We start from the raw sequence: 115343 nt of genomic DNA on the forward strand, positions 1-115343 counted from the left end.
GAAGGCGCAGCAGAGTCGTTTTGCCAGAGCCGCTGCGGCCCAGCAGGGCCACGAATTCTCCCGGCGCGATATCAAGACTCAACCCGGATAAGATGGTTGTGCTGCCGAACTGCTGGTGTACCTTCTGCAGGGAAACGACGGGTGTTTGTGTCATGGCTTATGCTCCAAGCCCTACTGGACGCCAGCGCAGGGCGCGGGCCTCAATCCATCGTACAGCCTGATCAGCAATCAGCCCCAGCAGCGCATAAACCAGCAGCCCCACGATAATGATGTCGGTACGCAGGAATTCCCGGGCATCAATCATCATGAAGCCGATCCCACTGTCGGCATTGACCTGCTCGGCCACCACCAGACTCAGCCAGCCAATGCCCACGGCATAGCGTAGACCGGTCAGAAAATGCGGAAGCGCCCCCGGCAGGACGATAGCGGTGATGGTTTCACGGCGGCTCAGCCCCAGCGTACGCCCAGCTTCCAGTAACTTGCGATCCACACTGCGGATGCCTGCGAACAGATTCAGATAGACCGGAAACACTGCCCCCAGCGCGACCAGAAGCACCTTGGGTGTTTCCCCGATCCCAAACCAGAGGATGAACAAAGGCACCAGCGCCAGATGAGGCAGCACGCGCACCATCTGCATCGGGGTATCGACGATTTCCTCCCCCAGGCGGGTCAGACCGGCCACCAGCGCCAGCACCGTGCCGGCACCGATCCCGATCACCAGCCCGGCACTGACGCGCAGCAGGGAGACCGACATATGGCCGATCAGCTCGCCATCAATCAGTAAATCCCGGAAAGTTGCCAGAATGGTGAATGGCGCCGCGATGGTCCGGGTGGAGATCAGTCCGAAGCTCGATCCCGCCTGCCAGATCGCTAGAAGCAGAAGGAGAGAAACATACCGCCGTCCCCCCTGAAAGCGTCGGCTCAGTGTGTCCCGCAGGCTGGACCAGGACGGAAAGGCGGACACCGCTTTGGCTGGTCTTGTGAAAACGGACTCAGACATGAAGCCTCCCGCCTATTTTCCGGCTGATTGTTTTCTGATGTGCAAACAGGTGTGATTTCTGATTAAATATCATATACTGTACGTGTGTCAATCTTAATAACTATTTAAGATAGTATTTTATGCATGGTTTGAGAAAGGGTATCCATGCATTCTGTTGCTTACTGGGAGCAGGAGGCACTGGTATCTCCGGTTTTTTTCGTTAGAACGCGCCTCTTGCCCGATGCGTTCGGACCATTGCCGCGGCGGGGCGGCCGGAGAGAATAAGCATGAGCCAACACAACGAATCCCTTTGTTCCGATCCTGACATGCTGGAAGGAATCGAGCGGGAGTCGATGGATTTCGACGTGGTGATTGTCGGTGCCGGTCCTGCGGGCCTTTCAGCGGCGATCCGGCTGAAGCAGTTATCCTCTGATCTCACCGTATGCGTGGTGGAAAAGGGCAGTGAGGTCGGGGCACATATCCTCTCTGGTGCGGTGATTGAGCCGCGGGCGCTGGACGAACTGATCCCCGACTGGCGCGAAAAAGGGGCTCCGCTGCACACGGCTGCTTCGGAAGATCGGATGATGTATCTGACCGAAACGGGGGGATTCCGGCTGCCAACCCCACCACAGATGCATAATGAAGGAAATTACATCGTCAGTCTGGGTAATTTTGTGCGCTGGCTCGGAGAGCAGGCCGAGGCGCTGGGGGTGGAGATTTACCCCGGTTTCGCAGCGGCAGGGCTGATTGAGGAAGAAGGCCGCATTACCGGTGTGATAACCGGTGATATGGGCGTGGGACGGGATGGTCATCCCGGTCCGAATTTCCAGCCGGGGATGGAACTGCGCGCCACCTACACGATTTTCGCGGAAGGCTGCCGGGGGTCGCTCAGCAAGAAGCTGATGCAGCGTTTCAACCTGAGGGATGGGGTGGACCCGCAGACCTACGGGATCGGCATCAAGGAGCTATGGGAAATCCCGAAAGAAAACCATCGTCCCGGGCTTATCGTGCATACGATGGGCTGGCCGATGGACAGCGCCACCTATGGCGGCTCATTCCTGTATCATTTCGGCGATAATCTGGTCTCCTACGGTTTTGTCGTCGGTCTGGATTACGCCAACCCGTGGCTTTCCCCGTTTGATGAGATGCAGCGGCTGAAAGCCCATCCCAAAATGCGAACGCATTTCGAAGGGGGGCGTCGCATCTCCTATGGTGCGCGTGCACTCAGCGAAGGTGGCCTGCAATCGATCCCGAAGCTGACTTTCCCAGGTGGATTGCTGGTCGGAGATGCGGCAGGTTTCCTGAACGTGCCAAAGATCAAGGGCACGCATACGGCGATGAAATCAGGGGTTTTGGCAGCGGAGGCGATTGCCGATGCCTTCATTGCCGATCGCGCAGCAGAGCCGGTCAGCTACACCGACAAGATCAGGGAAAGCTGGGTGTGGGAGGAACTGTCGGCGTCCCGGAATATCCGCCCCAGCTTCTCGCGGTTCGGCAATATTGGCGGTTTTCTGTATTCGGCAGTGGATACAGTGCTTTTCAAGGGGCGCGCGCCATGGACGCTTCATCATCAGCACCCGGACCACAAGACATTGCGCCCGGCGGAGCAGGTGCAAAGGATCGACTACCCCAAACCTGATGGCGTACTGACATTTGACCGCCTGTCCTCGGTTTATCTCAGTGGAACCAATCATGAGGAACAGCAGCCGGTTCATCTGCGCCTGCGTGATCCCGGACTCTGGAAGTCGCTTAACTGGGATATTTTCCGTGCACCAGAGAGCCGCTACTGCCCGGCGGGTGTCTATGAGGTAGAACAGGCGGAGGATGGGCGCCCGGCTCTGAGAATCAATGCGCAGAACTGCGTGCACTGCAAAACATGCGACATCAAGGATCCAGATCAGAATATAGACTGGGCCGTGCCAGAGGGTGGTGGAGGCCCGAATTATCCCGGTGGGATGTAATGAAAAAGCAAAAGCGGCCCGACTGAAAATCGGGCCGCTTTTTTTAATGGCTGATAAAAGCAGAATACAAAAAGGCGTTAACCAAAGGCGCTTCTTTCAATGGTTTTCACATCCAGAAGCGTGATTGTGCTTTGATCGGATAGGGTAAATACCTTGCCTGCAGATGTATTGATGGCGTTGGTAAAGGCAGAATCAATATCTGCTGACCCGTAACCGTTCAGCACAATGCGATCTTCCCAGGTATGGAAATTCTGGATTGTGTAATGCGCACCGGCCTGGCCCGCATTCAGAACAAACAGATCAACAGCTGCATTAGCCTGGCTTGCATTGCCGATCAGCGTGTTATCGCCGGTTCCAGCATACATGATTGTTCCGGAACCTTGCGATCCGTCCAGTGTCTCCTGACCACTGCCGGCAATCAGGATATTGTTTTGGCCCCGTGATGTCAGAACATCTCCGTTGCCGCCACCAGTGACTGTTGAGTTATTGCCTGCCTGGATAAGATTGGAACCTGCGGTGCCTCCCTTGAAATATCCATTCTGGCCACTCCATACGGTTATATTGCCTGTGCCACCTTCGATCGTATCGGACGTATCTGGGTAGCCTGTATTGCCAAAATAAAGCAGGTGACCCCTACCATTAAAGACGGTCGTGTTGGCAGCTCCCGTGGCAACAGTTGCATTGCCGGAATCCAGAATGACCAGAGCGCGGGCATTGCCAGCATAATATGTCAGATCACCGGTTCCGCCGAACAGTGTTGATGTACCTATCGACTGGATATTGCCTACGATAGTGCTGGCACCTGTTCCATTGATGAAAGTCGTAGAGTTGTTGGCCGTCATAAAGACGCCGGCATTGCTGCCAACGACGGTATTGGCAGCACCAGCCGCGTAAATTGTATCCTTACCCTGGCTCCAGGCCAGATTGCCATCCCCGATGAGCTGTACTTGGCTACCCGCTTGACCGGTCAGGATTTTGCTGCCTGCTCCAAGAGCTTCAATCGTATCCTGTCCCTGGCCGCCATAAATTGTGGTATTGCCAACATTATCGACAAAATTTGTACTTCCGCCTCCACCAACAAGCTGCGACCCGTGCCCACCTGCAGTCAGTGTACCGCCGTTTGGTCCGCTGACCAGCGTATCCGCTCCACTGCCTCCCATAATGAGATCACGGGAAGCGCCCCCCACCAGCAGGCGGGGAGTAGATGTGTTGTTCTGAATTGTAATAGGCGCGGACGCAGATGTCTGAATCTGGGGAGAAAGCGAAACGGTTTCAGGATGAAGAGGTGAGAAGGCAAGCTGTTGAAGGGCTGTCGAAACCTGACTGACGGTCCCGGTAACAGTATAGGTTTTTCCATCAGCGCTCAGCGTGCCGTTGCCCAGATGGCTGTAGATTCCTTCAGCATTGGCTCCCAGTGTTGCTGTGGCCGTGATAATGGTATTGGGATCCACTGCAGTAAAAAATTGATCTGCAAATGGCAGCAAAGCGGATTTCAAGGCGATTGTTCCGTTGCGGGATGTCGTGCCTGCGTTATTCGTCACATTCAGGTTAATTGTTGAGGTTGAAACCTGCCCGGTTGCAGCCTGCCCTGCTGTCTGTGTGAATGTAAGCGTATTCAGAATGTTGGTGACATGGGCCGGGCTGCCGGAAATAGTAAAGGTTTTCCCGTCAGCGCTGACAGTTCCATAAAGGCTTGGGTCAGTAAATGTGCCACTGGCACCAGTGATGGTGACCGTTGCTGTTATACCTTCTCCACTCTGCTGGGAGACGGTCACGCCCGACAGAATGGACAGCGGAACCTGATCTGTGCCGGACTGGCTGGAATTAAAGCCTGTGATTGTTGGTGTCAGTGAATCCTCGATAGCAAGTTTGGATGAGCCGTCGGAATCCTGGATCACGGCAACCCGTTTGGCAGCATAATTGCCTGTCAGTTGCAGAGTATAGGATGTCGTGCCGTCGGTGACCGTCAAACGATCTGTTGCGCTATCAATCGTTGCTGACACGGCGCTGGTATAGGACAGGGTGTTGAGGTCAATGTAATCACCATTGGAAAAGCCCTGGATGATTGCATTCTGACTGGCCGCCGGATCATTGATTTGAAGCAGGCCGCCTGTACCCTCCATATCAATCGTTCCGGACAGATGGCCGCCTGAAGAGACGATCAGGGTTCCGTTGCCGGAAACAATCGTATTGGCCGCTGTGCCACCGGAGGAGATTATCTGCATGCCTCCGCTATTGACAGTGGTCCCGCTGGCGATCCCCCCGTTCATCACAAGCATCGATGAAACCGTACTTGTATCAAGCAACACGCTGCTGGAGGTGATCCCTGACGATACAATGATATTTTCCTGACGGCCGGTGATCAGGGTGCTTCCATCTCCGCTATCCTGTGTCTGGCTGAAGGCCCAGCCGCTGTAATCACCCTGTAATTTGAGGTGATAAGCTTGTCCTGATCCGGAAATGGTCAGCAAATGACTGGTATTATCATAAGAAACCGTTCTGCTGCCCTGCATGTATCGAAGTGAATTCAGGTCGATGATGTCGCCATTGCTGAAGCCATTGATCTGCGCGCCTGATGCCAGAGCTGTGGGGGATGCAATCTCAAGCCTTGCCCCTGTTCCGCTCATGGTCAGGGTTCCAGAAAGTGTGCCGCCATTCTGGATGGTCAGCGTACCCGCTCCATCGATGACCGAGTTCGATGCAACACCACCTTGATAGACATATTGCAGACCACCACTATGAATAATGGAGGCAGCGGCTCTTCCGCCTGCGGAAACACGTTGCGTTCCCCCGCTGGAAATATCTGTCTGGCCGGCATAACCAAGAACAAGCTGTACACCATTGGCTCCAACAGTGCTGCTGGTTGCAAAGCCTGTGTACTGTGTATTGCCGCTCCAGCTCTGTCCCATAACCCACATATAATTCTGTGGGTTGCTGCCACCGATAGACAGGCTGTCAGCGGCAGACGTCACGATAATTCCAAGACGACGGGCCGTCAGCAAAAGAGACTGGTCCTGAGCATCAGATGATGATGATACGCCCCAGCCTGTATAATCACCGGACAGGCGCAGCCGGTACGTATCCTGACCGCTGGTGACGGACAGATAACTGATATTATCGTTGTTGGCCGATGTGGAATCGATAGAAACGAGTGTTCCGGCCGCAGTCGCATTGATAGAGCCAAGGTCGAGCCTGTCCCCTTCATCAAACCCGTTAATGAGCGGATTGGCGGCGAGAGAGGAAGGCGCATCTATTTTCAGCAGGCTGCCTGAGCCTGCCATATAAACCGTATCGCTTAACAGACCGCCGCTGGCGACTTCAATGGTCCCGCTGCCTGATATTGTCGTGGTTGAAGCCAGCCCACCTGAAGAGATAATCAGATGGCCGCCCTCGCTTATTGTTGTGAAGAATGATGAGCCACCGGAAAGAACAATCTGGCTGCCTCCATCTATAATGGAAACGCTGGTAGCGGTTCCCCCTTCTGATAGTGTTTGGAGACCACCACTTTGAACAAGAGTGTTTTCTACGGAGCCACCGTTGGCAACAATTTGTACACCACTATTGAAAATAGCAGCATCCAATGAAGAACCCGAAACCGTTTCCGCTCCATAGAGCTGTGTATTAGATGCGATTCCGGTAACACTCTGTATACCGCCGGCAGAAACCTGGGACGATATTGCATACGCTCCGGCTTCAATAATCTGGCTGCCACCAGAAAGAATAACGTTACTGTTCGTTGATGCACCATTACTGATATGGGCAATGCCACCGCTGGAAATATAGGTGAACTGAACTATGCTGTTCTGTGCGGCAAAAAGCTGCGTGGCAGACGTGGAAAGATCGGCGCCCAGAGTAAAATTGCTCAGTACTTCGCCAGAGCTCGTATAATAATAACGGTTCAGAGCTTTGATCAGTGTGCTGCCATCTGTTTGGTCCGCATAAGAAACAAATTGCCAGCCGGGATCTGTCTGCGGCTGCGATAGAAGCAGGGTGTATTGAATGCCGGAAGCGGAAACAATCAACTCACCTGAGTTGTAACTGATCTGAGCATTGGAAGAGTAGGAAATATTATTGAAATCAATGCTGTCTCCCTCGGAGAATCCGTATATGCTCAGGAAGGAAGAATAGCTGTCTGTACTGTTCAGAACGATTTTGGATCCGGTTCCAGAAAGGCCGATAGCTCCCTTTATCTTGGCTCCTGAATCAACAATCAGAGTTCCTGCCCCGCTGATCACGGTGCCCGATACTATGCCGCCGACACGCCAGCTGGAATCATACATGACGTGCTGCACCCCGCCATCCAAAACGGTGGTGTTAAAAGCCGTGCCTCCGCCACGAATTTCCTGAATGCCGCCACTGCTGACGATTGTTGCGTAGGCACCGTAAGAGGCAGGGATTGACGTGCTGTATGGTCCGTAAATGCGTTCTATTCCGCCATTCAGAACCTGTGTTCCGCTGGTAATGCCTCCGCTGGACCATATGGCAACTCCGCCGGCCTGAAGAATGCCGCCACTGCTGATAATGGTGTTTTGTGCAATGGCCGATGGCCCTATGACGCTTTGGCTGCCTCCGTTTTCAATCTGAGTGCTGGACGCAGTGCCATGAACAATCTGGGAACCACCTGATTGGACCATCGTGCTGATGGCAATAGGGCTGTAGAGCGAATGAAAGCCTGGCCCTTCAATGGTTTCTGTGCTGCTGTCAGAGACAATTGTGCCGGATGTAGCACCGTAATTGTCGAGCGCGCCTCCTTGCGCCAGAACGGTGCTGATCGCTTGTCCGCCATATTGGACAGTCAGCAGGCTTCCACTTTGAACCTGTGTGGCGGAGGCGATGCCGCCTCCCATAACGATACCGTTGAGATAATCGGCGCTAGTGTCATTTTTCAGCAACAATCCGCTTGAGACCGTATTGTTGCCCACAGAAACGGTATTCCCCCGTATGACGAGAAGTGTTGAACCGTCGGAATCCGCAATTGTTTTCAGCTTTTCTGTGCCGCTCAGAGTGGCCCTTAGGGCGAGCGTAAAGCGATCTGTGCCATTTGTTATGGTGGCGGTTGGATTGTTGCCGGATGTATAAGTGACAGATGTATTGCCTGATGAGAATTGCAGATTATTGATGTCGATGACGTCGGAAGAATCAAAATCTGAAATATAGAACCCGCTTGCCAGAGCAGCCTGATTGTTAAGGGTCAGATGTCCGCTGACGATGCTGGTTGCGCCATCAATAGTCCCACCTGAATCAATAACCAGGGAACCGCCACGACTGATGACTGCGCTGACCGCTGTTCCACCCGTGTAAACATGCTCTATTGCACCGTTATGAATGACGGTGGAGGTGGCAACTCCACCCCTGGAAACATTGACAGTGCCTGCAATCAAGTCAGCGCCGTCCAGGCTGCCGCCTTGGCTGACATCGACGGTGCCAGAAACTATGCTTGCCTCAGAGGCGTAGCCATAGACATACATTCTGGCGCCTCCATCAATGATGGTTCTATTCGCTGCGCCACCCTCCAAGATAGATAATGCTGCTGCAAAACCGGATACGGTTGCATTGCGGTCAATGCCACCACTGAAAATCAGGCTGGCACCCCATGTTCCAATCTGACTGTTGGACGTGATGCCACCCGATTCTGTGTAAATGGTAACGCGTGGTTGGACTATTGTGCCAATCGCAATACCTCCGTTTTCAACCGCGAGCTGGCTGATGCTGCCGGATTGGTCAACGACAATACCCGATGAGGTCTGGCCTGAACTGATGATTAACTGTGACAATAGATGAATCCATGTAATTAATTTATATGTAAATATACTTTACAGTAATATGCAGGATGATTTCGATAAAATCAAAAGATTTATCGTATATTTGGAAATGAATTGGCATATTTGGGAGAAATTTGGTTTAATGATTTAAATTCATAAAATTTATGGTTTGTAAAAAGATAATTTATTTTTTTATTTAGTTTATTTTGGTTGGTGGCGACATTGAGGGGAGTTACCCATCGAACGCGGGGCGGGTGCGCGTGTCTGGCGTGCTATGATGCTGGACAGGCCGGATGTGATCCGCTAAAGGCGCCTGCTCAATCGGAACGTGGGAGACCGGTTCACTCGCTCGCTGGCCCTGATCGGGGCTGGTGGGTTCTTCGTGCTTTGGTGCGGAGTGAGGCGGTCGTGTGAACCACGGTCCTGGATGACTAACAGGAGCCAGGATTATGGCAAAAAAGATCGTCGGCTACGTCAAGCTGCAGATCCCTGCGGGCAAGGCGAATCCCTCTCCGCCGGTTGGCCCGGCGCTGGGTCAGCGCGGCCTGAACATCATGCAGTTCTGCAAGGAATTCAATGCGGCCACACAGGCCATGGAACCCGGTATGCCGGTTCCGGTGGTGATCACTGCCTATGCTGACCGCACATTCAGCTTCATCACCAAGACTCCGCCGAACACCTATTTCCTGCTGAAGGCAGCAAAGGTGCAGAAGGGGTCTCCCACGGTTGGCAAGAGCGCTGCGGTGGGCCGTGTGACCATGTCCCAGTTGCGTGAAATCGCGGAAACCAAGTTCCAGGACATGAACGCGAACGATATTGACGGTGCCGTCCGGATGCTGGCGGGTTCCGCCAAATCCATGGGCCTGACCGTGGTGGAGGGCTGATCCGATGGTACATAACAAGCGTCTGAAAGCGGCTCGCGCATCCGTCGACAGCACAAAGTTCTATCCGTTGACCGAGGCCGTGGCGCTGGCGAAGACCAACGCCCGTGCGAAGTTCGACGAGACGATCGAAATCTCCCTGAATCTCGGCATTGATCCGCGTCACGCGGACCAGATGGTGCGTGGTCTGGTCTCGCTGCCGAATGGCACAGGCAAGACCCTGCGTGTCGGCGTGTTTGCCCGTGGCCCGAAGGCCGAGGAAGCGAAAGCTGCCGGTGCCGATGTGGTCGGCGCTGAAGATCTGGCGGAGCTGGTGCAGAACGGCACCATTGAGTTCGATCGCTGCATTGCGACCCCCGATATGATGGCTCTGGTTGGTCGTCTGGGCAAAATCCTTGGCCCGCGCGGCTTGATGCCGAACCCGAAGCTCGGCACTGTGACCATGGACGTCAAGGGCGCAGTCACCGCGGCCAAGTCCGGTCAGATCGAGTTCCGTGCCGAAAAGGCCGGCATCATCCATGCCGGTATTGGCAAGGCGAGCTTTGACGCTGACAAACTGGTCGAGAACATCCGCGCTCTGGTCGACGCTATCCAAAAGGCGAAGCCGACCGGTGCGAAAGGAACCTATCTTCAGAAAGCTGCGCTCAGCTCCTCCATGGGGCCTGGCATGCGTCTGGATGTATCGTCCCTGACGGCCTGACCGGATAGAGCATCCGGTTGAATGGAATACGCTTCGCTTGGCATCTGTCGGGCGGAGCGGGCAGGGAAGCTCAGGCTTCCCGATATCCTGTCCAAGACCACACGTGCCGCGTCGGATCATGATCCGGGTTGGCTTAAAGGGAAAAGCCGTAGGCAATACCCGCGCGTGGAAGACGGGTCGGTCATTGGGTGGGACTATGTTCTGCCTCTGATGTCGGTTCCGGATAAAGGACAGGCGAATGCATCGCCGTTGATGCGGGGATGCATGGGTAACTGATCCGGCGGGGTGGTCCTGCCGGATTGAACAGGAGTGAGTGCGTTGGAGCGTACGGAGAAGCGAGAATTCGTTGCCTCCCTCGCCGCCGTGTTCGCGGAAACCTCGATTGTTGTCGTCACCCAGAACAAGGGTCTGACGGTGGCAGAGGTGACCGAGCTGCGTCGGCGGGTCAGGGCGGCAGGTGCGAATTACAAGGTCGCCAAGAACCGTCTGGCCAACCTCGCCCTGGAAGGGTCCCAGTTCGAAGGCATCAAGCCGCTGCTGAAAGGTCCGACCGCGCTTGCGTGGTCTGAGGATCCAGTCGCTGCAGCAAAGGTTGTCGTCGACTTCGCCAAGACCAATGACAAGCTGGCTATTCTCGGCGGTTCTCTTGGCAGCCAGACGCTTGATGCGTCCGGCGTCAAGGCGCTTGCCGATCTGCCGTCTCTGGACACGCTGCGTGCGCAGCTCGTGGGGCTCATCTCGACCCCTGCGACGCGTATCGCTGGCGTCCTCCAGGCACCGGCTGGCCAGCTGGCACGGGTCTTCGGGGCTTATTCCAAGAAGGAAGAGGCGGCCTGATCGGCCCGATTCTCATCGGAAAAGTGATCAACTGTTCAGGCAAAGGCTTGAACGGACCGGAACAACGACTAAACTAAAGGCATAAACAAATGGCTGATCTGTCAAACCTGGTTGAGCAGCTGTCCAGCCTGACCGTCCTCGAGGCGGCTGAGCTGTCCAAGCTGTTGGAAGAAAAGTGGGGCGTCTCCGCCGCCGCTCCGGTTGCCGTGGCTGCTGCCCCGGCTGCTGGCGCTGCTGCTGCTCCGGCTGAAGAGCAGACCGAATTCACTGTCATCCTGGCGAAGGCCGGTGACAAGAAGATCAACGTCATCAAGGAAATCCGCACCATCACCGGTCTGGGCCTGAAGGAAGCCAAGGATCTGGTCGAAGGCGCGCCGAAGACCGTGAAGGAAGGCGTGAACAAGGACGAAGCCGAGAAGATCAAGAAGGTGCTGGAAGAGCAGGGCGCCGCTGTCGAGATCAAATAAGGCCGTTTCCGGGGTTTGCCCTGGATGTTGAATACGGTGTGGGCGGAAATGTATATCATTTCCGCCCCATCGGTCGTTGCAGCCGGATAGTCCGGCTGTTTCTGTCGCATCGGGGTTCGGCAGAGCTCTGTTTGCAAACGCCTCTTCCCGGGCGGCCATGGGAAGATTCAGGGCGACGTTATTGGCCGGGCTTGACGCCGGACTATCGGGTGAAGGTATCCTCCTTCGCTGCGGACCCGGCGGAGTGAGATTTCGGGATCTAAGGGCAGGGCATGAACGCAATCACCCAGCGGGACAGCAAATCTTTCACCGGCCGCAAGCGCATACGCAAAAATTTCGCCCGTATTGGCGATGTTGTGCCGATGCCCAATCTGATTGATGTGCAGCGCGCCAGTTATGAAGCGTTCCTCCAGATGAACGTGCATCCGGATAACCGGACGCCGACGGGCTTGCAGGAAGTTTTTCGTTCCGTCTTTCCGATTGACGATTTCGCGGGTCGTGGCCGTCTGGAATTCGTCAATTACGAGTTGGAAGAGCCGAAATACGATGTTGAGGAATGCATTCAGCGCGGCATGACCTTTGCCGCTCCCCTGAAGGTCATTCTCCGTCTGATCGTGTGGGATGTGGACGAAGATACCGGTTCCCGCTCTATCCGCGACATCAAGGAGCAGCCGGTTTATATGGGCGATATGCCGCTCATGACCGATAATGGCACCTTCATCATCAATGGTACCGAGCGCGTCATCGTTAGCCAGATGCACCGCTCTCCCGGCGTGTTCTTCGATCACGACAAGGGCAAGACCCACTCAAGCGGCAAATTCCTGTTTGCCGCGCGCGTTATTCCCTATCGTGGCTCATGGCTCGATTTTGAATTCGACAGCAAGGATCTGGTCTACGTCCGCATCGACCGTCGTCGCAAGCTGCCTGTCACCACGCTGCTCTATGCGCTGGAAGGCCAGCGGACTGAAGCGGCAATCGCTTCCGGTATCGATCCGCAGGATCTGCCCGAAATCCATGGCATGACCGCCGAGGAAATCCTGTCCTATTTCTATACGCAGGTTGTGTTCACCAGCACGCCGAAGGGCTGGGCCCGTCCTTTCGATCCGGAAGCGTTCCGTGGCATTACTCTGGCCGAAGCCCTGATTGATGCCGATACCGGCACGGTCGTGGCCGAGGCCGGCACCAAGCTGACGGCCCGCAGCGCCCGCAAGATCGCCGAGCAGGCCAAGACTGTTCTGGTTGGCCGCGCCGATCTGCTGGGTCGTTATATGGCCGAGGATCTGGTTAACGAGCAGACCGGCGAAATTTATGCCGAAGCAGGCGAAGAACTGACCGAGGCTCGTCTGGCCGCTCTGGAGACTCTGGGCGTCACAAGCCTGCCGACTTTGGCGATCGACCAGACCACTGGTCCATGGATTCGCAATACTCTGGCGATCGATAAAAACTCTACTCGTGATGATGCGCTGATCGACATCTATCGCGTGATGCGCCCCGGTGAGCCGCCGACCCCGGAAACGGCGGAAGCCCTGTTCCGTGGCCTGTTCTTCGATATGGACCGGTATGACCTGTCCTCGGTCGGTCGTGTGAAGATGAACATGCGTCTGGGCGTGGATGCTCCGGATACTGTCCGCACCCTGCGCAAGGAAGATATCCTTCGCACCGTCAAGATCCTGTGCGATCTGAAGGATGGTCGTGGCGCGATCGACGATATCGACAATCTCGGCAATCGTCGCGTGCGTTCCGTCGGCGAGCTGATGGAAAATCAGTATCGTCTTGGCCTGCTACGGATGGAGCGGGCGATCCGCGAGCGCATGGGCTCGGTCGATATCGACACGGTCATGCCGCATGATCTGATCAATGCGAAGCCGGCTGCCGCTGCGGTGCGTGAGTTCTTCGGCTCCTCGCAGCTCAGCCAGTTCATGGACCAGACCAATCCGCTCTCTGAAGTGACGCATAAGCGTCGCCTCTCCGCGCTTGGTCCGGGCGGTCTGACCCGTGAGCGTGCAGGCTTCGAGGTCCGTGACGTTCACCCGACCCATTATGGCCGTATCTGCCCGATTGAAACGCCGGAAGGCCCGAATATCGGTCTGATCAACTCGCTGGCCACCTATGCCAAGGTTAACAAGTATGGCTTCATCGAAACGCCGTACCGCATGGTGGAGGATGGCAAGGTCAGCGATCAATGGCGCTATCTTTCAGCTATGGAAGAAGATCGTCTGGTGGTGGCGCAGGCCGATGCACCGCGTGACAGCACAGGCAAGCTGACCGAGGAACTGATCTCCGTGCGTCGCCAGGGCGATTTCCGTCTGGTGAAGCCGGAAGACGTGACCTCGATGGACGTTTCGCCGAAGCAGCTCGTTTCCGTGGCTGCGGCGCTGATCCCGTTCCTTGAGAACGACGACGCCAACCGCGCGCTGATGGGCTCGAACATGCAGCGTCAGGCCGTGCCGCTGATTCGCGCCGATGCGCCGCTGGTCGGCACCGGCATGGAAGCTGCTGTGGCGCGTGACTCTGGCGCTACCATCGTTGCCCGCCGTGCCGGTGTGGTCGATCAGATCGACGGTGCCCGCATTGTGGTCCGTGCCAGCGGCGAGGATGGAGCAACTCAGGGCGTCGATATTTATCGTCTACGCAAGTTTATGCGCTCCAACCAGAGCACCTGCATCAACCAGCGTCCGCTGGTCAAGGTTGGGGATCACGTGATTTCCGGCGATATCATCGCGGATGGTCCGTCGACGGAGCTGGGTGAACTGGCGCTTGGCCGTAACGTGCTCTGCGCGTTCATGCCATGGAACGGCTACAACTTCGAGGACTCCATCCTGATCAGCGAGCGGATCGCGCGGGATGACGTCTTTACCTCGATCCATATCGAGGAATTCGAAGTGATGGCCCGTGACACCAAGCTGGGTCAGGAAGAAATCACACGCGACATTCCGAATGTGGGTGAAGAAGCTCTGCGCAACCTCGACGAAGCCGGTATCGTCTATATCGGTGCAGAGGTAAATCCGGGCGATATTCTGGTCGGTAAGGTTACACCGAAGGGCGAAAGCCCGATGACGCCGGAAGAAAAACTGCTGCGCGCCATTTTCGGCGAGAAGGCGAGTGACGTACGCGACACCTCGTTGAAGCTGCCGCCCGGCACGACCGGCACCATCGTGGATGTGCGTGTGTTCAGCCGTCGAGGCGTCGACAAGGATGAGCGCGCCATGGCGATCGAGCGCGCCGAGATCGAACGTTTGGCCAAGGACCGCGATGACGAGCGCGGCATTCAGGAGCGCGCATTCCTGAACCGTCTGCGTGAGAAGCTGCTGGGCCATCCGGCTTCTGGTGGCTTCAAGGGCATCAAGGCTGGGACAATCATCACCGATGAGGTTCTGGCCGAGCATCCTCGTGGCGCATGGCGCAACATCTCCGTGCAGGATGATGCGGTGGTCGCCGACATCGAATTGCTGAAGCGTGAGTTCGACGCCGCCGTGGCCAAAATTCAGGCCCGTTTCGAAGGCAAGGTCGAGAAGCTTCAGCGTGGTGATGAACTGCCGCCGGGCGTGATGAAGATGGTCAAGGTCTTCGTGGCCGTGAAGCGCAAGCTTCAGCCGGGTGACAAGATGGCAGGCCGTCACGGCAATAAGGGTGTGGTCAGCCGCGTGGTTCCGGTCGAGGATATGCCGTTCCTGGAGGATGGCACCCCGGTCGATCTCGTGCTGAACCCGCTGGGCGTACCGAGCCGTATGAATGTGGGTCAGATTCTGGAGACCCATCTGGGCTGGGCCTGCGCCAATCTCGGTCGTCAGATCGGTGAGCTGGTGGAAGACTATCGCCGCAATGGTCAGCAACGGGATGAGCTGTTGTCCCGCCTGCGGGAGATATACGGCGACAACGTCTATAACGACATCATTGCCGATATGAACAACGACCAGTTGATCGAACTGGCGGAGAACCTGCGCAAGGGCGTGCCGATTGCAACTCCGGTTTTCGATGGCGCCCGTCCGTCAGATATTGAAAACATGCTGAGCCGGGCTGGTCTTGATACCTCCGGTCAGGTGGTCCTGACGGATGGTCGTACCGGTGAGCCGTTCGAACGTAAGGTGACAGTCGGCTATATCTATATGCTGAAGCTGCACCATCTGGTTGACGACAAGATCCATGCCCGTTCGATCGGTCCCTACAGCCTTGTGACCCAGCAGCCGCTGGGTGGTAAGGCGCAGTTCGGTGGCCAGCGCTTCGGTGAAATGGAAGTGTGGGCGCTGGAAGCCTACGGCGCCGCCTACACCCTGCAGGAAATGTTGACGGTGAAGTCCGATGACGTGTCCGGCCGCACCAAGGTGTATGAGGCGATCGTGCGTGACCAGGATAGCTTCGAGGCCGGTATCCCGGAAAGCTTCAACGTTCTGATGAAGGAGTTGAAGTCACTGGGTCTGAATGTCGATCTTGAAAACCGCTCTGCCTGATTAATGGATGTTCCGGAGGGGCTTCCGCCTCTCCGGACCAGGATGCGGGGATTGATCCCTGTCTATCCTCTCTCATGAGGTGACCGTATGAACGAGCTGATGAAGATCCTGGGTCAGGGCGGCCAGTCGCTGAGCTTCGACCAGATCAAGATTCAGATGGCCAGCCCGGAGCAGATTCGCTCCTGGTCCTATGGCGAAATCAAGAAGCCGGAAACGATCAACTACCGCACCTTCAAGCCGGAGCGGGACGGGCTGTTCTGTGCACGGATTTTCGGTCCGATCAAGGACTATGAATGCCTGTGCGGCAAGTACAAGCGGATGAAGTTCCGCGGCATTGTGTGCGAGAAGTGCGGCGTTGAAGTGACGCTCGCCAAGGTGCGCCGCGAGCGTATGGGCCATATCGAGCTGGCCTCCCCGGTTGCTCATATCTGGTTCCTCAAAAGCCTGCCCAGCCGTATCGGCCTGATGGTTGATCTGACTCTGAAAGAGCTGGAAAAGATCCTGTATTTCGAGAACTACGTCGTTCTCGAACCCGGTCTGACCGATCTGAAGCTGCATCAGCTTCTGACCGAAGAGCAGTTGCTGAACAAACAGGACGAGTTCGGCGATGATGCGTTCCGCGCCGGGATCGGAGCCGAGGCGATCAAGTCGGTTCTGGAAGGGATCGATATCGACGAGGATAAGGTGCGCCTGCGCGCCGAGCTGAAAGAGACGACCTCCGAAACCAAGCGCAAGAAGCTGGTCAAGCGCCTCAAGCTGATCGAGGCTTTTGCGGAAAGCGGTGCCAAGCCGGAATGGATGATTCTGGATGTGGTGCCGGTGATTCCACCGGAACTGCGTCCGCTGGTGCCACTGGATGGAGGTCGCTTCGCAACCTCTGACCTGAACGACCTGTATCGCCGTGTCATCAACCGTAATAACCGCCTGAAGCGCCTGATCGAACTGCGCGCGCCGGACATCATCGTCCGCAATGAAAAGCGCATGTTGCAGGAAAGCGTGGATGCGCTGTTCGATAACGGTCGTCGCGGCCGCGCCATTACGGGTGCCAATAAGCGTCCGCTGAAGTCGCTGTCCGATATGCTGAAGGGCAAGCAGGGCCGGTTCCGTCAGAACCTGCTCGGCAAGCGCGTCGACTATTCCGGCCGTTCGGTGATTGTCGTGGGGCCGGAGATGAAGCTCCATCAGTGCGGTCTGCCGAAGAAGATGGCTCTGGAGCTGTTCAAGCCGTTCATCTACTCGAAGCTGGAAAAATACGGTCACGCCACCACCATCAAGGCTGCCAAGCGCATGGTGGAAAAAGAGCGTCCGGAAGTGTGGGATATCCTCGAAGAGGTGATCCGCGAGCATCCGGTCATGTTGAACCGTGCGCCAACCCTGCATCGTCTGGGTATTCAAGCGTTCGAGCCGGTGCTGATCGAAGGCAAGGCGATCCAGCTGCACCCTCTGGTGACCACCGCTTTCAATGCCGACTTCGACGGTGACCAGATGGCCGTGCACGTGCCGCTGAGCCTTGAGGCTCAGCTGGAAGCGCGCGTGCTGATGATGTCCACTAACAACATCCTCAGCCCTGCCAACGGCAAGCCGATCATCGTGCCGAGCCAGGATATCGTGCTCGGTCTGTACTATCTGTCGCTGGAAACGCCGGAGTTCCGGAACACGCCGGATGACAAGGCGCAGGCTTTCGGCACGCTTGGCGAAATCGAGGCGGCGCTGCATGCCAGAACCGTGACCCTTCATACCAAGATCCGTGCGCGTCTGCACACGGTAGACGATCAGGGCAACCCGATCCGCGTGCGCGTGGTGACCACTCCGGGCCGCATGCTGATCGCCCAGATTCTGCCGCGCCATCCCAACGTGCCTTTTGCGCTGATCAACAAGCAGTTGACCAAGAAGAACGTCTCCGACGTGATCGACGCGGTTTATCGCCATTGCGGCCAGAAAGAGTGCGTGATCTTCGCCGATCGTCTGATGGGCCTCGGTTTCGGTCAGGCCGCGAAGGCCGGCATTTCCTTTGGCAAGGATGATCTGATCATCCCGGCGGAAAAGCAGGAGATGATCGAAAAGACTGCCGGCGAAGTCAAAGAGTTCGAACAGCAGTATCAGGATGGTCTGATCACCGCTGGCGAACGCTATAACAAGGTGGTCGATGCCTGGTCGCGCTGCACCGATGAGGTGGCGGGCGCGATGATGAAAGAGATTTCCAAGCAGGAACTCGGGCGTCCCATCAATTCCGTGTGGATGATGAGCCATTCCGGTGCGCGTGGGTCTCCGGCCCAGATGCGTCAGCTTGCCGGTATGCGTGGCCTGATGGCGAAGCCGTCCGGTGAAATCATCGAGCAGCCGATCATCGCGAACTTCAAGGAAGGCCTGTCGGTTCTGGAGTATTTCAACTCCACCCACGGTGCCCGTAAAGGTCTGGCCGATACGGCGCTGAAGACTGCGAACTCCGGCTATCTGACCCGCCGTCTGGTGGACGTGGCGCAGGATTGCATCATCGTGGAGAACGATTGCGGCACTGAACGCGGCCTGACCGTGCGTGCGGTGATGGATGGCGGTGAGGTGGTCTCCAGCCTGTCCGAGCGTATTCTCGGTCGTACCCTCAGCGAGGATGTGCTCGATCCGGCGACCAATAAAATCCTGTATCCGCGTAACACGCTGATCGAGGAAGAACACGCCGAAAAGATCGAGAAGGCCGGGATCGAGGTGGTGAAAATCCGCTCGGTGCTGACCTGCGAGAGCACGGTTGGCGTCTGCGGCCACTGCTATGGCCGCGATCTGGCCCGTGGCACGCCGGTGAATATCGGTGAGGCAGTCGGCGTGATTGCCGCCCAGTCCATCGGTGAACCGGGCACGCAGCTGACGATGCGCACCTTCCATATCGGCGGTGCCGCGCAGCGTGGTGCCGAGCAGTCCAGCGTCGAAGCCAGCCATGATGGCATCGTGACGGTGAAGAACCGGAACGTGGTGCTCAACAGCCAGAACGTCGCCATCGTGATGTCGCGTAACTGCGAAATCGTGTTGGCGGATGAGAAGGGACGTGAGCGGGCGCGTTACCGTGTGCCGTATGGTGCCCGTCTGCTGACGGATGAAGGCGCCCAGGTGACCCGCGCCCAGAAGCTGGCGGAATGGGATCCCTACACCCTGCCGATCATTACGGAGCGCGCCGGTAAGGTCGAATATCTTGACCTGCTGGATGGCGTGACGCTGGTTGAGCGGATGGACGAAGTAACCGGCCTGACCTCCAAGGTGGTGGTGGACTACAAGCAGAACGCGCGTGGCGTCGATCTGCGTCCGCGACTCCAGTTGAAGGACGAGAGCGGCGATGTTGTACGTCTTTCCAACAATACGGATGCCCGTTACTTCCTCTCTCCTGACTCGATTCTGTCGGTGGAGAACGGTGCCGAGGTGAATGCCGGTGATGTGCTGGCCCGTATTCCGCGTGAAGGCAGTAAGACCCGTGACATTACGGGTGGTCTGCCGCGCGTGGCGGAGCTGTTCGAAGCCCGTCGTCCCAAGGATCATGCGGTCATCGCCGAGACCGATGGTCGGGTTGAATTCGGCAAGGATTACAAGGCCAAGCGCCGCATCATCGTGAAGAACGACGAAACCGGCGAGGAAACCGAGTATCTGATCCCGAAGGGCAAGCACGTCTCGGTGCAGGAAGGCGACTTCGTGCGTCTGGGCGATCCGCTGGTGGACGGTCCGCGCGTGCCCCATGACATCCTGAAGGTGCTGGGTGTCGAGGCGCTGTCGGATTATCTGGTGAACGAAATCCAGGACGTCTATCGACTCCAGGGTGTGAAGATCAACGACAAGCACATTGAGGTGATCGTTCGCCAGATGCTGCAGAAGGTCGAGATTCTCGATCCGGGCGATACGATGTATCTGATCGGTGAGCAGGTGGACCGGCTGGAGTTCGAGGCCGAGAATCGCAAGCGTGAGCGTGAGGGCGAGCGTCCTGCGGTAGCCATGCCGGTTCTGCAGGGTATCACCAAAGCATCCTTGCAGACGCAGAGCTTCATCAGCGCGGCCTCCTTCCAGGAGACCACACGTGTGCTGACCGAGGCAGCGACGGCAGGCAAGGTCGATACTCTGAATGGTCTGAAGGAAAACGTGATCGTCGGACGTCTGATCCCGGCGGGCACAGGCTCTATGATGAACCGCCTGCGCCGGATTGCCTCTGGTCAGGACGAGGCCAAGGGAGTCGGGCAGGAAACGCCCAGAATCTCTGGTCAGGAAGCGGCTGAATAAGGCTTCTTCTGCTGAAGAATGGGAACGCTGGCCTTGAAAAGGGCCAGCGTTTCTTTTTGGCTGGTGAAAACCGGCGTCTGACAGGCTGCCGACTCCGTCTGAATCTCTGTCGAGTCTTTCGATGGGGCCGCTTATGGGAGGCAGCCACGCGGGTAATGCAGCACTCATTTGCTGGAATCTGGCTCCGCATGCCGCTGTGACGCTTGACTTGAGGGCGTACCCAACGTAGGTTCCGCGCCCTCGGCCGACCCCCACCGACAGGGCAGGGAAGGCCTCGTTTTCGCTAGCCACGTCTTTGGTGCCGCCGATGATAGCCGGGTTACTGGCTTAGGCTTAGGCCAATGACACGGTTATACCCTGCAGGCCGAATCTGATTCGGCCCGTCGCGGGGTTATGGCGTTGACGGTGGCTCGCCCATCCGGGTGAGGTGGATAGACAGAGAGTTCGGAAAGAGGCCCGATGCCGACCATTAACCAGCTGATCGCCAAGGGGCGTGAGCCCAACAAGGCGCGCAACAAGGTCCCGGCGCTGCAGGGGTGCCCGCAGAAGCGTGGCGTTTGCACCCGCGTGTACACAACCACACCGAAGAAGCCGAACTCGGCTCTTCGTAAGGTGGCCAAGGTGCGCCTGACGAACGGCTATGAGGTGGTGAGCTACATCCCAGGTGAGGGCCACAACCTGCAAGAACATAGCGTCGTTCTGATCCGTGGCGGACGCGTGAAGGATCTTCCTGGCGTGCGTTATCACATTCTGCGCGGCGTGCTCGACACGCAGGGTATTGCGAAGCGGCGTCAGCGCCGTTCGCTCTACGGCGCGAAGCGTCCGAAGTAAGGAGAGGGCTGATATGAGCCGCCGCCGCCGCGCCGTTAAGCGCGAGATCCTGCCGGACCCGAAGTTCGGCGATGTCGTCATCACACGTTTCATGAACGCGCTGATGTATGACGGTAAGAAATCCGTTGCCGAGGGCATCGTTTACGGTGCACTCGACGTGTTGAAAAAGCGTGGGGGGAATCAGGCCGATCCGGTCCGTATGTTCCATGAAGCGCTGGACAACGTGAAACCGGCCGTGGAAGTCCGGTCTCGCCGCGTAGGCGGTGCGACCTATCAGGTGCCGGTGGAAGTGCGCGCGGACCGTCGGCAGGCGCTGGCGATCCGCTGGATCATCGATGCTTCCCGCAAGCGGGGTGAGCACACGATGGAAGAGCGGCTTTCAAACGAGTTGCTTGACGCCGTTCATAACCGCGGTTCCGCGGTGAAGAAGCGCGAAGATACCCATCGGATGGCAGAGGCCAACAAGGCCTTCAGCCATTACCGTTGGTAATATTCAGTAGAAACACCGGACCGAAAAGCGGGCACGGAGAAGACCATGGCCAAGGCGAAATTTGAGCGGAACAAACCGCACTGCAACATCGGCACGATCGGACATGTTGATCATGGCAAGACGTCGCTGACAGCAGCCATCACGAAGGTGCTTGCCGAAACCGGCGGCGCAACTTTCACCGCGTATGACCAGATCGACAAGGCGCCGGAAGAACGCGCCCGTGGTATCACGATTTCCACGGCGCACGTGGAATATGAAACCGGCAACCGTCATTACGCACACGTGGATTGCCCCGGTCACGCCGACTATGTGAAGAACATGATCACCGGTGCGGCCCAGATGGATGGCGGCATTCTCGTCGTCTCCGCTGCTGACGGCCCGATGCCGCAGACCCGTGAGCACATCCTGCTCGCCCGTCAGGTCGGCGTTCCGGCTCTGGTGGTGTTCCTGAACAAGGTCGACATGGTCGACGATCCGGAGCTGCTGGATCTGGTTGAAATGGAAGTGCGCGAGCTGCTTTCTTCCTACCAGTTCCCGGGCGACGATATTCCGATCATCAAGGGTTCCGCTCTGTGCGCTCTTGAAGACAAGAACCCGGAAATCGGCCGTGATGCGATCCTGAAGCTGATGGAAGCGGTGGATGCCTACATCCCGCAGCCGGAGCGTCCGCTGGACCGTCCGTTCCTGATGCCGATCGAAGACGTGTTCTCGATCTCCGGCCGTGGCACCGTTGTGACCGGTCGTATCGAGCGTGGCGAAGTCAAGGTTGGTGACGAAGTCGAAATCGTCGGCCTGAAGGCGACCTCCAAGACGACCGTGACTGGCGTTGAAATGTTCCGCAAGCTGCTTGATCGTGGTGAAGCCGGTGACAACATCGGTGCGCTGCTGCGTGGCACGAAGCGTGAAGACGTCGAGCGTGGTCAGGTTCTGGCCAAGCCGGGTTCCATCACCCCGCACACGAAGTTCGCCGCTGAGGCATACATCCTCACGAAGGAAGAGGGTGGCCGTCACACGCCGTTCTTCACCAATTACCGTCCGCAGTTCTATTTCCGCACGACCGACGTCACTGGCGTCGTGAGCCTGCCGGAAGGCACGGAAATGGTGATGCCGGGCGACAACGTGTCCATGCAGGTTGAGCTGATTGCGCCGATCGCGATGGATGAAGGTCTGCGTTTTGCTATTCGTGAAGGCGGCCGCACCGTTGGTGCAGGCGTCGTCGCGAAGATTTCGCAGTAATCAACGGCCCCGAATTCGGACTTAGTACAAATGGATAACCAGAACATCCGCATTCGCCTCAAGGCGTACGATCATCGAGTGCTCGATAACAGCACGAAGGAGATCGTGAATACGGCGAAGCGTACGGGTGCGCGGGTTCGGGGCCCTATCCCGCTGCCGACGCATATCGAACGGTTCACAGTGAACCGTTCTCCGCACGTGGATAAGAAAAGCCGCGAGCAGTTCGAAATCCGGACGCATCGCCGGCTCCTCGATATCGTCGAGCCGACACCCCAGACCGTGGACGCGCTGATGAAGCTCGACCTGGCTGCCGGTGTCGACGTCGAGATTAAGCTGTAAGAGCCAGCCATGCGCACAGGATTAATTGCACGTAAGCTGGGTATGACCCGGCTGTTCAAGGAAGACGGGACTCATGTTCCCGTCACCGTTTTGCACCTGGACCAGGTCCAGGTCGTGGACACCCGCACCAAGGAGCGGGATGGTTACACGGCGGTGCAGCTCGGGTTCGGTCAGGCAAAGCCGAAGCATGTGTCGAAGGCCAATAAAGGTCATTTCGCCCGTGTTAAGGTGGAACCGAAGAAGAAGCTCGTGGAGTTCCGGGTGGCGGAAGACGCTATTCTGGAACCGGGTGCGACTTTGTCGGCTGAACACTTTCTGGTTGGCCAGAAGGTCGACGTGACCGGTACTTCCAAGGGTAAGGGCTTTGCCGGTGCGATGAAGCGTTGGAATTTCGCCGGTCTGGAAGCCAGCCACGGCGTGTCCATCAGCCATCGTAGCCATGGTTCGACCGGTAACCGTCAGGATCCGGGCAAGACCTTTAAAAACAAGAAAATGGCTGGCCATCTCGGTGACGAGCGGGTGACCACTCAGAATGTGGAAGTCGCGCATGTCGATGCGGCGCGCGGACTGCTCATGATCCGTGGCTCCATTCCCGGTGCCAAGGGTGGTTATGTGCTGGTGCGTGACGCTGTGAAGCGCAAGCGTCCGGAAGGCGTTGCGTATCCGGCGGCGCTGCAGGCAGACGCCGCGGCGAGCGAGGGCTAAGACATGCAGATCGAGATCAAAACCCTCGATAACGGCAGCGCCGGTACGGCCGAGCTGCCGGACGAGATTTTTGCGGCCACCCCGCGTGCCGATATTATGGCGCGCGTGGTTCACTGGCAGCTCGCCTGCCGCCGTGCCGGCACCCACAAGGTGAAGGGCATGGGCGAGGTGAGCGGCACGACCAAGAAGCCGTATCGCCAGAAGGGCACGGGTAACGCTCGTCAGGGCAGCCTGCGCGCTCCGCAGTTCCGCACCGGTGGTGCCGTTCATGGTCCGGTCGTTCGCGACCATGGCTATGATCTGCCGAAGAAGGTGCGTCGTCTTGGCCTGATTTCCGCTCTTTCCCAGAAGCAGGCGGAAGGCAAGCTCGTCGTCATCGACACAGCTGCTGGTATGGAAAAGACCCGCGACCTTGCTGCGAAGCTGCGCGCCCTTGGCTGGCGCTCCGCATTGATCGTCGATGGTGCCAGCGTTGACGAGGGCTTTGCCCGCGCAAGCCGCTCGTTGCTGGCGGTTGATGTGCTGCCGACCATCGGTGCCAACGTATATGACATTTTGAACCACGACGTGCTGGCGATTACGGTTGCCGGTGTCGAGGCTCTCAAGGCCCGCCTTGGTTTCGGTGCGGCTGAAGAAAGGAGCGCGGCATGAGCTCTCCGCAAAAAACATCGCTCGCTGCGCGTCGTCGCGCTGAGCGTATGTCCCGCGAGGCGATGTATGAAGTCATCCGTAGCCCGCTGATCACCGAAAAGGCGACGCTGCTCAGCGAGCGTAGCCAGGTTGTGTTCCGCGTGGCGATTGATGCGACCAAGCCGGAGATCAAGGCCGCTGTTGAAGGCCTGTTCGGGGTGAAGGTGATCGGCGTCAATACCTTGGTCAACAAGGGCAAGACGAAGCGTTTTCGCGGCCGCCCCGGCCAGCGGAGCGATGTGAAGAAGGCGTATGTCCAGCTGGTCGCCGGTCAGGCTATCGACCTGACCGCCAAGCTGGCCTGAGGCACGGACCATGGCACTGAAGCATTTCAATCCCGTGACTGCGTCTTTGCGCGGCACGGTTCTGGTAGATCGCAGCGAACTGTGGAAGGGCAAGCCGGTCAAGACTTTGACCGAAGGCAAGCACTCCACGGGCGGTCGTAACAACCATGGCCGGATTACCAGCCGGTTCCGTGGCGGCGGACATAAGCAGACCTATCGTTATGTGGATTTCAAGCGCCGTAAGGCCGATGTTCCCGCGACGGTTGAGCGTCTGGAGTATGATCCGAACCGCACGGCATTCATCGCTCTGATCAAGTATCAGGATGGCGAATTATCATACATCCTGGCACCTCAGCGCTTGAAGGCCGGTGATGTCGTGGTCAGCGGCGCGCGGGCTGATATCAAGCCGGGCAATGCGATGCCGCTGGGAGCGATCCCGGTCGGAACGATTATCCACAATATCGAGATGAAGCCGGGTGCAGGTGGCAAGATCGCACGCTCTGCTGGTACCTATGCGCAGCTGGTCGGCAAGGATGCCGGCTATGCGCAGATCAAGCTGATGTCCGGCGAACTGCGCGTTGTGCGTGCGGAATGCTATGCGACGGTTGGCGCGGTTTCAAACCCGGATAACTCGAACATTCATATCGGCAAGGCAGGCCGCAGCCGCTGGCTGGGTCGCCGTCCGCATAACCGCGGCGTCGTGATGAACCCTGTCGACCATCCGCATGGTGGTGGTGAAGGCCGTACCTCGGGTGGCCGTCATCCGGTTACCCCGTGGGGCAAGCCGACCAAGGGCTACAAGACGCGTACCAACAAGCGCACGGATAGCCTGATTATCCGCCGTCGGAACAAGGGCAAGTAAGATGGCACGCTCTGTCTGGAAAGGTCCGTTTGTCGACGGATACCTCCTGAACAAGGCCGACGCGGCGCGCGCGTCGGGCCGCAACGAGATCATCAAGATCTGGTCGCGTCGCTCGACGATTCTGCCGCAGTTCGTCGGCCTGACTTTCGGTGTTTACAACGGTCACAAGTTCCTGCCGGTGCAGGTGACGGAGAACATGGTCGGACACAAGTTCGGCGAATTCTCCCCCACCCGTACCTTCCCGGGTCATGCGGCCGACAAGAAGGCGAAGCGGGGTTAAGATGAGCAAGCCGAAAACCCCTCGTTCCATCGCTGAGAACGAAGCACAGGCGATTGTTAGCAATTTGCGTGTCAGTCCACGCAAGCTCAATCTTGTCGCTCAGCTGATCCGGAACCGCAAGGCATCTGATGCCGTGGCGACGCTGACCTTCAGCAAACGCCGGATCGCTCAGGCGGTGAAGAAGGCGCTTGAAAGCGCCATCGCCAATGCCGAGAACAATCATCAGCTCGATGTCGATCGCCTGGTCGTCTCGCGCGCTGAAGTGGGTCGCTCCATCGTGATGCGCCGCTTCCATGCGCGTGGCCGTGGCCGTGCGGCGCGGGTCGAGAAGTGGTTCAGCCACCTCAAGATCGTCGTTGCCGAACGGTCCCAGGAAACCGAGACGAAAGCGGAGGCCGCGTAATATGGGTCACAAAGTAAACCCCATCGGATTGCGGCTGGGCATCAACCGCACATGGGATAGCCGTTGGTATGCCGGTGGGGATTATTCCCGTCTGCTGCATGACGATCTGAAGCTGCGTGGCCATCTGCGCAAGAAGCTCTCCGGCGCTGGCGTGTCCCGCGTTGTGATCGAGCGACCGGCAAAGAAGCCTCGTGTGACGATCTACGCTGCCCGTCCTGGTGTGGTGATTGGCAAGAAGGGCCAAGACATCGAGGCTCTGCGCAAGGGTCTGACCGGCATGGCCGGGACCGATGTAGCCCTGAACATCGTCGAAATCCGCAAGCCGGAAATCGACGCGACCCTGGTGGCCGAGAACATCGCCCAGCAGCTGGAACGTCGCGTTGCGTTCCGTCGTGCCATGAAGCGTGCGGTTCAATCTGCCATGCGTCTGGGCGCCCAAGGCATCCGGATCAACTGCAGCGGCCGCCTCGGCGGTGCTGAAATTGCGCGTATCGAGTGGTATCGTGAAGGCCGGGTGCCTCTGCACACGCTTCGCGCAGACATTGATTATGGTGTTGCTACCGCCAAGACGACCTATGGCACATGCGGCGTCAAGGTTTGGATCTTCAAAGGTGAGATCCTGGCCCAGGACCCGATGGCGCAGGATCGTCGCGCGGCCGAGCAGGCCCCGCAGCGGTAAGGAATCACGAATATGCTGTCCCCGAAGCGCACAAAATACCGCAAGGCGCATAAAGGCCGGATCCACGGCAATGCCAAAGGCGGAACAACGCTGAATTTCGGAACATTTGGCTTGAAAGCGCTCGAACCTGAGCGTATTACAGCCCGCCAAATCGAAGCCGCCCGTCGTGCGATTACCCGTGCGATGAAGCGTGCCGGGCGCGTGTGGATCCGCATCTTCCCTGACCTGCCGGTCAGCACGAAGCCTGCGGAAGTCCGCATGGGTTCCGGTAAGGGTAGCCCCGAATACTGGGTGGCCCGGGTTCATCCCGGCCGTGTTATGTTTGAAATCGACGGCGTTGCGCCGGAGCTGGCCCGTGAGGCGCTGGCACTGGGTGCAGCGAAGTTGCCGATCAAGACGAAGTTTATCGTCCGCTCGGTTGACGCGTGAGGGTGTGATGACGAAGCCAGCCGATATCCGTGTGAAAAGCGCGGACGAACTGGGTGCGCTGCTGATCGATCTGCGGAAGGAGCAGTTTAATCTGCGCTTTCAGCAGGCGACGGGTCAGCTTGAAAAGACGGGCCGCGCTGTGCAGGTCCGTCGTGACATCGCACGCGTGAAGACGATTCTGGCGGAGCGTCTGCGCGCTGCCGCTCCCAAGGCCTGAAAGGAGTAGGGCAATGCCCAGGCGGGTCCTGACCGGGCGGGTGACCAGCGACAAGATGGACAAGACCGTTACGGTTCTTGTTGATCGGCGCATTATTCATCCGCTGTACAAGAAGTTTATTCGTAAATCCAAGAAGTATGCCGCGCATGACGAGGCGAATGAGTGCCGTGAAGGCGATATCGTTCGTATCGTTGAGTGCCCGCCGATCAGCAAGCGCAAGACCTGGGAAGTGGTCTGGCGTAATGGGCATGTGCTGAGCACCGCCCATAAGGAAGCCATTGACGCTGCCGCGACCCAGATCGCGCATGCTGAGGCCTCCGGTGAGGCAGCCGCTGCGGCGGCCGAGCATCAGGGAGCCTGATCGATGATTCATCCCGAGACCAACCTGGAAGTCGCCGATAACAGCGGCGCGCGCCGGGTGCAGTGCATCAAGGTGCTGGGCGGTTCCAAGCGGAAGACCGCCTCGGTCGGCGATGTTATCGTCGTCTCCGTCAAGGAAGCCATTCCCCGTGGCAAGGTGAAGAAGGGCGACGTTCATCAGGCGGTGATCGTTCGTACCAGCTTCCCCGTGCGCCGCGCTGATGGCAGCGCGATCCGTTTCGACCGAAACGCGGCCGTGCTGATCAACAAGCAGCAGGAGCCGATCGGCACCCGTATTTTTGGGCCGGTGGTGCGCGAGCTGCGCGGTCGTAAGTTCATGAAGATCATCTCGCTCGCGCCTGAGGTGCTATAATGGCTGCGAAAATTCGCAAGGGCGACCAGGTGGTCGTCATCTCTGGCGAGGACAAGGGCAAGCGCGGTGAAGTGCTGCGCGTCATTCCTCGCGAGAATCGGGCCGTTGTGCGTGGTGTTGCGGTTGCCAAGCGGCATCTGAAGCCGCGTGGCATGGGGCAGCCCGGTGGTATTCAGGAACAGGAAGCGCCGGTGGCGATTTCCAACCTGATGCTGGTCGACCCGAAGAGCGACAAACCCACCCGTGTGGGTTTCCGTATTCTGGATAATGGTAACAAGGTTCGTGTGGCGAAAGTCACCGGCCAGGTCATCGAGAGCTGAGGGAGGGAGCGGTGAGCGAAAACCAGTCCAAGCCGCTGCCGCGGATGCAGCAGCGCTACAATGAGGTAGTGCGTGAGGCTCTGCTGAAAGAGTTCGGCTATAACAACCGGATGCGGGTGCCCCGGCTCCAGAAGATCGTCATCAATATGGGTGTCGGTGAAGCCGCGGCAGATCAGAAGAAGCTTGATTCCGCTGTTGCCGATCTGACCCTTATTGCCGGCCAGAAGCCGGTCAAGACGGTGGCGAAGAAGGCGATTGCCGGCTTCAAGATCCGTAAGGGCCTGCCGATCGGTGCGAAGGTCACACTACGTAAGGCGCGTATGTACGAGTTCCTTGACCGCCTTGTGACGATTGCTCTTCCGCGTGTCCGCGACTTCCGCGGAATCACGGGTAAGGGCTTCGATGGGCGTGGGAACTTCGCCATGGGCCTGAAGGAACAGATCGTGTTTCCGGAAATCGTCTACGACAAGGTAGACGCGGTGCGTGGGATGGACATCGTCTTCGTGACGACCGCCGAGACTGATGCGGAAGCCAAAGCACTGCTGAAGGCGTTCGATCTGCCGTTCGCGGCGTGAGCGGCTGGCACTCTGCGGAGTGCCGGTCATCTAAAAGTTTGTTGGAAAACCGTCGGGGAAGCCCGACAGGTTCCGGAGGGTGAAACAAGGCATGGCCAAGACGTCTGCGGTCAACCGGAATAAAATGCGGGAGCGTATGGCTTCCCGCGACAAGGCGAAGCGTGCTGCGCTGAAAGCGATCGTCATGGATCGCTCGCTGCCGGTGGAAGATCGGTTCGAGGCAACTCTGCGGCTGGCTCAGCTGCCGCGCAATGGCGCCGCTAATCGCGTGCGTCTGCGCTGCGAGCTGACGGGCCGTCCCCGTGCGAACTATCGCAAGTTCAAGCTGTGCCGCGTGGCGCTGCGTGACCTGGCCAGCTCCGGGCAGATCCCCGGCCTGGTCAAGGCGAGCTGGTAAGGAGCCGGATCATGCAGCTTTCTGATCCGTTGGGCGATCTGCTCACACGTATCCGCAACGCGCAGCGTAGCCGTCACGCCACCTGCGTGTCCCCTGCTTCCAAGCTTCGTGCCAATGTGCTCGAAGCCCTGAAGCGTGAGGGTTATATCCGTGGTTATACCTCGGAAGAACTTCGCCCGGGTATTTCCCAGCTCCGCGTTGAGCTGAAATACAATGATGGCGAACCGGTGATCAAGGAGATCACGCGCGTGTCCAAGCCGGGCCGCCGTGTGTATTCCAAGATCAAGGAATTGCCGCGCGTCTATGCAGGGCTGGGTGTTTCCATCCTGTCCACACCGCGTGGTGTGTTGAGCGACAATGAGGCCCGCGCTGCCAATGTTGGCGGCGAAGTCCTCTGCCGCGTGTTCTAAGGGGGAGGGCGAGACATGTCACGCGTTGGCAAATATCCCGTCGAGATCCCGCAGGGCGTGCAGGTGGCAATCGCCAACAACGTTCTGACGGCGAAGGGCAAGCTGGGAGAACTCTCCCTGCCTCTGACCGATCTGGTGGATACCACCGTCGAAGGCAATCAGGTGAAAGTTGCCCCCCGGGGTAATGATCGTCGTGCCCGTATGATGTGGGGTACCACCCGTGCGCTGGTCGCGAATATGGTGAAGGGGGTTTCCACGGGCTATGTTCGCTCTCTGGAAATCAACGGCACCGGCTATCGCGCCGCCGTGCAGGGCAATGCACTGGTTCTGAATCTGGGTTACTCGCACGACATCACTTATCCGGTTCCGGCCGGTATCAAGATCACCACGCCGCGTCCAACGGCCGTGACGATCGAGGGTGTCGACAAGCGTCTGGTTGGACAGGTCGCTTCTGAGCTTCGTCAGCTGCGTCTGCCTGAGCCGTATAAGGGCAAGGGCGTCCGCTACGACAATGAAGAGATCCGTCGCAAGGAAGGTAAGAAGAAGTAAGATGCCGAGCATCGATCTTCAGGAGCGTCGGAAACAGCGTCTGCGTTTCCAGCTCCGCGCCAAGGCCAATGGCCGCCCGCGCTTGTCCGTGTTCCGTTCTGGCCGGCATATTTATGCTCAGGTGATCGACGATGCTGCCGGCCGTACGCTGGCTGCCGCGTCTTCACTGGAGAAGACGCTGCGTGAGCAGCTTCGCAGCGGTGCCGACCGTGAGGCCGCCTCCGCCGTTGGCAAGCTGATCGCCGAGCGTGCCCAGGCCGCCGGGGTGTCTGCCGTGGTCTTCGACCGTGGCTCCTATCTGTATCACGGTCGCGTCAAGGCGCTGGCCGAAGCCGCCCGCGAAGGCGGGCTGGCCTTCTAAGGGGACCAACTATGGCACGTGAACCCAGGGAAGGTCGTGGCGGTCGCGAGCGCGAGGCCGACGATATCATTGATAAACTGGTGACGATCAACCGCGTCGCGAAAGTGGTGAAGGGCGGCCGTCGTTTCGCTTTCGCCGCTCTGGTTGTCGTGGGTGACCAGAAAGGCCGGGTCGGTTACGGGGCGGGTAAGGCACGTGAAGTGCCGGAAGCCATCCGCAAGGCGACCGAGCGCGCGAAGCGCAGCATGATCCGCGTTCCGATGAAGGAAGGCCGCACGCTGCATCATGACGTGTATGGTCATTTTGGAGCGGGTAAGGTGGTGCTTCGCAGCGCTACAGCCGGTACCGGCATCATCGCAGGCGGCCCCATGCGCGCCGTCTTCGAAAGCCTCGGTATCGGCGACGTCGTGGCAAAGAGCCTCGGCAGCCGTAACCCGCATAACATGGTAAAGGCGACGTTTGCCGCCCTGGAACGCTGCTCGAGCCCGCGCTCTGTTGCGTCCCGTCGTGGCAAGAAAGTCTCCGATATCCTCGGTCGCCGTGAACCGGTCGCCGGGCAGGAAGGGGAAGAGGCTCATGCCTAAGCTCCGCGTTACGCAGATCGCCTCCGTGGCCGGGCGTAAGCCGGGCCAGAAGGAGACATTGATCGGTCTCGGCCTGAACAAGATCGGGCGCACCCGCGTTCTGGAGGATACTCCCTCCATCCGTGGGATGACCCGCAAGGTGGCCCACCTTATCCAGGTGGAGGAAACCAATGAAGCTGAATGAACTGCGCGATAACCATGGCGCACGTCCGAAATCCAAGCGTCTTGGCCGTGGTATCGGCTCCGGTAAGGGTAAAACCTCCGGTAAAGGCGTGAAGGGTCAGAAGGCACGTGAAGGTGTTTCGCTGAACGGGTTCGAGGGCGGTCAGCTCCCGATCTATCGTCGTTTGCCGAAGCGTGGCTTCGTCAATATTTTCCGCAAGGAATATGCGCCGCTGAATATCGGCACCCTGAATGATGCGATCGAAGCCGGTCGCGTCGATGCCAGCCAGGAAATCACCGAGGACGCCCTGCGCGCCGCGGGTCTGGTCCGTGGTGGCAAGGTTGCGGGTGTTCGTCTGCTGGCCCGTGGTGAGATCACCCGTGCGGTGAAGATCACTGTGGCCGGTGCCTCTGCTGCGGCTCGCGCCGCGGTGGAGCAGGCAGGCGGCAGCATCACCACAACCGTGGTGGCGGAAGCTGCGGAAGCCTGATCAGGACGTTCTCCTCTTTTTCTTCCAGTCAACGGGAATGGTAAAAGAGGAGACATCTCTGATGGATGACTCGCTTGTCAGCAAACGCTGATCGAACGATATATGTGGCGCCTTCCGCCCTGCGGTTGGCGCCACAGTCCTGAAAAGGGGCCTGTTACAGCGCGCTGGAGCCAGGAACTGATCAGCCAGCGTGCTTATTGATCGCCTGACCACAGGGGGAAAGTCTCATGGCCTCGGCGGCCGAGCAGCTCGCTTCTAATTTCAATCTCAGCACCTTCTCCAAGGCGACCGAGCTTAAAAAGCGGATATGGTTTACCCTTGCGGCGCTGATCGTTTATCGCATCGGCACCTATGTTCCAGTGCCGGGGGTCGATGCCTCTGTCATCGGTGATATGTTTAACCAGCAGGGTGGCGGCATCCTGGGCATGTTCGACATGTTCTCGGGCGGTGCGCTCAGCCGTATGACCGTGTTTGCGCTGAACATCATGCCTTATATCAGCGCCAGCATCATCGTTCAGTTGCTGACAGCGGCGGTCCCTTCGCTGGAAGCCCTCAAGAAAGAGGGTGAGAGCGGTCGGCGCAAGATGAACGAATATACCCGTTACCTCACTGTTCTGATCGCATTGCTGCAATCCTATGGTATCGCCGCGGGGCTGGAGGGAATGCAGGGACCGCATGGTGCTGCGGTGATCGATCCAGGCTGGTTTTTCCGCCTGTCATGTGTGGTGACGCTGGTCGGTGGAACAATGTTCCTGATGTGGCTGGGCGAGCAGATTACGGCTCGCGGCGTGGGGAATGGTATTTCGCTGATTATTTTTGCGGGTATTGTCGCTAATCTACCTCATGCGCTCGGCAATCTGCTGCAGATGAGCCGCAATAATGCGCTGTCTCTGCCGTCTTTGCTGGCTGTGATGGTCATTGCCGTCGCAGTGATTGCCTTTGTTGTCTTTATGGAGCGTGCCCAGCGGCGTGTGGTGGTGCAGTACCCCAAGCGTCAGGTCGGAAATCGCATGTTCGGTGGCGACAGCACGCATATGCCGCTGAAGGTCAATACCGCGAATGTGATACCCCCGATTTTCGCCAGTTCCCTGTTGCTGATTCCGGCGACGATTGCCGGTTTCTCAAAGAATTCGGGCAATGGCTGGCTAAGCTGGCTGTCCGGACAGCTGGGACATGGGCAGCCTATCTATATGCTGCTTTATGCCGGGCTGATCATCTTCTTCTCCTATTTCTATACGGCGGTTGTGTTCAATCCGCAGGAGACGGCAGATAATCTGAAGAAAAATGGCGGCTTCATTCCTGGTATTCGGCCGGGTAAGGCGACGGCTGATTATTTCGATCGTATTCTGACCAGGCTGACGACGGTGGGTGCGATTTATCTGGTGATTGTTTGTTTGCTGCCGGAATTTCTGATCAGCAAGTTCGGTGTGCCATTCTATTTCGGCGGCACCAGCCTGATGATCGTCGTGTCCGTCACGATGGATACCGTGACCCAGATTCAGTCTCATTTGCTGGCGCATCAGTACGAAGGTCTGATTCGTCGTGCACGTACAAAAGGAAAAGGCCGATGAGCAAACGTCTCAACCTGATCCTGCTCGGTCCGCCGGGTGCCGGCAAAGGGACGCAGGCAAAGCGTTTGCAGGATAAGCACGGCATTGCGCAGATCAGCACAGGGGACATGCTCCGTGCTGAGGTTGCGGCTGGCAGTGAGATCGGCCAGCGCGCCAAGGCGATTATGGAAAGCGGCGCCCTGATGCCGGACGATGTCATCATCGACATGTTGGCCGGACGGATCGGCCAGCCTGATTGCGCGAACGGCTTTATTCTGGACGGTTTTCCGCGCACGGTTCCGCAGGCGGAAGCGCTTGATGAGATGCTGACCCGTAAAGCGCTTGAGTTGTCAGCTGTTATTGAACTCGCGGTGGATGACGCGGCTCTGGTTGATCGCATCGCCGGGCGCTTCACATGCAGCAAATGCGGCACTGGTTACCACGATACGTTCAAGCCGACGGCGGAAGCGGGCGTGTGCGATCAGTGCGGGAGTACAGAGTTCGTTCGTCGGGCAGATGATAACAGAGAGACGGTTGTCGCTCGTCTGGAAGCATATCACCGTCAGACAGCACCGATTCTCCCTTATTATAAGGCGCAGGGCCGCCTGCGTTCTGTTGATGGCATGGCGGATATGGACACTGTCACCAAGGATATCGAATCGATTCTTGATGATGTGGCGCAGCCTGCGCGCGCCTGATTCCTGCATTTTTTGATACTGCAACAGGAGCGTTAGCCCCTTGAGAGGTGGGGCTGGCGCTCTTATTGTATGTATAGCAATGACCAGGGTGACTGGATCAGGTTCTGTCCGCCGGCATGCAGTATGCGCATGGTTGCCGCTTGACATATGAGCATGCGGCTCACGCGAAGTTGATCTGTTATCGTTGACTCATTCAGCAGGGTCGCTATAAGTCCCGCCTCTGGCCGTGCTCGAGGGATCGGGCGCGCCTAATCGAATCATTTCATGACGCGACGCGGCCCGCATGGCGGATCACCCGGCGCATCGTTCACTGTTCCTTCCTGACTATCCGTGGAAGGGGCAGCGGCTAACATGGAGAGGCGTAGCGTGGCGCGTATTGCCGGCGTAAACATTCCGACCAACAAGCGCGTGGCGATCAGCCTGCGTTATATCTATGGCATTGGTCCTGCTCAGGCGCAGAAAATCTGCACCGAGCTGTCGATCCCGGACGAGCGCCGGGTGAACCAGTTGAGCGATGACGAGATCCTGCGTATCCGCGAGCTGATTGATCGTGAATATCGCGTGGAGGGTGACCTCCGTCGCGAAGTTGCGATGAACATCAAGCGGCTGATGGATCTGGGCTGCTATCGTGGCCTGCGTCATCGTCGTGGCCTGCCGGTGCGCGGTCAGCGCACGCACACGAATGCCCGTACCCGTAAGGGCAAGGCCGTGGCGATTGCCGGTAAGAAGAAGGTCACCCGTTAAGGCTTCGGCCTTTCCGGCGCTTTTCCGTTCGACAGACAGCTCAGGATCACCTCATTATGGCTCGTAATGCCACCTCTTCGCGTCCCCGTAAAAAGGAACGCAAGAATATCTCTTCCGGCGTGGCGCATGTTGCCGCGACCTTCAATAACACGATGATCACGATCAGCGATGCCCAGGGCAACGCGATCGCTTGGTCCTCGGCCGGTGCGCAGGGCTTCAAGGGAAGCCGCAAGTCCACCCCGTATGCGGCGCAGGTCGCGGCGGAAGACGCAGGCCGTAAAGCACGCGAACACGGCATGGAGACGTTGGAGATCGAAGTGAGCGGTCCTGGCTCAGGACGCGAAAGTGCCCTTCGTGCGCTGCAGGCTGTCGGCTTTGCGATCACCGCGATCCGCGATACCACGCCGATCCCGCATAACGGTTGCCGTCCTCGGAAGCGTCGCCGCGTCTGAGACGCAAGCGACAATTGTCCCGGACAATACGATCCGGGGTGGATCCAGCCGGCATTGGCGTGAGGGACGATGTTCCCGTCAGTGTCGGCCTAACCTTTTGACAAGAGGCGAAGCGTGGTCATCCAGAGGAACTGGCAATCTCTGATCAAGCCGGAAAAGCTCGATGTGGAGCCCGGCAACGAGCCGTCGCGTATCGCGACCATCGTGGCGGAGCCGCTGGAGCGCGGCTTCGGCATGACGCTCGGTAACGCCATCCGTCGCATCCTGCTGTCATCCCTGCAGGGTGCGGCCGTGACGGCTGTGCAGATTGACGGTGTGCTGCATGAATTCTCGTCTGTCGCCGGTGTGCGTGAAGACGTTACGGATATCGTCCTGAACATCAAGCAGCTCGCCCTTCGCATGCATGGCGAAGGCCCGAAGCGCATGATGCTGACGGCAACTGGCCCGGGCGAAGTTACGGCCGGCCAGATTCAGGCCGGTCATGACATTGAGATCATGAACCCTGATCTCGTCCTCTGCACGCTGGATGACGGCGTGAAGCTGGGCATGGAGTTCACGGTCAATCTCGGCAAGGGCTATGTCCCTGCCAGCCAGAACCGGCAGGAAGACAGCCCGATTGGTCTGATCCCGATCGACGCTATCTATTCCCCCGTTCGCCGCGTGTCCTACAAGGTGGAGCCGACCCGCGTCGGTCAGGTCACCGATTATGACAAGCTGCTGCTGACGGTTGAAACCAATGGTGCGGTGACTCCGGAAGATTCGGTGGCTCTGGCCGCCCGTATTCTTCAGGACCAGCTTCAGCTCTTCATCAACTTCGAAGAGCCACAGCAGGTCCGCCACGATGAACCGCAAGACGATCTGCCGTTCAATCGCAATCTGCTGCGGAAGGTGGATGAGCTCGAACTCTCGGTTCGCAGCGCCAACTGCCTCAAGAACGACAATATCGTCTATATCGGCGATTTGGTGCAGAAATCCGAACAGGAAATGCTGCGCACCCCGAATTTCGGGCGCAAGTCGCTGAACGAGATCAAGGAAGTCCTTGCCAATATGGGGCTTTCTCTTGGCATGAGTGTGTCGGGCTGGCCGCCGGAAAATATTGAAGATCTGGCCAAGCGGTTGGAAGAACCCTTCTGATAACCGCCTTTTGACAAGACCGCGTCCGGTTCCGGTTTTCTGCCCTGCAAAAACAGGGGTCAAAAAACAGGTGCGCCGAGGCGCCCAACAGAGATATAGGGCGTCCCCCGTAGCCGCGATGAGCGGTAACGGGGAGCGTTCTCAGGAGATCGAAGACTATGCGCCATGGTATTGCCGGCCGGAAGCTCGGCGTTACGTCCAGCCACAGGCAGGCCATGTTCCGCAACATGGCCGTTGCCCTTATCAAGCACGAGCAGATCACGACGACGCTCCCGAAGGCGAAGGAACTTCGTCCGGTTGCCGAGAAGCTGATCACTCTTGGCAAGCGCGGCGGTCTGCATGCACGCCGTCAGGCTTATGCCCAGCTGCGTGACGAAGTGATCGTTACCAAGCTCTTCAGCGCGATCGCTGAGCGCTACAAGGCCCGTCAGGGTGGTTACACCCGTGTTCTGAAGGCAGGCGTTCGCTATGGCGATGCCGCTTCCATGGCGGTCATTGAGCTGGTTGATCGCGATGTTTCTGCCAAGGGGCAAGATAGCGGCCCCCGCCCGGAACGCGACGAAACTGAGGAATAAGCCTTTCGTTTTTGAGAAACGATGCACTGATCTGGATAGACGACAGGCCCCTGGAGCAATCCGGGGGTTTTTCGTTTGTTGATCCCTGTCATGAAAGCTTAAGCCGGGCAGCCGATGATAAACATGATTGTCAACGCGGTATGTCCGGTCGTGGCGTTGATCGGCGCGGGGTATCTGAGTGGCAGGCGTCAGTTGCTGGGGGTGGGTGCGCTGGATGCGCTCAACCTGTATGTGGTCTGGCTGGCATTGCCCGCGATGCTGTTTCTGGTGATGGCGCATCTGACCGGCAAGGACCTCTCACATTTGCCGTTTGTGCTGAGCTTTCTCGGCGCGCAGATGCTGCCTTTCCTGGCAATTTATTTTTGGGCCAGACGGGCCGGACGGGGAATCGGACAGGCTACGGTGGATTCCCTGACCGGCAGCTACGCCAACACCTCCTATATGGGGATTCCGGTGCTGATGGCGGTGCTGGGGCCGCGCTCCATGATGCCTATGGCAATTGCCACGGTGATGACGGTCTGCATCCAGTTCGCGGGTTCCATTCTGCTGATGGAAAAGGAACGGGCGTTGAAGGGTGGGGCGCTTCTTTCCCGGCGGCGTCTGATATGGACGGTGTTGTGCAATCCGCTGGTTGCCTCGCCCTTGGCCGGGGGCGCATTTGCACTGGCCGGAAATATAGGTGGCTTTCATTTGCCGCAGATGGCCGAGACAACCCTGGCCATGCTTGGCAATTCTTCCAGCCCCTGTGCGCTGGTGGTGATCGGCCTGTTTCTGGCGTCTCGTCAGGATGATGCTGCTTCGGCACGCTCAGGGGATGGGCTGTTGCTGGCGGTGTTGACCTTTATCAAGCTGATCCTGCAGCCGCTGATTGCTTTCGTGCTGGCGTTCTGGGTATTCCGCGCCGATCCGCTCTGGGCGAGAGCCTGTGTGCTGCTGGCGGCAACGCCGAATGGAACCGGTGCGTTTATGCTGGCGCGGCTCTATGATCGGGAAGCCGGGATGATTTCACGCGCCATTCTGATTTCGACCATCCTGTCGGCCGTCACTCTGCCGCTGTTCATCCTGCTGTTGTCCTGATAACCGGGAAGGGCGAGAGTCTGATCATGGTATCACGCGCCAACACCTCTTCATCCTCCGATCTGTTCGGGGGCGGGGCAGCACAGTTTTTGCCGGAAGCTGATGATCCGGCGCGTCCTCTGGCCGACAGGTTGCGTCCGGCTTCTCTCGATGATGTTGTGGGACAGGATCATCTGCTGGGAGCAGAGGGGCCGTTACGGCGGATGACCGAGAGCAGGGTCTTGTCCTCGATTATTTTGTGGGGGCCTCCGGGTACCGGAAAGACGACCATCGCCCGCCTGCTGGCGCGCTCCACCGATCTGCATTTCGAGGCTATTTCGGCGATTCAGAGTGGTGTTGCTGATCTGCGCAAGGTGTTCGAGGCGGCCCGTCAGCGCCGTGCTGCCGGAAAGGGCACGTTGCTGTTCTGTGATGAGATTCATCGCTTCAATCGTGGTCAGCAGGACGCTTTCCTGCCAGTGGTGGAGGATGGCACTGTCACACTGGTCGGGGCGACCACCGAGAATCCGTCTTTTGAACTGAACAGCGCGTTGCTGTCACGTTGCCGGGTGATGGTGCTGCGTCGGCTGGACGAGGCCGCGCTGGAGAGGCTGCTTGTGCGGGCGGAGGAAAGGATGGAACGCCCCCTTCCGGTTTCCGTGGAAGCGCGGGAGGCTCTGGTTGCCATGGCCAGTGGGGATGGGCGGTATATGCTCAATCTGGTCGAGCAGGTTTATACTTTTGCCGGTGGCAATCAGGTTCTGGACATGCAGGCGCTGGGGCATGCACTGCAACGCCGCCCGCCGGTCCATGACAAGGCCGGAGACGGTCATTACGATCTGCTGAGCTGTTTCCATAAATCCCTGCGCGGCTCCGACCCGCAGGCGGCGCTGTATTATGCGGCGCGGATGATGGTGGCGGGCGAGGCGGCTGAAACAGTGTTTCGACGGCTGGCCTGTGCGGCCTCGGAGGATGTCGGCATGGCCGATCCTCAGGCCATGGTGCAGGTGGTCAGCGCCTGGCAGGCTTTCGAGCGGATCGGCTGGCCGGAAGGGCGGTTGTTTCTGGCGCAGGCCATCAATTACGTGGCGACGGCCCCGAAATCCAATGCGTCCTATGCCTCGTTCAATGAGGCTCTGGCGCTGGCGGAAAAGACGGCGCATATGCCACCGCCCCTGCATATCCTTAATGCGCCGACGCGGATGATGAAGGAACTGGGCTACCATGCCGGGTATCAGTATGATCACGATGCACCGGATGCGTTTTCAGGGCAGGAGTTCTTCCCCGAGCCTCTTGCCGGGGGGCGCCGTCCGGAACTCTATCGCCCGCACCAGCGTGGATTCGAACGTGATATTCGCAAGCGGTTGGAATACTGGGCCGGTCTGCGAATGCAGCGCGGCGGCTGATAGCAGGTTCATGAACAGAGCATGTTGCGGGCATAGGTGCTCCGGGGGCACAACCGCTTATGCGTGCTGCGCCGTGTTTCCGCGGTCGTCAGCCCGATCAGGAATACGACGATCATGAGTGTGACGACACGGCAGGTAACGGATGATGAAGCGGATATCCGCCTTGATCGCTGGTTTCGCCGCCATTACCCGAGCCTGACGCAGGTTGCGATCCAGAAAATGTGCCGCACCGGTCAGATCAGGGTCGATGGGGCACGGGCCGAAGCGGCCACGAGACTACAGCCCGGTCAGTCGGTGCGGATTCCACCGTTGAAAGTGCCCTCCGCCGCTGAGCAGGAGGGGGAAGGGCCCCGCGCCCTCGATCCGATCCAGCAGAAGGAACTGGAATCCTGGATTTTATACAAGGACGACCATCTGATTGTCCTGAACAAGCCCTCCGGCCTGCCCAGTCAGGGTGGCCCCGGCATTACCCGTCATCTGGATGGTTTGCTCGACGGGTTGCGTTTCGGGCGGGAGGACCGGCCGCGTCTGGTGCATCGGCTGGATCGTGACACGTCTGGAGTAATCGTCATTGCTCGTTCCCCCGGTGTAGCGGCCAAGCTGGCTGCACTGTTCCGCACGCGCGAGACAGAGAAGGTCTATTGGGCCGTGGTGGCAGGCCGCCCGGTGCCGGTAGAGGGGCGTATCGACCGTCCTTTGCTGCGTCAGAACGACCGCAACGAGCCGGTTGTGTTGGCCGAGCGCAAAGATCGCGACAAGGTAACGGCGATCACCGATTACCGCACGCTTGACCATGCCGCACGGAAACTGGCCTGGCTGGAGTTGCGCCCTTTGACGGGAAGGATGCATCAACTGCGTGTGCATTGCGCGGCGATGGATGCGCCTATTCTGGGCGATGAGCGATATGGCAGCTGGCGTAACACCGATGAGCGCGGGGTTCGCAACACCGCGCTGGTGGAAGGACTGTCCCGCCGCCTGCACCTGCATGCGCGGCGGTTGAGCCTGCCGCATCCGGCGGGTGGCATTCTCTCGGTGGAGGCCGATCTGTCTCCGCATATGGCGGAGACATTCGAAACACTGGGCTTTACCGCACCGAAAGCCAAAGAGGGCCGGTTACGGTGACCGGGCCGGGCGTGACCATGGTGCCGCCCGGAGAATCGAAGCCTCCGCTCCGGCGTCGGGTGCTGAGACGGCTGCTTTATGCCGGGATTGCGGTCTCCGGTCTGGGCGTCCTGTCCATCTTGGCGGCGGGTGCGGTCTGGCTGATGCTCGATCAGGCCGTGATCCGTCATCGGATAGAGGCCAGCCTTTACAAGGTATCCGGGCATCCTGCCCATATCGAAGGACCGCTTGGCCTGGCTTTTAATCCCTGGCCTGTCCTGTTTGTCAGAGAGGTGTCGCTGGCCCAGCCGGAGGAACCGTCAGGCGTCGCCCTCCGGCATGGCTGGCCCGATCCATGGTTTCTGAGGGCGCAGGACATCACAGCCGGGATAGCGTTATGGCCTCTGCTGCATGGCCATATCACGGTTTCCAGCCTTTCTCTGGCAAGGCTTGATATCCGCATGACCCGCAATCATGCGGGTGAAGAGAACTGGATTATCAAGGGGATCAAGACTCCCTCCGCTTCTACTGCGCCGCCACCCGTGTCAGCCGCCGGAGAGGCGGTTGCACCTCACCCGAAGCGGGCTGTGCCGCCTGTTCGCGTGCTCAGAATCGGTGAAGCCAGCGTGGTTTATCATGACCTGCGCAATGGCAGCGTCTGGGCAGCTGAGAAGCTCAGGCTCCATGCCACTGAGCAACAGGGCACGATAGCACTCATACTGTCCGGTCTGGTACAGGGTGTACCCGTGCGTGCCTTGGTGGAAGGCGGATCAGTGGATGCCATGCTTGACCCCGATGAGCAGCATAGCTGGCCCCTACAGATCAATGCACAGCTTCTCCCGACACTTCATGGCAGGCTGGATAGGAATAATCCTCATCTGTCCGTGAGCGGGGTGGTTGATCACCCTCGTCACGGTCGCGGCTTTCATCTGATGGTCGTGTCGCGGGTTCTGGATGGGGCACGTCTGCTGCCGTTGAGGCACGCCATTCCCGCGCTTGACCTCCCGGTCGGGAAAAATTTGCCACCCTCGAAAATCTGGTCGGCGATTGCCGCCCTGCATGATGCCAGCCTGACATTCCGGCTCGATGATGACGCTACGGTGCAACAGGGCCTCTCACCGGTTTTCTCCGTCGTCAGACTCCATGTGGGGGATGTGCTGCCGGGGCATTGGGCGCGGCTGAAGAGGCTGGATGCGGACTGGCCGGGGGCCGAGGCCGCACTGCGTTTCTCGGCGCAGGGCCTGTACCGGAATGCCACGCTGTCCTTATTGGGGCAGGTGGGGCAGGTTCAGGCACTCTCCTCCTCTTTGCTGGCCGGGCATGGGATAGAGGGTGAGTCTGTTCCAGTGAGGCTGTCGCTGCATGCCACCTCCCCTGAGAAGCCTGCGATAGTGGGTGATCTGGATTTTCTGGGCGATGTGGTCGCGCATCCCGGCTGGCAGGGGACGTCTTTCTCCGTGACCGCTCGTGTGACGGATGTTTCCCTGCTGGCAAGGCTGACCCGAACGGCGCTGCCGGAAATTGGCCCGGTTGGTTTCCGGGGACATGTGATGGCGGAGGCCGGGGCATGGCGGCTGGAGGATGCCAGCCTGACCAGTGCTGCCGGAGATATCTCGGGCGCGGTCACATGGTCTGTCCCCGCACACGGGGCAGAAGGCAAGGCCGGTGTTTCCGGTCCGGTGCTGGGGGCGAAACTGCATTCCGCGCGTCTGGATGTAGACAGGCTGCGCCAGCCTTTTCCGGCCATTCCATCCATTCAGCCGGAGGGAGAGCCGGTCCGCGTTGATCGGCCTGCCATACTGCCTTCTGCGCCTGTTCCTGCCCCCTCTGTGCCCTCTTCTGTGCCCTCTGGGGTTGCTCCATCACGGTTATCTGAGCCGCCTTCACCGTTTTTCCCTGTCTGGCTCAAGCAGGGAGGAGGGCAGATCGACTGGGATGTGGAGATGCTTCATGCAGGTGGCATGGACTGGAGTAAAGCCATGATCGGCCTGAGTCTTGGGGCCGAAGGAATCCGTGTTCAGCCACTGCATATGAACGCGCCGGGGCAGCGGGGCCCGGTCTCGGCCATGCTGGACTGGAGGCGGGATGGTACGCTCTCCGCGACAGTGGATGCGGCTGCACTTCCGCTTGAGGCAATGGTCGCCCTGATAAAGCAGCCCGGTATGGCACGGGGAGATATCGGGATCGATGCCGCTGTGCAGGCGCATATGCAGCAGGCTGGTTGGCTGCATAATCTCAATGGCCATGCCAGTGTCTGGTCGGTGGGCAGCGTGGTCAGTGGGGCTGCGATTGATCCCGTGCTGTCCCGATTGGTCAGGCAGGCTGGTCTGCCTTTGCATCCCCGTCTGGGTGCTGATGCGGGCATTGCCTGCTTTGCCGCCCGTGCCGAGGCCCGTGATGGAATCGCCGTGCTGAGGGCATTCGCCCTGGAAACCGATCCGCTGCGTCTGTCCGCTGCGGGGTATGTGGATCTTCGTGACCAGAGATTGAAACTGTTTCTGCATCCTCTGCTGCGCTCGGGGGGAAGCGGGCTGCTGTTGCCGCTGATACTGGAGGGGCCGTTTGATCGGCCTTCCGCAAAAATGCGCGGGTCAGATGCGGTGGCGATGAGGGCGGCAATTCAGACATCTCTGACCGCGCTGGGTGTTCCCGCGTTGGCTGGGGCCGCGGATGCGGGGGCGGAGATCATGAACCGTGCCGATCAAGGCGATTGCGCGCCGGCACTGGCTGCGGCACGGGGGCAGCATGCCGGTCCTCCGGCGCCAATCCCTTCTCAGGATGGAAAAGGAAAATTATCGGTGCAGGATCTGCTGAAAGGGCTGCTGCGGTGAAGCGTTTCTGGAAAGAAGCAGCGGTGGTGGAGGACGCGGCGGAGCTGGCGGTGACCCTTGATGGCCGCCCCATGAGGTTGCCGGGCGGTGTCTCGCTTCGTTTCGCCAATCGGGCACTGGCCGAGGCGATTGCCGTGGAATGGGGGCAGGCAGGTGCACCGGGGGAGCCATTCAGCTTCGATATGGTGCCGATGACCCGCCTGGCGGGAACCGCGCAGGAGCGTGTGGCGGTTGATCCTGCAGCGTCTGTAGAGGCGCTGGTCTCTTATGGCGGTAGTGATCTGCTTTGTTACCGTGCCGATGGGCCGGAGGAACTGACAACCCGGCAGGAACGGCTTTGGCAGCCTCTGCTCGACTGGGCAGAGCAGCGATATGGTGCGCGCCTGCATGTGACCACAGGGATTATTCATGTGTCCCAGCCAGAGGCATCGCTGATCGCGTTGCGAGCCGCTCTGACGGCTTTGGACCCGGCCGCTCTGGCGGCGCTCGGGATTGTGGTCCCGGCTCTGGGCAGTCTCGTCATCGGCCTCGCCCTGGCGGAGGGGCGGCTTGATCCGCGGGAGGCACTCGAAATTGCATTACTGGATGACCTGTATCAGGAAGAGAAATGGGGTGCGGATGCCGAGGCCACCAAACGGCGTGCCCATCTCGCCGTGGATGTTGAAACCGCGATCCGTTTCCTGCGCTTGAGCGCAGGTGTGGCGGAACAGGATGGAGAAGCGGCGCAGTGAGCGCAAAGCATGTGCTGATCTCTGGTGTGGTGCAGGGTGTTGGCTATCGTGCGTGGCTGCGATCCCGTGCGGAGGCGCTTGGTCTGTCGGGATGGGTCCGCAATCGCCTTGATGGTCGGGTAGAGGCCCTGATTGCCGGGGATATCGCAGCGGTCGAGGAACTGATCCGCGCTTGCCGCACCGGCCCGTCTGCCGCACGGGTGGATATGATCGAGGAACATCTCGATACTGCCCCCACCACACCGGGCTTTGAGCAGTATCCGACTGTCTGATGCAAAAGTCTCTTTTATTCCGGAGGCGCGATGTCGCCCGCTGAGCATGCTACAAAGCATTCTGTGCCGCTGTTTCGAGACGGGCTTATCGGGCGTCGCCTGATACTGGGGGGCATTCTGGCCTCTCTGGCCGGTGCCGTCACTGGAGCTGCCCGGGCGGAGGAAAGTGATGATGCCTTGCTGGCCCGGATTGCAGCCTATCTGAATGGTATTCATACCCTGCGGGCGCGTTTCCGTCAGACTGCACCGGATGGGCAGGTGACGCAGGGAACGGTCTGGTTGGAGCGCCCGGGGCATATCCGGTTCCAGTATGATCCGCCGACACCGCTTCTGCTGGTGGCTACCAATGGGGAGGTGATTTTTCAGGATTTTCAGGTGCATCAGGTCAGCCGTATTCCACTGGACCGTACCCCGCTGAGCATTTTACTATCAGACCATATTGATTTTAACGGCGCTGTTGCTGTGCGGGAAATTTCGCGCACGCCCGGCGTAGTCCAACTTTCCGTGGTGCGGCGGACCGATCCGGGGGCCGGGCTGCTGGCCATCGTCTTTTCCGCCGATCCGCTCAAGCTGATCCAGTGGACCGTGGTTGATCCCCAGCACAAGATTACCAGAGTGGAATTGTCCAATATCCAGACGGGGATTCCCGTCGATCCGACCCTGTTCAGCCCGACCCTCATCAAGCCGCCGGGCTAAACCTGATTGGGGCCGCCGCTGAATACAGATGGCCAGCTTGTTCTGAGCGCGGCATCAAGGCGGCCCATATCCGCCTGAACTCCGAGATCGGCGAGGCTGGTAACGCCATGCTCGCTGATCCCGCAGGGGACGATGCCGGTGAAATGCTCCAGATCCGGCGCGACATTGATGGCGATACCGTGCCATGAGACCCAGCGTGTGATGCGCACACCGATCGCGGCGATCTTGTCCTCCCGGTGGCCACGTTGCACCCAGATACCAACCCTGCCGGCGCGTCTTTCCCCGATGATGCCGAATCTGGCCAACGTGATGATGATCCAATCCTCTAGCGCGGCGATATAGGCCCGCAGATCGCGCGCCGGGACGATGCCGTGCGGGTGGTTGAGGTCCAGCATTACATAGGCGATCCGCTGTCCGGGGCCGTGATAGGTCCACTGTCCCCCGCGCCCTGCCTCGAAAGTAGGGAAGCGGGTGGCATCACGCAGATCTTCGATTTTGGCCGATGTTCCGGCGGTGTAGAGCGGCGGATGTTCGACCAGCCAGACCAGACTGCGTGCTTCCCCCCGATGGATGGCCTCGGCGCGGGTGCGCATGGCGGTCAGGGCTTCTTCATAAGGAGTAAAGCCAGGTGTCACGCGCCACTCCACAGCATCTGATTGTGGGGAAACGGCGGAAAGATTTTCGTCAGATGGTGAAAAGAGTCGGGGATCAGACATTGAAGTGCTCACGGGCATCAGTTATACCCCCGCCGTTGCATGACGAAACAATTTCTTCGTCGGCAGGGGATGCGGTCGTGGCGGAATGGTAGACGCGCAAGCTTGAGGTGCTTGTGGGGGAAACCCCGTGGAAGTTCGAGTCTTCTCGACCGCACCATTCAAAACCGGGCAGTGGCCCGGTTTTTTTTTGTTGAGCCTTTGCTTTCAGGAAGTGGTCGGGCATCTTTTGGTGCTGCTGCGCGGGTTTGCTATATCCGTCAGCCACATGCCGTGCCGGAGTCTCCATGCGTTCCCGTTTCTTTTTGCGCGTGCTTCTGGCCGTGATTCTTCTGGCCGCCACGGCTTCATTTTTTCCGGCCTGCGCAGGGGATGGGATGACTGCCCATGTGCCGCTTTTTGCGTTGCGGCCAGACCATTTGCCCATGATCGCCAGCGTCTCTGTCGGGGGAGGGCCGTCCTCACCGGTCTCGCTTGATACAGGCTCGGCCGGTCTTTACGTGCCTGAGCGGGATATCGGCCCCGGCACCGTTGCGACGGGGGAGGTCGTTCATCAGGGCTATGCTGACGGCACAAGGCTGGAGGGATATGTGGCCCTCGCCACGGTTCGTTTTACGGATGCGGATCGCACGCTTTCCACTCCGGCCCCGATCAGGGTGGGGGTCATTACCCGTGTTTATTGTGCACAGGACCGACCGAACTGCCCCGGCTCCATCGACAAGCCGGGGGTGATGGGTATCAGCCTGGCCACACGACGTCATGTGGTCAGCCCGTTGGCACAGATGGGGCCTTATTCCACCGGGTATATTATCGATTCCAGACTCGGTCATGACCCGGTCCTGACTGTAGGGCTGACGGAGAATAATATACGCGGTTTCACCTTCGCTCCTCTTCGTTCGTTTCAGAGCGGGCCAGATCACCTTCCTTCGTGGGACGGAGAATCTGTCTCGGCATGTTTCGCGATTGATGGCATCAGGGTGGGGTGTCAGGAAACCGTGTTCGATTCCGGTAGTACCGTGACTCTTTTCAGCCCCGGTTCAAGCGATATTCCCTTGACCCGGCATCATCGTCTGCCACCGGGTCATGTCTTTGTGATCGATGTGCCGGATGTGTTGCATTTCGCAGTGCGTACCGACCGCACTACGGTCATCGTCCCCAAAGATGTTGAGCACGCGAATAGCGGAACGCTGCTGTATCGTTATTTTGCTGTTGCATTCGATTCACTGCGGGGGAGGGTGGGATTCTTCGGACATCAGGAGAACCGCTGATTGCTTTTCGCGGAAGGATGTTGCGTCGAAGGGCAGCTGATGAGAGGTATTTTAATGCAACCCTCTTCCATCAGATACACTTCATAAGGTTGTGCCTTATCCTTGCCCTCTTTTTGGGGCATGTGGAAGCTGTCACGAACGCAGCGTGAAATGCGTCTATAAAGAAGGGACATGCCATGAATAAACCGTTGCGCAAGGCGGTTTTACCGGTGGCCGGATTAGGCACCCGGTTTTTGCCCGCCACAAAGGCAACGGCGAAGGAAATGCTGCCCGTTGTCGACAAACCGCTGATTCAATACGCGGTGGACGAGGCGAGGGCCGCGGGGATCGAGCAGTTCTGCATGGTCACTGGCCGTGGCAAGACTGCCATCGTTGAGCATTTCGATGTCGCATATGAGCTTGAGTCTACATTGCGGGAGCGTAACAAGGATGATGCGCTGAAATTGCTGGAAGATACCCAGCTTTTGCCCGGCTCCATCGTTACGGTGCGCCAGCAGGAGCCGCTGGGTCTGGGTCATGCAATCTGGTGCGCCCGTGCCTTCATCGGGGATGATCCGTTTGCGATCCTTCTGCCTGACGATCTGGTTCTGTCAGAAACACCCTGCCTGAAGCAGTTGGCCGATGCCTATCAGGAAACCGGCGGTAATGTGGTTGCAGTGGCGGAAGTGCCCAGAGAGCAGACCAACCGCTATGGTATCCTCAAGATTGGCGAAGATGATGGCCGCATGGTCGAGGTGACCGGCCTGGTCGAGAAGCCGAAGCCGGAGGAAGCGCCATCCAACCTCTCCATCATCGGTCGCTATGTACTGCGCCCCGAGGTGATCGCCGAACTGGCACGTATGGAGCGCGGGGCTGGTAACGAGGTACAGCTGACCGATGCCATGGCACGTCTGATTGGCAGAATGCCGTTCCACGGCCTGCGTTATGAGGGACGCCGTTTTGATTGCGGCGACAAGGCAGGATTCCTGGAGGCACAGATCGCTTTTGCTCTGAAGCGCCCCGATCTCGCTCCGGCGGTCAGGGCATTCCTGAAAGACTATGTATAATTTGGACGTTGCCCGGCTGGTCTTCTGTGGAACAGCCGGTTTTTTCTGAGGTGCTTTTTTGATCAAGCCTCTGGACGCTCATCCGTTCATGGCGAAGAATCACCGGACCATATAGCAAGCCAGCAGATGCGGTGTACTGCCACACAGTACAGTGTAGTGCGCCGTATCAGGGAGAATGAGCGGACCATGGCCTTTACGCACCAATTCGATCCGACCTCTTTGCGTGAATACGATATTCGCGGCATCGTGGGCCGCACGTTGCACCCCGCTGACGCTTTTGCCATCGGGCGGGTATTCGGAACCATCGTCGCGCGTGCGGGCGGCAGCACGGTGGCGGTCGGCTATGATGGTCGTCTCTCTTCGCCGGAGCTGGAGCCTGCTCTGGTGGAGGGGCTGAAGAAAAGCGGCATGGATGTCATCCGCATTGGCCGTGGCCCGACCCCGATGCTGTATTTCGCGGCGACGACGCTGGAAACCGACGGTGCCATCATGGTGACCGGCAGCCACAATCCGCCGGACTATAACGGCTTCAAGATGATGCTGGGCCGCAAGCCGTTTTTTGGCAAGCAGATTGCCGAACTGGGGGCCATGGCGGCGCGTGGCGATGTGGTCGATGAAGCCAGCGGCAGCGATCGGGCGGAGGATGTGTCCGCCGCCTATGTGGCCCGTCTGATTTCCGATTGGGATGGCGGTGATCACCTGCTGAATGTGGTGTGGGATAACGGCAATGGTGCAGCAGGCGAGGTGTTGCAAAAGCTTGTACCCAGCCTGCCGGGGCATCATGAAATCCTCAATGGTGAGATTGATGGCACTTTCCCGGCCCATCATCCCGACCCCACCGTGCCGAAGAACCTTCAGCAGCTGATCAGCGCGGTTCGCAGCAAAGGGGCTGATCTTGGTATCGCCTTCGATGGGGATGCGGACCGTATCGGTGTGGTGGATGATACCGGAGAGATCCTGTTCGGCGATCAGCTTCTGGTGGTGCTGGCAAGGGATGTGCTGAAGCAGCATCCGGGTGGCACCATCATCGCCGATGTGAAGGCGAGTCAGGTTCTGTTTGACGAAGTGGCCAAGGCTGGTGGCACGCCGCTGATGTGGAAAACAGGCCATTCACTGATCAAGGCGAAAATGGCGGAAACCGGTGCCCCTCTGGCGGGGGAGATGTCCGGCCATATTTTCTTTGCCGATCGGTGGTATGGGTTTGACGACGCGCTGTATGCTGCTGTCCGCCTGCTGGGCATTATCGCGCGGATGGATGGCAAGTTGTCTGCCGTCCGCAGTGCATTGCCGCAGGTGATCAACACGCCGGAGCTGCGCTTCAACTGCGACGATACCCGCAAATTCGGCGTGATCGAGGAAGTCGCTGCCCGTCTGCGTCAGGACGGCGCCAATGTCGCGGAAACCGATGGTGTGCGGGTGCTGACGGAGGATGGCTGGTGGCTGCTGCGTGCCTCCAACACGCAGGCAGTGCTGGTGGCGCGTGCAGAGGCAACCAGTGAGGCAGGGCTGGAACGGCTGAAGGCCGCACTGGTCTCCCAGCTTGAGCAGAGCGGACTGGCGGCACCGGATTTTTCCGGTGAGAACGCCGGTCATTGAGTTGAACAAAGGCCGGGCTGCATGATGAGCAGAGCGTTTTCCTCCTATCTGGAGCCCGGCCAGTATGTCCGCCATCCGCAGCAGCCTGATTGGGGGTTGGGGCAGGTCCAGTCCGCCATTGGGGAGCGGGTGACGGTGCATTTCGAACATGCGGGCAAAGTGCTGATCAATGCCCGCATCATCTCGCTTCTGGTGGTGGATGACCCTTCCGCTGTGTCATGACAGAGCATCTTTGTGACAGGCTTCTCTTGACGCTTGTATGGGGACGGTCGATCTAGAGAGGGTGATGAACACTGCATCGCCCATCCAGCGCTGGACCATGCTGCCATGATCGACCCGTTCGGGCGCGCTATTACCTATCTGCGGGTTTCCGTCACTGACCGCTGTGACCTGCGCTGTACCTATTGCATGGCAGAGGACATGACCTTCCTCCCCAAGCGGGATGTGCTGACGCTGGAGGAGCTGGACCGGCTTTGCCGTGTGTTCATTGACCTTGGGGTGCGGAAACTGCGGCTGACCGGCGGAGAGCCGTTGGTGCGTCGGGATGTCATGCAGTTGATTTCCCGCCTCGGACAGCATCTGGAGCATCGTGGTGGGCAGGGGCTGGAGGAGCTGACTCTGACCACCAATGGGACACAGCTGGCTCGTCATGCGGAGGCTCTGGCGGCGGCGGGGATGAGGCGGATCAATGTCAGCCTTGATACGCTCGACCCGGAGATCTTTCGCTCGATTACACGACGAGGGCAGCTGGAAACGGTGCTGGACGGGATTTTTGCCGCTCGGGCCGCTGGTCTGGCGGTGAAGATCAACGCGGTTGCGCTCAAGGGGCTGAACGACCATGAGTTCGACCGCATGCTGGGATGGTGCGGTGAACATGGCTTCGATCTCTGCCTGATCGAGACCATGCCGATGGGCGAAATCGATGAGGACCGCACCGATCGCTATCTGCCGCTTTCTCTGGTACGCTCCCGGCTGCGGGAGCATTGGACGCTTCAGGAAACCGATTATCGCACAGGTGGCCCGGCCCGATATTTCGCGGTGCAGGAAACCGGGCGCAGAATCGGCTTTATTACGCCGATGACGCATAATTTCTGCGAAAGCTGCAATCGGGTGCGGCTGACCTGCACCGGCACGCTCTATATGTGCCTCGGTCAGGATGATGCGGCTGATCTGCGCCGTCCCTTGCGGGAGGGGGCGGATAATGCCGCCCTGCGTCAGGCTGTGCAGGAGGCGATCATCCGCAAACCGAAAGGCCATGATTTCATCATTGACCGCCGTACGCATACGCCCTCTGTCGGCCGGCATATGAGTGTGACGGGCGGCTGAAACCGTGGTGTTCAGCCCGGCTCTATCGGGGGGGTGCCGAGAATATCGGCCAGACTGATCTGACCGCTGCCGCGTCGTGCCGGTTTTGGCTGACTGTCGGCGGGGCCCCATCCGGTCAGCATTGCCAGACGCAGCCTTGCCTGCATATGGGGCTGCCCTTCCTGCGTCAGGTGCGACAAAGCGAGCGGAAACAGTGAAAATGGCGGTATGCTGCGATCACGCAGCCTCACTGCATTGGTCTCCCCGGCGGCGCGCAGATCGTGCAGCAGCGCCATCGGGGTCTTGTAGAGCAGTGTCACCTCATCCTGATCGGCGACAGGAAGGGCAAACCCCGCTCGCTGCAACAGAGCGGCACCGTCCTGCAAGGTGGCGAAAGGGGCGACGCGCGGTGAGGCGCCGCCAGTCAGGCTGTCTTCCGAACGGCTCAGCGCCTCCCGCAGCGTATCGAGCGTGCCGAGCACCGGCATGCTGGCCAAAAACAGCCCATCCGGTTTCAGGGCCTGCCTGATCTGCACCAGCGCTCCGGGAAGATCATTGATCCAGTGCAGCGACATGCTCGCGACAATCAGATCGAACGAGGCCGGGGCGAAAGGTAACCATTCTTCATCTGCCGCGACGCAGGGCGTGCCGGACAGGGAAGCCATGGAGGGTGACATGTCACAACTGATGGTATGGATCCCGCGTGCCCGCAACAGAGGGGCGATGCGGCCCCGCCCGCCTATGTCCAGCGCATGGCTGAAAGGGCGAGTGACATCGTCCAGCCGGTCCAGCAGACGACCCGCCAACTCATCCAGTACATCGGCGACTGACGTGATGCCATGCCGTGCGGCCCGATCCCGGTGCAGACGGACGGCATGGCGGTCGAATATAAGGATGTCATCGGACATGGCACCCAGCATAAGCCGAGTTGGCCGTTCAGGAAATGCTGCCTCAGAATGTTGAAATGGTTCCCTGAATCAGGCCCCCAATAGCTCCAACCGTCGTGCGGGCAATGGCGGAGACCAGATTGAAAACGCTTCTGATCAGACCGGGCTGATCCGGTGCGCGGGTAATCTGTTCCTGAGTCTGGGTCAGCAGATTGCCCCAGCTATCAATATAGCGGTTGAAATCCTCTGGATTGGCCGAGGAGCCATCGAGACCAACGACATGAAGCCCGGTATTATCGGGGATGACCATCAGCAGAAACGGTCCGTTGCCCTGCAAATGTCCTTCTGTCAACTTCAGGGCGCTGATGATGCGGGCCGCACGGGCATGATCATAGGTTCCTGTCAGGAAATCGCAGTCGGCGGCGCGGTCGGCTGGAACCTCCGGCATCTGTATCAGCCAGCGTGTCAGAATAAGGTTGGGGGCCACGACAGAGGCGGCATTGGCTGCCTGGGCCGTCGGCAGGCGGCTGGTAAAAGCCTGGCAGAAGCTGCGGTTACGGTTGAGATCACCTGGTTTCAAAATCACCACTGCGGTCGGCATCGGCACAAGATAAGGTCGAAGGTCCGGCGAGTTGTGTTGCAAAAACCGTCTTGGCGGATGTCGGTCGCTCAGCGCTGGAGGGGGATGAGCCGTTGACCCCGTTTGCTCCCGGCGCAGAACAGGCGGCCAGAAAGGTGATCAGCAGAAGAGAAGGAATATGCCTGACATATCGCATTGGTTTTGCGCTCATAAACACATGATAAAAATAATAACGATTTCATTATAATATATTTGTGGTCAGGCCCAAAATCTTTTGAAATAATTTTTAAAATCAACAAGATAATACCGTTTTTCGAATGTTTTGATCATTCGGTTTGTGCGGTATCACGGCGGTGGTCTACACTTATCCCTCATTGCCCGGAGAAATGGACGGCTGGCTGCGTATTCCCTTCCACGCGGCAGGCCATTCGTCGGTGGCAGACGATGAGCGCTTTTATCGCCCAAAAAGACGAATCGGAACGATTATTCCTGGAACGATCGTTCTGACGTGGGCTTCTGTACGGCATGGACCTGAAAGAGGTCATGGCGGTCAATGTGCGTCGGGTGCGTCATGCCAGAGAGATGACGCAGGAAGAACTGGCAGACCGCGCTGGCCTGAGTACCCGGTATATTGGTGCGGTCGAGCGCGCGGACGTGTCGGCGAGCATCACGGTGTTGGGTCAGATCGCTGAGGCGCTGGGTGTCGAGCCAGGCATATTGCTGACGGCATCCCTCTGCCTTGGCTGATTTTTCCATCCATGCCGCGAGAGCGAGCGGGTTCCTGACCGCTATGCCTGCTCTGATGCGTTCGGCAGGGTTGCATCTGCTGAACTGGCTGATCCCTCCGACATGCCCGGTCTGTCATGCCGAAACTTCCATGACGGGGCCGGATGGCCTGTCCAGTCTGCTCTGCGCTTCCTGCTTCACCGCACTGAATTTCATCGTGCCGCCGGTCTGCCAGTGTTGTGGACGTCCGATGGATGCGGCGGAGGGCATTGCACCGGATGGTGTGTGCGAGGTTTGCCGGATCAAACCTCCGCGGTTCCGTCATGCACGTGCGGCGCTGCTGTATGATGATGGATCACGCCGGATCATTCTGCCGTTCAAGCATGCTGATCGCATGGCGCATGCCTCTTTGCTGGCGCGTTGGATGGCGGATTCCGGGGGTGATCTGCTGCGGCAGGCGGACTGGCTGGTACCGGTTCCGCTGCATCCCTCCCGTCTGCGGCAAAGGCGCTACAACCAGTCGGCTCTGTTGTGTCGGGCGCTGTCACGTCTGACCGGCGTGCCTGCCATGCTGGACGGATTGCAGCGTATTCGCCGTACGCCGAGCCTCGGCACACTGACCGCCAGGCAAAGGCAACAGATGATGCGGGGAGCCATTCAGGCACGGCTCACTAGAAGACAGAAGCTGCATGCAGCCCGAATCGTCGTCGTGGATGATGTGATGACCAGCGGTGCGACCGTTTCTGCCTGTGCCAGGGCACTCTATGCGGCAGGGGCTGCTTCCGTTGATGTTCTGACTGCGGCGCGGGTGGAGTTGCCGGATGAAATACCCTTGTCAGGACAGGCCAAAACCCCGATGTGATGGGGCCTGCTTCTGTTTCCCCTGATACAGTCAAGGAAGACAAGACCGTTGATCGAAATCTATACGCAGCCTTACTGCCCATATTGCTCGCGCGCGCTTGCCTTGCTGGAGAGGAAGCAGGTGCCTTTCAAGGAAATTCAGGCCCTTCCCGGCTCTCCCGCACGGGCGGAGGCAAAGCAGCGTTCTGGCGGTCGCACCAGCGTGCCACAGATCTTCATAGGGGGGCGTCATATCGGCGGCTGTGATGACATGATGGCGCTGGAAGCGGCCGGAGAGCTGGACCCCTTATTGCAAGCTGCCTAAGGCTGCATAAGCTGGTTTTTCACCCCTGGTCCAGTTTGATGGCCGCCTCTGGAAACCGGGAAGAATGCAGGCGGTGGCCGGGTTAAACGCGGAATGATACATTATTGCGTCCAGTGCCGGCATGGGCACAGCTTCGACGGATGGTTCGCCAGCAGCAGCGCCTTTGACCGTCAGGTTGAGGCTGGTCTGATCGAATGTCCTGTCTGCGGTGATACGCAGGTAGAGCGTGGCCTGATGACGCCCTCATTGGGTCGTAAAGGCAATATGTTACCCGATCACGTGCCTGTCGCCCCACCCCCTGCTTCGGCACCGGATGGTCCGGTACAGGCTGTGTCCGTGCCCACGCCTGCAACGGCTCCTGCCATAGGCGTTCCTGCCCAGTTGCGGGCGGCCTTGCAGGCTCTGCGGGCGCAGGTGGAAAAGCATTGCGACCCTGTGGGGGAGAAGTTTGCCGAGGAAGCCCTGCGTATCCATCGTGGCGAGGCAGAGGCACGCGGCATTTACGGTCAGGCCACGGCCGAGGAAGCGGAGATGCTTCAGGATGAAGGTGTTTCCTTTGCCGCCATTCCCTGGGTTCCCCGCTCCGATAGCTGAGCTAACGATCTCTTTGCGCGGCGATGATGTAGTTGATGGACAAATCCCGGCTGATCGTCCAGCGCCCCCGCAGCGGCCGGAAGCTCAGCCCGGCACTGTCGAGGGGACGCAGACCCGTCTGACGCAGCAGGCTGGTCAGCTCGTGTGGAGCAATGAAGCGCTGCCAGTCATGCGTGCCGACCGGCAGCCAGTGCAGCAGATATTCTGCCCCGAGCTTCGCCACCGTCCATGACCGCACAGTACGGTTCAGGGTGGAGATGAAAACCCGCCCGCCCGGTTCCAGCAGATCGTGCAGCAGTGACAGGAAGGCTGCGGGATCGGGCACATGCTCGATCACTTCCAGCGCGGTGATGGCGCGGAAGTGCTGCCCCTCGGACAGTAATTCTTCAGCGGTTCCGGCGCGGTAGGACAGGTTCAGCCCGGAAGAAAGGCCGGCATGTTCCTGTGCCGCCGCAACGGCTTCAGCCGCGGCATCCAGCCCTAAAACCCTGTAGCCCTGATGGGCCAGCGCTTCGGCGGCGAGGCCCGCGCCACACCCCACATCCAGAATGGTGGCATCTTGCATGGCGGACTGATCCGGCAGGCGCCCGGTCACCCAGCCGATCCGCGCCGGGTTCATCATATGCAGCGGTCGCATCGGGCCATACGGATCCCACCAGCGGGAAGCCAGCGCATCGAAGCGGGAGACCTCTTCCTCTGAGACATTCGCTGCCGGAGCATGAGCGGCATGTCTGTCATGCGAATCGACCTCGGCCATCACTCTCTCCTTCGTGCGGGACAGGTTGCCCCCGCTGCGTGTCATCGTTATGTGTCTGCCCGCGCGCCGGGAGGCAACCCGCCTGTGACGGGATTGCCCTTCGCCGCAGCGGGAAAGGGGCATTCCCACCCGTTGATCGCTTGTTCCTGGAAGTAACATGGCCCGCATTGTCATGAAATTCGGCGGCACATCCGTCGGTGATCTCGACCGCATCCGCAATGTCGCGCGTCTGGTCAAACGCGAGGTGGATGCCGGGAATGAGGTTTCGGTCGTCGTCTCCGCCATGTCTGGCGTGACCAACCAGCTGGTCGGCTACTGCCAGTCCCTGTCGCCGCTGCATGATGCGCGGGAATACGACACGGTCGTGGCCACAGGGGAGCAGGTCACCACCGGGCTGCTGTCGATCGCGTTGCAGGAGGCAGGCGTGGATGCCCGCTCCTGGCTTGGCTGGCAGTTGCCGATCCGCACCGATAATGCCCATGGCAAGGCCCGTATCGAAAGCATTGAGGGCGGAGAACTGATCCGCCGCATGCAGGCCGGTCAGGTGCCAGTCGTGGCGGGTTTTCAGGGGATTGGCCCCGATCACCGTATCACCACGCTCGGCCGTGGCGGCTCCGACACTTCGGCGGTGGCGGTGGCGGCGGCAGTGCGGGCGGATCGCTGCGACATTTATACCGACGTGGATGGGGTCTATACCACCGATCCGCGTATCGTTTCCCGCGCCAGAAAGCTGGATCGTATTTCGTACGAGGAAATGCTGGAACTGGCCTCTGTCGGCTCCAAGGTGCTGCAAACCCGCAGCGTCGAGCTGGCGATGAAGGAACGGGTACGCGTCAGGGTCCTATCCAGTTTCGTGGATCCTGAAGGCGAGAATGTCGGCACATTGGTAGTGGATGAGGACGAGATCGTGGAAAAGGAAATGGTGTCCGGCATTGCGTATTCGCGGGACGAGGCAAAGATCACTGTCCGGCGCGTGCCGGACAGGCCCGGCGTGGCGGCACATGTGCTGGGACCGCTGACGGAAGCCAATGTGAATGTGGACATGATCGTCCAGAACGTGGCGGAAGATGGCACCACCGACATGACTTTCACCGTTGGCACTTCAGATCTGCCGCGCGCGCAGGCCGCGTTGTCGGCGGCACAGGTGGAGATTGGCTTTGCGGAAATGAGTGCTGATCCCCAAGTGTGCAAAATCAGCGTGGTGGGTGTCGGCATGCGCAGCCATGTCGGCGTGGCAACCACCATGTTCCGCACGCTGGCGGAAAAAGGGATCAACATTCAGGTGATCTCCACCAGCGAGATCAAGGTCAGTGTGCTGATTGCCGAGGAATATGCGGAGCTTGCAGTGCGCGCCCTGCATACTGCGTATGGTCTGGATGCGGCCTGATCGCATGACGGATATCACTCAGACCAGTAACGCAGCCGCTCTCGACCCTCGTAGTCTGGCTGCCGCCAGTGTCAGGCTGGAAGAGCTGTGGTCCCGCGGGACGGAATTTCTTGGTTCCCGGTACGCCATTCTCGGCGGTGCAATGAGCTGGGTCAGCGAGCGGCACCTTGTCTCCGCCATTTCCAATGCGGGTGGTTTCGGCGTGATCGCTTGCGGCTCCATGATGCCGGACCAGCTTGCAGCGGAGATTGCCGCCACGCAGGCGCTGACCGACCAGCCTTTTGGCGTCAACCTCATTACCATGCATCCGGCGCTGGATGATCTGATCCGCGTGTGTCTGGAGGCGAAAGTCGGCCATATCGTGCTGGCAGGCGGATTGCCGCCGGGCGGCGCCGTGCGTGCGGTGAAGGATGGCGGCGCGAAGCTGATCTGCTTTGCGCCTGCCCTGGTGCTGGCGAAGCGTCTGGTTCGCTCCGGTGCAGATGCGCTGGTGATCGAGGGGGCAGAGGCCGGGGGGCATATCGGTCCCGTTTCACTGACCGTTCTGGCGCAGGAAATTCTGCCTCATCTACGGGATGTGCCGGTGTTTGTCGCTGGTGGTCTGGGCCGGGGTGAAGCGATCCTGTCCTATCTGGAAATGGGGGCTTCTGGCGCACAGCTCGGTACCCGCTTTGCCGCCACGCGTGAAAGCATTGCGCATGAGAATTTCAAGCGGGCTTTCTACCGCGCCAATGCGCGCGACGCGCTGCCGAGCGTACAACTGGATGAGCGCTTCCCGGTTATTCCCGTGCGGGGGCTGATCAATGAAGGTACCCGCCAATTCATGCGTCATCAGTTGGAAACCCGTGACCGCTTCCTGTCCGGGGAACTGACGCGGGATCAGGCTCAGCTTGAAATCGAGCATTTCTGGGCCGGAGCGCTGCGTCGCGCCGTCATTGATGGGGATGTGGAACATGGCTCGGTCATGGCCGGGCAGTCGGTCGGTATGGTGACGGGTGAGCAGGCCATTCCAGAGGTCATCGCAGAATTGGTGGAGCAGGCTGTTTCCGCCATAGCGCTGCGCAGCCTGTAATCCAGGCCGGGTTTCTCACCAAATACGGGCTATTCGGCAGCATCTTCTCCTGTGAGAGACTGCCATATGGCTTTCGTTGACCGATCGGTCATGCAACATTGTCTTTCGTGATTCGCGACAGGACGCGGCGATGGACAGGACAGGGCGGCAGAGGATGCGCTGGGCGGAGCAGGGGAGCGACAGCTTCCTGTTCCTCCTGCTGCACGTCCGGCGCCTTTATCGGCCTTTTGGGCCGGGCCTGATATTGCCCCTGATATTGCCATGGTGATGCGCCCTCCTGCCGCACCGCGCCGCCTGTTGGCCCGGTTGCGGGCGCTTATGGCTGGTGATGAAGCACCGTTGGCAGAGCTGGTGCGTCTTGTTGCGTCCGAACTCGTCAGCGAAGTCTGTTCGATTTACGCGCTGCGGCCCGGCGAAATTCTGGAACTGGTGGCGACTGAGGGATTGTATCCCGATGCGGTTGGCCGCACCCGGTTGCGGCTGGGCGAAGGAATTGTCGGCATCGTGGCCGCGTCCGGTCACTTGCTCAATCTGCCCGATGCGCAGAATCATCCGGCCTTTGCCTATCGGCCTGAAACGGGGGAGGAGCTTTATGCCTCCCTGCTGGCGGTTCCAGTGCGTCGGGGAGGCCGGGTTCTGGGCGTGCTTGCCGTGCAGAACAGGGCGGTCCGGCGTTACACCGAGGATGAGGTGGAGGTGCTGGAAACCGTCGCCATGGTGCTGGCGGAATTGTTTGCCGCCACGACACAGGATGGCGCGGAGACGATTTTCACCACGACGGTCCAGCGTCGCTTCGTCGGCACCCGCTTGATGGGGGGGATTGCGGTGGGGCCGGTGATCCTGCATGGCGCCGGGCCTCCGCCGCGTAATCTTCTGGCGTCTGATCCGCAGGCTGAGATGGAACGGCTGATGGCAGCCGCTCGCCGCATGCAAAGCGGCCTTGATGAGCTGATCGAGCAATCCCTGTCCTCGGTCAGTGAGGCGGAAAGTGCCGAAGATGGCGTATCACTGGATGAAGGCGCTCTTTCCGAGGGTGCAAAAGCGGCCTCGAGGGAGGTAATGGAAGCCTATCGGCTGCTGGCTGCGGATAGCGGCTGGCTGCGCCGGGTACGGGATGCAGTTGGCAGTGGTCTGACCGCAGAGGCGGCGGTACATCGGGTCAGCGGTGAAATCCGCGAGAAAATGCGCAAGATCGCTGACCCGTATATGCGGGAGCGTCTGGCCGATATGGAGGATCTGGCCCTGCGTCTGCTGGCGGTGCTGGATGGGGCGGAGCATGGGCCGGTACCACCCGGTGCCATTCTGGTGGCACGGCGTCTTGGGCCAGCGGAACTTCTCAACTGGCACGGCAGGGGTATTGCGGGGGTCGCGATCGAGGAAGGCACGACAGGTGGTCATGCCGCGATCATCGCCCGTGCGCTTGGCCTGCCTGCGCTCGGCGATCTGCCCAATCTGATGGATGCGGTGGACGAGGGCGATACGGCCATTGTCGATGCCGAGCAGGGGCTGCTGATCTTCCGGCCCGAGGAGGAAATGCGGATCGCCTATTTGCGGGCAAGGGAGGCATCACAGGCCAAACTGGCGCATTGGGCAGAGCTGCGGGAGCGTCCTTCCCGAAGCAAGGACGGTACGCCGTTTACCCTGATGCTGAATATGGGACTGACGCTGGAGCTGGATCAGCTTGACCTTACCGGCGCTGCTGGTATCGGCCTGTTTCGGACCGAAATCGCGATGCTGGCTCATGGTCGCATGCTGGATTCGCGGGAACAGGCGGAGATTTACGATCGTGTGCTGACACAGGCGGGGGATCGTCCTGTCATGTTCCGTACGCTGGATCTTGGTGGTGACAAGATGCTGGCTGAATCTGGGGCGTCAGTTGAGGAAAACCCGGCCATGGGCTGGCGCTCCCTGCGTGTCGGGCTGGATCGTCCGGCGGTGATGCGGCGCCAGTTGCGTGCTTTGATTCAGGCGGCTTGCGGGCGGCCTTTATCGATCATGTTCCCGATGGTGGCAACACTGGCCGAATTCCGTGCCGCGCGAGCACTGTTGCAAGCCGAAATAGAGCGTGCCGATATTCCGCCAGCAACGCTGGAAGTCGGCTCCATGCTGGAAGTGCCATCTCTGCTGTGGCAGCTTTCTGATCTCCTGGCCGAGGTGGATTTTCTGTCCATTGGCACCAACGATCTGCTTCAGTTTCTGTTTGCGGCGGATCGCGGTACACCTGCGCTGGCCGGACGATATGATTTTCTGTCTCCTGCCATGCTTGATCTGCTGGAAGAAGTCAGTATTGCTGCCCATAATACAGGCTGCCGCCTCTCTGTCTGTGGCGAGGCGTCATCACGACCTCTTGAGGTGCTGGTCATGGCAGCGCTGGGTATATCAACATTTTCCATGTCTGCTTCTGCTTTCCCTGCGGTGAAGGAAGCCGTATCGCTGTGTGATCTTCCGGCCTTGCGGCGCGTTCTGATGTCTATTCGCGGGGGAGAGAAGGGGGCGGCCTCCTATCGTGAACCTCTGGTTTCATGGTGTCGGGAACAGGGGCTGGATATTTGATTGTTGGTGATATCTGCTCGCGATAATGGGAAAGACCGGGCATGCCGGATATTATGACAGCCTGTTGGCAAGCATCGCGGACTGGGATTAGATGCAGCACCTGTGAAGGGTGGTCTGTTCGCCAGGAGTATCCATGAGGGGATCTCCATGAGAGGCGTCGTTTTACGTGCTGGCTCTACTCTCCTCGTTCCCTCATGCTGGGCCTGATCCAGATGCCAAGTTTTTCAAAGCCGTGCGAGCGATCATATTGGGTATCATCGGGGCTGGCTGTTTCCATGCCTGAGGTCGGGGGCTCTGCGACATGGGTATGAGAGGATTGTCTGGTGACACCGTGACCGGGAATGCCCAGACTGTCGGCGGTGAACTGCGCGCTGTGCGTGAACATCTGGGTTGGGCGTTGGAAGATATAGCGGCTTCACTCCGTATACGGACAGCCTATCTTCTGGCCATTGAGGAAGGCCGGATAGGGGATCTGCCCGGCACCACCTATGCGATGGGCTTCGTGCGCACCTATGCCGCCAGTCTCGGGCTCGATCCTGATGAGACGGTGCAGCGCTTCAAGACCGAGGCGGGGGCGAGCCATCATCAGCAGGAGCTTCATTTTCCAGCCCCCGTGCCGGAACGTGGTGTTCCCGCGGGAGCAGTTGTGCTGCTTGGGGCCGTGATCGCTGTTGCAGGTTATATCGGCTGGTACAAACTATCGGCCAATCATCCTGTGCCGGATGCGGTGCAGGAGGTTCCAGAGCATCTCGCGCCGCTGGCCCGCAAAGAGGAAGCAAAGACGCCGGTCGCCAGCCCCCCGGCGGCGTCTGCAACTTCGCAGGCGCAGCCTTCTGCACCGCCCTCGGCGTCCTCTGCGTCTCCTGCCCCGGTGCCTGGCGCAGAGACGCATGCGGCCCAGATACCATCGAACGGACCGGCATCGAATGGACCTGCCGGCGCACAGGCTGAAACGGCTGGTGCATCACCGCCATCCCACCCTGCTGAGCATCAGGCACCCGGGTACCAGACATCGGAGCGGACAGCGGATGCTCCCATTATGTCACCGTCTGCTATGCCCCCTGCCTCATCGCAGCCCTCTCTTGCTGCGGGCCAAACCACCCCATCCCCTGGGCAATCCCCTGGGCCGGACGGGGTAAAGCCTGTCGCGTCGGGGGCGGATAAAACGCTGCATGGCATTGTGCTGAAAGCCAGTGCCGATGCATGGATGCAGGTAAAATCCCAGAATGGCACGATCCTGTTGAACAAGGTTATGCATGCCGGCGAAAGCTGGGCCGTGCCGGAGGCTCAGGCCGGGCAGGGACCGCTTCTGCTGACCACCGGCAATGCCGGGGGCACTCAGATTGTGATGGATGGGCATGATCTGCCTCCTCTGGGTAACAATGGTGCCGTCCGCCGCAACGTGCCGCTGGAAACCGAGGCGCTTCAGAAAGCGGCACCGTCAGCCATACCGGACCAGTCTCGTTCTTCTGTCGGATCCTCTGTTGGATCCTCTGGCAGATCCTCTGTTTCTCCTGAACCTGCCCATGATCGGTCATCCACTGTGTCCTCTCCGGCACCACGGACAGAGGATCAGGATAATTCAGCGGATTAGGGGCAGCCATGACGTGGCTTTTGTGGCACAATCCATGGAAGTGACCCATTTTAAGGGTGTGCGTCCACTGGGGCGCCATCGTGTCGTATTGGCGTGAATTGGAGCAGGCTCAATGAGCTATCGTCCCTATCAGCAGATTGAGCGGCGTAAATCCCGGCAGATCCATGTCGGCAAGGTAGCCGTGGGTGGAGATGCGCCCATCAGCGTGCAGACCATGACCAATACGCTGACGACCGATGCGGAAGCGACGATTGCCCAGATTCGCCGTGCCGAACTCGCCGGTGTCGATATCGTCCGGGTCTCCTGCCCTGATCAGGAAAGCACCATCGCGCTGAAGGAAATCGTGCGCGAGGTGAATGTGCCCATCGTGGCGGATATCCATTTCCATTATCGCCGCGCCATTGAGGCGGCCGAAGCCGGTGCAGCCTGTCTGCGTATCAATCCCGGCAATATCGGCAGTGCCGAGCGTGTTCGGGAAGTGGTGAAAGCCGCCCGCGATCATGGCTGCGCCATCCGTATCGGGGTGAATGCCGGTTCGCTGGAGCGGCATCTGCTGGAGAAATACGGCGAACCCAATCCGGATGCGCTGGTGGAAAGCGCGCTGGAACATGCCAAGATTCTTCAGGATCACGATTTCCACGAATTCAAGATCAGCGTGAAAGCCTCTGACGTGTTTCTGGCGGTGGCGGCTTATCAGCAACTGGCCGAAGTCTGTGACCATCCCTTGCATATCGGCATTACCGAGGCCGGTGGCCGCCGTACCGGCACAGTGAAATCCGCCATTGGACTCGGCAATCTGCTCTGGGCGGGCGTGGGCGATACGATGCGTGTCTCTCTCTCCGCCGAGCCGGAGGAAGAGGTGCATGTCGGCTGGGAAATTCTAAAGGGCCTCGGCCTGCGCCATCGTGGCGTGAAGATCATCTCCTGTCCGTCCTGTGCCCGTCAGGGTTTCAACGTGATCGAGACCGTAGCCGCGCTGGAGGAACGTCTGGCGCATATTCAGACTCCGCTGACGCTCTCGATCATCGGTTGTGTGGTCAATGGTCCTGGTGAGGCGCTGATGACGGATATCGGCCTGACCGGCGGCGGCGGTGGCCGCCACATGATCTACAATGCGGGTAAGACCGATCATACCATTGCTGCCGACGGCATGGTCGATCACATCGTCACGCTGGTGGAAGAAAAAGCCGCCCGCATTGTTGAAGAAGAGGCTGCCGCCAAGGCCGCGGCCGAGCAAGCCGCTCAGGAAGCCGCGCTTCAGCACGAAACCGTTTAGTCCGGCTCCGTTCTGTTTCCGGCGCGGGGCGCAGGCTCCGCGCCTTTTTCGTGTCTATCCATCACCCGAGTGTATCGAGACCGCATATGGCCGCCTTGCAACCCCCCAGAGGCACTCATGATCTGATCGGAGAAGATCAGCGTCGTTATCGCCATGTCGTGGAGACCGCCCGCCGGATCGTAGGGCTGTATGGTTTTGACGAATGGGCCACGCCGGTTTTCGAAGATACGAAAGTCTTCAGCCGCACTCTTGGTGAAACGTCTGACGTGGTGACGAAGGAGATGTACACCTTCACCGATCGCGGCGGCGAAGGGCTGACCCTCCGGCCGGAGGGAACGGCGGCTATCTGCCGTGCTCTGGTCACCAATGGCCTGACCCAGTCCCTGCCGCAGAAAGTGTTCTATGCCGGGCCGATGTTCCGCTATGAACGGCCCCAGAAAGGGCGCTATCGCCAGTTTCATCAAATCGGGCTGGAACTGATCGGTGCGGCCGAACCGCTGGCGGATGCGGAGGCGATTGCCTGCGGTTGGCAGATCCTGAACGCGCTGGGCATTGGTGGCAGCGTGGTGCTGGAACTGAACACACTGGGCGATAAAGCCAGCCGCGATGCCTATCGCGAGGCGCTGGTGGCCTATTTTTCGGCGCAGCGGGAGTCTTTGTCGGAAGAGAGCCGCACCCGGCTGGAGCGTAACCCGCTGCGGATACTGGACAGCAAAAATGAGGGAGACCGTGCGCTGATTGCTGAGGCGCCAGTGATTTACGAGCATCTGACAGAAGAGGCCGCCACGTTTTATGCCGGGCTGAAGCGACATCTGACGCAGCTTGGCGTGCCGTTCCGGGAAAATCCGCGCATCGTGCGAGGGCTGGATTACTACAATCATACGGCCTTTGAATTCGTCACGGATGCGCTGGGATCACAGGGCACTGTGCTGGCCGGTGGCCGTTATGACGGTCTGGTGGCGGAGATGGGTGGTCCTGCTACCCCCGCCGTGGGCTGGGCTGCCGGGATCGAGCGCCTGTCCATGCTGTTGGCTGAGCCGCCTGCTGCACCGGCACCGGTTGCGGTGGTGCCCGTGGGTGAGGAAGAAGAAGCGGCGCTGGATGTGGTGCAGAGCTTGCGGGCGGCTGGATTGCGGGCGGAAATGGCCTATCGCGGCAATCTGAAGCGCCGCATGGAACGTGCCAACAAGGCAGGTTCCTGGGCCGCGGTTATCCTCGGCACGGAGGAGCGGGCGAGGGGCGTGGCACAGGTCAAGGACCTGCGCACCGGTGAACAGCAGGAAGTGGCGCTGGATGGTCTCGCTACATGGCTGCTGGCGCGTGGGGTGGCATGAGTTTTACAGCAAATCTCGACCGGATTGTTGCGCGGGCCGAGGAGTTGCGGGCTTCCCTGTCCGAAGGGCTGAATGGCGACAGCTTCGCAGCGGCCTCGCGGGAGCTGGCGGAGCTGGAGCCGGTTGTGGCCCGGATCGAGGAGCTGTGGGCGGCGGAGCGCGGTCTGGCTGAGGCGGAGGCCATGCTGGCCGATCCCGATATGCGGGAACTGGCCGAGAGCGAAGCTGAAATCCTGCGTGAAAAATTGCCGTCCCTGACAAAGGAAATCCGGATCGCCCTGCTGCCGAAGGACGAGGCGGATGAGCGTTCGGCCATTCTGGAAATTCGTCCTGCGGCGGGGGGGGATGAGGCAAGCCTGTTCGCGGCACAGCTTTTTTCCATGTATCAGCGTTATGCGGAAATCCGAGGCTGGCGCTTCGAGATTCTCGAATATGACGATACCGGTCTTGGTGGATTGAAGGGCGGTATGGCTGAAATCACCGGCCGGTCGGTTTTTGCGCGGCTGAAATATGAAAGTGGTGTGCATCGTGTTCAGCGTGTTCCGGCAACGGAATCACAGGGGCGTATCCATACCTCCACCGTGACCGTCGCGGTGCTGCCGGAGGCGGAGGATGTGGATGTGCAGATTGATGAAGGCGATCTGCGCATCGACGTGTATCGTGCATCCGGCGCGGGCGGCCAGCACGTCAATAAAACCGAAAGCGCTGTGCGCATCACCCATCTTCCCTCCGGTATCGTCGTGGCGATGCAGGAGGAAAAGAGCCAGCACAAAAATCGCGCCAAGGCGATGAAGATTCTGAAAGCACGCCTGTATGAACAGCAGCGTGCCGCCCTGCATGCCAGCCGTGCGGCTGATCGCCGGGCCCAGGTGGGAACTGGGGATCGCAGCGAGCGCATCCGCACCTATAATTTTCCGCAAGGGCGCGTGTCGGATCATCGCATCAATCTGACGCTGTACAAGATTGATCGTGTCATGCTCGGCGAGCTTGATGATTTCGTCGATGCCCTGACAGCAGAGGATCAGGCTGCCCGTCTTTCCGCACAGGAGTTATGATGACACAGACGCATGCTGCACAGGCCGCACATATCGAACGGCAATTCGGCACCCGTGCCGATGCCTATGTGAGGAGTGATGTGCATGCGAAGGGTGCTGATCTGCACCGTCTGGCCGATGTGCTTGAACCGTACCGGGGCGGTGTGATGCTCGATCTCGGCTGTGGTGGTGGGCATGTTTCCTTTACGGCAGCCCCATTGATGCAGCATGTGGTGGCCTGTGACCTGTCTCCCCGTATGCTGGAGGCGGCAGCGGCGGAGGCAGCCCGGCGGGGGCTGCATCATATTGAAACAGTGTCTGGCATGGCGGAGGCTTTGCCATTTGCGGATCATCATTTCGATGTCGTGGCCAGCCGTTACAGTGCCCATCACTGGCCCGATTTCGAGGCCGGATTACGGCAGGCCTACAGGGTTCTGAAGCCGGGTGGTCTCGCGGTGTTCATGGATACGGCGGGATTTCCCGATGCCGCCGCCGATACGGTCTTGCAGAGCATTGAATTGCTGCGTGATCCCTCCCATGTCCGTAATCGCACTCTGGTGGAATGGGTGGCGGGGCTGGAAAGGGCCGGTTTCCTCATTGAGGAAGCACGCAGCGACACTCTGAACATGGATTTTGCAGCATGGTTGGCGCGTATGGCGACGCCGTCTGTGCATGAAGCCGCCATCCGCGCATTACTGAGGGGGCTGCCGCAATCCATGCGTGTGCGAGTGGGGGTGCAGGATGAAGCCATTTCAAGCTGGGCGGTGCCGATTGTTTTTCTGATCGCGCGCCGGGCAGTGTGAGATCGTGTCCGAGACGATCCGCGTAGCATTGAACCGGGCCGCCTCGGCTCTGGCTGCGGCGGAGGTGGAGTCTCCGCGGGCAGAGGCACGGCTGATGCTGGGGATGCTGCTCGGGCTGGATGCGACCGGGCTGCTGCGCGACAGCGAGCGGGAGGTGACGCTGCCCTTACTCGACGAATGGATCGAGCGCAGGGCGAAGCGGGAGCCGCTGGCTTATATTTTGGGCGTGCGGGAGTTCTGGGGCCTGTCTTTTGCGGTGACGCCTGACACGCTGATTCCGCGGCCGGATACGGAAACGCTGATCGAGTATGCGCTGGCATTGCGCCCTCCGGTGCAGGGAGGGGTGCGACGTGTGCTTGATCTGGGAACCGGCACGGGATGCCTGCTGTTGGCGGCGCTGCATGAATATCGACAGGCCACGGGTCTGGGTATCGACCGTAAACAGGCTGTTGCTGCGTTGGCCCGTCGCAATGCGATTTCTCTTGGCGTGGCGGATCGGGTAGCATTCTGTGTAGGGGATTGGGCCTCCTGCTGTGCGGACAGGTTTGATCTGGTCCTGTCCAATCCGCCCTATATTCCCGATCGGGATATGGCGGGGTTGATGGCAGATGTTCGTGATTATGAACCTGCCTCCGCCCTTGCTGCCGGGGAGAGAGGTATGGAGGCCTATCGCGGGATCATTCCCTCTTTGCCGGATCTGCTGACACCATCCGGTGTCGCGATTCTGGAGCTGGGGATCGGGCAGGAGGCCGAGGTTGGAGCCTTGGCGGCACAGGCGGGGTTACGCGTTATCGGGTGCCGCGTTGATCTGGGTGGTATTGCCAGAGCGCTGGCGCTTGGTCTTGATATGATCGGCCTCTCACCAGAATGACGTGTGGTTAAAAAGTGTCGTCAGAGGATCTTCCGCAAGGCTGCACGATAGGTTTATGTGGTATGCATTGACTTGACGGATAAAATTGCCCCAGAACAATTCTGTGGGCAGCTTCGCGGCGGTCGGGGCGGCAGGATTGGATCGATTTATCCAGCTTTTGCAGACTCTATGATCCGGTGAAGTTCTGGATGAGCCGAAAGGCAGTCATCTGATTCTCCGGGCAATGGCGTGAAAAGTGCTTTTGGCAGCCCGCCCATGAACTGGAATGCAGAAACGGCCCGGACGGAGGAGCTAGCTCCGTCAGGGCTTATACAGCGCGGTCGGGCGTCAGAGGACACTGGCTTGCGCAGTCTGGCAAAAGCAAAGCGAACGGGAATCGCGACGGCAAACGCATGAATATGAAACGTATGCGCGGACGGAACCATCGCGGCGGCGGTGGGGGCGGCGGTGGTGGTGGTGGCGGAATGCGCCACCACAATAATGGTAATATTCCGCTGAACCGGAACCATGTTTTCGACAGTAATGGACCCGATGTCCGCGTACGTGGCACGGCACAGCAGCTGTTCGAGAAATATCTGCAACTGGGTCGTGATGCGACCAGCAGCGGAGACCGTGTGACGGCAGAAGGATATTTCCAGCATGCCGAGCATTATTTCCGCATCATGAATGCGATGCTGCAGGCGCAGCAGCAGAATCAGCAGAATAATGGCGGCCACCATAACGGCAACCAGTCCTATAACGGTCAGAACGGCAATGGCGGAGGCCATTCAGGCTACGGCCAGTATACGTCTTCCCAGCAGCAGGATGGTCAGGAACGTTCGTTCGATCGTCAAAACGAGCGGTTCGATCGCTCCCGGGATGAAACGTCACAGGGCGAGGGCGGTAACGCCGCGCATGCTGCACCGGAACGGCAGACTCTTGATCTGTCGGTCCAGCAGCCGGAGGCCATGGTGTCTGCCGTTACCGAGACACAGCCCGATGTGCCGCCGGTTGATCTGCATCCCCGTTCAACTCATCAGACTGAAGAAGAGTCTGCTATGGCTCCTCGTCCTCGGGGCCGTCGACCGGGTCGTCCACGCACACGGCATATCGCGCCTGAAGGCGTAGGTGATCAGCCGGAACTCTCTGCCACCCCCGTGGATGCCGGGGAAGCCTGAGAGCATCTTTAAGATCTGCTATGAACCAGCAGAAAAGCTGTCAGCCCAGGCTGGCAGCTTTTTTTGTCGCGGTAACAGCCCCCAAAATCATAAGCAGACTTGTGCTGCGTGATGCGGCCCATCATACAGGGCGCGGGAGACAAGCTCCGCTTCCGCGCCGTGGATCAGACCGAGACGCAGGAACAGGTCGATCAGCACCAGATTGACATTGAACTTGAACTCATCCGTCTCGGCGACGATCTCCATGGCGCGTTTGACCGGCATTAGTTCGAACCCGGCGGATTCTCCGTCTCCGGCGTGAGGGATGAAGCTTTCCGGCAGGTCCAGATCGAAGCAGTGCAGCACGTCACGCCGCAGCCCTTCCGGTCGTTCCAACCGGTAGGTCAGCACAGCCACCTTGCGCGCCTGACGGACCAGTGTCTCGGGAATGGAAGCTTCTTCGGCGGCTTCCTTGATCAGGGCATCGAAAGGGGCGTGCCCGGCGGGAATACCGCCTGCCGCGAGGTGATCAAGCTTGCCGGGGTCGAGCGGACGGGTGGCACTGCGGCGGGAGACCCATAAATGCAGCCCATCCGGACGATGCACCAGCCCGTTCGCATGCACGCCTTGCGCCAGCACGCCGAGCATGGGCAGAACTCCACGATCAAGCTGGAACAGAACCGGGCCGTCAATCGTTTCCCTGATGTCGAAAGGTTCATCCCGCCATAGAAAACGGGTGCTTCGATAGAGTGCCCTTTCCAGTAGCGCAGGCAGGTCCGGGTTGTCACCGCTCAGTGTCACCCCATCTTTGTCGAGCTGCAGAGCATGGGCAGGTAATTCTTGCTGTGCCTTCTTCAATGCAGGCAGCAGATGGGGGGACACCCATCCGATCTGACGTTCTCCCAGCCTGAAGGGTAGAAAATGGCCCGGCAGTACAAGAGAGCGACAGGCGGCGACAGGGCGTAAAAAGGGACTCATGAACGGCGCTCTGCTGCTGACATGTGTTTCTGATGGATGGAGGCGCGGGGTAGGTTATGTCAATGACCGGGGTGGCAGGATCGGGCTGCCAGACTGCGCGATAAGTCTTTAAACAAGGGAAGGAGCAGGACCATTTCCACGATACCGAGAGCGCCGGCATCTGCTCAGGATTCCGTACGGCCGGCCGGGCAGTTACCGCCGCCACGCAATGTCTGGGCGACGATCCGCTCGCTGCTGCCCTTTCTTTGGCCGAAGGATAATGTCGCGGCCCGGACGCAGCTGGTTGCGGCAATGGCGGCTCTGATCCTGTCGAAAGTGGCAATGGTTTATGTGCCGGTCCTCTATAGTCAGGCGGTGGATGCGCTGACGCCGCACGGACCGCAGGGGCTGATTTATCTGCCTTTGGCTCTGGTGGCGGGTTATACGCTGCTGCGGGTGGCAGGGGCTTTGTTCGGGGAGCTTCGCGACGCGCTGTTCGCACAGACACAGGCGCAGGCCTCCCGCATGCTGGGGCTGGAAACGTTTCGCCATCTGCATACGCTGTCGATGCGGTTCCATCTGGACCGGCAGACCGGTGGGTTGGGCCGCAACATCTCTCGCGGGGTAACGGCGGTCGAGCAGGTGTTGCGTTTCGCGGTGTTCAACATCCTGCCGACACTGATCGAAATCCTGCTGGTGATCGGAATTTTATGGGCGCTGTTCGACTGGCGTTTCGCGCTGGTCGCTTTCGCGGCAGTGGGGATCTACATCCTGTTCACGGTCGGTTTCGCCAGTTGGCGCATCCGTTTTCGGCGTACCATGAACGATATGGACACGGAAACGCAGAACCGTACCGTGGACAGCCTGCTGAATTTCGAAACCGTTAAATATTTTGGCAATGAGGCGCTGGAAGCTGAGCGCGTCGATGAAAGCCTGCGCCGCTATGCCCGCTCCATGGTGAAAACGCAGATTTCCTTGAACCTGCTGAATATCGGGCAGGCGGTGATCATTTCCATTGGGCTGGGGGCCATCATGCTGATGGCAGCGCAGGGCGTGGTGGAGGGACGTTATTCGGTGGGCCGGTTCGTGCTGGTCAATACCTATCTGATGCAGCTTTATCTGCCGCTGAACTTTCTGGGCTTCGTCTATAACACCATTCGCCAGGGGCTGGTGGATATGGAGCAGATGTTCCGCCTGATGGAGGTGGAGCAGGAGGTCCAGGACCGTTCCGGCGCGCTCACCCTGCCAGCTACGCTCGACGGAGGCGCGCCCGCCTCACTGGTGTTTGATGATGTCTGGTTCGGCTATCATGAGGAGCGCCCGATTTTGCGCGGTGTTTCCTTTGCGGTGCCGCCGGGTGGAACGCTGGCGATTGTCGGGCCGACCGGAGCCGGCAAATCGACCATCAGCCGCCTGCTGTTCCGTTTCTATGATCCGGGACAGGGCAGGGTAATGATTGATGGACATGACATTCGCGATTTCACCCAGCAAAGCCTGAGAGCCGCCATCGGCGTGGTGCCGCAGGATACAGTGCTGTTCAACGACACGATTCGCTATAACATCGCTTATGGTCGCCCTGGTGCGTCGCAGGCAGAGATCGAGCATGCTGCACGGCTGGCGCAGGTGCATGACTTCGTTTTGCGCCTGCCGGAAGGCTACGATACCAGAGTTGGCGAGCGGGGTCTGAAGCTTTCCGGTGGCGAAAAGCAGCGTGTCGCCATTGCGCGTACGATCCTCAAGAATCCCCGTATCCTGATTCTGGATGAGGCGACCAGTGCGCTCGATACCCGCACAGAGCAGGAGATCGGTGCGGCTCTGCGGGCTGTTTCACAGGCGCGGACGACACTGATCATTGCCCATCGTCTTTCCACGGTGGTCGATGCGGATAGCATCATCGTGCTGTCGGAAGGGACAGTGATCGAGCAGGGAACCCATGCCGCGCTGCTGGCAAAAGCAGGTGTCTACGCGCATATGTGGGACGCCCAGCAGGAACAGCCTGCCGATCTGGTCCCGGTTTGAACCTGAAGCCGCTTCGGCCGATAAGAAGCGCCATTATGAACGAGGAACGCATCATGGCTACAGAGGAAACACAGCATGAGCACGACGCACAGGATGACATGCTGCCGCAGGATCTGAGCCATGCGGGTGCGGTGGTCGATCAGGCCATTGCCTTCATGACCGACAAGCAGCTCAATTCGCTGTCGATTGCATCGGCCTTGCTGAGCGGCTCCCTGTCGATGCTTGGCCGTTCCCTGGATGATTCCAGCGTGATTGCGGTGCTGGAGAATGCTATTGCCAGCGTCCGTTCCGGAGAGTTGAAGCGTCTGCGGGAGGCAGCGGCCAATTCTTCCGGCCGTGCCTGATCATCGAGTCGTCTGGGTGCAAAGGTCCGGCACTGTGTGAGACTGATGGCTGCCCGGCGCTTTTAAGGGGCGCCCCGATGACAGTTTGCTTGACGCAGAGGCTTCGCTTCGCCATAAGGCGCCTTCCGAAAGAACCTGGTCGGCGCAAGCTGACCCTTTCCGCATGGGATTTGATCATGTCGCGTCGCTGCCAGATCACGGGCAAAGGCGTGCTGACCGGCAATAATGTCAGCCACGCCAACAACAAGACCCGTCGTCGTTTTCTGCCGAATCTGCAGGTCGCTGGCCTGCTGTCCGATACGCTGGGTACCTCCGTCCGCCTTCGTCTGTCCACCCGTGCGATCCGCACCGTGGAAAAGAACGGCGGCATTGATGCCTTCCTGCTGGGCACCCCGGACCGCCAACTGCCGACCGAGGCTCTGGAACTGAAGCGTCGTATCACGCGCGCTCAGGCCAAGAAGGCTGAGGTTGCCGCCTGATCTATTCAGGCCGGCTAGGCTGACTGCAAAAAAACCGCCGCGGCATTTGCCCGGCGGTTTTTTTTTATGTCTTGAGCGTGATGTCCGGTGAAGGCAAAATTGGCTCGCAGCTTGCTCTTGAATTGGCAATCAGCAATAGAAAGTTTATTCTTTTAAGAGAGCGCCTTTATTTTTTCAGACTCAGGAATTTTACAGATGGTTGCGATCACAGGCTCATCCACCGTGTTGTCTGCCTATGGTCAGGCTGTCGCCAATGTTCTGGATAATAGCGGCGCAACCACAGCCTATGTTTATCCGACCATCCTTCAGGATGGGACGCTCTCTGTCATATCCGCGACTCCCATCATCGACCTGACATCTGCAACACCTTACGGATACGCGGATTGCTCCAGCTGGGTTCATTATGTCATGAACACGCTGGCGCCGGTACAGGATGCCTATGTGCAGGCGCTGAGAAATGCTCCGCTCTATAATCAGACGGTAACAGCCTACGGCGGTCAAACAGTCGTGCTGAACGGCTCATTCCAGCCATGGGCGCAGGCCAATGTTCTGCAGGATGCCTTCGCTTCGGCCAGTGCGGGCACAAACGGGCTTCAGACAATTGACGTCAATAATGCCTCGGTGGGTTTGACGGCATTACAGGCGGGGGATCTGATTGCTTATTCCACCGGAATCTATACCGATCCTGATGCTGCCAACGCATCGACCAATCCGGAGCTGAATGCGACGGGGGATACCGGGCATGTCATGGTGGTCAGGGATACGCCGACGACCGTGCCTGTTTCCTCATTGCCTTCTGACCAGCAAACAGCCCTTGCCGCTGCCGGCGTAGTGACAGTGTATGCTGTTAATGTCATTGATAGCAGCGATGTTCCACATGCCAATGATTCCCGCCCGGAAAACAGCGGCAATCACTATGTGCAGCGGGTTCAGGACGGTATTCTCCCTGCTGCTGCTTCTATCCATGCTGGTGGCATCGGCATGGGAACGCTGTATTTCGGTGCGACTGCCAGCGGACAGATTACTCATCTGATGTTCCGTGACGATTTTGGATGGCATCCAACCAGCAGTGCTCCGTCTGCATTGAAACTTTCTGCGGCTCGTCTGACAGGCAGTGTCGATCTGGATGCAGTATTGGCCAATCTGCGGAGTGCGGGGGTGACGGTCTCGGATAACCGCCTGATTGTCACGGTTGACCCCAACGCGGCCACGACGATTGCAGGTAATACCTATGCAATGACCACCAACCTGACGGGCTCTGCCGGGTTGCTGGTGCAGGGTGGCGGGACGCTGACGCTGAATGGTAACAGCACCTATAGCGGTGGCACTGTGCTGAATGGGGTGACGCTGAATGTCACCACGGCAACCGGTGCGGGCACCGGCGGTATTTCTACCCGGGCAGGCAGCAGCAACACAATCTGGCTGCATAGCGGGAAGGAAGCCATTACCGCCAATGGTGCCGACACCATTCATGCTGGTGCCGCTGAAGTCGCGTTGAATGGCACTGGTACATTTCTGTTCATGGGAGGAAGCGGAGCCTCGACGGTTTCCGGTGGTTCAGGTGCGTCTACCCTGCTCGGTGGTAGTGGCGGCGGTGTTTATAGTGCTGCTGCATCAGGCATTGTTGCGGCGAGCGGTAATACGACTTTGGTGGGCGCGGGCCATAACAGTCTGCTGTTTGGCGGAGAGTCCGGCACTGTCATGTTCGGTTCCGGTACGGACACGCTCGTTGGCGGATCAGGGCAGGGGGTGCTGGTCAGTAACGGTGGCAATGCGATTGTAACCGGCAGCGGGCAGTCCAGCGTGTTTGGCGGACAGTCCGGTCAGGATACGGTGGTGTCGGCTCAGGGAAGCAACACTGTCATTGCCGGGGCGGGGAATATGGCGCTGGTTGGTGGAGGCAACACGACCTTGTGGGGTGGTTCCGGTAACACCGAACTCTGGACGGGCGCCGGGTCGATGCAGGCTGCGTTGGGCAGCGGACAGAATGCGATCTTTCTCGGCAGTGGCGCGGCCACTGTCTTCGCCGGGACCGGTCAGGACGTGTTTCAGATGACCAAGGGACAGACTGGCGGCAACACCCGGATCTACGGGTTCAATGCGGCAGCGGACACGGTCCGGCTCAGCGGTTATGTGGCGGGGGATGTCTCCATCGCGGTACAGGGCGGCAGCAGCGTCATGGCGCTGGCGGATGGTGCGACAGTCACTTTTGTCGGCGTGACCGGGCTGCACTGGCAATCCTCCTGAACAGCCAGAAAGCTGCGGGGCTTAAGCCTCGCAGCCAGCCTCCCTCAATACTTCAACGACTGCATCCTGCGGCACGTCGCGGCTTGTGAAGGCCCGCCCGATCCCTTGTGCCAGCACAAAAGCAAGTTTGCCGTCCCGCATTTTCTTGTCGCGCTGCATATGGCCGATCAACTGCTTGGCGGAAAAGCGGCGGTTGAGCATGGACAACTCGGCAGGCAGCCCGACCGAGGCGACATGGGCGATGACCCGGTCTGCATCCTGGCTCCGGCAATGGCCGAGTTTGGCGGAGAGGCGGAATGCCAACCCCAGCCCCACCGCCACGCCCTCCCCATGCAGGATGGTGCCGTAGCCTAAATCGGCCTCAAGTGCATGGCCGAATGTATGACCCAGATTGAGCAGGGCGCGGCCGTCATTCGGCTTTTCCTCCCGCTCATCATCCCCCACAACCTGCGCCTTGAAGGCGCAGGCGCGCATGATGGCTTCAGCCTGGCTGTCGCGTTCCCCTGTGGTGACGGCTTGTCCATGGGCTTCGCACCATTCGTAGAAGGCGGCATCGCCGATCAGCCCGGCTTTCACGATCTCCGCATAGCCGGCCAGCACTTCCCGATGTGGCAGGGTGCCGAGCGTCGTCGTATCCGCCAGTACCAGACGGGGCTGATGGAATGCGCCAAGCAGATTTTTACCATACGCGGTGTTGATCCCTGTCTTGCCTCCCACACTGGAATCGACCTGTGACAGCAGGGTGGTGGGAATCTGCACGAAAGGCAGGCCACGCAGGGTTGCGGCAGCGGCAAAGCCCGCCAGATCGCCGACGACGCCGCCACCGAGGGCGATCACGGTGGTTCGGCGCTCTACCCCGGCAGCCAGCAGCCCGTCGGTCACACGGCCAAAGACCTCCAGAGATTTTGAAGTCTCTCCCGGTGGTACGACGATGCTGTCTGCCTTGATCCCGGTTTCCTCCAGACCTTTCAACAGGATCGGCAGGTGAAGGGCGGCGACGGTCTCATCGGTGACGATTATCGCCCGTTTCTGCGGAATATGCGGGATCAGCAACGCTCCGGCACGGGAGAGCAGGGATTCGCCGATCACCACATCATAGCGATTGGCGGTCAGGCTGACGGTCAGCCTGCGTGGAGGCTGATATTCCTGAAGATGATGCAGGACGTTATCAGTGGTGCCATCCTGACTGTCATCGCCGCAATCCACGATCAGATCAGCCTCCGCATAGACGGGATGCCGCTCATTGATCAGCCGTTGCAGGATATCCGCTGGATCGCCCTGATTAAGCAGCGGCCGATGCGTGCGGCCGGAGACACGTTTCAGCAGCACCGGCAGGCGACAGCGTAGCCAGATGCTGACAGCGCCCTCCCTGATGACGCGTCGGGTTTCGGGGTCCATGAAGGCGCCGCCGCCAGTGGCGAGCACGAGGGGTTCCTCTGACAGGAGCCTGCGTACGACGCGGCGCTCCCCTTGACGGAATCCTGATTCACCATGGCGGGCAAAAATTTCCGCGACGTTGCAGCCCGCTGCGCGCTCAATCTCCGCATCCGCATCGCGGAACGGCATTCCGAGTCGGGCGGCCAGACGGCGTCCAATGGAGGTTTTTCCAGCTCCCATCAGACCAACCAGCACGATGCTGCGGCCTTGCAGCCAGGCCGGGGGTGTCACGGAATCACGGAGAGAAGGGGCAAGGGCAGAGTTGCGTGTCATGATTGCGGAGGCTAGCACAGGCACACGGTTTTGTCCGCCTCTCCGCCTTTTTTCCGTGATCGGAAGCGATGGGGAGGATGGCATGGACCGTCTGACGGAATTCAGGACAGGTTGAGGCCAAGACGTATGCGGACTGCATTATTGATTGTTGTCGCACTTGGACTGGTGGCGGCCGGAGGCATCTTCGTGGGGTTGGGTATGTTTCCGCCGCAGCCGCATGTGGCGGCGGTGCAGAAGACGCTGCCCAATGATCGTTTCGATCATCACTGATCGCTCCCCCTGATGCTTTGTGTCGGAGGCTGCGGTCATGGAGCGGCATATCGAGAGTTTTCTGGAGATGCTGGCGGCCGAGCGTGGGGCAGCACGGAACACATTGCTGGCTTACGGGACTGACCTGCGCGACTGGTCCGGCTATGCCGCCCGTCACAGGGTAGATCCGTTATATGCTGAGGAGGCTGCCTTGCGTGGCTACCTCGCCGCGCAGAGCGGGGCCGGGAACGGGCCTCGCACCCAGTCGCGTCGCCTTTCTGCGCTACGGCAGTTTTACCGTTTCCTGCTGGAGCAGGGGACAAGGTCTGATGACCCCACTGCCCTGCTGGATGCGCCGAAATTGCCGCGCTCTCTGCCGAAATATCTGGATGAGGCGGAGGTCGATGCACTGTTGCAGGCGGCTCCGGCCGAGCCGGCGGCCCATGCGGCGCTGGAAATACTGTACAGCACCGGCCTGCGTGTCTCCGAAGTGCTGGCGCTGCCCGCCCGCGCCTTCCGTGGAGATGCGCCCATGATGACGGTGCGGGGCAAAGGCGGCCGGGAGAGGATGGTGCCGGTCTCAGCCGCTGCCATTGCCGCGGTCGCGGCGATGCGGAGCGGGGCGGAGCAATCACGCTGGTTGTTTCCCGGCCGTGATCCGGCAAAACCAATGACCCGACAGGGTTTTGCGTTGATGTTGAAACGGGTCGCGTTGCAGGCGGGTCTCGATCCTGCCCGGGTGTCTCCCCATGTGCTGCGGCATTGCTTCGCATCGCATTTGCTGGCGCGGGGGGCTGATCTCCGCAGCCTGCAAATGCTGCTGGGGCATGTCGATATCGCCACCACGCAGATCTATACCCATGTGTTGTCGGAGCGGTTGCGTGCACTGGTGGACTCCTGCCACCCGCTGTCCATCGCGGCAGAGGATTGAGTTCTGCTGCGGGGCGTCATGTGCATCAGATGGGTAGCGCGCCGCCCGTATGGCTGCTAAAGCCCCTGCTCATGACCCGGCATTTCCTTGAATTCGAAAAACCGATTGCGGAGCTCGAGGGCAAGATCGAAGAGCTTCGCCGCATGTCGGAGCCTGACGGCATCAATATTGCCGATGAGGTTTCCCGGCTGACCGACAAGGCTGACAAGCTGCTGCGCACAACGTACGCGAAGCTGACGCCCTGGCAGAAGGTGCAGGTAGCCCGACACCCGGAGCGTCCGAAGGCAAAGGACTACATCACCACGCTGATCAGCGATTATACGGAGCTGTCAGGCGACCGGGCCTTTGCCGATGATGCTGCCATTATCGGTGGTCTGGGCCGTTTTCAGGGCCATCCTGTCATGGTGTTGGGAACGGAGAAAGGCACCGATCTGGAAACCCGGATCAAACATAATTTCGGCTCCCCCCGGCCGGAAGGTTATCGCAAGGCGCGGCGTCTGGTGGAGCTGGCCGGTCGATTCAGATTGCCCGTGCTGACATTTGTGGATACGGCGGGTGCCTATCCCGGTGTGGATGCCGAGGCCCGTGGTCAGGCGGAAGCTATCGCACGTTCTGTCGAAGCCCTGCTGGACAGTCCTTCCCCCGTGATTGCGACGGTGATTGGTGAAGGTGGTTCCGGTGGCGCGATTGCGCTGGCCTCGGCGGATCGGGTGCTGATGCTGGAACACGCCTGGTATTCGGTGATTTCACCGGAAGCCTGCGGTTCGATCCTGTGGCGTGATGCGGCTCAGGCTTCTGTCGCGGCGGAGACCATGAAAATCACCGCCGATGATCTGCTGAAATTCGGGCTGATCGATCAGGTGGTGTATGAGCCACTGGGCGGTGCGCATCGTGCACCGGACAAGGCCATTGCCCTGACCGGTGAGGCGATTGCTGCGCAGTTGCAGCCTTTGTTGGGGCTGGAAGCGGCAGCGTTGAAGACAAGGCGGCGAGAAAAATTCCTGCGAATGGGGCGCGATACAGTGACGCACTGATCATGCTTCCATTGCTATCTGATACGCCCGGCCAGCATACTCTGGCCGGGCGTTTCTGTTTCAGAACGTGATCTTGAGGCCGCCATAGCCACCGATCGGTGCGGCCGGGCTGTAGGCACGCGGGTTGGTCGCATTGGGCGCCTGTGACAGATAGACAGATGAGGTGGGCGAGAACGTGCCGTAAGTATAATATTTCTGGTTGGTCACGTTCATGATCACGCCGAACAGCTGGACATGCGGTGTAATCTGATAGGATGTGTTCAGATTGACGACGAAGAATGCAGGCAGCTTCTCATTGGTGTTGGCGGGGTCTCCGAACAGATAGGTTCCGCTCTGACCGATACCCACCGCACCGACGATCCATTTCGGTGTCACGTTGTATGTAACGCCAACCTTGACGGTATTCTGCGGCACGCCGGGCATCCGGTTGCCGGGATTGACGGTAATGTTGCCATTCGCATCCGTCACGGGATTGCTGCCGCCATCCTCGATGAAGGTGCTCTGATAAGTCGCATCGACATAGGAGTAGTTGAGGTAGGCCATCAGGCGCCTGGTGGTGTAATCAACATGGAAATCGACACCCTGACGCCGCGTCTGCCCGACATTCTGGAAAAAGCCGCGATCCAGTGTCACGCTGTTGACGAAAGCAATGTCGTCGTCAACGTTGGTGTGAAACAGGCCGAGTTTGTAGCCCAGCTTTGCATCGGCCGTCAGATGTGTGCTGCCGCGCAGGCCGGATTCCCAAGTATGGGCAACGACCTGCTTGAGGTCCGGGTCACCGGTAAAGAAGTTCGCCAGACTGCAGGACTGCGCCGGATTGACGCAGGAAAGCTCTGCCTGTGTCGGTGCCCGGTTCGCTTCCGCATAGCTGCCGTAGAAGGTCAGCCAGGGCATGATCTTGTAGGTCAGTCCGGCTGAGGGATTGAAGCGGTTATAGACATGATTACCCGTCACATCTCCGCCGCCAATCTGGTTGATGTCGATCTGGGCGGAGTTGAAGCGCCCGGCGACGGTCAATGACAGACGATCCGTCACGTCGAACGTATCGGTCACGAACAGGCCGAAGAAATTGTTGGTCAGACCGACGCGAACCGGAACATTCTGCCCCGGTTCATCCAGCAGGACACCCGGTCCGATAAAATCGCGTGAGACGGGCGTGATGCCACCGATATAGGAGGAGCCTCCGAACATGGTGGTGGCACCGTCATAGCTGCCTCCGGCGACGAAGTGATTCTGATGGCCGAACAGATCGTCCTTATTGGTGACCTGAGCGGAGGTGCCATAGCTGTTGGTGTTGGTCGTCTGCGCATCCAGCTCGGAATAGGAATAAGGATTATTGCCGAGATAGGCTGCAATCGGTGCGCCGCCTCGTGTCGTGCTGGGCAAACCGGTATCAGAATTGCACATCAGCCCGGAGCCATCATTGCAGGGGAAGTCATTGGCCGAATTGCCGTTCATTACCCTCTGTTGGAAATAGGAATAGTAGGCGTTGCTCTGGATCGATGTATTGCGCCCGACGTCTACGTTACCGTTCACAGTCGCGAGAATGTAGCGGTTGGAGATCTGGTTGGGCGCCGTGAACTGCGCTGCCGGATCGGCTTGCAGCAGCTGGACAGGCGAGGTGCCGGGACCATTCAGAACCGAATTGGCCATGGTCAGATTGAAATGCACCTCGGCACGGTCATTACGAATGCCGACATCCCCGTAGAAATTCTGGATATCGGTTGATTGCTGGTCACGCCAGCCATCCTGATGCAGCACACTGCCGGCAAGATAAGTGGAAACGTTGCCGATACGCTTGCCGTATTGCAGATTGGCTCCCATTCGCCCGAACGATCCACCATACAGATCGATTTCTCCGCCCTGGTAGGTAAAGCCGTTTTTCATCTTGACGCTCAGGGCGCCGCCGATGGCATTCAGGCCAAACGCCGGGTTCGAGCCCTCCAGGTTCAGTGTGTCGATCGCCAGGTTGGGGATCAGATCCCAATTAACGGTATCGCCAAAAGCCTGATTGAACCGTACGCCATTGAGATAAACGGCCAGACCTTGCTCCGTTCCTTGTAGAGGGGACGCGGTAAAACCATGATATAACAGGGCGGGTTGCTGTGGATTACCTGAAGAATCGACCAGGTTGACACCTGCAACCTGCTGATTCAGCGCTCGGAGCATGTTCGGTGCACCGCGTAAGGCGATGTCTTTGGAATCCAGCACCGTTGAATCGGCCGGGACTTTGTTTTTGTCGATCCCGGATCCCAGCAATGGGGTGCTGCCAATGACGTTCAGTTCCGGAAGAGTAACAGTGCTTGCCTCTGTCGTGTCCTGCAAACCGGATGGTGCAGGCCGCACAGCCTTTGGTGACGCTGACTGAGCAAAGCCAAGGTGCGGAGCAAGGCAGGCAAAAACCGCAGCATAACCTGAGAGATTTTTTGATATTTTCATGGACCGTTCCCTCCTTTTTCTGTTTTTGAAAGACATCAGGGAGCGGTCAATTGCGTAAAATGCTTCATAGATCGCATAAAATGATGGAAATCATTTTGGGATCGATAAGTTATTCAATTGTCACATTTTTTGCCGATGATTGTGAGGCAAGCATAATTTTAAATAATGCTTTAAGAAGGCTTTATGAGAACAGAGGTGGGGCTTTGTTGCATAGTCATTGATTGCGGGTCAGCCTCCTGCCAGACATAAGCGGGTCCATTATCATGCGGTTGCCAACTGCATTCTGGCGCTAAGCCACAGACGTTTCCGCCAAGTCGGCAGCTTCCTGGTATAGTCAGCCGCTCTGCCAGCAAGGGCATGAAAAAGGACAATACATAGTTTCAAAGTTTATCAACAATATGAATTGTATTTTATAATTAAATTATAAATATATAATTACAATATAAAACATTAAAAATATCTTTTACGTAAAAGATGATTTTAATTTATATAATGATCTATCGTATGTTTATTCAAATATTTAATCGTGTAATATAAAGATAGGCCGGCTCTGTTTTTAATAATGATTATCAATTAACCTTGGTGAGGAAATATTGATTTAAGTAAATTTATATTGAATGATCATTCAATATAAATAAAACAAGCAATTGTTTGACGCAATTGTGTAATTTATTCATTGTGTTTGTCGTTTTTATCCAAGCTGGCAGACGCTTTCTTAAGGTTACATCCATAGATCGATGCCAGAATAAAATATCGGCTATGCTGAAAAACGAAGTGGCATCCAACGGCGATACAGACTCTCACTTTAAGAGAGCCGCCGAAGTCAAGCAGGGGAAAGTCAACGCACGGCCGTGAGTGGGTGAGTTTGGCTGGCTTCACACTGCCGAGCGATGCGCGGGGAAACGTGCACTATGTGGACTATATTCAAGAGAGTATCGGCACATTCGATATGCGAGCGTGCCTGGACTGTCAGCGGCTTGGTCTGTGGCGTGGCGGTCATTTTCGCACCGATGCAAGGCTGGGCTGATCAGGTTCTGTATGATTCACGTGGTACGCGGATTCAGGCTTTTATGGAGCTGGGCGGTGTGATCATGAATGGCGCTAATATAAACTTTGGCGCCGGTTCGATTGTCTATCATGATGGACGTCCGGTCGCCAATCGCGGGCCTGTGACGGCCGAGCTATATTTCAAACCGGGCGTCATGGTGTCCCACCATTTCAATATTGGAACGTTATACGGGTCGGTCAATGCCATCGGTACCAAAACGGTCGGGCATGGCGATTTCGAGCAGTTTTCGCAGACCGGGCATGAGCCTTTCTACATGGGGGTGGAGGAAGCCTATCTGGGATTTGAAACCAATCTTGCTTCTGGTGGCGGCAAGGATGTTGTCGCCATTCAGGGCGGAAGACAGGTTTTCAAAATCGATGATGGCTTTCTCGTTGGTCGCGGAACATACAATACAGGCGGACGTGCGGCATGGTGGTATGCGCCCCGTATGGCGTTCTCGGGTCCGGGGGTGATCAAGTTTGATGGACATCCCGTGCGCGCCGATATCTTCGCGCTGGAAGTCAATTCCGATGCGGGCCTGACATATGGTTTCGATCGGCCCAGAAGCAGTTTCGCAGGCTTCGATGTCACACTGTTCCGCAGCAAGCCGGGCCTTGACGGCGCACCAACCTATGCCAATCGCGAGGCATATGTGACGCTGACCTACTTCAATATTTATGACTCCGACAAATCCAGCACCTATAATTACACCAGCCGCGCCAATCGTGACGGCATGAATGTTTATTCGCTGAGTTTCGGCGGCTCATTCGTTCCCATCAAGGCATTGGGAATCAGAAAGAACTTTACGCTCTATGGCCAATATGTCGGTGAACAGAACAGCAATGCCAGCCAAGGGTACCAGAGCGTTGATGCGTATGCCTATTATATAGAGCCAGGCTACAGTTTTTCTGATCTTCCATGGTCGCCCTCGGTCTATTACCGTCGCACCACCTATAGCGGTGAGAATAATCCCAAAGGAACGGTCAAGCACTCTTATGATCCGCTGTTTCTCTATAATGGCTCCCGCAAACTGTATGGCGGATATTTTTCGGGCGAGGTCGTTGGTGAATATCTGATGGGATATTCAGGATATGATGTTAATCAGGTCGGCATCACCCTTAATCCGCCTTTTCACGTTTTCAAGCATGATGACAAGACGGCTTTCAACATCATCTACTATAATGTTCTTATGAATCATCCTTCGCAGTACGGCCTGAATACCGGCAGTAACAAGTATAGCGATGAGGTGGATGTCTCGGTCAACTATCAGTATAGCCCGACTATCTCCGGTGCCATGCTGGCAGGTGTTGCATTTCCCGGCCGTAATGGCCTTGCCAATGTCGCGAGTTATCAGCCCGCAACCGGTAACCAGCCTGTCGTCGGCGGCAATGCCTATGTGCTTGAGGCTTTTATCTACACGCGGTTCTGAGCAGGGAACGCGCCGGTGAACCAAAAAAACGGGGCAATGAAGGCCCCGTTTTTCATTTCTTATTCAGAAAAATGAGCGTTTTCAGCCAAGCCTGCCGTGGCAGTGCTTGTATTTTTGTCCGGACCCGCACGGGCAGGGAGCATTGCGAGGAACATTGATCCATGTGGAAGGATCATTGAAATCAATCCCCTCTATATCTGCATAGGCAGCGGAAAACATCGCAGGTGGAGGAGGGGGCAGGGGAATATCCTCTCCGTTCGGGCCGACAGCCATACGGATGCTGACGGGTTCGGGATGGCTTTCCACGAATTGGCTGGCGCTGCTGACGAAAGGATCGGCGCTGGCCGGCGGGGGGGCGCCGAATTCCACCTGCGCCAGAATAGCGGTTACGCGTTCCTTCAGCTCATCCAGCATCGCATTGAACAGAGAAAAAGCCTCGCTCTTGTATTCATTGAGCGGATCGCGCTGGCCATAGGCGCGCAGGCCGATGCCCTGACGAAGCTGGTCAAGCAGCAGCAGATGTTCTTTCCACACCTGATCCAGCGTTTGCAGCAGCAAGGCCTTCTCGATATAGCGCATGGCATCGGCCCCGGCATGGGCGGCCTTCACATCCATCAACTCTGTGGCGGCAGCCTGAACGCGGCGGCGCATTTCCGCTTCGTCAACACCTTCCTCACGCCCCCATTCCTCGACAGGAAGATCGGCATTCAGCAACGCGCGCAGGCCGGCGGCCAGACCGGCTGTATCCCATTGCTCCTGAAAGGCGCGCTCGGGGATATGGCGGGTGATCAGGGTGTCGATCACTTCTTCCCGCATATCCGTGACGGTCTCGCTCACATCATCGGCGTTCATGAATTCGCGGCGCTGGGCGTAGACCTCCTTGCGCTGGTCATTCATCACGTCGTCGTATTTCAGCACGTTCTTGCGCATATCGAAGTTGCGGGCCTCGACTTTCTTCTGCGCTTTTTCCAGGGCCTTGTTGATCCAGGGATGGATGATCGCCTCGCCATCCTTCAGCCCGAGACGTTGCAGCATCGCGCCCATGCGGTCACTGCCGAAGATGCGCATCAGATCATCTTCCAGCGACAGGAAGAAGCGGGATTCGCCCGGATCGCCCTGCCGGCCGGAGCGGCCACGAAGCTGATTATCAATGCGGCGGCTTTCATGGCGTTCCGTGCCGATCACGAACAGGCCACCGGCCTTGCGCACGGCTTCATGCGCTTCCTGCACTTCCTGTTCGATCCGGGCGATCGCGGCGTCGCGTTCCGGTCCTTCCGGCATATCCGCAAGCTCGGTCTGGATCCGTGCCTCGGCATTGCCGCCGAGTTTGATGTCGGTGCCGCGCCCGGCCATGTTGGTGGCGATGGTGACACGGCCCGGCGCACCGGCTTCGGCAACAATGATCGCCTCACGCTCGTGCTGCTTGGCGTTCAGCAATTCGGCCGGGATGCGCTTCTGATCCAGCAACTGCTTGATTACTTCGCTCTTTTCGATGGAGGTCGTGCCCACCAGAACAGGCTGGCCGCGTGTACGGATTTCCTCGATCAGATTGGCGACGGCCTCATATTTCTCACGTGCGGTGCGATAGACTTCGTCATCGCCATCCTTGCGCTGGACCGGCAGGTTGGTGGGAACCGCCAGCACATCGAGCTTGTAGATCTCCGCGAATTCATCCGCCTCGGTCAATGCGGTGCCTGTCATGCCCGCCAGTTTCGGATACATGCGGAAGTAGTTCTGGAAGGTGATGGAGGCCAGCGTCTGGTTTTCCTGCTGGACGGTTACATGTTCCTTGGCTTCCAGCGCCTGGTGCAACCCTTCGGAGTAGCGGCGGCCATCCATCATGCGGCCGGTGAATTCGTCGATGATGATCACTTTGTCGTCGCGGACAATATATTCGACGTTCCGTTCGAACAGGGTATGGGCCCGCAGCGATTGCTGCACATGGTGCAGAACGGTGATGTTGAAGGTGTCGTAAAGATTTCCGTCGGTCAGGATGCCGCTTGCATGCAGCATCTCCTCGACCTTTTCCGATCCGGCTTCGGTCAGGTGTACGCTGCGCTGCTTTTCGTCTTTTTCGAAAGTAGCCGGGTCTTTTACCAGCTCCCTGACCACTGCATCGACCGAGCGATAAAGGTCAGAGCTGTCTTCCGCCGGGCCGGAGATGATAAGCGGGGTACGGGCCTCATCGATCAGGATGCTGTCGACTTCGTCGACGATGGCATAGGTGAAGTCGCGCTGGACCATATCCTCCAGCCGGTACTTCATGTTGTCGCGCAGGTAATCGAACCCGAATTCGTTATTGGTGCCATAGGTGATGTCGGCATGGTAAGCGGCACGGCGTTCATGCTCTTCCTGCCCATGCACCACGATGCCGGTAGACAGACCGAGGAAGCTGTACAGCTGCCCCATTGTTTCCGCATCGCGGCGGGCGAGGTAGTCATTCACCGTCACCACATGGACGCCCTGTCCGGTCAGGGCGTTGAGATAGACAGGCAGGGTGGCCACCAGCGTCTTGCCTTCGCCGGTCCGCATTTCGGCGATCTTGCCGTCATGCAGCACCATGCCGCCGATCAGCTGGACGTCGAAATGACGCATGCCGAAAACACGTTTCGATGCCTCCCGCACTGTGGCGAAGGCTTCGGGGAGGATACCGTCCAGCGTGGCGCCCTCCGCGAGCTTCTGTTTTAGCAGGATGGTGCGGGCCTGTAGTTCTGCATCCGTCAGCGCGGCGAGTTCGGGTTCCAGGGCATTGACCTGCTGCACCCGCCGCTGATACTCGCGCAGGGAGCGATCATTGCTGGAGCCGAAGATGGAGCGGACGAGTCTCGCGAACATCGAAGTGCTTTCCGGATAAGGATTCCGTGCCGGCCCGGAGCCCGGCACGGAGTGAGAGCCAGTGGATGGTGAGCCTGACAGACCCATCATCAGCCGCTTCAGATAGGACCCGTCGCGGGCCGGGTCAACGCAGCGGCCCTGTCGGGGGACGGGATAAAGTGGAAAACAGCCTTCCGAAGCATGATGGTACGGTTATCTTGTAAGGTTTCTCCCATCCCCCCGCTTGAGTGAAGGCGCGGCATTCGTCATGATCCAGCCGCAAGCTTGCGGGGTGTATGGCCGAGAGGCGATATCCTCGCCGCCCGTCAAGAACCAAGGAACGTCCATGACTTTTTATCCCACGGTGTCCCGTTGCTTCAGCAGCACGCGGAGTCGGACTTTACTGGCCGCCGCCCTGCTGGCCGGGAGCGCCGGGCTTTCCGTCACCGCAGCACAGGCTGATGACGCAGCCTCCGCCCAGAAGGCGGCACCGCCCCCGAGCACGGTCGTCGGCCGTGTCAATGGCGCCGACATTCATCTGGGGGATCTGGAGGATGCCGCCCGCAATCTGCCGGAACAGATGCGTCAGGCCCCGCCGCAGGTCATCTACCCGATCCTGCTGAACCAGATGCTCCAGCGTGAGGCGCTGGTTCAGGCGGCCCGCAAGGAAGGTCTGGACAAGAAGCCGGATGTCGCAGCCGATATGAAGCGGGCTGCCAATCAGACGCTTCAGAACGATTATATCCGTGAGCATGTCGGCCCGCTGCTGACCGATGAGGCGCTGCGGAAGAAATTCGACAAGGAACTGGCTGGCAAGCCGGGTGAGGAAGAAGTCCATGCCCGCCACATTCTGGTGCCGACCGAGGATGAGGCGAAGCGCATCATCGCCGAGCTGAAGGCGGGCGGCGATTTCGCCAAGATTGCCAAGGAACGCAGCAAGGATCCGGGCGCTGCGAATGGTGGGGATCTGGGGTTCTTCAAGCAGGCCGATATGGTGCCGGAATTCAGCAAGGCGGCCTTCGCGCTGAAGAATAATGAAGTCTCCCCCACGCCGGTGCATACCCAGTTCGGCTGGCACGTGATCCAGACGCTGGAACATCGTCGTGCTCCGGCCCAGACTTTCGAGCAGGCGCGTGATCAGCTCCGTCAGCAGGTGATTCAGGACGGGGTGAAAGATCTTGTCACGAACGCCATGAAGGGCGCGAAGGTTGAACGCTTCAACCCTGATGGTTCCGTGCCGAAGCCGGAGGCTGCCCCTGCGGCCCCTGCTCCCGCGAAGAACTGAGCCATGACTCATCCGGTTTCTCCTTTGGCCGTCACGCTGCCTGAGATGCCGCCTCTGCCGGGTGTCAGGCTTGGTGCGGCGGCAGCTGGTATCCGCTATAAGGGCCGCACCGATCTGGTCATGGTGGAGCTGGCACAAGGCACAACTGTTGCGGGGGTATTTACCCGCAACAAATGTCCCGGCGCACCGATCGGCTGGTGCCGGGAGGCACTGAAGGGCGGCCATGCGCGGGGGCTGGTGGTCAACGCTGGCAATGCCAATGTTTTCACCGGTCGCGCCGGGGAAGAAGCGGCTCGCCGCAGCGCTGAAGCGGCGGCAAAGTTGCTCGGCTGTGCGGAGGAGGAAGTTTTTCTGGCCTCCACCGGCGTGATTGGCGAGCAACTGCCTTATGAGCGGATTGTCTCCGCTCTTCCCGCCCTGCATACGGCGCTGACCGAGGACACATGGCATGATGCCGCGCGTGGCATCATGACCACCGATACCTTTCCCAAGGGAGCGGTCCGTACTGCGAAGATCGGCGGAAAGACGGTGCGCATTCAGGGGATTGCCAAGGGCAGCGGTATGATCGCCCCGGATATGGCGACCATGCTTTGCTTCGTGTTTACGGACGCGGCCATTCCCGCGGCGGCTTTGCAGTCCATGTTGGGCAAGGCAGTCAAAACCAGTTTCAACCGCATCACGGTGGACAGTGATACCTCCACCAGTGACACAGTGCTGCTATTCGCGACTGGCCAGGCCAATCATCCTGGCGTCCCGGAAACAGGCGGTCCAGCCCTGCGCGATTTTGCGCGTGCCTTGTCTGAAATTTTGCTCGATCTTGCTCTTCAGGTGGTACGGGACGGCGAAGGCGCGCAGAAGCTGATCCGGATCGATGTCGAAGGTGCTGTCAGCAATGGTTCCGCCGAGAAAATCGCCATGTCCATCGCCAATTCCCCGCTGGTGAAAACGGCTGTTGCCGGAGAAGATGCGAACTGGGGTCGCATCGTGATGGCAGTCGGCAAGGCAGGTGAGCCGGCGGATCGCGACAAGCTTGGTGTTGCGGTTGGCGGCGTATGGATGGCCCGCAATGGCGGTGTGATCGACGGATATGACGAGGCTCCGGTTGTGGCCCATATGAAAGGCCGGGCAATCAATATTGCGGTCGATCTTGGTCTCGGCAAAGGCCGGGCGACTGCCTGGACCTGCGATCTGACGCACGGTTACATCGACATCAACGGCTCCTACAGGAGCTGACAGGGTGGCGGATGAAGCGCGGCCGGAAAGGCCTCCGTTCAGCTTTCGGGCACGGAGCAGCGGTGCTGAGATAGCCCGTTCGCCATCGAGTCAGACTTCATCCGAAACACCTGCCTTCAAGCCGCTCCGCACGGAGCGCCTTATTCTGCGTCCATTTTCCCCCGAAGATGCGCCGGCCCTGCACCGGTTGATCAATGATTGGGAAATCAGTCGCACTTTGGCAGAAGTTCCGTTCCCTTATCCGCGCAGTCTGGCCGATGAGTGGATCGGTTCCACCTTGCAGGGTATCAGGGAGGGAACCGCCTGGCATCTCGGCATTACCGGTCATGAAGGCTATGAGCCAGCCCCCAAGGAGACCCTGATCGGCGGGGTCGGCCTGCGTCTGCTGCCGGAAGGTCGCGGCAGTCTCCGGCAGGCTGGACGGGCGGCGAGCATTGGCTACTGGGTCGGACGGCGTTTCTGGGGGCATGGGGTGGCGACCGAGGCGGTCGGCAGGCTGTGCCGCTGGGCCATGGCCAATCTGCCGATCAACCGGCTGGAAGCGACGGCTGACCGCGATAATCTGGCCTCGATCGCAGTGCTGAAGCGAATTGGTTTCCGGGAAGTCGGGGCGGGCGTGAAACCCTTTCGCTCCCGGGCCGGAGAAGTGCCGGTGCTGCATTTCGAGGCGCTGCGGGACGATCTGTTCGGAGTGCCCGATGCGGGCCTGCCGCGTGGGCGGGAACAGGTAACACCGCCACAATCGGGCATCATGCCGGGCATGGCGCCTGCCAATCTGCCAGTCCTGCTGGTGGTCGCGGCGGCGCTGGTGAACGCTCAGGGAGAGATCCTGCTGGCCCGTCGTCCGGAAGGGCGCAGCATGGCGGGGCTGTGGGAGTTCCCAGGTGGCAAGGTGGAACCCGGTGAGACCCCTGAACAGGCCCTGATCCGTGAATTGCGGGAGGAACTGGGTGTAGATGCCTCTGCCGGATGTCTGGCCCCTCTCGCCTTTGCCAGCCATGCGTATGAAAAATTTCATCTTTTGATGCCGCTTTACGCATGCCGTCGCTGGCAGGGTGTGCCGAGACCAAGAGAAGAGCAGGCTCTGGCATGGGTGCTGCCGGATCAACTCGACCGTTACCCGATGCCGGCGGCTGATATACCGCTCATCCCTATATTGCGGGATCTGCTCTAAGCCTGCACTCTGACTGCATGAGTCATACATCTTCTGCGCAAGGCGCATGTCTGCTGGTGATCGGTAACGAGATTCTCTCGGGCCGTACGCAAGACAGGAATATCCAGTTTCTGGCTCGTGCATTGGGCGAGCATGGGTTGCCGCTGCGGGAGGTCAGGGTCATTCCGGATATCCGGGAAACCATTATCGCCACTGTGAATGAAACCCGTGCCCGTTTTGCTCATGTGCTGACCACGGGTGGTATCGGCCCTACTCATGATGACATTACCAGCGAATGTGTGGCGGCGGCTTTCGGTGTTCCGTGGGAGCCTCATCCGGAAGCATGGGCCTTGATGGAGGCGCATTATCCGCCGGGTGGCTTCAACCCGGCGCGTCAGCGCATGGCGACAATGCCGAGAGGGGCGAGGCTGATCGCCAATCCGGTTTCTCTCGCGCCGGGATTCAGTATTGGGAATGTGCATGTCATGGCCGGTATCCCAGCCGTTATGCAGGCGATGTTTCAGGATCTGGTCAAGCGTCTGCCTGCGGGGTTGCCCGTATTATCCCGCAGTGTTCATGCCTGGGATATTGCAGAAGGCACGATTGCTGCTGATCTGACGATTTTACAGATGCGTTGGCCTGATGTGGAAATAGGAAGTTATCCGTTCCAGAAAGAGGAAAACGGAAAGCGGATTTATGGCATCGCGATTGTTGCGAAAGGAACCAATGCCAGAAAGCTGGATGATGTTGCTGCTGCTGTAATGGAATTGTTCGAAACATTTAATGTCTCTCCTGTTTTAGGAGAATTGGATCGAACATCTTGAAAAACAATATGAATACTTTATTTGTATCGGTTGTAATTTACTGTGCTGATTTTTCATAAAAATCATAATATATCTACAAATATCTGCGTATTTATTTCAGGGGCTGAATCGGATGTCTAATTCTTCCAATGGGGTGCCAAGCTGGAATATTTATTCCGGCTCTGCTGAATCAGTGACGATCCCGCTTCTTTTTTATTCCAATGGCCAATATGTCACGCCGGACTTCAGTCAGTTTACGGCAACTGGTACGCTGAATGTCAGGGTTTGGGTAGTTGGATTGGCCGGGCAGGCAGCCAACGGGGCATTAACCGCAGCCCCCGTACCCGCTGTCTCTACGCAGGCGATCAGCAACATGACATCGACCTTTGTGGTTGATACCGGCTCTTTCCCGACTGTCATGCCACTGAGTTTAGTTCAGGCTGCATTGCCCGGTTTTACGGAGGCGCAGTTGCAGACCTATCCTCCTGGTTCTCTCACCTATAGCAGCGATAATGTCAGTATTACTGGCTACTACGTGCCGCTGACTCTGGCTTTTGCCGATGCAACCGATAACGGTGGGCAGCCACTGACGACGACGTTCAAGGTGCTTGTCTCCGACACCAGCCATGCGCATATGATGGGTTTGCGCTTCGATTATGATTCGACGACGCAGCAAAACTATACTTCCGCCTACAGCGCTCTCATGAATCTTGCCCCGATGCAGTCGGGGGCTATGTCGCGTGGCTATATCGTCAGTCAGGCTGGTCTTACTGTCGGGCTGAATCAGGCGAACGCGGGCAGCGGGTGGGCTTTCACCAAACTTGCTCCGGCATCGCAATCCGGTGATTGGCTGGCACCGCCGGTGACGGTTACCGTGAATGGCAAGGTACTGCCGGCAGGCTCAGTGTTGATTGATACCGGCCTGAATGAAATGTTCCTGAAATATGAGGGCGGAAGCAGGCTGCCTGCAAACAGCACCATTACTCTTTCCATGTTGGGAACGGGCGGTGCTGTACAATATTCATTCAATACCGGGACACCCACCGGTGTGGCGCCTTCTGTTGTCAGATCAGGCAATTCATCGACTGGTACTTTTGTGAACACCGGCCTGCATGCTCTGGCAGGCTTCGATGTTCTTTACGATGCAGCGAACGGGCTGTTTGGATTAAGGGCGAATGGTCACTCGCCCCAATCATCGGTCTCGTTCGATCCGGTTTTCTCACTGTCCGGAAATATGAGCGTTCAGGCTGGTTTTCAATCTTCCCAATCCATTCTCTTGACAGGCCCGGCAACCTTGCAGGGGACCGGAAGCATATCCCTGGATGGTACGATCTCCGGCAACGGGCTCCTGACGGTGAAAGCCCCCGGGACTGTGACTTTGTCAGGCAATAATACGTATAGTGGCGGTACGGTTCTGGACGGGACCACCGTTGCTGTGAAATGGAATTCCAGCCTGGGAACAGGCGGCGTTGCAATGGCTGCGGGTTCGGCGAATGCCTTGTTTCTGAACAACGGCAACGCCACGGTCTGGAGTGCAGGCGCAGATACGATCAGCGCTGGCATGACATCGGTTCAGGTAGCGGCCAGCGGGGCCGGTAAGCTCACCTTTGTAGGAGGAAATGGGGCCTCCAAGATTTACGGGGGAGGTGGCGCCATGACCGTTTTCGGTGGTGCGGGAGAGGGTGTGGTCGCTGCTGGTGGTGCAGGCAGCGTGATCGTCAACGGTTCGGGCAACACCACGGTCACCGGGGGTGGCGGGAACGCCATTTATGGCGGGAGCGGAGAGGCTCTGGTTTTCGGTGGTGCGCAGGGTGCCAATAACATCCTTGGAGGAAGTGGCAGCAGCACCGTTGTCGGGCAGTCAGGAGATCATATGGTCGGGGGGGCCGGCAAGATGCTGATCTTTGGCAGTAACAACGCTACAGATACGATTATCGGTGGCAATGCAACGACCGTGATGGGCGGCAATGCGGGCACGCAGCTTCTTTCCAATGGAAACACTGTGTTCTGGGGTGGTTCTGGAAATGACATGCTCTGGGGTGGCGCGGGCATTACAATCGCGACGCTGGGAAGCGGCAACGATACCACCTATATCGGCAGTGGTGCCATGAGCATTGCCGGAGGATCCGGCCAAGATATTTACACCGTCACTGCCGGGCAGGCCGGTGGATCGGCGGTGATCTTTGATTTTAATCCAGGCCAGGATTCGCTGGTGCTGGAAGGCTATGATACCGCGAGCATCGTCAAGACCGTCCAACCGGGTTATGTGACACTCAGCCTGCCCGATCAGACGATGTTGACATTCGTGGGGGCGGACCCGGCAAGCCTTCCTGGCCGGTCGATAACCTGATCTGCTCTGGATGCTGGTTCAGGCGGCGTTGATCGCCGCCTGTTCTTCCGGAGTGCGCAGGCTCAGGACCAGGGCATGCAGCCCGCCTGCGAATTCAGCCTCCAGAGCCTCATGCACGGCGCGGGAGCGCTGGACGCGGGATATGCCGTGGAAAGTCTCAGAGATCAGCGTCACTTTGAAATGTGTTTCTCCCGTGCTGGCTGGGCCTCGGCTCTGATGACGGAGTCCGGCATGGCCTGCATGGCGGGCACTGTCATCCTGCACATCGAGATGGACCGGGGTAAAGCGGGCGCGTAAAACGTCTTCGATCCGTTGTGCGCGGCTGCCTGTAAGGGGAGCATGTTCCTGTGTCATAAGGGAAGTATCGCTTTTTTTGCTGTTCTGAGAAAGAGTCTCAGGCGATATTGAACAGGATAGGCACGGGATGGGTTGCGTTTCGTGCCTCCCGTTGCACATAAGAGGACATGATGGCCAGACGCGCTCCGCGAACGAGGGCCTACGCGCCCGATCCGGACGCGCCGACCCGTGACTGTGACATGGCTGGCTGCAACATGCCGGCCGCTTATCGTGCACCAAAATCAAGGACCGAACTACGCCATTACTGGTGGTTCTGTCTGGAGCATGTGCGCGCCTACAATGCATCGTGGGATTTTTATAAGGGAATGAGCCCAGGGCAGATTGAGGCGCATCTGCGGGCTGATACCGCATGGCAGCGGCCGAGCTGGCCTTTGGGCCAAAACGGTGCTCCCGTTGCGCCGGAAGATTTATTGCGTGATCCGTTAGGCGTGCTGCGCGATGGCGCGGCTGCTGCCACCCGCCGTAAAAAACCGGAGGAGGAGCGGCCCCCCAAAGAATTACGGGAGCCGCTGATGATCATGAGTCTGCCCTGGCCTGTGACCTGGGACGATATCAGAAGCCGCTACAAGGAACTGGCCAAGAGGTATCACCCGGATGCCAACGGAGGCAGCCGTGAGGCCGAGGAGCGGCTGAAAGTCATCAACCAGGCCTATGCCACGCTGCGGCGGGGTCTGGCCGGGGAACCCGCCCGGAATGGAGATGCTGCCGAACAGGCTGCCTGATTCGTGCTACGCCATTCTACCGGTTTTGCCTCTCTTTCCTTATGACGTTACCGTGCTTCCTTCTTGAGACAGGACGAGTTCGCTGATGACCAAGGTTGCCGCCATCTCCGAAACAAGGGATCCGGAGGAAGGGATTGCCCCAACTTCTGCATTGACCGTCCCCGACATTACTCTCCGTGTGAGAGAGGTGTTCGGCATTGATTCCGATATGGAGGTGCCCGCCTTCTCAATCCGGACCGAACATGTGCCGGAGGCGGACCCGACCTATCGCTTCGATCCGGAGACGACGCTGGCCCTGCTGGCAGGGTATGCTCATAATCGCCGGGTGATGGTTCAGGGCTATCATGGTACCGGCAAGTCCACCCATATCGAGCAGGTGGCGGCGCGGCTCAACTGGCCCTGTATCCGCGTCAATCTGGACAGCCATATCAGCCGTATCGACCTGATCGGCAAGGATGCCATCGTGCTGAAGGATGGTCGTCAGGTCACCGAATTCCGCGAGGGAATTCTTCCCTGGGCATTACAGCATGCCTGTGCGCTGGTGTTCGATGAATACGATGCGGGTCGCCCGGATGTGATGTTCGTGATCCAGCGCGTACTGGAGGTCGAGGGCAAGCTCACCCTGCTGGACCAGAATCGCGTCATCCGCCCGCATCCTTCCTTCCGTCTGTTCGCGACGGCGAATACAGTCGGGTTGGGCGATACGACCGGGCTGTATCATGGCACGCAGCAGATCAATCAGGGTCAGATGGACCGTTGGAACATAGTCACCACTCTGAATTATCTGCCGCATGCGCAGGAGACGGAGATCGTACTGGCCAAAATGGGCGTGGACGGATCGAAAAATCCGCAGGCGCGCAAGGAGGTCGAAAGCATGGTGGCTCTGGCGGAGCTGACCCGGGCAGGCTTCATCAATGGCGATATTTCCACGGTGATGTCACCACGGACGGTCATTACCTGGGCCCAGAATGCCCGGATTTTCAAGGATCTCGGCTTTGCGTTCCGCGTCACCTTTCTGAACAAATGCGATGAGGCAGAGCGCACCACCGTGGCCGAATATTATCAGCGCTGCTTCAACGAGGATATTCCGACCGGTCTGTTCAACCGGAAAGCCTTCTGATCGCGGGCAGGCAGACGGGAATGAGCGGCAGCAGGCATAACGGCCCCCCTTCGAAGGATGGCGGCGTGCAAGACGCTGCCAACCGGGTTGATGAGTTCAAGAAGGCGACCTCCTCGGTCTTCCGTTCCATGGCGGGAACGGCAGAGGCTCAGGTGGCATTCCAGCCCGGCCCATCGGCGCTGATGGGCCGGCGTGCGCGGCTGCCGATGCCGACACGCGCCTTGCCGCCTGCCGAAATGGCCAAATTGCGCGGGGCTGCCGATAGTCTGGCCTTGCGCCTGCGCCACCATGACGAGGTCGTGCATCAGAACCGTCTGCCAACCCAGCCGGAGGCGCGGGAAGTTTACGACGCGCTGGAACAGATGCGGGTGGAAGCCGTCGGTAGCCGTCATATGGCGGGGGTCGCCGCAAATCTGCAGGCCCGCTTGTCTGATGAATGCGAGACGGCTGGCTGTGATCGCATGACCAAGCGGGATCAACTCCCGCTTTCCCGTGCCCTGTCGCTTCTGGCGCGGGAAAAGATGACCGGTGAGGTGCCACCAGCTTCAGTGCGGCATGTGCTCGATCTGTGGCGACCGCAGCTTGGCCCGGCAGTGCAGGATGCGCTGGCCGATCTGGTGTTGCATCAGGATGATCAGACCGCTTTTGCGCGGGTGACACGGCGGCTTCTCTCGACGCTCGATCTGGAGCCATCTTCCTTTGATGAAAGCCAGCCGGACTCGCAGGAGCTGGAAGAAGGCGAGGACGAGGATCAGGGCGAGCAGTCCGGTGCGCAGGATAATGCGCCGGATGGTGAGGGCGAAAGCCGCAAGGAGCAGGATAGTATGCTCGGCGCCAGCCCGCAGGAGCTGGAAGAAACCGACTCCCGCGAGGAAACCGCCGATATCGGCTCGGATGAAGCTGCCGGAGACGGGGAGGACAGCCCGGGTGGCCCTCAACAGCGGCGGGACGTACAGGATGATCCGAACAATACGGTCTATCGCGCTTTCACGCAGGCTTATGACGAGGAAGTGGCGGCCGAGGATCTGTGCGATTCCGATGAGCTGACGCGCCTGCGGCAGATGCTGGATCAACAGTTGCAACATCTTCAGGGCGTGGTTTCGAAACTCGCCAATCGTCTTCAGCGTCGCCTGCTGGCACAGCAGACGCGGTCATGGACGTTCGATCTGGAAGACGGATTGCTGGATGTCAGCCGTCTGGCGCGTGTCGTTGCCAATCCCACCGTGCCGCTCTCCTACAAGCGGGAGCGGGAGACGGAGTTTCGCGATACGGTCGTCACTCTCTTGCTCGATAATTCAGGCTCCATGCGTGGACGGCCAATCACGGTTGCGGCGATGTGCGGCGATATTCTGGCGCGCACACTGGAACGCTGTGCAGTGAAAGTCGAGGTGCTGGGCTTTACAACCCGCGCCTGGAAAGGCGGTCAGAGTCGGGAAGCCTGGGTTGCCGCTGGAAAGCCGCGTCTGCCCGGACGGCTGAACGATTTACGTCATATTGTCTATAAAGCGGCTGATACGCCATGGCGCCGTGCCCGCCGCAATCTCGGTCTGATGCTGCGGGAAGGGCTGCTGAAGGAAAATATCGACGGCGAGGCTCTGCAATGGGCCTATCGTCGATTGCTGGCCCGGCCGGAGCATCGCCGTATCCTGATGGTGATCAGCGATGGCGCGCCGGTGGATGACAGCACGCTTTCCGTCAATCCGGGGAACTATCTGGAACGGCATCTGCGTGATGTGATCCGCGAGATCGAGGGGCGCAATGCGGTCGAACTGGTGGCGATCGGCATCGGCCACGATGTCACACGCTATTATCGCCGCGCCGTCACGATTGTGGATGCGGAAGAACTCGGCGGCACGATGATGCGGAAATTGTCGGAACTGTTCGAGGAGAATACCCGGCGGGGGTAATTTTATTCCACCATCAGTAAAAATCACTTTTACAGATGGTGAAAATCCAATGTTTTAAATCACATTGGGTAAATGCTCTGATTCGTTACGCGCTGCACAACAGCGTTGAATTTGGAGAGGAAAGCTGCATTGGTGTATGGTAGTGCAGCTTGACGCGCAGCCTTTCCCAGTTTGATGCGATAGTCAGGGCATGTGATCATTGTGGCGATCATGGCTGCCAGCGCTTCAGGATTACGAGCAGGAAACATGAGGCAATTGGTGCCATGTTCAAAAACGCCATCGTAACAAGGTAAGGCTGAGAGGATCAGCGGCCGCTCAAGAAGCGCCGCTTCATAAACAGCAAGTGCTTGTGTTTCATTATATGAGGCCAAGCAAAATATATCTGCTGATGCCATGCAAGCAAGAAGTTCATCATCCTCTAAATTTTCAATAATTTTAAACCGCTTTCGATTACTGTTAAAAATTTCTACAGCATCTTCTTCCATATTGAATATTTTTCCACATATGATACATTCTATATCCACATCTGCGGAAAACATCGACACAGCTTTGATTAAATCTTCCGCCCGTTTACGGCCTTCTACAGTTCCTACTTGAACAATCCGGATGGCAGTCGTCTTGGGAAGAATTTTAGGGAGCACAATATTATTAATATCTATTGTAATGCCAAATGGGCAAACGTGGATTTTATTTTCAGGTAAATGGCGTATGAAAGTCTGGAGCACTTTCCTTTGGCTTTCTGTATTAAAAATAATAGAGCCAGTATGAGATCTGATGTGAGATAAGGCTTCTCGCAGAGGAGGGTGATCACATAGCATCATGACGGCTATATCACCTTCATTGATAAACCAGATGATTGGCAGCTGTGGAGGAATAGAAGGAATTAGTTCTCCTGTGGCAATTGTATTGAAAATTGCCAGATCAAAATTATTTGGATCACAATTACTCGATATAGGTACATCCAGGGATTCAAAATAAGGCAGCATTGCTCCTGGCTCAGGTATGGCCGGAAAAATTTGAAGATTATGACCAAAATCTTTTAAATCTTTCGCGAGTCTAAAAAAAGCTTTGCTTGATCCTGTAATCGTAAATTCGTGATTAAACATGAGTATATTCATTTTGGGCAAAATCCAACCTGCTCGCGTATTTCAGAATTTAGAGAGTCAGCTATGCCCTGTTTAAGGGAATATTTATGATATTTCGATATCAATTCGTTTTGCCAATCTAACGGCGGTGTGTCCGGCACTGGCCCGCAGGCTTGGCATTACTAGGAGGCAGTCATCATAAGGGGTACGCACGGTCTTATCCCCGTCATGGGCGATCAGCGTACCGGCATGGGGAACAGTGTAGCCACCTGTAAAAGGCTGCGTAAACGTGAAATGACCTGTTTGTGCCATGATGGTATGCGTTACACTCCAGCATGGCGTCAGTGAAGGTGGTTTCTGCTGTGGAGGGATCATTCCCAGCGCTGCAAGCAGGTTGAGAACAATCTTGTGCAAGGTAGCGACGGTTTCGGAATGCCAATGTTGTCCCCCTTCAATGAGGAGGGCTGTGCGATTGGTGCCGATTTCCGAGAATGGTCTGTAATCGATTAGCCTGCGACCGGAAGCATGTCCATCATCGGCGATCGGTAGTGCTGGGTCTCCTGCCCTCCGTCCCAGCTCCAGCCCCTGTCTGTTCCGTCCGCACAGGATCAATGGTCGTGACGGCCACAGCATCGAATGCAGATCAATCAGAACGTCGGCTGTGTCGATGAGCGGCTTAATTTCTCTGGCGCGGCATAGTTCATAAGCTTCTTTTCGGCGTGCATCGCTTGCAACAGGGGAGGTCTCCAGCAGGTCATTTTGCCAGACCCGATTGAGATCCTCATCCACAAAACGGCTGGCAATAGGTTGTCGAGGATCGAATCGAGCGAAAGCGGCCAGATTGGCAAAACCGAATGTCAGTCGTCCCTGCAACGGACGGATCCCTTGCCTCAGCAACTGGTCCAATACGATGGCCCCGGCAATTTCATTGCCGTGAGTCAGGGCGACCAGAACGACATGCGGTCCAGGTCGAGGCCCGGTGATGCTGGTAAAGCCCTGTATACTGGTATTGCCGGTGATCCACGGATCAAGGTCTGGCGTCTCCAGCCGGACGGTCAATTCAGGGATCATGGCAGAGGTGGTCTGCATCATGGTTATGGTCTGAATCGGCGGAGGATCGGTCGGGAAGAGTCCATGATTGAAAATCCAACAGGATCGAAATGATTGCAATCAAGGTGGTGATTTTTTGCGCCAAAAAACACTGCTTTTGCACTGGCCTTGATCCAGTGCATTGACGCGTTGATCCACGCACCGGATAGGAAGGACATGGTTGCTTCGTCTGTTGCTACAACCCCCGTTACGTTGCCTGCCACGCACAGCTCCTCCTTCCCTGTGGGGCATGTGGGGTCTGCCGTGTATCCTGTTGCTTGGGCCATCTCGGAGCCTTATGCAGGTTTACAGGCCCAGATCAGAGGTATTGCGGAGGCGGTGGGGTTGGCCCCTGAGATACGCGCCCTGAAGGCGCGGGGCGTCTGGAAAAACCTTTCCCCCTCACTATGGCCGATGCCGTTGCGCGCGATAGAGCCGGAGGCGTTGGCGGGTGCGATGCCGGAGATCATCATCGGCGGTGGCGGCATGGCGGCCCGGATCGGTGCGGCGCTTAAATCCCGGTATAAGACAGGGCTTCGTGTGGTGCAGGTCCAGCATCCGCGCATGAATCCGGCCCGGTTCGATGTCGTGCTGGTGGCGGAACATGATGGGCTGACCGGTCCCAATGTTCTGGTGACCCGCAATGCGCTGCATGGCGTGACGCCACGGCGTCTGGCCGAGGCAGCGGCGATATGGGCGCCACGGTTTGCGCATCTGCCTCGCCCGCTGGTGGCCGTACTGGTGGGTGGCTCTAATGGTCGCTACCGGCTGGATCGTGATGTGGCTGTGGCGTTGGGGGCTGATCTGGCGGCAATGATGCAGGCTGACCATGTGGGGATCGCGCTGACTCCGTCGCGCCGTACCGCGCCGGATGCTGTATCCGTCCTGCGGCAGGCGCTTGAACCGCGAGGTGGATGGGTCTGGAATGGCGAGGGAGACAATCCTTATTTCGGATTGCTGGCCTGCGCTGACGCTATCGTGACGACCGAGGACAGTGTCTCCATGGTGTCGGAGGCGGTGGCGACCTCAGTGCCGGTTCTACTGGCGCGGTTGCCGGGTCGTTCGCGCAGAATCGGCCAGTTCAATGATCGGATGATGGCCTGCGGCCGGGTCAGGCCGTTTCGCGGACGGCTGGAGCAATGGGCGACAAAGCCGCTGGATGATACGCCTGCGGTGGCAGCAGAGCTGCGCCATCGTCTGAATATCTGAGTCAAGGATCGGAAGACGGGTATGCTGGATATCAGAACCTTCGATAACCGCCAGGGTGGCAACGTTCTCTACAAGGCGCTGGCGCATCCTCTGGCGGCGGAGGCAGCCTCTCGTCTGACCCGTCAGTTGGCGGGCAAGGGGAAAGTCGCCGTCTTCGATCCCGAGGGAATAGCCCGGACCCTGTTCGTCATGCTGCCCGAACTGCCGCCGGTGGAAGCGCTCTATGTGCAGGATACGGAACGCCTGCAGGAGCAGGATGTGCGTCCGGTGACCGATCTGCCCCGCAGCGGCGCGAAGATCGTGCTGGCGGCGACGTTCGATACGAGGCGGCTGGCCGACCGTCTGGACTCTCTGATGCCCGAGGGGGCGGAACTGGTCACACTGGAGGATATCCGTATCCCGGAGGCGCTGCAGACCGCCCCGCGCTATCTCGACAGGCTGAATTTTGCGACCAATTTTGCATTTTTCCGGGAGCAGAATGGCCTTTCCACCAGATTGGTCACCGCCAATTACTGGGCCGGATACGGTGCAAACTCGGTCCGGCTGTGGCTGCGTCTGTTTGCGCAGGATGGATCAGTGCTGGCAACATGGGAACAGAAGGTGCCTGCCGGTCCCGGTGGTATCGTCATTGACAGCCGCGAGGTGAGGGCACGCTTTAATCTGCCTGAATTCACCGGCCAGCTTTTCATCCATGCCATCGGCGTTGCCGGGCATGATGTGGTGAAATACGCCGTGGATACGTATGGCGGTGGTTCATTATCCTGCACGCATGATGCCAATGCATGGCCGTCTGAACGCTATGCCGGTCTACCCGCCCCCCGTGAGGATGAGCGTGTGATCCTGTGGGTGCAGAACAGTCATGCCGTGCCGATTCCGGCGGGAGCCATCGCGCTGGATCGCATGGGTGCGGAAAAACCGGTGGTGCTGGATAAGGTCATTCCCCCATTCGCGACCGAGGCGCTGGATGTCGCTGCGCTGCTGCCCGGGATATATTGGCCCGCACAGGTAGAAATTCTTGCGGGCCGTCATGTGGTCAGACCGCGCTATGAGGTGATCCGCGGTGCATTGACCCGCATTGCGCATCCGAATGTGGAGCGCGCCGATCTGCGGCCCGATCCGGGTATCCGTGCCCTGTCGCCATTGCTGGGGCGGGGCTATCTGCTGCCATTCCCGATCATGCCGCGTCGGTATTTCCGCAGTATCGCCCAGCCGACCCCGATGGCGCATGAGCAGAACTCCCTGCCACTCCGGCTCGATTTGTTCGCCCCGGATGGCCAGAAAGTGGCGGAGCATTTTCTGGGAAACCTGCCGCGTCACCATGATCTGGCGCTCGATCTGGACACTCTTCTGCCGGAGGACGCCCTGCCGGAGGGCGGTCATGGCGAACTGGTCTATGATTTCCGTGAGGGTGGGGAGGCCGATGGCTGGCTGCACGGCCTGTTCCGTTACGAGCATCGCGTCTCCGGTCATGCGGCGGAGACCAGCTTTGGCGCGCATATCTACAACACGGCGATGACCTATCGCGGGGAGCCGCAATCCTATTCCGGGCCGCCACCGGGCCTGTCCACGCGGTTGTTCCTGAAACTGGGGGCGGACGGGCTTGAGAGTTTCGCGCATCTGATCTACCCGGCTTCCGCCTCATGGCGCGCATTGTCCTGCACATCCCTGCTGCTGCATGATGCGGAGGGCAAGATGATTGCCGAGGAATCACTTGCGATTCCCTGCTCTGGCAGCCATGTGGTGCGGCCACACCGGATTTTTGGTCCGGCGCTGATGGATGCAGCGGGAAGGGGCGGGTATGTGCTGATCCGTGACCGAACCTGCCGGCTGTTCGGCTATCACGGTCTGGAACGGGCGGATGCTTTCTCGCTGGATCACATGTTCGGATTCTGACGCTCCCCCTGTTGCTCCCTGGCGAAGTCTGGCCGGAGCGCTCCGGTTATAAAGAGGAACGGATATTGCCTGCCAACGGGAATTCTCCGGTCGCGGTTGAGCTGATCGCGGTGCTGGCGGCGGTCTCCGATGGCGATCCGCAAGTGCTGACGGTGCAGGAGGGGCATGCCCTTCCTTCCGGCCCGTTTGAGGAAGGGCATCGTTCCCTTCAGGCCGGCACACGCTCCTGGGTGGAACGGCAGACCGGCCATCCGCTGGGATATATCGAGCAGCTTTACACTTTCGCCGATCATGACCGTGCGGGGGATGGGCGCCGTGCGATTTCCATTTCCTATCTCGGGCTGACCCGCATGACGGAACGGCAGGTGGGCCGGCGCAACTGGTATGCCTATTTCCCATGGGAGGATCGGCGCGAGATGGGCGGGATCGCGCTGGGGGCAGAGATTGCCCGCCGTCTGGAAACCTGGATCGCCGGGGCGGATGGTATGCTCCGCCAGCAGCGGACATTGCGGCGCGATGCCGCTTTCGGCACCGGTGGAGAGAAATGGAACGAAGAACTCGTTCTGCAACGCTACGAACTTTTATACGAAGCGGGGCTGGTGGCTGAATCCCGCGCGCCCACTGCCGGGCGCGTGCCGGGGCTGTCGATGCTGTATGACCATCGCCGTATTCTGGCGACGGCAATTGCCAGGCTGCGGGCAAAGATCAAGTATCGCCCGGTGGTGTTTGAACTGATGCCGGATGCTTTTACCCTTGGCCAGCTTCAGGTGGCGATGGAGGCTTTGGCCGGACACCGCTTGCACAAGCAGAATTTTCGTCGCCAGATGGAGCAGCAGGAACTGGTCGAGGAAACCGGCGCTATGGCAGCGCAGACAGGTGGCCGTCCTGCGAAACTGTACCGCTTCCGGGGTGCTGTGATGCGGGAGCGGAGTATGGCTGGTTCCAAACTGCCCTTGGCCCGGGTGCCCTGAGTGTTTCAGCTTGTCGGGTATCGGGATCGGAGCAGAAATAAAAAAGGGAGCATATGAATGGCCGGAAAAATGCTGGATTGGGCTGCCTATCGCGGCCAGTTGGGCGGCGAACTGGGAAAGCTGGCGAAGGTTAACCCCGATGTCCTGAAAGGCCACGACATTCTCGCGGCGGCGGCACCGTCGCCGAATGTGCTGGATGCCAAAACAAGGGAGCTGATCGCCCTTGCCGTTGCCGTCACGACACGCTGCGATGGGTGTCTGGCGTTCCATACCGAGGCGGCCCGTAAGGCGGGTGCAACAAAGGAAGAAGTGGCTGAGGCTTTGGGGGTTGCCATTGCCCTGAATACCGGTGCGGCTCTGGTCTATTCTGCCCGTGCCATGGATGCGTTTGGCGATCAGTCCGAGGACTGAGCCGGCGTGAAAAGCTTGCCGCCGCTCGCATGTGGAGCCGGTGGCAAGCCGTCCATTGACCCGCCTTGTGTTACACGGGCAGATTGGTTTTCGCGCAGGGTGTGACGCTGGGCGAGGCGAGCAGACTGCGACGATCTGTAACGAGGCTGGCTATAATGAGGGCTGGAGCGTATGCAATTATTCAAAGCCGGGCTGATCATGGGAATCCTGCTGGTGTCCAGCCATGCCCATGCCCAACTCAATCCATTTTACACCAGCGTTGACGGTTCAGCCCTCAATAAGAGCGACCTTGCCACTCTTGGTAAGGCAGCGGGACCTCTCTTCGGAAACGAGCCTCTGTTCAACGGCTCAACCCAACCGTGGTCCAATCCTAAGACCGGTAACAGCGGCACGCTGACCCTGGTTGAGCAGTACCAAAAGGACGGAATGTCCTGCCGAAAAATCAGGTATGATGTGATGCTGAAAAGGCGCAATGCCCCAAATGTCTATACGCTGGACTGGTGCAAGACAGCGCAAGGTGTGTGGAAAACACGCTGATTTCCAGCCGTACTAGGCTGTATAAAGGGGGCAGCGACCGGATTGGTCCTGCCCCTTTTCTGTCTGTCATGGGCGGGTCAGTGTTTCGACCATGGCATAATCCTGCCGGTAATAATGATGGATAATCCGGCGGGCTTCGGGGGTAACCTCGACCATTGTAGCCTGGGACGGGTTAAAGGGCTTGCGGAATATGGCTGCTTCTTCTGCCCCGACCAGATCGGCCATCGCATGATGTAACTGACTGAGTTCAATGGCGTGGGAATAGCGGATCGGATGTAGATGGCGATACTGCGGCACGACATGCGGATCGCCGTTCAACGATGCAAAAACAGCAAATTTCTCAAATGTTGACGGCTCTTCACGCATGATGCGTCGATATCGTGCGATCAGATCCTCTGCATTATGCCGGTCAAGAATTTTATTGCGAAACAGGCTGACGAGGCGTGCTTCAGGATCGCGCCAGACAAAGATACGGGCGTCGTAATGGCCGAATGGCCAGATTTTGTATTTCCGCGGGATATGCCCGATGCGTATTTCGGGATCGAGACCCATCGCAGCTTTGAAGCTGCTGCACCCGTTTTTGCGAATATAAGCGTACAGAATACGCTTTCCGCCCAGCATGAAGGTCAAATGCTGTCTGCCGGGACGGAATCGCCCGCGATTGTCGAAGGGCATTGTTGCGGTCGAGGGGGGCGGGCGCGTCGTCAGGGGGGATGCTCCGGTGCTCAGATGAAAGAGCCCGAAGCTATACGCGTGCAGGGTGTAAGCTATTGATATGAATTGAAACGATATGTTGCTGGATCGGGTTCGCCTCACTTTTATCAGCAAATATGGAAAACAGCTTGACAGCATTATGCTCACTTACAGCATAATGCTGTCAACAAAGGCCGATCTTTTATCTTAATATGCTCAAAAAGAGCATAATAGGAGGCGTGCTTGCTGGATTCGATCGAAAACGTTTCATCGCTTTACGACCGTGTAAAGCGCGTCATTCCCCCGATGGAATGGCCTGCTTTTGAAGGCGATATCGAGGCGATTCTACGACTGAAGCGGGAACGCAACGCGGTGATTCTGGCGCATAACTACCAGACGCCGGAAATCTTTCACTGCGTGTCTGACATTGTTGGCGACAGCCTGAAACTGGCACGGGAAGCGCAGTTCGTCGATGCGGATGTCATCGTGCTGGCAGGCGTGCATTTCATGGCCGAGACGGCAAAGCTGCTTAACCCGTCCAAGACCGTGCTGATCCCCGATATGGCGGCTGGCTGCTCACTGGCTGACAGCATCACGGCGGCTGATGTGCGGCTGATGCGGGAGCGTTATCCCGGTGTTCCGGTGGTGACCTATGTCAACACCTCGGCGGCGGTGAAGGCGGAGAGTGATCTGTGCTGCACGTCCGGCAATGCACGGAAAATCGTGGAGCGGCTGGCGCAGGAAGGCCATGAGCGCGTCATGATGATCCCGGACGAGTATCTGGCACAAAACATAGCCAACGAAACCGGCGTCAACATCATTACCTGGGCGGGGCATTGCGAGGTGCATGAGCGCTTCACGCCCGAACAGATCAGGGAGTTGCGGGCGGAAAACCCCGGTGTCGTCGTGCTGGCGCATCCGGAATGCCCGCCGGATGTCGTGGCGGAGGCCGATTATGCGGGCTCGACCGCGGGCATGTCGGATTATGTGGCGCAAAACAAGCCGGGCCGTGTCGTTCTGATCACGGAGTGCTCGATGAGTGATAATGTTGCCGTGCATCACCCGGATGTGGAATTCGTGCGCCCGTGCAATCTGTGCCCGCATATGAAACGGGTCACTCTGGCCAATATCCGGCACAGTCTGGAAACGATGACCCATGAAGTGACCATCGATGCCTCTGTCGCTGACAGGGCGCGCCAGGCCGTGGAGCGCATGCTGGCGATCTGAACCGCTTCGACCCGATTGGCCGTTTCCTCATGCCGGCACTGTTGGAGTCCAGACATATGGATCACTCATCCCTCGATGGGCGGGTTGTCATCATAGGGGCGGGACTGGCCGGGCTGATGACGGCCTTGCGGCTGGCTCCTGTTCCCTCTGTCGTGCTGAGCGCTGCTCCATTGGGGGAGCAGGCTGCAAGTGGCTGGGCGCAGGGGGGAATTGCTTCCGCACTCGGCCCGGATGATTCTCCGGCATTGCATGCTCAGGATACTCTGGCGGCTGGGGATGGCCTCTGTGACCCTGATGTGGTGGCCCGGATCACCGCTGCTGCTCCGGCAGCGGTGGAGGCGCTGGCGGAGCTTGGGGCGCGGTTCGATCGGGATCAGGCTGGCGCTTTCAGGCTGGGGCTTGAAGCCGCGCATAGTCGTCGTCGCATCGTCCATGCGCAAGGCGATGGCAGCGGACGAGAGGTTCTTCGAGCCGTGCTCGCGGCAGCCAGAAGCGAATCGTCGATAACGCTGCTGGATTGTGCGCGGGCGGTGCGGCTGATCACCGTCAATGGTGCCGTGGCCGGTTTACTGTTTGTGCGGAACGGATCATTTCACTGCATCCGCACCGGTCGCGTGGTGATTGCCTCCGGCGGCGTCGGCGGTCTGTATGCCCATACCACCAATCCGAAAGGAGCAACGGGAGCGGGGCTGGCCCTTGCGGCGCGGGCCGGAGCGTTGCTGGGGGATATGGAGTTCGTGCAGTTTCATCCCACTGCCTTTGATGCCGGACGGGATCCGATGCCGCTGATCAGTGAGGCTGTCCGCGGTGAAGGTGCGGCTTTGATCGACGAGACAGGAGAGCGTTTTCTCCCTGACGATCTGGCGCCCAGGGATGTGGTATCGCGTGGTGTTTTCCGGCATCTCGTTGCAGGTCATCGCGTTTATCTTGACGCAACAAAGGCGGTCGGTGCCCGCTTCCCGGTTCGCTTTCCGGCTATTGATGCTATTTGCCGGGGGGCAGGTTTCGATCCGTCAGTGCAGCCAATACCGATCCGTCCCGCTGCGCATTACCACATGGGTGGTATCGTGGTGGACAAGGAAGGCAGAAGTTCCGTCCCGGGTCTGTGGGCGTGCGGTGAGGCGGCGTGCACAGGGCTGCATGGAGCCAACCGGCTGGCAAGCAATTCGTTGCTGGAGGCTGCCGTCACCGGTGGCTGGGTTGCGGAGAGCATCGCGGCGCAGACGGCTGCGCCTGTTGCGCCACTGTTGCCAGCGCCTGCCATGCCTGACGCGATCACATGTGGTGCCGGCGATGCTGTGCGTGCCGTGATGAGTCGAGATGTTGGCGTTCTACGCAACCATGCGGGACTGAGTCGGGCAATTGCAGCCCTTCGTCCACTTGCGGAGCATGATGATGCGGCGTTGATCGGGCTGATGATTGCTGATGCTGCGCTGGCCCGGAAAGAAAGTCGCGGGGGTCATGCGAGGGATGATTATCCTTCGACTCTGCCTCTATTCCGGCGTACCGACTCCGCCGTAACTGTGCTGGCCCGTACCGCCTGTTTGATGAACGCTCAGGCCAGACCGGATAGTCCAGCAGTGCTGAAACAGGAGGCATCATGACCCCTTTGCCCGATCTGCTGCTGGAACCACTGGTCCGTGCCGCGTTGTTGGAGGATCTGGGCCGGGCAGGAGATATTACCACGGATGCCGTGATACCGGCGACGCAGACTGCGCGCGTGGCTTTGCAAGCACGCCAGCCTGGAGTCATTGCCGGGCTTGATCTTGCCAGGCTCGCTTTTCACCTGGTGGAGCCACGGATCCATTTTTCTATCCATGTTCCCGATGGTGGCCGGGTGATGCCTGGTGATGCCATTGCCACCATTGACGGCCCTGCGCGGGGGTTGCTGACCGGGGAGCGTGTCGCCCTTAATTTTCTGGGACATTTGAGTGGTATCGCGACGGCAACGGCCGGAATTGCCGATGCGATTGCCCATACCAAGGCGCGGATATGCTGCACGCGAAAGACGACACCCGGACTGCGTGCCGTCGAGAAATATGCAGTGCGTGCCGGTGGCGGCAGCAATCATCGCTTCGGTCTTGATGATGCGGTATTGATCAAGGACAATCATATCGCCATTGCCGGAGGTGTGGCGACAGCCATCAAGCGGGCGCGTTCCAGCATCGGCCATCTGGTCAAAATTGAGGTCGAGGTGGATACACTGACGCAGCTGCATCAGGTGCTGGAATACGATATTGATGCCGTACTGCTGGACAATATGGATCCGGCCACGCTGAGGCAGGCAGTAGGGATCATCAATGGCCGCGCCATTGCTGAGGCATCGGGGCGGATTACGCCGCAGACAGCACCAGCCATCGCTGAAAGCGGGGTAGATCTGATTTCAGCTGGATGGCTGACTCACAGCTCTGCGGTATTGGATATCGGGCTGGATTTTCTGGATTGACGACTGGTTTTCAGTGATCAGAAAGGTCGTTTGTGGCGGATGCGTTCATCCGCCACAGCATTGATATCATGCGGCTATTTTCTGTCCGTTTTCCAAGGCACGTACCAGGGGGATGACCTCCTCTCCGAACGCCTTCAGCTCCTCCTGGAAATGAAGGAAGCCGGTCAGGACAAGGTCTACACCAAGCGATTTCAGAGTGAGGATGCGTTCTGCAATCTGTTGCGGCGTGCCGATCAGATTGGTGCGGAAGCCGTCATTGTACTGCACCAGATCTTCAAACTTGCTGTCCTGCCACATACCTTTTCCATCCGGAGATGACTGACCGGCCTGTTTAACGGCAGTGCCGAAGGCCTCGACCGCTTCCTTGTCTGCAGCGCCAACGATGCGGGCAAGCTCTTGGCGGGCTTCCTGTTCGCTGTTGCGTGCAATGACGAAAGCATTGACGGCAAATTTTACAGTTCGGCCGTTTTCCGCTGCCAGAGCACGGACCTTGGTGATTTGCTCTTTCAATCCATCCAGGCTGTTCCCGTTCATGAAATACCAATCGGAAACCGCACCTGCGTTCTGCTGTGCTGCACTGGAATTTCCGCCCTGGAAAATCTCCGGATGTGGTCTGCTGAGTGGTTTCGGATTGAGTGTGAAATCGTTGATCTTATAGAACTCACCATCATAGCTGAAATGGTCAGTGGTCCATATTCCCTTGAGAATATCAATAAATTCACGGGAACGGCGATAGCGCGCCTCATGATCCGGCCAGCCAAGCCCCATGGCTTCCTGTTCGCCCTGAAACCATCCGCTGACAATGTTGACCGACCAGCGGCCATTAAAAAGATGATCGGCTGTAGCTCCGATTTTTGCGACCACTGCCGGATGCCATGGTCCAGGCAGAATAGCAGTGATCACGCGCAGCTTTTTTGTCGCCCCCAGCAAAGCGGCTGAAAACGTTGTGCTTTCATGTTGGGATTCAGCACCATAGCTGCCGATGAAGCGAATCTGCGTCAGAGCGTAATCGAAACCGACTTCTTCTGCCGTGCGTGCAAGCTCGACATTGTAGTCAACTCCCCAATGTGTTCGCTGGGGAATTTTACTGACGACCAGACCGCCGCTGACATTCGGTACCCAGTAGGCAAATTGTAACTGGCTCATTGTCGTACTCTCAGCTCCAGGCGTGCAGGGGAGGGTTGATGCCATTCAGGTAGTAGTTGCCAATGGCCGCATATTTCCAGCGCACAGGATCATGCAGCGTATGAGTCCGCGCATTCCGCCAGTGGCGATCAAAATTGTATTTGCCATCCGTGGAGGAGGTTCCCCCCAATTCGAACAGTTTATTGGTGGCTTCAATAGCGATTTCTGTTGTCAAAACCTTTGATTCGGCCGTGATAATCTGCGCACGGGCCACGGTATCCGTGGTCGGATTGGCGACAGCCTCATCAATGGCGTGGCCTGCTTTTTCCAGTATGGCCAGTGCGGCATTCAGACGAATCTGAAGGGAAGCAATTGTCTGAATGGTGTAGGGATCTTCCCAGGCATTGTCCTGTCCAGCGTCAATCCAGGGACGTGCTTTCTCCCGGACGAACTGGATGGTGTCCTTGATGGCGGCTTCGGCGATGCCGGCATCAACAGCAGCCTGAATGATCTGGAAGATAGCGCTTTCCGCCTGCACCGTGGCCGGATCATAGGCTTTGAAACCGGCGATCAGATGGGTTTTGGGCACCCTGACATGATCGATCAGCACGGTGCCGCTGGCTGTGCCACGCTGCCCGAAAGCAGACCAGTCATTGATAACCGTCAGGCCCGGTGCATTGCGATCAGCAATAGCATACCAGGCGCGGTTCTGATCATCCAGCGCTACAATCGGCACCAGATGCGCCAGCAATGCTCCGCTGGAATAATATTTGCGTCCGGTGACAATGACATGATCGCCATCATCGGTAAAACGCGTGACGAATTCGGCAACGTTTTTGGTGCCCCGTTCCGAGAACGCATTGCCGAGACGTGTGCCGCGCAGGATTTCCCCGAACAGGATCGTTTGTTGTTCCGGTGTTCCGTTGGCGCGAATGGAGAAAACAACACCGAGATGATTCTGCGTGATCTGCCCAATGGAGGGATCGGCTGCGGAAATAGTCCTGATCACTTCAGCCACGGTTGCATAGGAAACATCTGCACCACCGAAAGCGCGCGGTACATTGATCGCCCACAGCCCGGACTGGGAGTATTCATCCAGCTCATCGCGGGGAATGGCCGAATGACGGTCTCGTTCCGATGCACCTTCCGCAAAACGTGCGGCAAGGCGGTGAGCGACTTCGATTGCCTCCGCATCGCTGGTAATGACATAGGCAGGTTGAGCCGGCCGGGGCACGCCGGGAACGCCCCGCTCCCCGCTTCCTACCCGATGGGGCGTGGAAGTTGTGTCTGGGATCGATGCGGTCCGCAGGCTTGCAGGATCGAGTTCCGTCACGCTCATGATCGGCTCCGGTTATTTACTTAATTTTGCAGTTTAATTTTTAAGATACGATAATCAAAGTGCATAACGGTCGACTATGCAAGAGGGAATTTAAAAATTATGATGATTTTGGAAAATAACTAAATATAATAGTGAAATTGATCTGGAATTTGCAAGCGATGCTCGTGCAGCCTCAACCCGTACAAGAAACACAGCCCAACAGCGGCCAGGGGTTCTACAGACATATTGCCCTTATCGGTTGCGGTCTGTCCGGAGCTGCTTTTCTGGCTCATCTTATCCGCGATCATCCTGATTTTTCAGGTAGTATCACGGTGCTAGAGCCTTCAGAGAAGCTGGGGGCCGGACTGGCGTATGGCACGTCTGATCCTGTACATCGTACCAATGTGGCGGCAGCCCGCATGTCGCTTTTTCCCGATCTGCCCGATCATTTTGATGCATGGCTCAGGCACAGAAACGTGCCGCAGTATGATGCGCATTCTACTATGGATGATGGAAGAATATACGCCAGAAGGTCGGTATTTGGGGATTATGTCGATAACACGGTCCGCTCGGTTATCGAAGCCGCGTCTGGAAGGGTTATGGTCCGTCATCTCCGGCTGCGTGCTGTTTCGGCCTCCCGGAATCATGCTGGCAAGTCTGGCTGGGGGATTACGCTGGAAGATGGATCGCTCATTAAGGCGGATATTCTGGTGTTGGGCGTCAGTCACACCGCGCCTGACTTGCCCGCAGCGCTTCGTGGATTGGCAGGGGAAAAGGGGCTGGTAGCTGATCCGTGGCAGCCCGACGCACTGGCGGATATTGCGCCGGATGCGCCGGTTTGCATTATCGGCACCGGGCTGACGGCGTGTGACGTGATTGCATCGCTGCGGGCGCGGGGGCATCGGGCCCCTATGACAGCTTTGTCCCGACGCGGATTACTGCCGCGCTCACGGACTCTTCTGCCGGTCGAGGCTGCTGGAGATTTCAGCACTGAGCCAGCCCAAACGGCCTCAGCTCTGCTGCGTCGTATTCGCCGCACCATTGCCGCTGGTGAAGCACAGGGGCGCCCATGGGAGGATGTGATTGACGCCCTGCGTCTTCAGGCTCCCATTGTATGGTGCGCTCTGAAGACAGTGGAAAAACAGCGCCTGTTACGACATGCACGGCCATTCTGGGATGTGCATCGTTTCCAGTGCGCCCCTCAGATCGATGCCGTGGTCAGACAAGGGCTGGAGGAGGGCTGGTTGACAGTATGGGCGGCCTCATTGGTTTCGGTGGATAGGGAGGCATCCGGTGACATTGTTATTACCTTCCGCGCACGGGGGCAGTCAGAGACAAGCCGTATGACTGTACGGGCCGTTGTGAACTGCACCGGCCCAGGCCATCGCTCGGTGGTAGAAGCCCATCCGGTTCTGCATGCGTTGGCGGAGCAAGGTGCATTACGCTCCGACCCTTGCCGTCTGGGTATTGATGTGGATTGGGAAAGCCGGGTGCTGGATCATGCCGGTACGGCGTGGCCAAATGCCTTTGTCGTAGGGCCGCTGGCCCGTGGCACACATGGGGAACTCATGGGACTGCCGCAGGTCACAACCCAACCGAAGGCGGTAGCGGCTACGGTTGCAGCGCTCGCTGCAAAGGGTATTGCCCATGATGTCCCTGCTGACACAGAGGTATGATGTGTAGGGAGAGGAAAAGACGGGACATGTCATCCGTTTTTTCCTCCCTCTTGGTGAGATACTTATCTGTGGTTGGTATCCACCGTCATCGTATGCAGCAGAATTGCGACATTGCGATCATCCGCCGAATACATGACAGATGATGGTTTCACTGCATCAGGCAGCACAAATTTCAGGACAACGACGCCGCTTTTTTCCTTGTCCTCTGACGGAGCCGGGATAGTGGCTTCGAACCGGTCATCCCAGCTGCTTGTTGTGAACCAGCCGAGGAAATGCTGATTGGCGAATAATCCGATGTGCTGCCTGTCATGATGTCTGGCAGTGAAAGCAGCCAGACTAAAGGAGAGATGAACCGGATAGGTAGCTCCTTCAGGCAAACGGAAACGGATCCATGCATTGTCTCCGTCGCTCCATGTGCCTGTTGCTTCCGGATTGGACCATCCTTTGCCGAGCAAATGGAGGCCCTCTCCCTGTGCACCGAATGAGATTGCTTTCCCGAGGGCGATCGGCGGCAGATTTGCGGCGACTGCAGCCGGGTCTGTCCAGATGGAGTAAGGCCAGACCATGATAGTATTGTCTTTATAATGCAGGGTACGGGCCGGTGGTCCGAACTGCTGCACAGCCGTTTCCTTGCAATGGCCGGCCTTTCCGCAGTCGAACCAATGATGCGGGACGATCAGAAATAGATCCTTTGTGTTCGGCGGGATATCGCTGGCCTCGTACCAGGTATCCGAGGTTTGAGCGCCTCCTTCTGTAATATGGCCGCTTATAGCTTCCGCATGCACGGAACGGAGCGTGATTTTTCCGTGGCTGACCCAGTGCACCGCATTGGCGCTGTCTTCTCCATAGGGACCATATCCATACGACAGCCCGTTTTCCACGAGGAAGTTGCTCAGCCCATCGATGAGCTGCGTGTCTGTTTTTAAGGGATGAGACCAGTTCTCTCGTCCGCTGAGCAAGCCGGATATGACCATAAAGACCGCATAGGTTGTCAGTCCGTATCGTTGCCATGCCGCCATATCGGCCCGGCGTCGTGAGGCGAGGCTGACACCGGCAATAATCCATAATGCGAAAGGGGCAATGAAAAAGCGCAGGGACTCAAAAGCCGGATCAGAGAAGACCAGCAGGAACAGCACGAGAATGGCCGGATAGGATAAAAGCGCGGTCGCGGTGATAAATCGCAGCTGGGGAGATGTCCGATCCATCAAACTGCGCCGCAGAGGGAACAGCAGGATGGTGGTTGCGATGACAAAGGCGATACAGGCAATGATAGCGGGCAGAGAGAGTCTGTCTGTCAGCGCACTATGCCCCAGCGGAACCGGATTGAACCATGCGGGGACAATCAGCAGAGCGGTTTTGAGTGCTGGCCATGCCCGCTCGGGAGAAAAGCTCATTTGCGGAGCTGAGGAAGCAAGAAACGTCGCCTGACCGAAAATTCTGGTGCGGTCCAACTCAAGGGCACCGGCAAGGGCTATAGCCAGTGCGACAGAGACGATTTTTTCCCGTATTCCCGAACCGGTGATCAGCACCCATCCGCAGGCAGCTATGGCAGGCAGCAGCATGGCCCCGTTCAGCCAGGGGTCCGAAAGTCCCCCGATCATGAAGGCCAGAACTGAAAGGAGAGTATAGCCCGCATGTCCCCATCCGTTGCGGGGTGTCAAGGCACAGCAGGCTGCCAGCAATCCGGCCAGCCCCCAGAACAGTGAAATATTATGGCTGACAGGATGGGCGAGATATCCGGGATGAGCCACCGCAGAGCAGTCTGCGGCCAGCATCA

General features: G+C 58.7%; 104 protein-coding genes, 1 tRNA gene and 2 pseudogenes (2 of these 107 cut by a window edge). 89 read left to right on the forward strand and 18 right to left on the reverse strand.

What is annotated here, in order from left to right; all coding sequences use genetic code 11:
* A protein-coding gene (locus tag GbCGDNIH6_RS02815) for an ABC transporter ATP-binding protein (RefSeq protein WP_072562786.1) crosses the window boundary here: on the reverse strand, positions 1–154 show its 5' portion. It extends 563 nt beyond the left edge of the window; only the first 154 of its 717 coding nucleotides appear in the window; it begins with the start codon at positions 152–154; its stop codon lies beyond the left edge, outside the window.
* Between the two features lie 3 nt (positions 155–157).
* Positions 158–1000 carry an ABC transporter permease gene (locus tag GbCGDNIH6_RS02820; protein ID WP_072562787.1) on the reverse strand — a complete coding sequence of 281 codons (843 nt, stop codon included), beginning with the start codon at positions 998–1000 and terminating at the stop codon, positions 158–160.
* A gap of 332 nt (positions 1001–1332) precedes the next feature.
* Between GbCGDNIH6_RS02820 and GbCGDNIH6_RS02825 the strand changes: the two genes are divergently transcribed.
* Positions 1333–2940 carry an electron transfer flavoprotein-ubiquinone oxidoreductase gene (locus GbCGDNIH6_RS02825; protein WP_072564286.1) on the forward strand — a complete coding sequence of 536 codons (1608 nt, stop codon included), beginning with the start codon at positions 1333–1335 and terminating at the stop codon, positions 2938–2940.
* Positions 2941–3017: 77 nt separating this feature from the next.
* Here GbCGDNIH6_RS02825 and GbCGDNIH6_RS02830 read toward each other — a convergent pair whose 3' ends face one another.
* Positions 3018–8714, reverse strand: a complete 5697-nt coding sequence (locus GbCGDNIH6_RS02830) for an AIDA repeat-containing protein (protein ID WP_072562788.1) — start codon at positions 8712–8714, stop codon at positions 3018–3020.
* Positions 8715–9151: 437 nt separating this feature from the next.
* On the opposite strand from GbCGDNIH6_RS02830, the gene rplK reads away from it, so the two are divergent.
* From rplK to GbCGDNIH6_RS03050, 43 genes and pseudogenes are all read left to right on the forward strand, one after another.
* Positions 9152–9586 carry a 50S ribosomal protein L11 gene (rplK, locus tag GbCGDNIH6_RS02835; protein ID WP_011631251.1) on the forward strand — a complete coding sequence of 145 codons (435 nt, stop codon included), beginning with the start codon at positions 9152–9154 and terminating at the stop codon, positions 9584–9586.
* 4 nt (positions 9587–9590) lie between these two features.
* Positions 9591–10283, forward strand: a complete 693-nt coding sequence (gene rplA / locus GbCGDNIH6_RS02840) for a 50S ribosomal protein L1 (RefSeq protein WP_072562789.1) — start codon at positions 9591–9593, stop codon at positions 10281–10283.
* A 318-nt stretch (positions 10284–10601) separates the two neighbouring features.
* Entirely contained in the window at positions 10602–11120 is a 519-nt protein-coding gene (gene rplJ, locus GbCGDNIH6_RS02850; protein ID WP_025286091.1) for a 50S ribosomal protein L10, read from the forward strand.
* 89 nt (positions 11121–11209) lie between these two features.
* A complete protein-coding gene (rplL, locus tag GbCGDNIH6_RS02855) occupies positions 11210–11587 on the forward strand; it encodes a 50S ribosomal protein L7/L12 (protein WP_011631254.1) in 378 nt (125 codons plus the stop codon).
* Positions 11588–11859: 272 nt separating this feature from the next.
* Positions 11860–16035: a DNA-directed RNA polymerase subunit beta gene (gene rpoB, locus GbCGDNIH6_RS02860; protein ID WP_072562791.1), complete on the forward strand. Its 4176-nt coding sequence runs from the start codon at positions 11860–11862 to the stop codon at positions 16033–16035.
* An 87-nt stretch (positions 16036–16122) separates the two neighbouring features.
* Positions 16123–20286 carry a DNA-directed RNA polymerase subunit beta' gene (gene rpoC, locus GbCGDNIH6_RS02865; RefSeq protein ID WP_072562792.1) on the forward strand — a complete coding sequence of 1388 codons (4164 nt, stop codon included), beginning with the start codon at positions 16123–16125 and terminating at the stop codon, positions 20284–20286.
* Positions 20287–20745: 459 nt separating this feature from the next.
* Positions 20746–21117 carry a 30S ribosomal protein S12 gene (gene rpsL, locus GbCGDNIH6_RS02870; RefSeq protein WP_011631258.1) on the forward strand — a complete coding sequence of 124 codons (372 nt, stop codon included), beginning with the start codon at positions 20746–20748 and terminating at the stop codon, positions 21115–21117.
* Between the two features lie 13 nt (positions 21118–21130).
* Positions 21131–21607 carry a 30S ribosomal protein S7 gene (gene rpsG, locus GbCGDNIH6_RS02875; RefSeq protein ID WP_072562793.1) on the forward strand — a complete coding sequence of 159 codons (477 nt, stop codon included), beginning with the start codon at positions 21131–21133 and terminating at the stop codon, positions 21605–21607.
* Between the two features lie 45 nt (positions 21608–21652).
* Entirely contained in the window at positions 21653–22843 is a 1191-nt protein-coding gene (gene tuf / locus GbCGDNIH6_RS02880) for an elongation factor Tu (RefSeq protein ID WP_011631260.1), read from the forward strand.
* Positions 22844–22873: 30 nt separating this feature from the next.
* Positions 22874–23182, forward strand: a complete 309-nt coding sequence (gene rpsJ / locus GbCGDNIH6_RS02885) for a 30S ribosomal protein S10 (protein ID WP_007282720.1) — start codon at positions 22874–22876, stop codon at positions 23180–23182.
* Positions 23183–23191: 9 nt separating this feature from the next.
* A complete protein-coding gene (rplC, locus tag GbCGDNIH6_RS02890) occupies positions 23192–23887 on the forward strand; it encodes a 50S ribosomal protein L3 (RefSeq protein ID WP_011631261.1) in 696 nt (231 codons plus the stop codon).
* A gap of 3 nt (positions 23888–23890) precedes the next feature.
* Positions 23891–24538, forward strand: coding sequence for a 50S ribosomal protein L4 (rplD, locus tag GbCGDNIH6_RS02895; protein ID WP_011631262.1), 648 nt, complete (start codon positions 23891–23893; stop codon positions 24536–24538).
* A gap of 47 nt (positions 24539–24585) precedes the next feature.
* Complete coding sequence (locus tag GbCGDNIH6_RS02900) at positions 24586–24882, forward strand: 50S ribosomal protein L23 (protein WP_080504533.1); 297 nt, start codon at positions 24586–24588, stop codon at positions 24880–24882.
* Between the two features lie 10 nt (positions 24883–24892).
* A complete protein-coding gene (rplB, locus tag GbCGDNIH6_RS02905; RefSeq protein WP_011631264.1) occupies positions 24893–25723 on the forward strand; it encodes a 50S ribosomal protein L2 in 831 nt (276 codons plus the stop codon).
* A gap of 1 nt (position 25724) precedes the next feature.
* On the forward strand, positions 25725–26003 hold the full coding sequence (rpsS, locus tag GbCGDNIH6_RS02910; RefSeq protein ID WP_011631265.1) for a 30S ribosomal protein S19: 279 nt from the start codon (positions 25725–25727) through the stop codon (positions 26001–26003).
* A 1-nt stretch (position 26004) separates the two neighbouring features.
* The gene (rplV, locus tag GbCGDNIH6_RS02915; RefSeq protein WP_011631266.1) at positions 26005–26406 is read left to right on the forward strand and encodes a 50S ribosomal protein L22; all 402 of its coding nucleotides are present in this window, start codon (positions 26005–26007) and stop codon (positions 26404–26406) included.
* Position 26407: 1 nt separating this feature from the next.
* Positions 26408–27085, forward strand: coding sequence for a 30S ribosomal protein S3 (gene rpsC / locus GbCGDNIH6_RS02920; RefSeq protein WP_011631267.1), 678 nt, complete (start codon positions 26408–26410; stop codon positions 27083–27085).
* 12 nt (positions 27086–27097) lie between these two features.
* Positions 27098–27514 carry a 50S ribosomal protein L16 gene (rplP, locus tag GbCGDNIH6_RS02925; protein ID WP_011631268.1) on the forward strand — a complete coding sequence of 139 codons (417 nt, stop codon included), beginning with the start codon at positions 27098–27100 and terminating at the stop codon, positions 27512–27514.
* 7 nt (positions 27515–27521) lie between these two features.
* A complete protein-coding gene (rpmC, locus tag GbCGDNIH6_RS02930) occupies positions 27522–27731 on the forward strand; it encodes a 50S ribosomal protein L29 (protein WP_072564287.1) in 210 nt (69 codons plus the stop codon).
* 13 nt (positions 27732–27744) lie between these two features.
* Positions 27745–27996 (forward strand): annotated as a pseudogene (gene rpsQ, locus GbCGDNIH6_RS02935) (30S ribosomal protein S17); the annotation flags it as partial.
* A 99-nt stretch (positions 27997–28095) separates the two neighbouring features.
* Positions 28096–28464 carry a 50S ribosomal protein L14 gene (rplN, locus tag GbCGDNIH6_RS02940; protein ID WP_011631271.1) on the forward strand — a complete coding sequence of 123 codons (369 nt, stop codon included), beginning with the start codon at positions 28096–28098 and terminating at the stop codon, positions 28462–28464.
* Positions 28464–28784, forward strand: a complete 321-nt coding sequence (gene rplX, locus GbCGDNIH6_RS02945) for a 50S ribosomal protein L24 (RefSeq protein WP_011631272.1) — start codon at positions 28464–28466, stop codon at positions 28782–28784. The genes rplN and rplX overlap by 1 nt, the downstream gene beginning before the upstream one ends.
* A 44-nt stretch (positions 28785–28828) precedes the next feature.
* The gene (gene rplE / locus GbCGDNIH6_RS02950; protein WP_408874854.1) at positions 28829–29359 is read left to right on the forward strand and encodes a 50S ribosomal protein L5; all 531 of its coding nucleotides are present in this window, start codon (positions 28829–28831) and stop codon (positions 29357–29359) included.
* 91 nt (positions 29360–29450) lie between these two features.
* Complete coding sequence (gene rpsN / locus GbCGDNIH6_RS02955) at positions 29451–29756, forward strand: 30S ribosomal protein S14 (RefSeq protein ID WP_025286096.1); 306 nt, start codon at positions 29451–29453, stop codon at positions 29754–29756.
* Positions 29757–29767: 11 nt separating this feature from the next.
* On the forward strand, positions 29768–30166 hold the full coding sequence (gene rpsH / locus GbCGDNIH6_RS02960) for a 30S ribosomal protein S8 (RefSeq protein WP_011631275.1): 399 nt from the start codon (positions 29768–29770) through the stop codon (positions 30164–30166).
* Positions 30167–30181: 15 nt separating this feature from the next.
* Positions 30182–30715: a 50S ribosomal protein L6 gene (gene rplF / locus GbCGDNIH6_RS02965; RefSeq protein ID WP_011633138.1), complete on the forward strand. Its 534-nt coding sequence runs from the start codon at positions 30182–30184 to the stop codon at positions 30713–30715.
* Position 30716: 1 nt separating this feature from the next.
* Entirely contained in the window at positions 30717–31076 is a 360-nt protein-coding gene (rplR, locus tag GbCGDNIH6_RS02970) for a 50S ribosomal protein L18 (RefSeq protein WP_025319713.1), read from the forward strand.
* An 11-nt stretch (positions 31077–31087) separates the two neighbouring features.
* Positions 31088–31660, forward strand: coding sequence for a 30S ribosomal protein S5 (gene rpsE, locus GbCGDNIH6_RS02975; protein WP_011631278.1), 573 nt, complete (start codon positions 31088–31090; stop codon positions 31658–31660).
* Complete coding sequence (gene rpmD, locus GbCGDNIH6_RS02980; RefSeq protein ID WP_011631279.1) at positions 31653–31844, forward strand: 50S ribosomal protein L30; 192 nt, start codon at positions 31653–31655, stop codon at positions 31842–31844. The genes rpsE and rpmD overlap by 8 nt, the downstream gene beginning before the upstream one ends.
* Complete coding sequence (gene rplO, locus GbCGDNIH6_RS02985) at positions 31831–32313, forward strand: 50S ribosomal protein L15 (RefSeq protein ID WP_011631280.1); 483 nt, start codon at positions 31831–31833, stop codon at positions 32311–32313. Before rpmD ends, rplO begins: the two co-directional genes overlap by 14 nt.
* A 227-nt stretch (positions 32314–32540) precedes the next feature.
* Positions 32541–33884, forward strand: coding sequence for a preprotein translocase subunit SecY (gene secY, locus GbCGDNIH6_RS02990; RefSeq protein WP_072562795.1), 1344 nt, complete (start codon positions 32541–32543; stop codon positions 33882–33884).
* Positions 33881–34561: an adenylate kinase gene (locus tag GbCGDNIH6_RS02995; protein WP_072562796.1), complete on the forward strand. Its 681-nt coding sequence runs from the start codon at positions 33881–33883 to the stop codon at positions 34559–34561. Before secY ends, GbCGDNIH6_RS02995 begins: the two co-directional genes overlap by 4 nt.
* A 366-nt stretch (positions 34562–34927) precedes the next feature.
* Positions 34928–35305, forward strand: coding sequence for a 30S ribosomal protein S13 (rpsM, locus tag GbCGDNIH6_RS03000; protein ID WP_011631283.1), 378 nt, complete (start codon positions 34928–34930; stop codon positions 35303–35305).
* Between the two features lie 56 nt (positions 35306–35361).
* Positions 35362–35757 (forward strand): 30S ribosomal protein S11, encoded by a 396-nt coding sequence (gene rpsK, locus GbCGDNIH6_RS03005; protein WP_011631284.1) that lies wholly within the window; start codon positions 35362–35364, stop codon positions 35755–35757.
* 114 nt (positions 35758–35871) lie between these two features.
* Positions 35872–36891, forward strand: coding sequence for a DNA-directed RNA polymerase subunit alpha (locus GbCGDNIH6_RS03010; protein ID WP_011631285.1), 1020 nt, complete (start codon positions 35872–35874; stop codon positions 36889–36891).
* Between the two features lie 158 nt (positions 36892–37049).
* Positions 37050–37466, forward strand: coding sequence for a 50S ribosomal protein L17 (gene rplQ / locus GbCGDNIH6_RS03015; RefSeq protein WP_011631286.1), 417 nt, complete (start codon positions 37050–37052; stop codon positions 37464–37466).
* A 123-nt stretch (positions 37467–37589) separates the two neighbouring features.
* Positions 37590–38543 (forward strand): AEC family transporter, encoded by a 954-nt coding sequence (locus tag GbCGDNIH6_RS03020; protein ID WP_198355796.1) that lies wholly within the window; start codon positions 37590–37592, stop codon positions 38541–38543.
* Between the two features lie 26 nt (positions 38544–38569).
* Complete coding sequence (locus GbCGDNIH6_RS03025; protein WP_198355797.1) at positions 38570–39928, forward strand: replication-associated recombination protein A; 1359 nt, start codon at positions 38570–38572, stop codon at positions 39926–39928.
* 114 nt (positions 39929–40042) lie between these two features.
* Positions 40043–41050: an RluA family pseudouridine synthase gene (locus GbCGDNIH6_RS03030; protein ID WP_072562797.1), complete on the forward strand. Its 1008-nt coding sequence runs from the start codon at positions 40043–40045 to the stop codon at positions 41048–41050.
* Positions 41047–43860 (forward strand): AsmA family protein, encoded by a 2814-nt coding sequence (locus tag GbCGDNIH6_RS03035; RefSeq protein ID WP_072562798.1) that lies wholly within the window; start codon positions 41047–41049, stop codon positions 43858–43860. Before GbCGDNIH6_RS03030 ends, GbCGDNIH6_RS03035 begins: the two co-directional genes overlap by 4 nt.
* A complete protein-coding gene (locus tag GbCGDNIH6_RS03040; RefSeq protein ID WP_072562799.1) occupies positions 43857–44591 on the forward strand; it encodes an ATP12 family chaperone protein in 735 nt (244 codons plus the stop codon). Before GbCGDNIH6_RS03035 ends, GbCGDNIH6_RS03040 begins: the two co-directional genes overlap by 4 nt.
* A complete protein-coding gene (locus GbCGDNIH6_RS03045) occupies positions 44588–44863 on the forward strand; it encodes an acylphosphatase (protein ID WP_072562800.1) in 276 nt (91 codons plus the stop codon). Before GbCGDNIH6_RS03040 ends, GbCGDNIH6_RS03045 begins: the two co-directional genes overlap by 4 nt.
* Before the next feature lie 30 nt (positions 44864–44893).
* Positions 44894–45559, forward strand: coding sequence for a LolA family protein (locus tag GbCGDNIH6_RS03050; protein ID WP_081369931.1), 666 nt, complete (start codon positions 44894–44896; stop codon positions 45557–45559).
* Here GbCGDNIH6_RS03050 and lipB read toward each other — a convergent pair.
* Positions 45556–46275 (reverse strand): lipoyl(octanoyl) transferase LipB, encoded by a 720-nt coding sequence (gene lipB / locus GbCGDNIH6_RS03055; RefSeq protein WP_072562801.1) that lies wholly within the window; start codon positions 46273–46275, stop codon positions 45556–45558. The two genes, GbCGDNIH6_RS03050 and lipB, sit on opposite strands and share 4 nt — an antisense overlap.
* 71 nt (positions 46276–46346) lie before the next feature.
* Here lipB and GbCGDNIH6_RS03060 point away from each other — a divergent pair.
* From GbCGDNIH6_RS03060 to moaA, 6 genes are all read left to right on the forward strand, one after another.
* Positions 46347–46432, forward strand: a tRNA-Leu gene (locus GbCGDNIH6_RS03060).
* A 127-nt stretch (positions 46433–46559) separates the two neighbouring features.
* The gene (locus tag GbCGDNIH6_RS03065; protein WP_072562802.1) at positions 46560–47540 is read left to right on the forward strand and encodes a hypothetical protein; all 981 of its coding nucleotides are present in this window, start codon (positions 46560–46562) and stop codon (positions 47538–47540) included.
* Positions 47541–47716: 176 nt separating this feature from the next.
* Positions 47717–48586, forward strand: a complete 870-nt coding sequence (gene galU, locus GbCGDNIH6_RS03070; protein WP_072562803.1) for a UTP--glucose-1-phosphate uridylyltransferase GalU — start codon at positions 47717–47719, stop codon at positions 48584–48586.
* A 186-nt stretch (positions 48587–48772) separates the two neighbouring features.
* Positions 48773–50182: a phosphoglucomutase/phosphomannomutase PgmG gene (pgmG, locus tag GbCGDNIH6_RS03075; protein WP_072562804.1), complete on the forward strand. Its 1410-nt coding sequence runs from the start codon at positions 48773–48775 to the stop codon at positions 50180–50182.
* Between the two features lie 24 nt (positions 50183–50206).
* Positions 50207–50404 (forward strand): DUF3553 domain-containing protein, encoded by a 198-nt coding sequence (locus tag GbCGDNIH6_RS03080; RefSeq protein ID WP_072564291.1) that lies wholly within the window; start codon positions 50207–50209, stop codon positions 50402–50404.
* A 105-nt stretch (positions 50405–50509) separates the two neighbouring features.
* The gene (gene moaA / locus GbCGDNIH6_RS03085; RefSeq protein ID WP_232449929.1) at positions 50510–51508 is read left to right on the forward strand and encodes a GTP 3',8-cyclase MoaA; all 999 of its coding nucleotides are present in this window, start codon (positions 50510–50512) and stop codon (positions 51506–51508) included.
* An 11-nt stretch (positions 51509–51519) separates the two neighbouring features.
* Here moaA and GbCGDNIH6_RS03090 read toward each other — a convergent pair whose 3' ends face one another.
* Together GbCGDNIH6_RS03090 and GbCGDNIH6_RS03095 are read right to left on the reverse strand one after the other, a co-directional pair.
* Entirely contained in the window at positions 51520–52395 is an 876-nt protein-coding gene (locus tag GbCGDNIH6_RS03090; protein ID WP_232449931.1) for a methyltransferase domain-containing protein, read from the reverse strand.
* A 43-nt stretch (positions 52396–52438) separates the two neighbouring features.
* Complete coding sequence (locus GbCGDNIH6_RS03095) at positions 52439–52981, reverse strand: hypothetical protein (RefSeq protein WP_157692307.1); 543 nt, start codon at positions 52979–52981, stop codon at positions 52439–52441.
* A gap of 498 nt (positions 52982–53479) precedes the next feature.
* Here GbCGDNIH6_RS03095 and GbCGDNIH6_RS03100 point away from each other — a divergent pair, with 498 nt between their 5' ends.
* The 4 genes from GbCGDNIH6_RS03100 to GbCGDNIH6_RS03115 all read left to right on the forward strand — a co-directional run bounded on the left by GbCGDNIH6_RS03100 (position 53480) and on the right by GbCGDNIH6_RS03115 (position 55439).
* A complete protein-coding gene (locus tag GbCGDNIH6_RS03100) occupies positions 53480–53701 on the forward strand; it encodes a helix-turn-helix domain-containing protein (protein WP_025286113.1) in 222 nt (73 codons plus the stop codon).
* Positions 53694–54542, forward strand: a complete 849-nt coding sequence (locus tag GbCGDNIH6_RS03105; RefSeq protein WP_051496844.1) for a ComF family protein — start codon at positions 53694–53696, stop codon at positions 54540–54542. Before GbCGDNIH6_RS03100 ends, GbCGDNIH6_RS03105 begins: the two co-directional genes overlap by 8 nt.
* Before the next feature lie 48 nt (positions 54543–54590).
* On the forward strand, positions 54591–54845 hold the full coding sequence (gene grxC / locus GbCGDNIH6_RS03110; protein WP_025286115.1) for a glutaredoxin 3: 255 nt from the start codon (positions 54591–54593) through the stop codon (positions 54843–54845).
* Between the two features lie 93 nt (positions 54846–54938).
* Positions 54939–55439 carry a DUF1178 family protein gene (locus tag GbCGDNIH6_RS03115; protein ID WP_025286116.1) on the forward strand — a complete coding sequence of 167 codons (501 nt, stop codon included), beginning with the start codon at positions 54939–54941 and terminating at the stop codon, positions 55437–55439.
* Position 55440: 1 nt separating this feature from the next.
* Here GbCGDNIH6_RS03115 and ubiG read toward each other — a convergent pair whose 3' ends face one another.
* Complete coding sequence (ubiG, locus tag GbCGDNIH6_RS03120; protein ID WP_072562807.1) at positions 55441–56196, reverse strand: bifunctional 2-polyprenyl-6-hydroxyphenol methylase/3-demethylubiquinol 3-O-methyltransferase UbiG; 756 nt, start codon at positions 56194–56196, stop codon at positions 55441–55443.
* A 157-nt stretch (positions 56197–56353) separates the two neighbouring features.
* On the opposite strand from ubiG, the gene GbCGDNIH6_RS03125 reads away from it, so the two are divergent.
* From GbCGDNIH6_RS03125 to GbCGDNIH6_RS03170, 10 genes and pseudogenes are all read left to right on the forward strand, one after another.
* A complete protein-coding gene (locus tag GbCGDNIH6_RS03125) occupies positions 56354–57583 on the forward strand; it encodes an aspartate kinase (RefSeq protein ID WP_072562808.1) in 1230 nt (409 codons plus the stop codon).
* 4 nt (positions 57584–57587) lie between these two features.
* Positions 57588–58655, forward strand: a complete 1068-nt coding sequence (locus GbCGDNIH6_RS03130; RefSeq protein ID WP_095413429.1) for an NAD(P)H-dependent flavin oxidoreductase — start codon at positions 57588–57590, stop codon at positions 58653–58655.
* A gap of 261 nt (positions 58656–58916) precedes the next feature.
* Positions 58917–61208: a phosphoenolpyruvate--protein phosphotransferase gene (locus GbCGDNIH6_RS03135; RefSeq protein ID WP_072562809.1), complete on the forward strand. Its 2292-nt coding sequence runs from the start codon at positions 58917–58919 to the stop codon at positions 61206–61208.
* 307 nt (positions 61209–61515) lie between these two features.
* On the forward strand, positions 61516–62802 hold the full coding sequence (locus GbCGDNIH6_RS03140) for a helix-turn-helix domain-containing protein (protein WP_072562810.1): 1287 nt from the start codon (positions 61516–61518) through the stop codon (positions 62800–62802).
* A gap of 112 nt (positions 62803–62914) precedes the next feature.
* Positions 62915–64078: a flavodoxin-dependent (E)-4-hydroxy-3-methylbut-2-enyl-diphosphate synthase gene (ispG, locus tag GbCGDNIH6_RS03145; protein ID WP_011631311.1), complete on the forward strand. Its 1164-nt coding sequence runs from the start codon at positions 62915–62917 to the stop codon at positions 64076–64078.
* An 86-nt stretch (positions 64079–64164) separates the two neighbouring features.
* The gene (hisS, locus tag GbCGDNIH6_RS03150) at positions 64165–65412 is read left to right on the forward strand and encodes a histidine--tRNA ligase (protein ID WP_072562811.1); all 1248 of its coding nucleotides are present in this window, start codon (positions 64165–64167) and stop codon (positions 65410–65412) included.
* Complete coding sequence (gene prfA / locus GbCGDNIH6_RS03155; RefSeq protein WP_072564294.1) at positions 65409–66467, forward strand: peptide chain release factor 1; 1059 nt, start codon at positions 65409–65411, stop codon at positions 66465–66467. Before hisS ends, prfA begins: the two co-directional genes overlap by 4 nt.
* The gene (locus GbCGDNIH6_RS03160; RefSeq protein WP_232449933.1) at positions 66467–67249 is read left to right on the forward strand and encodes a class I SAM-dependent methyltransferase; all 783 of its coding nucleotides are present in this window, start codon (positions 66467–66469) and stop codon (positions 67247–67249) included. Before prfA ends, GbCGDNIH6_RS03160 begins: the two co-directional genes overlap by 1 nt.
* A 4-nt stretch (positions 67250–67253) precedes the next feature.
* Entirely contained in the window at positions 67254–68120 is an 867-nt protein-coding gene (gene prmC, locus GbCGDNIH6_RS03165; RefSeq protein ID WP_072562813.1) for a peptide chain release factor N(5)-glutamine methyltransferase, read from the forward strand.
* Between the two features lie 392 nt (positions 68121–68512).
* Positions 68513–68821, forward strand: a pseudogene (locus GbCGDNIH6_RS03170) (DUF4167 domain-containing protein); the annotation flags it as partial.
* A 543-nt stretch (positions 68822–69364) separates the two neighbouring features.
* Here GbCGDNIH6_RS03170 and GbCGDNIH6_RS03175 read toward each other — a convergent pair.
* Positions 69365–70234: an NUDIX hydrolase gene (locus GbCGDNIH6_RS03175; protein ID WP_072562814.1), complete on the reverse strand. Its 870-nt coding sequence runs from the start codon at positions 70232–70234 to the stop codon at positions 69365–69367.
* 291 nt (positions 70235–70525) lie between these two features.
* On the opposite strand from GbCGDNIH6_RS03175, the gene GbCGDNIH6_RS03180 reads away from it, so the two are divergent.
* The 4 genes from GbCGDNIH6_RS03180 to GbCGDNIH6_RS03195 all read left to right on the forward strand — a co-directional run bounded on the left by GbCGDNIH6_RS03180 (position 70526) and on the right by GbCGDNIH6_RS03195 (position 75302).
* Positions 70526–72232, forward strand: coding sequence for an ABCB family ABC transporter ATP-binding protein/permease (locus tag GbCGDNIH6_RS03180; protein ID WP_232449935.1), 1707 nt, complete (start codon positions 70526–70528; stop codon positions 72230–72232).
* A gap of 35 nt (positions 72233–72267) precedes the next feature.
* Positions 72268–72576 (forward strand): hypothetical protein, encoded by a 309-nt coding sequence (locus GbCGDNIH6_RS03185; protein ID WP_232449936.1) that lies wholly within the window; start codon positions 72268–72270, stop codon positions 72574–72576.
* Between the two features lie 176 nt (positions 72577–72752).
* A complete protein-coding gene (rpmB, locus tag GbCGDNIH6_RS03190) occupies positions 72753–73055 on the forward strand; it encodes a 50S ribosomal protein L28 (protein ID WP_025286128.1) in 303 nt (100 codons plus the stop codon).
* A gap of 195 nt (positions 73056–73250) precedes the next feature.
* Positions 73251–75302 (forward strand): beta strand repeat-containing protein, encoded by a 2052-nt coding sequence (locus tag GbCGDNIH6_RS03195; protein WP_072562816.1) that lies wholly within the window; start codon positions 73251–73253, stop codon positions 75300–75302.
* Between the two features lie 21 nt (positions 75303–75323).
* Here GbCGDNIH6_RS03195 and aroB read toward each other — a convergent pair whose 3' ends face one another.
* Positions 75324–77012, reverse strand: a complete 1689-nt coding sequence (aroB, locus tag GbCGDNIH6_RS03200; RefSeq protein ID WP_408874839.1) for a 3-dehydroquinate synthase — start codon at positions 77010–77012, stop codon at positions 75324–75326.
* A gap of 126 nt (positions 77013–77138) precedes the next feature.
* Between aroB and GbCGDNIH6_RS12565 the strand changes: the two genes are divergently transcribed.
* The 3 genes from GbCGDNIH6_RS12565 (at position 77139) to GbCGDNIH6_RS03210 (ending at position 79226) form a co-directional block, all read left to right on the forward strand.
* A complete protein-coding gene (locus GbCGDNIH6_RS12565; protein ID WP_172822884.1) occupies positions 77139–77282 on the forward strand; it encodes a hypothetical protein in 144 nt (47 codons plus the stop codon).
* 37 nt (positions 77283–77319) lie between these two features.
* Positions 77320–78192 carry a tyrosine recombinase gene (locus tag GbCGDNIH6_RS03205; RefSeq protein WP_072562818.1) on the forward strand — a complete coding sequence of 291 codons (873 nt, stop codon included), beginning with the start codon at positions 77320–77322 and terminating at the stop codon, positions 78190–78192.
* Between the two features lie 71 nt (positions 78193–78263).
* Positions 78264–79226 (forward strand): acetyl-CoA carboxylase carboxyltransferase subunit alpha, encoded by a 963-nt coding sequence (locus tag GbCGDNIH6_RS03210; RefSeq protein ID WP_072564296.1) that lies wholly within the window; start codon positions 78264–78266, stop codon positions 79224–79226.
* A gap of 60 nt (positions 79227–79286) precedes the next feature.
* On the opposite strand, the gene GbCGDNIH6_RS03215 is transcribed toward GbCGDNIH6_RS03210, so the two are convergent.
* Positions 79287–81665, reverse strand: a complete 2379-nt coding sequence (locus tag GbCGDNIH6_RS03215; protein WP_198355799.1) for a TonB-dependent receptor family protein — start codon at positions 81663–81665, stop codon at positions 79287–79289.
* A 989-nt stretch (positions 81666–82654) separates the two neighbouring features.
* Here GbCGDNIH6_RS03215 and GbCGDNIH6_RS03220 point away from each other — a divergent pair.
* Positions 82655–84142 (forward strand): alginate export family protein, encoded by a 1488-nt coding sequence (locus GbCGDNIH6_RS03220; RefSeq protein ID WP_081369934.1) that lies wholly within the window; start codon positions 82655–82657, stop codon positions 84140–84142.
* A gap of 81 nt (positions 84143–84223) precedes the next feature.
* Here GbCGDNIH6_RS03220 and secA read toward each other — a convergent pair whose 3' ends face one another.
* Positions 84224–86977: a preprotein translocase subunit SecA gene (gene secA, locus GbCGDNIH6_RS03225; RefSeq protein WP_072564298.1), complete on the reverse strand. Its 2754-nt coding sequence runs from the start codon at positions 86975–86977 to the stop codon at positions 84224–84226.
* A 325-nt stretch (positions 86978–87302) separates the two neighbouring features.
* On the opposite strand from secA, the gene GbCGDNIH6_RS03230 reads away from it, so the two are divergent.
* The 5 genes from GbCGDNIH6_RS03230 (at position 87303) to GbCGDNIH6_RS03250 (ending at position 93780) form a co-directional block, all read left to right on the forward strand.
* On the forward strand, positions 87303–88241 hold the full coding sequence (locus GbCGDNIH6_RS03230) for a peptidylprolyl isomerase (protein WP_072548246.1): 939 nt from the start codon (positions 87303–87305) through the stop codon (positions 88239–88241).
* 3 nt (positions 88242–88244) lie between these two features.
* Complete coding sequence (gene argJ / locus GbCGDNIH6_RS03235) at positions 88245–89474, forward strand: bifunctional glutamate N-acetyltransferase/amino-acid acetyltransferase ArgJ (RefSeq protein WP_072562820.1); 1230 nt, start codon at positions 88245–88247, stop codon at positions 89472–89474.
* 4 nt (positions 89475–89478) lie between these two features.
* Positions 89479–90648, forward strand: a complete 1170-nt coding sequence (locus GbCGDNIH6_RS03240) for a bifunctional GNAT family N-acetyltransferase/(deoxy)nucleoside triphosphate pyrophosphohydrolase (RefSeq protein WP_081369935.1) — start codon at positions 89479–89481, stop codon at positions 90646–90648.
* A 17-nt stretch (positions 90649–90665) separates the two neighbouring features.
* Positions 90666–91451, forward strand: coding sequence for a competence/damage-inducible protein A (locus GbCGDNIH6_RS03245; RefSeq protein ID WP_072562821.1), 786 nt, complete (start codon positions 90666–90668; stop codon positions 91449–91451).
* A 112-nt stretch (positions 91452–91563) separates the two neighbouring features.
* The gene (locus GbCGDNIH6_RS03250) at positions 91564–93780 is read left to right on the forward strand and encodes a beta strand repeat-containing protein (protein WP_072562822.1); all 2217 of its coding nucleotides are present in this window, start codon (positions 91564–91566) and stop codon (positions 93778–93780) included.
* Positions 93781–93798: 18 nt separating this feature from the next.
* On the opposite strand, the gene GbCGDNIH6_RS03255 is transcribed toward GbCGDNIH6_RS03250, so the two are convergent.
* A complete protein-coding gene (locus tag GbCGDNIH6_RS03255; RefSeq protein ID WP_072562823.1) occupies positions 93799–94134 on the reverse strand; it encodes a BolA family protein in 336 nt (111 codons plus the stop codon).
* A 110-nt stretch (positions 94135–94244) separates the two neighbouring features.
* Between GbCGDNIH6_RS03255 and GbCGDNIH6_RS03260 the strand changes: the two genes are divergently transcribed.
* The 3 genes from GbCGDNIH6_RS03260 (at position 94245) to cobT (ending at position 97886) form a co-directional block, all read left to right on the forward strand.
* Positions 94245–94859: a J domain-containing protein gene (locus GbCGDNIH6_RS03260; protein WP_072562824.1), complete on the forward strand. Its 615-nt coding sequence runs from the start codon at positions 94245–94247 to the stop codon at positions 94857–94859.
* An 85-nt stretch (positions 94860–94944) separates the two neighbouring features.
* The gene (gene cobS, locus GbCGDNIH6_RS03265; protein ID WP_072562825.1) at positions 94945–95979 is read left to right on the forward strand and encodes a cobaltochelatase subunit CobS; all 1035 of its coding nucleotides are present in this window, start codon (positions 94945–94947) and stop codon (positions 95977–95979) included.
* 20 nt (positions 95980–95999) lie between these two features.
* Positions 96000–97886 carry a cobaltochelatase subunit CobT gene (cobT, locus tag GbCGDNIH6_RS03270; protein WP_072562826.1) on the forward strand — a complete coding sequence of 629 codons (1887 nt, stop codon included), beginning with the start codon at positions 96000–96002 and terminating at the stop codon, positions 97884–97886.
* A 59-nt stretch (positions 97887–97945) separates the two neighbouring features.
* On the opposite strand, the gene GbCGDNIH6_RS03275 is transcribed toward cobT, so the two are convergent.
* Both GbCGDNIH6_RS03275 and GbCGDNIH6_RS03280 read right to left on the reverse strand, forming a co-directional pair.
* Positions 97946–98992, reverse strand: a complete 1047-nt coding sequence (locus GbCGDNIH6_RS03275; RefSeq protein WP_157692308.1) for a glycosyltransferase family 4 protein — start codon at positions 98990–98992, stop codon at positions 97946–97948.
* Positions 98993–99076: 84 nt separating this feature from the next.
* Positions 99077–100063, reverse strand: coding sequence for a M14 family metallopeptidase (locus GbCGDNIH6_RS03280; protein ID WP_232449938.1), 987 nt, complete (start codon positions 100061–100063; stop codon positions 99077–99079).
* Between the two features lie 174 nt (positions 100064–100237).
* Here GbCGDNIH6_RS03280 and GbCGDNIH6_RS03285 point away from each other — a divergent pair, with 174 nt between their 5' ends.
* The 5 genes from GbCGDNIH6_RS03285 to GbCGDNIH6_RS03305 all read left to right on the forward strand — a co-directional run bounded on the left by GbCGDNIH6_RS03285 (position 100238) and on the right by GbCGDNIH6_RS03305 (position 105081).
* Positions 100238–101269, forward strand: a complete 1032-nt coding sequence (locus GbCGDNIH6_RS03285; protein WP_232449940.1) for a mitochondrial fission ELM1 family protein — start codon at positions 100238–100240, stop codon at positions 101267–101269.
* A gap of 21 nt (positions 101270–101290) precedes the next feature.
* Entirely contained in the window at positions 101291–103162 is a 1872-nt protein-coding gene (locus GbCGDNIH6_RS03290) for a hypothetical protein (RefSeq protein ID WP_072562828.1), read from the forward strand.
* A gap of 11 nt (positions 103163–103173) precedes the next feature.
* Positions 103174–104133 (forward strand): NUDIX hydrolase, encoded by a 960-nt coding sequence (locus GbCGDNIH6_RS03295; RefSeq protein ID WP_232449942.1) that lies wholly within the window; start codon positions 103174–103176, stop codon positions 104131–104133.
* A gap of 69 nt (positions 104134–104202) precedes the next feature.
* On the forward strand, positions 104203–104544 hold the full coding sequence (locus GbCGDNIH6_RS03300; protein WP_072564303.1) for a carboxymuconolactone decarboxylase family protein: 342 nt from the start codon (positions 104203–104205) through the stop codon (positions 104542–104544).
* A gap of 171 nt (positions 104545–104715) precedes the next feature.
* Positions 104716–105081 (forward strand): RT0821/Lpp0805 family surface protein, encoded by a 366-nt coding sequence (locus GbCGDNIH6_RS03305; RefSeq protein ID WP_025286150.1) that lies wholly within the window; start codon positions 104716–104718, stop codon positions 105079–105081.
* A 66-nt stretch (positions 105082–105147) separates the two neighbouring features.
* Here the strand turns inward: GbCGDNIH6_RS03305 and GbCGDNIH6_RS03310 are convergent, their stop codons facing one another.
* Positions 105148–105702, reverse strand: coding sequence for a sulfotransferase family 2 domain-containing protein (locus GbCGDNIH6_RS03310; protein ID WP_232450034.1), 555 nt, complete (start codon positions 105700–105702; stop codon positions 105148–105150).
* Positions 105703–106017: 315 nt separating this feature from the next.
* Between GbCGDNIH6_RS03310 and nadA the strand changes: the two genes are divergently transcribed.
* Genes nadA through nadC form a run of 3 tightly spaced genes read left to right on the forward strand, consistent with a single transcriptional unit; the run spans position 106018 to position 109447 of the window.
* On the forward strand, positions 106018–107001 hold the full coding sequence (gene nadA / locus GbCGDNIH6_RS03315) for a quinolinate synthase NadA (RefSeq protein ID WP_196768620.1): 984 nt from the start codon (positions 106018–106020) through the stop codon (positions 106999–107001).
* Between the two features lie 56 nt (positions 107002–107057).
* Positions 107058–108605: an L-aspartate oxidase gene (locus GbCGDNIH6_RS03320; protein ID WP_232449944.1), complete on the forward strand. Its 1548-nt coding sequence runs from the start codon at positions 107058–107060 to the stop codon at positions 108603–108605.
* Complete coding sequence (gene nadC, locus GbCGDNIH6_RS03325; protein ID WP_011631349.1) at positions 108602–109447, forward strand: carboxylating nicotinate-nucleotide diphosphorylase; 846 nt, start codon at positions 108602–108604, stop codon at positions 109445–109447. The genes GbCGDNIH6_RS03320 and nadC overlap by 4 nt, the downstream gene beginning before the upstream one ends.
* Before the next feature lie 66 nt (positions 109448–109513).
* On the opposite strand, the gene sfnG is transcribed toward nadC, so the two are convergent.
* A complete protein-coding gene (gene sfnG / locus GbCGDNIH6_RS03330) occupies positions 109514–110593 on the reverse strand; it encodes a dimethylsulfone monooxygenase SfnG (RefSeq protein WP_072562831.1) in 1080 nt (359 codons plus the stop codon).
* 10 nt (positions 110594–110603) lie between these two features.
* A complete protein-coding gene (locus GbCGDNIH6_RS03335; RefSeq protein ID WP_095413376.1) occupies positions 110604–111911 on the reverse strand; it encodes an SfnB family sulfur acquisition oxidoreductase in 1308 nt (435 codons plus the stop codon).
* A gap of 158 nt (positions 111912–112069) precedes the next feature.
* Between GbCGDNIH6_RS03335 and GbCGDNIH6_RS03340 the strand changes: the two genes are divergently transcribed.
* Positions 112070–113566: an FAD/NAD(P)-binding protein gene (locus GbCGDNIH6_RS03340; RefSeq protein WP_081369938.1), complete on the forward strand. Its 1497-nt coding sequence runs from the start codon at positions 112070–112072 to the stop codon at positions 113564–113566.
* Between the two features lie 62 nt (positions 113567–113628).
* Here GbCGDNIH6_RS03340 and GbCGDNIH6_RS03345 read toward each other — a convergent pair whose 3' ends face one another.
* Positions 113629–115343: the 3' portion of a hypothetical protein gene (locus GbCGDNIH6_RS03345; RefSeq protein WP_157692310.1), read on the reverse strand. It continues 367 nt past the right edge of the window; the window shows 1715 of its 2082 coding nt (coding positions 368–2082); the start codon falls outside the window, past its right edge — the gene reads right to left on this strand; its stop codon occupies positions 113629–113631.

It is taken from the genome of Granulibacter bethesdensis (assembly GCF_001889525.1).
Lineage (GTDB): Bacteria > Pseudomonadota > Alphaproteobacteria > Acetobacterales > Acetobacteraceae > Granulibacter > Granulibacter bethesdensis_C.

Bases quoted from the DNA above. Each gene is read 5' to 3' on its own strand.
- pgmG (WP_072562804.1), top strand. From the start codon at position 48,773: ATGGCCTTTACGCACCAATTCGATCCGACCTCTTTGCGTGAATACGAT.
- rplQ (WP_011631286.1), top strand. From the start codon at position 37,050: ATGCGCCATGGTATTGCCGGCCGGAAGCTCGGCGTTACGTCCAGCCAC.
- rplB (WP_011631264.1), top strand. From the start codon at position 24,893: ATGGCACTGAAGCATTTCAATCCCGTGACTGCGTCTTTGCGCGGCACG.
- tuf (WP_011631260.1), top strand. From the start codon at position 21,653: ATGGCCAAGGCGAAATTTGAGCGGAACAAACCGCACTGCAACATCGGC.
- rpoB (WP_072562791.1), top strand. From the start codon at position 11,860: ATGAACGCAATCACCCAGCGGGACAGCAAATCTTTCACCGGCCGCAAG.
- GbCGDNIH6_RS02825 (WP_072564286.1), top strand. From the start codon at position 1,333: ATGGATTTCGACGTGGTGATTGTCGGTGCCGGTCCTGCGGGCCTTTCA.
- GbCGDNIH6_RS03135 (WP_072562809.1), top strand. From the start codon at position 58,917: ATGGTGATGCGCCCTCCTGCCGCACCGCGCCGCCTGTTGGCCCGGTTG.
- GbCGDNIH6_RS03125 (WP_072562808.1), top strand. From the start codon at position 56,354: ATGGCCCGCATTGTCATGAAATTCGGCGGCACATCCGTCGGTGATCTC.
- argJ (WP_072562820.1), top strand. From the start codon at position 88,245: ATGACTCATCCGGTTTCTCCTTTGGCCGTCACGCTGCCTGAGATGCCG.
- GbCGDNIH6_RS03025 (WP_198355797.1), top strand. From the start codon at position 38,570: ATGGTATCACGCGCCAACACCTCTTCATCCTCCGATCTGTTCGGGGGC.
- rpoC (WP_072562792.1), top strand. From the start codon at position 16,123: ATGAACGAGCTGATGAAGATCCTGGGTCAGGGCGGCCAGTCGCTGAGC.
- cobS (WP_072562825.1), top strand. From the start codon at position 94,945: ATGACCAAGGTTGCCGCCATCTCCGAAACAAGGGATCCGGAGGAAGGG.
- secY (WP_072562795.1), top strand. From the start codon at position 32,541: ATGGCCTCGGCGGCCGAGCAGCTCGCTTCTAATTTCAATCTCAGCACC.
- rpsJ (WP_007282720.1), top strand. From the start codon at position 22,874: ATGGATAACCAGAACATCCGCATTCGCCTCAAGGCGTACGATCATCGA.
- ubiG (WP_072562807.1), bottom strand. From the start codon at position 56,196: ATGGCCGAGGTCGATTCGCATGACAGACATGCCGCTCATGCTCCGGCA.
- GbCGDNIH6_RS03175 (WP_072562814.1), bottom strand. From the start codon at position 70,234: ATGAGTCCCTTTTTACGCCCTGTCGCCGCCTGTCGCTCTCTTGTACTG.
- rplE (WP_408874854.1), top strand. From the start codon at position 28,829: ATGCAGCAGCGCTACAATGAGGTAGTGCGTGAGGCTCTGCTGAAAGAG.
- rplL (WP_011631254.1), top strand. From the start codon at position 11,210: ATGGCTGATCTGTCAAACCTGGTTGAGCAGCTGTCCAGCCTGACCGTC.
- GbCGDNIH6_RS03285 (WP_232449940.1), top strand. From the start codon at position 100,238: ATGGTTGCTTCGTCTGTTGCTACAACCCCCGTTACGTTGCCTGCCACG.
- rpsG (WP_072562793.1), top strand. From the start codon at position 21,131: ATGAGCCGCCGCCGCCGCGCCGTTAAGCGCGAGATCCTGCCGGACCCG.
- rpsK (WP_011631284.1), top strand. From the start codon at position 35,362: ATGGCTCGTAATGCCACCTCTTCGCGTCCCCGTAAAAAGGAACGCAAG.
- rpsN (WP_025286096.1), top strand. From the start codon at position 29,451: ATGGCCAAGACGTCTGCGGTCAACCGGAATAAAATGCGGGAGCGTATG.
- GbCGDNIH6_RS03300 (WP_072564303.1), top strand. From the start codon at position 104,203: ATGCTGGATTGGGCTGCCTATCGCGGCCAGTTGGGCGGCGAACTGGGA.
- prfA (WP_072564294.1), top strand. From the start codon at position 65,409: ATGAGTTTTACAGCAAATCTCGACCGGATTGTTGCGCGGGCCGAGGAG.
- rpsS (WP_011631265.1), top strand. From the start codon at position 25,725: ATGGCACGCTCTGTCTGGAAAGGTCCGTTTGTCGACGGATACCTCCTG.
- ispG (WP_011631311.1), top strand. From the start codon at position 62,915: ATGAGCTATCGTCCCTATCAGCAGATTGAGCGGCGTAAATCCCGGCAG.
- GbCGDNIH6_RS03250 (WP_072562822.1), top strand. From the start codon at position 91,564: ATGTCTAATTCTTCCAATGGGGTGCCAAGCTGGAATATTTATTCCGGC.
- GbCGDNIH6_RS03205 (WP_072562818.1), top strand. From the start codon at position 77,320: ATGGAGCGGCATATCGAGAGTTTTCTGGAGATGCTGGCGGCCGAGCGT.
- GbCGDNIH6_RS03335 (WP_095413376.1), bottom strand. From the start codon at position 111,911: ATGAGCGTGACGGAACTCGATCCTGCAAGCCTGCGGACCGCATCGATC.
- GbCGDNIH6_RS03320 (WP_232449944.1), top strand. From the start codon at position 107,058: ATGGATCACTCATCCCTCGATGGGCGGGTTGTCATCATAGGGGCGGGA.
- rplC (WP_011631261.1), top strand. From the start codon at position 23,192: ATGCGCACAGGATTAATTGCACGTAAGCTGGGTATGACCCGGCTGTTC.
- rplV (WP_011631266.1), top strand. From the start codon at position 26,005: ATGAGCAAGCCGAAAACCCCTCGTTCCATCGCTGAGAACGAAGCACAG.
- aroB (WP_408874839.1), bottom strand. From the start codon at position 77,012: ATGACACGCAACTCTGCCCTTGCCCCTTCTCTCCGTGATTCCGTGACA.
- sfnG (WP_072562831.1), bottom strand. From the start codon at position 110,593: ATGAGCCAGTTACAATTTGCCTACTGGGTACCGAATGTCAGCGGCGGT.
- rpsL (WP_011631258.1), top strand. From the start codon at position 20,746: ATGCCGACCATTAACCAGCTGATCGCCAAGGGGCGTGAGCCCAACAAG.
- GbCGDNIH6_RS03215 (WP_198355799.1), bottom strand. From the start codon at position 81,665: ATGAAAATATCAAAAAATCTCTCAGGTTATGCTGCGGTTTTTGCCTGC.
- GbCGDNIH6_RS02900 (WP_080504533.1), top strand. From the start codon at position 24,586: ATGTCCCGCGAGGCGATGTATGAAGTCATCCGTAGCCCGCTGATCACC.
- galU (WP_072562803.1), top strand. From the start codon at position 47,717: ATGAATAAACCGTTGCGCAAGGCGGTTTTACCGGTGGCCGGATTAGGC.
- GbCGDNIH6_RS03230 (WP_072548246.1), top strand. From the start codon at position 87,303: ATGACTTTTTATCCCACGGTGTCCCGTTGCTTCAGCAGCACGCGGAGT.
- cobT (WP_072562826.1), top strand. From the start codon at position 96,000: ATGAGCGGCAGCAGGCATAACGGCCCCCCTTCGAAGGATGGCGGCGTG.
- GbCGDNIH6_RS03210 (WP_072564296.1), top strand. From the start codon at position 78,264: ATGACCCGGCATTTCCTTGAATTCGAAAAACCGATTGCGGAGCTCGAG.
- GbCGDNIH6_RS03080 (WP_072564291.1), top strand. From the start codon at position 50,207: ATGAGCAGAGCGTTTTCCTCCTATCTGGAGCCCGGCCAGTATGTCCGC.
- GbCGDNIH6_RS03310 (WP_232450034.1), bottom strand. From the start codon at position 105,702: ATGCTGGGCGGAAAGCGTATTCTGTACGCTTATATTCGCAAAAACGGG.
- GbCGDNIH6_RS02820 (WP_072562787.1), bottom strand. From the start codon at position 1,000: ATGTCTGAGTCCGTTTTCACAAGACCAGCCAAAGCGGTGTCCGCCTTT.
- nadC (WP_011631349.1), top strand. From the start codon at position 108,602: ATGACCCCTTTGCCCGATCTGCTGCTGGAACCACTGGTCCGTGCCGCG.
- GbCGDNIH6_RS03260 (WP_072562824.1), top strand. From the start codon at position 94,245: ATGATGGCCAGACGCGCTCCGCGAACGAGGGCCTACGCGCCCGATCCG.
- GbCGDNIH6_RS03280 (WP_232449938.1), bottom strand. From the start codon at position 100,063: ATGATGCAGACCACCTCTGCCATGATCCCTGAATTGACCGTCCGGCTG.
- GbCGDNIH6_RS03180 (WP_232449935.1), top strand. From the start codon at position 70,526: ATGGCGGCTCTGATCCTGTCGAAAGTGGCAATGGTTTATGTGCCGGTC.
- rpmB (WP_025286128.1), top strand. From the start codon at position 72,753: ATGTCGCGTCGCTGCCAGATCACGGGCAAAGGCGTGCTGACCGGCAAT.
- rpsH (WP_011631275.1), top strand. From the start codon at position 29,768: ATGCAGCTTTCTGATCCGTTGGGCGATCTGCTCACACGTATCCGCAAC.
- GbCGDNIH6_RS03030 (WP_072562797.1), top strand. From the start codon at position 40,043: ATGAGTGTGACGACACGGCAGGTAACGGATGATGAAGCGGATATCCGC.
- rpmD (WP_011631279.1), top strand. From the start codon at position 31,653: ATGCCTAAGCTCCGCGTTACGCAGATCGCCTCCGTGGCCGGGCGTAAG.
- GbCGDNIH6_RS03115 (WP_025286116.1), top strand. From the start codon at position 54,939: ATGATACATTATTGCGTCCAGTGCCGGCATGGGCACAGCTTCGACGGA.
- rplF (WP_011633138.1), top strand. From the start codon at position 30,182: ATGTCACGCGTTGGCAAATATCCCGTCGAGATCCCGCAGGGCGTGCAG.
- rplP (WP_011631268.1), top strand. From the start codon at position 27,098: ATGCTGTCCCCGAAGCGCACAAAATACCGCAAGGCGCATAAAGGCCGG.
- moaA (WP_232449929.1), top strand. From the start codon at position 50,510: ATGATCGACCCGTTCGGGCGCGCTATTACCTATCTGCGGGTTTCCGTC.
- rplA (WP_072562789.1), top strand. From the start codon at position 9,591: ATGGTACATAACAAGCGTCTGAAAGCGGCTCGCGCATCCGTCGACAGC.
- GbCGDNIH6_RS03340 (WP_081369938.1), top strand. From the start codon at position 112,070: ATGCTCGTGCAGCCTCAACCCGTACAAGAAACACAGCCCAACAGCGGC.
- GbCGDNIH6_RS03020 (WP_198355796.1), top strand. From the start codon at position 37,590: ATGATTGTCAACGCGGTATGTCCGGTCGTGGCGTTGATCGGCGCGGGG.
- rplK (WP_011631251.1), top strand. From the start codon at position 9,152: ATGGCAAAAAAGATCGTCGGCTACGTCAAGCTGCAGATCCCTGCGGGC.
- GbCGDNIH6_RS03275 (WP_157692308.1), bottom strand. From the start codon at position 98,992: ATGTTTAATCACGAATTTACGATTACAGGATCAAGCAAAGCTTTTTTT.
- GbCGDNIH6_RS03100 (WP_025286113.1), top strand. From the start codon at position 53,480: ATGGACCTGAAAGAGGTCATGGCGGTCAATGTGCGTCGGGTGCGTCAT.
- GbCGDNIH6_RS12565 (WP_172822884.1), top strand. From the start codon at position 77,139: ATGCGGACTGCATTATTGATTGTTGTCGCACTTGGACTGGTGGCGGCC.
- rplX (WP_011631272.1), top strand. From the start codon at position 28,464: ATGGCTGCGAAAATTCGCAAGGGCGACCAGGTGGTCGTCATCTCTGGC.
- GbCGDNIH6_RS03255 (WP_072562823.1), bottom strand. From the start codon at position 94,134: ATGACACAGGAACATGCTCCCCTTACAGGCAGCCGCGCACAACGGATC.
- GbCGDNIH6_RS03065 (WP_072562802.1), top strand. From the start codon at position 46,560: ATGCGTTCCCGTTTCTTTTTGCGCGTGCTTCTGGCCGTGATTCTTCTG.
- GbCGDNIH6_RS03130 (WP_095413429.1), top strand. From the start codon at position 57,588: ATGACGGATATCACTCAGACCAGTAACGCAGCCGCTCTCGACCCTCGT.
- rplD (WP_011631262.1), top strand. From the start codon at position 23,891: ATGCAGATCGAGATCAAAACCCTCGATAACGGCAGCGCCGGTACGGCC.
- rplN (WP_011631271.1), top strand. From the start codon at position 28,096: ATGATTCATCCCGAGACCAACCTGGAAGTCGCCGATAACAGCGGCGCG.
- rplR (WP_025319713.1), top strand. From the start codon at position 30,717: ATGCCGAGCATCGATCTTCAGGAGCGTCGGAAACAGCGTCTGCGTTTC.
- rplO (WP_011631280.1), top strand. From the start codon at position 31,831: ATGAAGCTGAATGAACTGCGCGATAACCATGGCGCACGTCCGAAATCC.
- secA (WP_072564298.1), bottom strand. From the start codon at position 86,977: ATGTTCGCGAGACTCGTCCGCTCCATCTTCGGCTCCAGCAATGATCGC.
- GbCGDNIH6_RS03290 (WP_072562828.1), top strand. From the start codon at position 101,291: ATGCTGGATATCAGAACCTTCGATAACCGCCAGGGTGGCAACGTTCTC.
- GbCGDNIH6_RS03305 (WP_025286150.1), top strand. From the start codon at position 104,716: ATGCAATTATTCAAAGCCGGGCTGATCATGGGAATCCTGCTGGTGTCC.
- GbCGDNIH6_RS03160 (WP_232449933.1), top strand. From the start codon at position 66,467: ATGACACAGACGCATGCTGCACAGGCCGCACATATCGAACGGCAATTC.
- GbCGDNIH6_RS03195 (WP_072562816.1), top strand. From the start codon at position 73,251: ATGGTTGCGATCACAGGCTCATCCACCGTGTTGTCTGCCTATGGTCAG.
- GbCGDNIH6_RS02995 (WP_072562796.1), top strand. From the start codon at position 33,881: ATGAGCAAACGTCTCAACCTGATCCTGCTCGGTCCGCCGGGTGCCGGC.
- GbCGDNIH6_RS03245 (WP_072562821.1), top strand. From the start codon at position 90,666: ATGAGTCATACATCTTCTGCGCAAGGCGCATGTCTGCTGGTGATCGGT.
- GbCGDNIH6_RS03050 (WP_081369931.1), top strand. From the start codon at position 44,894: ATGTCGCCCGCTGAGCATGCTACAAAGCATTCTGTGCCGCTGTTTCGA.
- hisS (WP_072562811.1), top strand. From the start codon at position 64,165: ATGGCCGCCTTGCAACCCCCCAGAGGCACTCATGATCTGATCGGAGAA.
- rpmC (WP_072564287.1), top strand. From the start codon at position 27,522: ATGACGAAGCCAGCCGATATCCGTGTGAAAAGCGCGGACGAACTGGGT.
- rpsE (WP_011631278.1), top strand. From the start codon at position 31,088: ATGGCACGTGAACCCAGGGAAGGTCGTGGCGGTCGCGAGCGCGAGGCC.
- GbCGDNIH6_RS03140 (WP_072562810.1), top strand. From the start codon at position 61,516: ATGAGAGGATTGTCTGGTGACACCGTGACCGGGAATGCCCAGACTGTC.
- lipB (WP_072562801.1), bottom strand. From the start codon at position 46,275: ATGTCTGATCCCCGACTCTTTTCACCATCTGACGAAAATCTTTCCGCC.
- rpsC (WP_011631267.1), top strand. From the start codon at position 26,408: ATGGGTCACAAAGTAAACCCCATCGGATTGCGGCTGGGCATCAACCGC.
- GbCGDNIH6_RS03185 (WP_232449936.1), top strand. From the start codon at position 72,268: ATGAACGAGGAACGCATCATGGCTACAGAGGAAACACAGCATGAGCAC.
- GbCGDNIH6_RS03090 (WP_232449931.1), bottom strand. From the start codon at position 52,395: ATGTCCGATGACATCCTTATATTCGACCGCCATGCCGTCCGTCTGCAC.